This window comes from Mesorhizobium sp. P2_A12, from assembly GCF_056405075.1.
This window is the reverse complement of sequence record NZ_JBFUCU010000001.1, coordinates 226,020-337,459: the sequence shown is the minus strand read 5'-3', so window position 1 is coordinate 337,459 and position 111,440 is coordinate 226,020. Positions and strand designations below refer to the sequence as shown.

General features: G+C 63.5%; 110 protein-coding genes and 1 tRNA gene (2 of these 111 cut by a window edge). 59 read left to right on the top strand and 52 right to left on the bottom strand.

Annotation, left to right across the window (positions count from 1 at the left end):
• The 5 genes in view from AC1DZU_RS01590 to AC1DZU_RS01570 are tightly spaced (each overlapping or abutting the next) and all read left to right on the top strand, a layout consistent with a single transcriptional unit that may run on beyond the window.
• Positions 1–2,167 carry the 3' portion of a molybdopterin-dependent oxidoreductase gene (locus tag AC1DZU_RS01590; protein WP_477282189.1) on the top strand. Its footprint begins 629 nt before the window's first position, so 2,167 of the gene's 2,796 nt are visible here — the last part of the coding sequence; its start codon lies off the left edge, out of view; it ends in the stop codon at positions 2,165–2,167.
• A complete protein-coding gene (locus AC1DZU_RS01585) occupies positions 2,164–3,705 on the top strand; it encodes a 6-hydroxynicotinate reductase (protein ID WP_477281111.1) in 1,542 nt (513 codons plus the stop codon). Before AC1DZU_RS01590 ends, AC1DZU_RS01585 begins: the two co-directional genes overlap by 4 nt.
• On the top strand, positions 3,705–4,586 hold the full coding sequence (locus tag AC1DZU_RS01580) for a UPF0280 family protein (RefSeq protein WP_477281109.1): 882 nt from the start codon (positions 3,705–3,707) through the stop codon (positions 4,584–4,586). The genes AC1DZU_RS01585 and AC1DZU_RS01580 overlap by 1 nt, the downstream gene beginning before the upstream one ends.
• Positions 4,579–5,163 (top strand): amino acid synthesis family protein, encoded by a 585-nt coding sequence (locus tag AC1DZU_RS01575; RefSeq protein WP_477281107.1) that lies wholly within the window; start codon positions 4,579–4,581, stop codon positions 5,161–5,163. The genes AC1DZU_RS01580 and AC1DZU_RS01575 overlap by 8 nt, the downstream gene beginning before the upstream one ends.
• Positions 5,160–5,621: a MarR family winged helix-turn-helix transcriptional regulator gene (locus AC1DZU_RS01570; protein ID WP_477281105.1), complete on the top strand. Its 462-nt coding sequence runs from the start codon at positions 5,160–5,162 to the stop codon at positions 5,619–5,621. Before AC1DZU_RS01575 ends, AC1DZU_RS01570 begins: the two co-directional genes overlap by 4 nt.
• Before the next feature lie 39 nt (positions 5,622–5,660).
• Here AC1DZU_RS01570 and AC1DZU_RS01565 read toward each other — a convergent pair whose 3' ends face one another.
• From AC1DZU_RS01565 to AC1DZU_RS01550, 4 genes are all read right to left on the bottom strand, one after another.
• Entirely contained in the window at positions 5,661–6,455 is a 795-nt protein-coding gene (locus AC1DZU_RS01565; RefSeq protein WP_477281103.1) for an inositol monophosphatase family protein, read from the bottom strand.
• A gap of 73 nt (positions 6,456–6,528) precedes the next feature.
• Complete coding sequence (locus AC1DZU_RS01560) at positions 6,529–7,530, bottom strand: LLM class flavin-dependent oxidoreductase (protein ID WP_477281101.1); 1,002 nt, start codon at positions 7,528–7,530, stop codon at positions 6,529–6,531.
• 68 nt (positions 7,531–7,598) lie between these two features.
• A complete protein-coding gene (locus AC1DZU_RS01555) occupies positions 7,599–8,768 on the bottom strand; it encodes an AI-2E family transporter (RefSeq protein WP_477282187.1) in 1,170 nt (389 codons plus the stop codon).
• 115 nt (positions 8,769–8,883) lie between these two features.
• Positions 8,884–9,945, bottom strand: coding sequence for an LLM class flavin-dependent oxidoreductase (locus AC1DZU_RS01550; protein ID WP_477281099.1), 1,062 nt, complete (start codon positions 9,943–9,945; stop codon positions 8,884–8,886).
• 221 nt (positions 9,946–10,166) lie between these two features.
• Between AC1DZU_RS01550 and AC1DZU_RS01545 the strand changes: the two genes are divergently transcribed.
• Positions 10,167–10,595 carry a DUF6481 family protein gene (locus tag AC1DZU_RS01545; RefSeq protein ID WP_184872979.1) on the top strand — a complete coding sequence of 143 codons (429 nt, stop codon included), beginning with the start codon at positions 10,167–10,169 and terminating at the stop codon, positions 10,593–10,595.
• Between the two features lie 184 nt (positions 10,596–10,779).
• On the opposite strand, the gene sugE is transcribed toward AC1DZU_RS01545, so the two are convergent.
• Both sugE and AC1DZU_RS01535 read right to left on the bottom strand, forming a co-directional pair.
• On the bottom strand, positions 10,780–11,094 hold the full coding sequence (gene sugE / locus AC1DZU_RS01540; RefSeq protein WP_477281096.1) for a quaternary ammonium compound efflux SMR transporter SugE: 315 nt from the start codon (positions 11,092–11,094) through the stop codon (positions 10,780–10,782).
• A 199-nt stretch (positions 11,095–11,293) separates the two neighbouring features.
• A complete protein-coding gene (locus tag AC1DZU_RS01535; RefSeq protein ID WP_013528464.1) occupies positions 11,294–11,419 on the bottom strand; it encodes a hypothetical protein in 126 nt (41 codons plus the stop codon).
• Between the two features lie 212 nt (positions 11,420–11,631).
• On the opposite strand from AC1DZU_RS01535, the gene AC1DZU_RS01530 reads away from it, so the two are divergent.
• From AC1DZU_RS01530 to AC1DZU_RS01520, 3 genes are all read left to right on the top strand, one after another.
• The gene (locus tag AC1DZU_RS01530) at positions 11,632–12,441 is read left to right on the top strand and encodes a transglutaminase-like domain-containing protein (protein ID WP_477281094.1); all 810 of its coding nucleotides are present in this window, start codon (positions 11,632–11,634) and stop codon (positions 12,439–12,441) included.
• A gap of 94 nt (positions 12,442–12,535) precedes the next feature.
• Positions 12,536–13,510, top strand: coding sequence for a cation diffusion facilitator family transporter (locus AC1DZU_RS01525; protein WP_477281092.1), 975 nt, complete (start codon positions 12,536–12,538; stop codon positions 13,508–13,510).
• 27 nt (positions 13,511–13,537) lie between these two features.
• On the top strand, positions 13,538–13,942 hold the full coding sequence (locus AC1DZU_RS01520; RefSeq protein ID WP_477281090.1) for a GFA family protein: 405 nt from the start codon (positions 13,538–13,540) through the stop codon (positions 13,940–13,942).
• 13 nt (positions 13,943–13,955) lie between these two features.
• Here AC1DZU_RS01520 and AC1DZU_RS01515 read toward each other — a convergent pair whose 3' ends face one another.
• Positions 13,956–15,227 carry a DNA recombination protein RmuC gene (locus AC1DZU_RS01515; protein ID WP_477281088.1) on the bottom strand — a complete coding sequence of 424 codons (1,272 nt, stop codon included), beginning with the start codon at positions 15,225–15,227 and terminating at the stop codon, positions 13,956–13,958.
• 103 nt (positions 15,228–15,330) lie between these two features.
• Here AC1DZU_RS01515 and def point away from each other — a divergent pair, with 103 nt between their 5' ends.
• The 4 genes from def (at position 15,331) to truA (ending at position 18,138) form a co-directional block, all read left to right on the top strand.
• Positions 15,331–15,861, top strand: a complete 531-nt coding sequence (gene def / locus AC1DZU_RS01510) for a peptide deformylase (RefSeq protein ID WP_477281086.1) — start codon at positions 15,331–15,333, stop codon at positions 15,859–15,861.
• 4 nt (positions 15,862–15,865) lie between these two features.
• Positions 15,866–16,801 (top strand): methionyl-tRNA formyltransferase, encoded by a 936-nt coding sequence (fmt, locus tag AC1DZU_RS01505; RefSeq protein ID WP_477281084.1) that lies wholly within the window; start codon positions 15,866–15,868, stop codon positions 16,799–16,801.
• A complete protein-coding gene (locus AC1DZU_RS01500) occupies positions 16,798–17,307 on the top strand; it encodes a GNAT family N-acetyltransferase (protein WP_184872969.1) in 510 nt (169 codons plus the stop codon). The genes fmt and AC1DZU_RS01500 overlap by 4 nt, the downstream gene beginning before the upstream one ends.
• Before the next feature lie 81 nt (positions 17,308–17,388).
• Positions 17,389–18,138, top strand: a complete 750-nt coding sequence (gene truA, locus AC1DZU_RS01495) for a tRNA pseudouridine(38-40) synthase TruA (RefSeq protein ID WP_477281081.1) — start codon at positions 17,389–17,391, stop codon at positions 18,136–18,138.
• Positions 18,139–18,152: 14 nt separating this feature from the next.
• On the opposite strand, the gene AC1DZU_RS01490 is transcribed toward truA, so the two are convergent.
• Both AC1DZU_RS01490 and dapE read right to left on the bottom strand, forming a co-directional pair.
• On the bottom strand, positions 18,153–18,785 hold the full coding sequence (locus AC1DZU_RS01490; RefSeq protein WP_477282185.1) for a transporter: 633 nt from the start codon (positions 18,783–18,785) through the stop codon (positions 18,153–18,155).
• 2 nt (positions 18,786–18,787) lie between these two features.
• Positions 18,788–19,981 (bottom strand): succinyl-diaminopimelate desuccinylase, encoded by a 1,194-nt coding sequence (gene dapE, locus AC1DZU_RS01485; protein ID WP_477281079.1) that lies wholly within the window; start codon positions 19,979–19,981, stop codon positions 18,788–18,790.
• A gap of 116 nt (positions 19,982–20,097) precedes the next feature.
• On the opposite strand from dapE, the gene AC1DZU_RS01480 reads away from it, so the two are divergent.
• Positions 20,098–21,141 (top strand): 2-dehydropantoate 2-reductase, encoded by a 1,044-nt coding sequence (locus AC1DZU_RS01480; protein WP_477281077.1) that lies wholly within the window; start codon positions 20,098–20,100, stop codon positions 21,139–21,141.
• Here AC1DZU_RS01480 and AC1DZU_RS01475 read toward each other — a convergent pair.
• The 4 genes from AC1DZU_RS01475 to dapD all read right to left on the bottom strand — a co-directional run bounded on the left by AC1DZU_RS01475 (position 21,041) and on the right by dapD (position 23,490).
• Positions 21,041–21,817, bottom strand: a complete 777-nt coding sequence (locus AC1DZU_RS01475; protein ID WP_477281075.1) for a hypothetical protein — start codon at positions 21,815–21,817, stop codon at positions 21,041–21,043. The genes AC1DZU_RS01480 and AC1DZU_RS01475 overlap by 101 nt on opposite strands.
• Positions 21,818–21,830: 13 nt before the next feature.
• The gene (locus AC1DZU_RS01470; RefSeq protein ID WP_477281073.1) at positions 21,831–22,208 is read right to left on the bottom strand and encodes a DUF805 domain-containing protein; all 378 of its coding nucleotides are present in this window, start codon (positions 22,206–22,208) and stop codon (positions 21,831–21,833) included.
• On the bottom strand, positions 22,201–22,563 hold the full coding sequence (locus tag AC1DZU_RS01465; protein WP_477281071.1) for a DUF805 domain-containing protein: 363 nt from the start codon (positions 22,561–22,563) through the stop codon (positions 22,201–22,203). Before AC1DZU_RS01465 ends, AC1DZU_RS01470 begins: the two co-directional genes overlap by 8 nt.
• Before the next feature lie 72 nt (positions 22,564–22,635).
• Positions 22,636–23,490, bottom strand: a complete 855-nt coding sequence (gene dapD, locus AC1DZU_RS01460) for a 2,3,4,5-tetrahydropyridine-2,6-dicarboxylate N-succinyltransferase (RefSeq protein ID WP_477281069.1) — start codon at positions 23,488–23,490, stop codon at positions 22,636–22,638.
• A gap of 226 nt (positions 23,491–23,716) precedes the next feature.
• On the opposite strand from dapD, the gene AC1DZU_RS01455 reads away from it, so the two are divergent.
• Complete coding sequence (locus tag AC1DZU_RS01455; RefSeq protein ID WP_095083465.1) at positions 23,717–24,556, top strand: LOG family protein; 840 nt, start codon at positions 23,717–23,719, stop codon at positions 24,554–24,556.
• 157 nt (positions 24,557–24,713) lie between these two features.
• On the opposite strand, the gene AC1DZU_RS01450 is transcribed toward AC1DZU_RS01455, so the two are convergent.
• The gene (locus AC1DZU_RS01450) at positions 24,714–25,421 is read right to left on the bottom strand and encodes a pyrimidine 5'-nucleotidase (RefSeq protein WP_477281067.1); all 708 of its coding nucleotides are present in this window, start codon (positions 25,419–25,421) and stop codon (positions 24,714–24,716) included.
• 161 nt (positions 25,422–25,582) lie between these two features.
• Between AC1DZU_RS01450 and AC1DZU_RS01445 the strand changes: the two genes are divergently transcribed.
• The 3 genes from AC1DZU_RS01445 to AC1DZU_RS01435 all read left to right on the top strand — a co-directional run bounded on the left by AC1DZU_RS01445 (position 25,583) and on the right by AC1DZU_RS01435 (position 28,181).
• Positions 25,583–26,344 (top strand): GGDEF domain-containing protein, encoded by a 762-nt coding sequence (locus tag AC1DZU_RS01445; protein ID WP_477281065.1) that lies wholly within the window; start codon positions 25,583–25,585, stop codon positions 26,342–26,344.
• A 200-nt stretch (positions 26,345–26,544) separates the two neighbouring features.
• The gene (locus AC1DZU_RS01440) at positions 26,545–26,745 is read left to right on the top strand and encodes a hypothetical protein (protein ID WP_477281063.1); all 201 of its coding nucleotides are present in this window, start codon (positions 26,545–26,547) and stop codon (positions 26,743–26,745) included.
• A complete protein-coding gene (locus AC1DZU_RS01435; protein ID WP_477281061.1) occupies positions 26,742–28,181 on the top strand; it encodes a GMC oxidoreductase in 1,440 nt (479 codons plus the stop codon). Before AC1DZU_RS01440 ends, AC1DZU_RS01435 begins: the two co-directional genes overlap by 4 nt.
• Positions 28,182–28,294: 113 nt before the next feature.
• Here the strand turns inward: AC1DZU_RS01435 and AC1DZU_RS01430 are convergent, their stop codons facing one another.
• Positions 28,295–28,462, bottom strand: a complete 168-nt coding sequence (locus AC1DZU_RS01430; protein WP_184872957.1) for a hypothetical protein — start codon at positions 28,460–28,462, stop codon at positions 28,295–28,297.
• Positions 28,463–28,556: 94 nt separating this feature from the next.
• Between AC1DZU_RS01430 and AC1DZU_RS01425 the strand changes: the two genes are divergently transcribed.
• Positions 28,557–29,054, top strand: a complete 498-nt coding sequence (locus AC1DZU_RS01425) for a MarR family winged helix-turn-helix transcriptional regulator (RefSeq protein ID WP_477281059.1) — start codon at positions 28,557–28,559, stop codon at positions 29,052–29,054.
• A gap of 48 nt (positions 29,055–29,102) precedes the next feature.
• On the opposite strand, the gene AC1DZU_RS01420 is transcribed toward AC1DZU_RS01425, so the two are convergent.
• Positions 29,103–29,735, bottom strand: coding sequence for a TetR/AcrR family transcriptional regulator (locus tag AC1DZU_RS01420; protein ID WP_379105054.1), 633 nt, complete (start codon positions 29,733–29,735; stop codon positions 29,103–29,105).
• Between the two features lie 103 nt (positions 29,736–29,838).
• On the opposite strand from AC1DZU_RS01420, the gene AC1DZU_RS01415 reads away from it, so the two are divergent.
• Positions 29,839–30,243 carry a VOC family protein gene (locus AC1DZU_RS01415; RefSeq protein WP_477281056.1) on the top strand — a complete coding sequence of 135 codons (405 nt, stop codon included), beginning with the start codon at positions 29,839–29,841 and terminating at the stop codon, positions 30,241–30,243.
• A gap of 109 nt (positions 30,244–30,352) precedes the next feature.
• Here AC1DZU_RS01415 and phhA read toward each other — a convergent pair whose 3' ends face one another.
• The gene (phhA, locus tag AC1DZU_RS01410; protein WP_477281054.1) at positions 30,353–31,189 is read right to left on the bottom strand and encodes a phenylalanine 4-monooxygenase; all 837 of its coding nucleotides are present in this window, start codon (positions 31,187–31,189) and stop codon (positions 30,353–30,355) included.
• Between the two features lie 139 nt (positions 31,190–31,328).
• On the opposite strand from phhA, the gene AC1DZU_RS01405 reads away from it, so the two are divergent.
• The 3 genes from AC1DZU_RS01405 (at position 31,329) to AC1DZU_RS01395 (ending at position 34,086) form a co-directional block, all read left to right on the top strand.
• The gene (locus tag AC1DZU_RS01405) at positions 31,329–31,805 is read left to right on the top strand and encodes an Lrp/AsnC family transcriptional regulator (RefSeq protein ID WP_027040109.1); all 477 of its coding nucleotides are present in this window, start codon (positions 31,329–31,331) and stop codon (positions 31,803–31,805) included.
• A gap of 116 nt (positions 31,806–31,921) precedes the next feature.
• Positions 31,922–33,469 carry a magnesium-protoporphyrin IX monomethyl ester anaerobic oxidative cyclase gene (gene bchE / locus AC1DZU_RS01400; RefSeq protein WP_477281052.1) on the top strand — a complete coding sequence of 516 codons (1,548 nt, stop codon included), beginning with the start codon at positions 31,922–31,924 and terminating at the stop codon, positions 33,467–33,469.
• Between the two features lie 218 nt (positions 33,470–33,687).
• On the top strand, positions 33,688–34,086 hold the full coding sequence (locus AC1DZU_RS01395) for a RidA family protein (RefSeq protein ID WP_477281050.1): 399 nt from the start codon (positions 33,688–33,690) through the stop codon (positions 34,084–34,086).
• 33 nt (positions 34,087–34,119) lie between these two features.
• Here the strand turns inward: AC1DZU_RS01395 and argB are convergent, their stop codons facing one another.
• Both argB and AC1DZU_RS01385 read right to left on the bottom strand, forming a co-directional pair.
• Positions 34,120–35,013, bottom strand: coding sequence for an acetylglutamate kinase (argB, locus tag AC1DZU_RS01390; RefSeq protein ID WP_112559011.1), 894 nt, complete (start codon positions 35,011–35,013; stop codon positions 34,120–34,122).
• A gap of 182 nt (positions 35,014–35,195) precedes the next feature.
• Positions 35,196–36,692, bottom strand: a complete 1,497-nt coding sequence (locus tag AC1DZU_RS01385) for an amidase (protein WP_477281048.1) — start codon at positions 36,690–36,692, stop codon at positions 35,196–35,198.
• A 151-nt stretch (positions 36,693–36,843) separates the two neighbouring features.
• On the opposite strand from AC1DZU_RS01385, the gene AC1DZU_RS01380 reads away from it, so the two are divergent.
• The 4 genes from AC1DZU_RS01380 (at position 36,844) to msrB (ending at position 39,614) form a co-directional block, all read left to right on the top strand.
• A complete protein-coding gene (locus tag AC1DZU_RS01380) occupies positions 36,844–37,383 on the top strand; it encodes a sigma-70 family RNA polymerase sigma factor (RefSeq protein ID WP_477281046.1) in 540 nt (179 codons plus the stop codon).
• The gene (locus AC1DZU_RS01375) at positions 37,380–38,108 is read left to right on the top strand and encodes an anti-sigma factor (RefSeq protein ID WP_477282183.1); all 729 of its coding nucleotides are present in this window, start codon (positions 37,380–37,382) and stop codon (positions 38,106–38,108) included. Before AC1DZU_RS01380 ends, AC1DZU_RS01375 begins: the two co-directional genes overlap by 4 nt.
• Positions 38,109–38,322: 214 nt before the next feature.
• Positions 38,323–38,880 (top strand): fasciclin domain-containing protein, encoded by a 558-nt coding sequence (locus AC1DZU_RS01370; protein WP_477281044.1) that lies wholly within the window; start codon positions 38,323–38,325, stop codon positions 38,878–38,880.
• 230 nt (positions 38,881–39,110) lie between these two features.
• The gene (gene msrB, locus AC1DZU_RS01365) at positions 39,111–39,614 is read left to right on the top strand and encodes a peptide-methionine (R)-S-oxide reductase MsrB (RefSeq protein ID WP_477281042.1); all 504 of its coding nucleotides are present in this window, start codon (positions 39,111–39,113) and stop codon (positions 39,612–39,614) included.
• A 228-nt stretch (positions 39,615–39,842) separates the two neighbouring features.
• On the opposite strand, the gene AC1DZU_RS01360 is transcribed toward msrB, so the two are convergent.
• Both AC1DZU_RS01360 and AC1DZU_RS01355 read right to left on the bottom strand, forming a co-directional pair.
• A complete protein-coding gene (locus tag AC1DZU_RS01360; protein ID WP_477281040.1) occupies positions 39,843–41,438 on the bottom strand; it encodes a DHA2 family efflux MFS transporter permease subunit in 1,596 nt (531 codons plus the stop codon).
• 22 nt (positions 41,439–41,460) lie between these two features.
• Positions 41,461–42,642 carry an HlyD family secretion protein gene (locus AC1DZU_RS01355; RefSeq protein ID WP_477281038.1) on the bottom strand — a complete coding sequence of 394 codons (1,182 nt, stop codon included), beginning with the start codon at positions 42,640–42,642 and terminating at the stop codon, positions 41,461–41,463.
• A gap of 132 nt (positions 42,643–42,774) precedes the next feature.
• Here AC1DZU_RS01355 and AC1DZU_RS01350 point away from each other — a divergent pair, with 132 nt between their 5' ends.
• Entirely contained in the window at positions 42,775–43,509 is a 735-nt protein-coding gene (locus tag AC1DZU_RS01350) for a TetR/AcrR family transcriptional regulator (RefSeq protein ID WP_477281036.1), read from the top strand.
• On the opposite strand, the gene yihA is transcribed toward AC1DZU_RS01350, so the two are convergent.
• From yihA to AC1DZU_RS01335, 3 genes are all read right to left on the bottom strand, one after another.
• Positions 43,506–44,165 (bottom strand): ribosome biogenesis GTP-binding protein YihA/YsxC, encoded by a 660-nt coding sequence (yihA, locus tag AC1DZU_RS01345; protein ID WP_111545233.1) that lies wholly within the window; start codon positions 44,163–44,165, stop codon positions 43,506–43,508. The two genes, AC1DZU_RS01350 and yihA, sit on opposite strands and share 4 nt — an antisense overlap.
• Complete coding sequence (locus AC1DZU_RS01340; RefSeq protein WP_477281034.1) at positions 44,162–44,800, bottom strand: CatB-related O-acetyltransferase; 639 nt, start codon at positions 44,798–44,800, stop codon at positions 44,162–44,164. Before AC1DZU_RS01340 ends, yihA begins: the two co-directional genes overlap by 4 nt.
• Positions 44,801–44,924: 124 nt before the next feature.
• Positions 44,925–45,239, bottom strand: a complete 315-nt coding sequence (locus tag AC1DZU_RS01335) for a hypothetical protein (protein ID WP_477281032.1) — start codon at positions 45,237–45,239, stop codon at positions 44,925–44,927.
• 175 nt (positions 45,240–45,414) lie between these two features.
• Here AC1DZU_RS01335 and AC1DZU_RS01330 point away from each other — a divergent pair, with 175 nt between their 5' ends.
• From AC1DZU_RS01330 to AC1DZU_RS01320, 3 genes are read left to right on the top strand one after another with little or no spacing between them, the layout of a single operon-like run.
• Complete coding sequence (locus AC1DZU_RS01330; protein WP_477281030.1) at positions 45,415–45,879, top strand: MarR family winged helix-turn-helix transcriptional regulator; 465 nt, start codon at positions 45,415–45,417, stop codon at positions 45,877–45,879.
• On the top strand, positions 45,872–47,161 hold the full coding sequence (locus AC1DZU_RS01325) for an HlyD family secretion protein (protein WP_477281028.1): 1,290 nt from the start codon (positions 45,872–45,874) through the stop codon (positions 47,159–47,161). Before AC1DZU_RS01330 ends, AC1DZU_RS01325 begins: the two co-directional genes overlap by 8 nt.
• Positions 47,158–48,705: a DHA2 family efflux MFS transporter permease subunit gene (locus AC1DZU_RS01320; RefSeq protein WP_477281026.1), complete on the top strand. Its 1,548-nt coding sequence runs from the start codon at positions 47,158–47,160 to the stop codon at positions 48,703–48,705. Before AC1DZU_RS01325 ends, AC1DZU_RS01320 begins: the two co-directional genes overlap by 4 nt.
• Before the next feature lie 181 nt (positions 48,706–48,886).
• Here AC1DZU_RS01320 and AC1DZU_RS01315 read toward each other — a convergent pair whose 3' ends face one another.
• From AC1DZU_RS01315 to rpmH, 4 genes are all read right to left on the bottom strand, one after another.
• Entirely contained in the window at positions 48,887–49,447 is a 561-nt protein-coding gene (locus AC1DZU_RS01315; protein WP_477281024.1) for a fasciclin domain-containing protein, read from the bottom strand.
• 169 nt (positions 49,448–49,616) lie between these two features.
• The gene (gene yidC / locus AC1DZU_RS01310; RefSeq protein ID WP_477281022.1) at positions 49,617–51,431 is read right to left on the bottom strand and encodes a membrane protein insertase YidC; all 1,815 of its coding nucleotides are present in this window, start codon (positions 51,429–51,431) and stop codon (positions 49,617–49,619) included.
• Between the two features lie 14 nt (positions 51,432–51,445).
• Complete coding sequence (rnpA, locus tag AC1DZU_RS01305) at positions 51,446–51,799, bottom strand: ribonuclease P protein component (protein ID WP_111545239.1); 354 nt, start codon at positions 51,797–51,799, stop codon at positions 51,446–51,448.
• Positions 51,800–51,815: 16 nt separating this feature from the next.
• Positions 51,816–51,950 (bottom strand): 50S ribosomal protein L34, encoded by a 135-nt coding sequence (rpmH, locus tag AC1DZU_RS01300; RefSeq protein ID WP_008833937.1) that lies wholly within the window; start codon positions 51,948–51,950, stop codon positions 51,816–51,818.
• A 278-nt stretch (positions 51,951–52,228) separates the two neighbouring features.
• Here rpmH and AC1DZU_RS01295 point away from each other — a divergent pair, with 278 nt between their 5' ends.
• Together AC1DZU_RS01295 and AC1DZU_RS01290 are read left to right on the top strand one after the other, a co-directional pair.
• Positions 52,229–53,719, top strand: a complete 1,491-nt coding sequence (locus AC1DZU_RS01295) for a sensor histidine kinase (RefSeq protein WP_095083532.1) — start codon at positions 52,229–52,231, stop codon at positions 53,717–53,719.
• A gap of 278 nt (positions 53,720–53,997) precedes the next feature.
• Positions 53,998–54,074 (top strand) — tRNA-Arg (locus AC1DZU_RS01290).
• 569 nt (positions 54,075–54,643) lie between these two features.
• Here AC1DZU_RS01290 and AC1DZU_RS01285 read toward each other — a convergent pair.
• The 3 genes from AC1DZU_RS01285 to AC1DZU_RS01275 all read right to left on the bottom strand — a co-directional run bounded on the left by AC1DZU_RS01285 (position 54,644) and on the right by AC1DZU_RS01275 (position 56,984).
• Positions 54,644–55,138, bottom strand: coding sequence for a DUF302 domain-containing protein (locus AC1DZU_RS01285; RefSeq protein ID WP_477281019.1), 495 nt, complete (start codon positions 55,136–55,138; stop codon positions 54,644–54,646).
• Between the two features lie 68 nt (positions 55,139–55,206).
• Positions 55,207–56,067, bottom strand: a complete 861-nt coding sequence (locus AC1DZU_RS01280) for an alpha/beta fold hydrolase (RefSeq protein ID WP_477281017.1) — start codon at positions 56,065–56,067, stop codon at positions 55,207–55,209.
• 146 nt (positions 56,068–56,213) lie between these two features.
• Complete coding sequence (locus AC1DZU_RS01275; protein WP_477281015.1) at positions 56,214–56,984, bottom strand: alpha/beta hydrolase; 771 nt, start codon at positions 56,982–56,984, stop codon at positions 56,214–56,216.
• Positions 56,985–57,193: 209 nt separating this feature from the next.
• Between AC1DZU_RS01275 and AC1DZU_RS01270 the strand changes: the two genes are divergently transcribed.
• Complete coding sequence (locus tag AC1DZU_RS01270; RefSeq protein ID WP_477281013.1) at positions 57,194–58,156, top strand: cupin domain-containing protein; 963 nt, start codon at positions 57,194–57,196, stop codon at positions 58,154–58,156.
• Positions 58,157–58,417: 261 nt separating this feature from the next.
• Here the strand turns inward: AC1DZU_RS01270 and AC1DZU_RS01265 are convergent, their stop codons facing one another.
• From AC1DZU_RS01265 to AC1DZU_RS01255, 3 genes are all read right to left on the bottom strand, one after another.
• The gene (locus AC1DZU_RS01265) at positions 58,418–58,975 is read right to left on the bottom strand and encodes a dihydrofolate reductase family protein (protein WP_477281011.1); all 558 of its coding nucleotides are present in this window, start codon (positions 58,973–58,975) and stop codon (positions 58,418–58,420) included.
• Between the two features lie 554 nt (positions 58,976–59,529).
• Positions 59,530–59,886, bottom strand: coding sequence for a hypothetical protein (locus tag AC1DZU_RS01260; protein WP_477281009.1), 357 nt, complete (start codon positions 59,884–59,886; stop codon positions 59,530–59,532).
• A gap of 47 nt (positions 59,887–59,933) precedes the next feature.
• A complete protein-coding gene (locus tag AC1DZU_RS01255; protein ID WP_477281007.1) occupies positions 59,934–61,385 on the bottom strand; it encodes a LuxR C-terminal-related transcriptional regulator in 1,452 nt (483 codons plus the stop codon).
• 184 nt (positions 61,386–61,569) lie between these two features.
• On the opposite strand from AC1DZU_RS01255, the gene AC1DZU_RS01250 reads away from it, so the two are divergent.
• Complete coding sequence (locus AC1DZU_RS01250; RefSeq protein ID WP_477281005.1) at positions 61,570–61,983, top strand: hypothetical protein; 414 nt, start codon at positions 61,570–61,572, stop codon at positions 61,981–61,983.
• A gap of 89 nt (positions 61,984–62,072) precedes the next feature.
• On the opposite strand, the gene AC1DZU_RS01245 is transcribed toward AC1DZU_RS01250, so the two are convergent.
• Positions 62,073–64,001: an adenylate/guanylate cyclase domain-containing protein gene (locus AC1DZU_RS01245; protein WP_477282181.1), complete on the bottom strand. Its 1,929-nt coding sequence runs from the start codon at positions 63,999–64,001 to the stop codon at positions 62,073–62,075.
• A gap of 345 nt (positions 64,002–64,346) precedes the next feature.
• A complete protein-coding gene (locus tag AC1DZU_RS01240) occupies positions 64,347–64,559 on the bottom strand; it encodes a hypothetical protein (protein WP_477281003.1) in 213 nt (70 codons plus the stop codon).
• Positions 64,560–64,748: 189 nt separating this feature from the next.
• Between AC1DZU_RS01240 and AC1DZU_RS01235 the strand changes: the two genes are divergently transcribed.
• Positions 64,749–65,513: an SDR family NAD(P)-dependent oxidoreductase gene (locus tag AC1DZU_RS01235; protein WP_477281001.1), complete on the top strand. Its 765-nt coding sequence runs from the start codon at positions 64,749–64,751 to the stop codon at positions 65,511–65,513.
• A 682-nt stretch (positions 65,514–66,195) separates the two neighbouring features.
• On the opposite strand, the gene AC1DZU_RS01230 is transcribed toward AC1DZU_RS01235, so the two are convergent.
• Complete coding sequence (locus AC1DZU_RS01230) at positions 66,196–66,897, bottom strand: GntR family transcriptional regulator (RefSeq protein WP_095083584.1); 702 nt, start codon at positions 66,895–66,897, stop codon at positions 66,196–66,198.
• A gap of 238 nt (positions 66,898–67,135) precedes the next feature.
• Between AC1DZU_RS01230 and AC1DZU_RS01225 the strand changes: the two genes are divergently transcribed.
• From AC1DZU_RS01225 to AC1DZU_RS01195, 7 genes are all read left to right on the top strand, one after another.
• A complete protein-coding gene (locus tag AC1DZU_RS01225; protein ID WP_477280998.1) occupies positions 67,136–68,176 on the top strand; it encodes an ABC transporter substrate-binding protein in 1,041 nt (346 codons plus the stop codon).
• 82 nt (positions 68,177–68,258) lie between these two features.
• Positions 68,259–69,341, top strand: a complete 1,083-nt coding sequence (locus AC1DZU_RS01220) for an ABC transporter ATP-binding protein (protein WP_477282179.1) — start codon at positions 68,259–68,261, stop codon at positions 69,339–69,341.
• On the top strand, positions 69,341–70,252 hold the full coding sequence (locus tag AC1DZU_RS01215) for an ABC transporter permease (RefSeq protein WP_477280996.1): 912 nt from the start codon (positions 69,341–69,343) through the stop codon (positions 70,250–70,252). Before AC1DZU_RS01220 ends, AC1DZU_RS01215 begins: the two co-directional genes overlap by 1 nt.
• On the top strand, positions 70,249–71,049 hold the full coding sequence (locus AC1DZU_RS01210) for an ABC transporter permease (RefSeq protein ID WP_477280994.1): 801 nt from the start codon (positions 70,249–70,251) through the stop codon (positions 71,047–71,049). The genes AC1DZU_RS01215 and AC1DZU_RS01210 overlap by 4 nt, the downstream gene beginning before the upstream one ends.
• Positions 71,050–71,079: 30 nt before the next feature.
• Positions 71,080–72,666 (top strand): gamma-glutamyltransferase, encoded by a 1,587-nt coding sequence (gene ggt / locus AC1DZU_RS01205; protein ID WP_477280992.1) that lies wholly within the window; start codon positions 71,080–71,082, stop codon positions 72,664–72,666.
• A 72-nt stretch (positions 72,667–72,738) separates the two neighbouring features.
• The gene (locus AC1DZU_RS01200; protein ID WP_477280990.1) at positions 72,739–74,265 is read left to right on the top strand and encodes an acyl--CoA ligase; all 1,527 of its coding nucleotides are present in this window, start codon (positions 72,739–72,741) and stop codon (positions 74,263–74,265) included.
• A 2-nt stretch (positions 74,266–74,267) separates the two neighbouring features.
• The gene (locus AC1DZU_RS01195; protein ID WP_477280988.1) at positions 74,268–75,248 is read left to right on the top strand and encodes a 2-dehydropantoate 2-reductase; all 981 of its coding nucleotides are present in this window, start codon (positions 74,268–74,270) and stop codon (positions 75,246–75,248) included.
• A 182-nt stretch (positions 75,249–75,430) separates the two neighbouring features.
• Here the strand turns inward: AC1DZU_RS01195 and AC1DZU_RS01190 are convergent, their stop codons facing one another.
• The gene (locus tag AC1DZU_RS01190; protein ID WP_477280986.1) at positions 75,431–75,685 is read right to left on the bottom strand and encodes a DUF1127 domain-containing protein; all 255 of its coding nucleotides are present in this window, start codon (positions 75,683–75,685) and stop codon (positions 75,431–75,433) included.
• Positions 75,686–75,938: 253 nt separating this feature from the next.
• Here AC1DZU_RS01190 and AC1DZU_RS01185 point away from each other — a divergent pair, with 253 nt between their 5' ends.
• Positions 75,939–77,456, top strand: coding sequence for a winged helix-turn-helix domain-containing tetratricopeptide repeat protein (locus AC1DZU_RS01185; RefSeq protein WP_477280984.1), 1,518 nt, complete (start codon positions 75,939–75,941; stop codon positions 77,454–77,456).
• A 65-nt stretch (positions 77,457–77,521) separates the two neighbouring features.
• Here AC1DZU_RS01185 and rtcR read toward each other — a convergent pair whose 3' ends face one another.
• Positions 77,522–79,120, bottom strand: a complete 1,599-nt coding sequence (gene rtcR, locus AC1DZU_RS01180) for an RNA repair transcriptional activator RtcR (RefSeq protein WP_477280980.1) — start codon at positions 79,118–79,120, stop codon at positions 77,522–77,524.
• A gap of 207 nt (positions 79,121–79,327) precedes the next feature.
• Between rtcR and AC1DZU_RS01175 the strand changes: the two genes are divergently transcribed.
• Together AC1DZU_RS01175 and AC1DZU_RS01170 are read left to right on the top strand one after the other, a co-directional pair.
• Positions 79,328–80,887, top strand: coding sequence for a vWA domain-containing protein (locus AC1DZU_RS01175; protein ID WP_477280978.1), 1,560 nt, complete (start codon positions 79,328–79,330; stop codon positions 80,885–80,887).
• A 1,155-nt stretch (positions 80,888–82,042) separates the two neighbouring features.
• The gene (locus AC1DZU_RS01170) at positions 82,043–83,446 is read left to right on the top strand and encodes an RtcB family protein (RefSeq protein WP_477280976.1); all 1,404 of its coding nucleotides are present in this window, start codon (positions 82,043–82,045) and stop codon (positions 83,444–83,446) included.
• Positions 83,447–83,492: 46 nt separating this feature from the next.
• Here the strand turns inward: AC1DZU_RS01170 and AC1DZU_RS01165 are convergent, their stop codons facing one another.
• Positions 83,493–84,362: a helix-turn-helix domain-containing protein gene (locus AC1DZU_RS01165; RefSeq protein WP_477280974.1), complete on the bottom strand. Its 870-nt coding sequence runs from the start codon at positions 84,360–84,362 to the stop codon at positions 83,493–83,495.
• Between the two features lie 93 nt (positions 84,363–84,455).
• On the opposite strand from AC1DZU_RS01165, the gene AC1DZU_RS01160 reads away from it, so the two are divergent.
• Both AC1DZU_RS01160 and AC1DZU_RS01155 read left to right on the top strand, forming a co-directional pair.
• Positions 84,456–86,000 (top strand): 4-hydroxyphenylacetate 3-hydroxylase N-terminal domain-containing protein, encoded by a 1,545-nt coding sequence (locus tag AC1DZU_RS01160; protein ID WP_477280972.1) that lies wholly within the window; start codon positions 84,456–84,458, stop codon positions 85,998–86,000.
• Positions 86,001–86,006: 6 nt separating this feature from the next.
• Positions 86,007–86,516, top strand: coding sequence for a flavin reductase (locus AC1DZU_RS01155; protein WP_477280970.1), 510 nt, complete (start codon positions 86,007–86,009; stop codon positions 86,514–86,516).
• A gap of 28 nt (positions 86,517–86,544) precedes the next feature.
• Here AC1DZU_RS01155 and hpaR read toward each other — a convergent pair whose 3' ends face one another.
• Positions 86,545–86,940 carry a homoprotocatechuate degradation operon regulator HpaR gene (gene hpaR / locus AC1DZU_RS01150; RefSeq protein WP_477282177.1) on the bottom strand — a complete coding sequence of 132 codons (396 nt, stop codon included), beginning with the start codon at positions 86,938–86,940 and terminating at the stop codon, positions 86,545–86,547.
• 222 nt (positions 86,941–87,162) lie between these two features.
• Here hpaR and AC1DZU_RS01145 point away from each other — a divergent pair, with 222 nt between their 5' ends.
• From AC1DZU_RS01145 to hpaH, 5 genes are read left to right on the top strand one after another with little or no spacing between them, the layout of a single operon-like run.
• A complete protein-coding gene (locus AC1DZU_RS01145; RefSeq protein ID WP_477280968.1) occupies positions 87,163–87,549 on the top strand; it encodes a 5-carboxymethyl-2-hydroxymuconate isomerase in 387 nt (128 codons plus the stop codon).
• 11 nt (positions 87,550–87,560) lie between these two features.
• Complete coding sequence (gene hpaE, locus AC1DZU_RS01140; RefSeq protein ID WP_477280966.1) at positions 87,561–89,078, top strand: 5-carboxymethyl-2-hydroxymuconate semialdehyde dehydrogenase; 1,518 nt, start codon at positions 87,561–87,563, stop codon at positions 89,076–89,078.
• A gap of 14 nt (positions 89,079–89,092) precedes the next feature.
• Positions 89,093–90,073 carry a 3,4-dihydroxyphenylacetate 2,3-dioxygenase gene (gene hpaD, locus AC1DZU_RS01135; RefSeq protein WP_477280964.1) on the top strand — a complete coding sequence of 327 codons (981 nt, stop codon included), beginning with the start codon at positions 89,093–89,095 and terminating at the stop codon, positions 90,071–90,073.
• A 31-nt stretch (positions 90,074–90,104) separates the two neighbouring features.
• The gene (locus AC1DZU_RS01130; RefSeq protein ID WP_477280961.1) at positions 90,105–90,980 is read left to right on the top strand and encodes a fumarylacetoacetate hydrolase family protein; all 876 of its coding nucleotides are present in this window, start codon (positions 90,105–90,107) and stop codon (positions 90,978–90,980) included.
• Positions 90,974–91,777 (top strand): 2-oxo-hept-4-ene-1,7-dioate hydratase, encoded by an 804-nt coding sequence (hpaH, locus tag AC1DZU_RS01125; RefSeq protein ID WP_477282175.1) that lies wholly within the window; start codon positions 90,974–90,976, stop codon positions 91,775–91,777. The genes AC1DZU_RS01130 and hpaH overlap by 7 nt, the downstream gene beginning before the upstream one ends.
• A gap of 16 nt (positions 91,778–91,793) precedes the next feature.
• Here the strand turns inward: hpaH and AC1DZU_RS01120 are convergent, their stop codons facing one another.
• The 6 genes from AC1DZU_RS01120 to AC1DZU_RS01095 are packed head-to-tail and all read right to left on the bottom strand — an operon-like array spanning position 91,794 to position 98,241.
• The gene (locus AC1DZU_RS01120; protein WP_477280959.1) at positions 91,794–92,816 is read right to left on the bottom strand and encodes a phosphotransferase enzyme family protein; all 1,023 of its coding nucleotides are present in this window, start codon (positions 92,814–92,816) and stop codon (positions 91,794–91,796) included.
• Positions 92,813–94,120 (bottom strand): aminotransferase class III-fold pyridoxal phosphate-dependent enzyme, encoded by a 1,308-nt coding sequence (locus tag AC1DZU_RS01115; protein WP_477280957.1) that lies wholly within the window; start codon positions 94,118–94,120, stop codon positions 92,813–92,815. The genes AC1DZU_RS01120 and AC1DZU_RS01115 overlap by 4 nt, the downstream gene beginning before the upstream one ends.
• A 29-nt stretch (positions 94,121–94,149) precedes the next feature.
• The gene (locus AC1DZU_RS01110) at positions 94,150–95,499 is read right to left on the bottom strand and encodes an aminotransferase class III-fold pyridoxal phosphate-dependent enzyme (RefSeq protein ID WP_477280955.1); all 1,350 of its coding nucleotides are present in this window, start codon (positions 95,497–95,499) and stop codon (positions 94,150–94,152) included.
• A gap of 20 nt (positions 95,500–95,519) precedes the next feature.
• Positions 95,520–96,188 carry an HAD family hydrolase gene (locus tag AC1DZU_RS01105; protein ID WP_477280953.1) on the bottom strand — a complete coding sequence of 223 codons (669 nt, stop codon included), beginning with the start codon at positions 96,186–96,188 and terminating at the stop codon, positions 95,520–95,522.
• Positions 96,185–97,471 carry a Tm-1-like ATP-binding domain-containing protein gene (locus AC1DZU_RS01100; protein WP_477280951.1) on the bottom strand — a complete coding sequence of 429 codons (1,287 nt, stop codon included), beginning with the start codon at positions 97,469–97,471 and terminating at the stop codon, positions 96,185–96,187. Before AC1DZU_RS01100 ends, AC1DZU_RS01105 begins: the two co-directional genes overlap by 4 nt.
• Complete coding sequence (locus AC1DZU_RS01095) at positions 97,471–98,241, bottom strand: IclR family transcriptional regulator (protein WP_477280949.1); 771 nt, start codon at positions 98,239–98,241, stop codon at positions 97,471–97,473. The genes AC1DZU_RS01100 and AC1DZU_RS01095 overlap by 1 nt, the downstream gene beginning before the upstream one ends.
• Before the next feature lie 169 nt (positions 98,242–98,410).
• On the opposite strand from AC1DZU_RS01095, the gene AC1DZU_RS01090 reads away from it, so the two are divergent.
• The 5 genes from AC1DZU_RS01090 to AC1DZU_RS01070 all read left to right on the top strand — a co-directional run bounded on the left by AC1DZU_RS01090 (position 98,411) and on the right by AC1DZU_RS01070 (position 104,331).
• On the top strand, positions 98,411–99,859 hold the full coding sequence (locus tag AC1DZU_RS01090) for an APC family permease (RefSeq protein WP_477280947.1): 1,449 nt from the start codon (positions 98,411–98,413) through the stop codon (positions 99,857–99,859).
• Positions 99,860–99,923: 64 nt separating this feature from the next.
• A complete protein-coding gene (locus AC1DZU_RS01085) occupies positions 99,924–101,411 on the top strand; it encodes an aldehyde dehydrogenase (RefSeq protein WP_477280945.1) in 1,488 nt (495 codons plus the stop codon).
• A gap of 251 nt (positions 101,412–101,662) precedes the next feature.
• On the top strand, positions 101,663–102,517 hold the full coding sequence (locus tag AC1DZU_RS01080) for a MetQ/NlpA family lipoprotein (protein ID WP_477280943.1): 855 nt from the start codon (positions 101,663–101,665) through the stop codon (positions 102,515–102,517).
• Between the two features lie 88 nt (positions 102,518–102,605).
• Positions 102,606–103,694 (top strand): methionine ABC transporter ATP-binding protein, encoded by a 1,089-nt coding sequence (locus AC1DZU_RS01075; RefSeq protein WP_477280941.1) that lies wholly within the window; start codon positions 102,606–102,608, stop codon positions 103,692–103,694.
• Positions 103,675–104,331, top strand: coding sequence for a methionine ABC transporter permease (locus AC1DZU_RS01070; RefSeq protein WP_477280939.1), 657 nt, complete (start codon positions 103,675–103,677; stop codon positions 104,329–104,331). The genes AC1DZU_RS01075 and AC1DZU_RS01070 overlap by 20 nt, the downstream gene beginning before the upstream one ends.
• Before the next feature lie 124 nt (positions 104,332–104,455).
• Here AC1DZU_RS01070 and AC1DZU_RS01065 read toward each other — a convergent pair whose 3' ends face one another.
• Complete coding sequence (locus AC1DZU_RS01065) at positions 104,456–104,662, bottom strand: hypothetical protein (RefSeq protein WP_477280937.1); 207 nt, start codon at positions 104,660–104,662, stop codon at positions 104,456–104,458.
• 117 nt (positions 104,663–104,779) lie between these two features.
• Here AC1DZU_RS01065 and AC1DZU_RS01060 point away from each other — a divergent pair, with 117 nt between their 5' ends.
• On the top strand, positions 104,780–106,684 hold the full coding sequence (locus AC1DZU_RS01060; RefSeq protein ID WP_477280935.1) for a BTAD domain-containing putative transcriptional regulator: 1,905 nt from the start codon (positions 104,780–104,782) through the stop codon (positions 106,682–106,684).
• 45 nt (positions 106,685–106,729) lie between these two features.
• On the opposite strand, the gene AC1DZU_RS01055 is transcribed toward AC1DZU_RS01060, so the two are convergent.
• The 4 genes from AC1DZU_RS01055 to AC1DZU_RS01040 all read right to left on the bottom strand — a co-directional run.
• On the bottom strand, positions 106,730–107,845 hold the full coding sequence (locus tag AC1DZU_RS01055) for an aminomethyl transferase family protein (protein WP_477280933.1): 1,116 nt from the start codon (positions 107,843–107,845) through the stop codon (positions 106,730–106,732).
• 68 nt (positions 107,846–107,913) lie between these two features.
• Positions 107,914–108,690 (bottom strand): ABC transporter substrate-binding protein, encoded by a 777-nt coding sequence (locus tag AC1DZU_RS01050; RefSeq protein WP_477280931.1) that lies wholly within the window; start codon positions 108,688–108,690, stop codon positions 107,914–107,916.
• A gap of 116 nt (positions 108,691–108,806) precedes the next feature.
• Positions 108,807–110,549 (bottom strand): hydantoinase B/oxoprolinase family protein, encoded by a 1,743-nt coding sequence (locus tag AC1DZU_RS01045; protein ID WP_477282173.1) that lies wholly within the window; start codon positions 110,547–110,549, stop codon positions 108,807–108,809.
• 16 nt (positions 110,550–110,565) lie between these two features.
• Positions 110,566–111,440: the 3' end of a hydantoinase/oxoprolinase family protein gene (locus AC1DZU_RS01040; protein WP_477280929.1), read on the bottom strand. The gene runs 1,210 nt beyond the window's last position; the window shows 875 of its 2,085 coding nt (coding positions 1,211–2,085); its start codon lies beyond the right edge, outside the window; its stop codon occupies positions 110,566–110,568.

Here is a 111,440-nt window from a genome sequence, read left to right as displayed (position 1 = left end):
CGATGCACTGGCCGTGCTGGTGGTGCGCTCGCCGCATTATCACGCGAGCTTCGCCTTTGGCGACCTCGGTGGCTGGGTGAAGGCGCATCCCGGCATCGCCGGCGTCTTCACCGCCGCCGACATTCCGGGAAAGAACTGTTTCGGCGTGATCGGCCCGTTCGCCGACCAGCCGGCGCTGGCCGAGGGTTTTGCGCGCCTTCGCGGCGAGGCGGTGGCGCTGGTCGCCGGCGAGCGAGAGGCCATCCTCGATCTCGACCTGTCGGATTTCCCAATCCGCTGGAGCGAGCTGCCGCATGTCCTGCAACCTTGCGAAGCACAGGCCAGCGGCGCCAGGCTGATCCATGACAACCGTCCGGCGAACCTGCTCACCTCCGGCTTTGTCGAGCTCGGCGATCCCGAGGCGGCGCTTGCCTGCGCTGCCATCACCGTGTCCGGCGCCATCGACACCTCCTATGTCGAGCACGCCTATATCGAGCCGGAAGCCGGCTATGCATATCTGGACGGCGACACGCTGGTCGTCGTCGCCTGCACGCAGGCGCCCTATATGGACCGTGACGAGACCGCGAAGGTGCTCGGCCTTGCCGTCGACAAGGTGCGCATCGTGCCGACCGCGACCGGTGGCGGCTTCGGCTCCAAGCTTGACGTTTCGCTGCAGCCTTTGATCGGCCTTGTGGCGCTGAAGACCGGCCGGCCGGCGGCACTCGCCTATACCCGCAACGAATCGATGATGTCGACCACCAAGCGCCATCCGGCCGAGATGAAGGCGACCATCGGCGCCGATGCCGACGGCCATGTTACCGGCATGATCTTTGCCGGCGACTTCAACACCGGCGCCTATGCCAGTTGGGGGCCGACGGTCGCCAACCGCGTGCCGGTGCATGCCTCCGGCCCGTATGCGACACCGAACTATCGCGCCGAGGGCCGCGCCATTCACACCCATGGGCCGATCTCCGGTGCCTTCCGCGGCTTCGGCGTGCCGCAAGCGACGATCATGCAGGAGACGCTCTATGACGAGCTTGCTGAGAGGCTCGGAATCGACCGGCTCGAATTTCGCCTGAAAAACTGCCTTCGGAACGGCTCCGAAACGGTTACTGGACAACGGCTGGATTCCGGCGTCGGCATTGCCGAATGCCTGGAATCCCTGCAGCCGCATTGGGCGCGGGCGAAGGGCGATGCGAGTGCATTCAACGATACCAACAGGGATAAAAAGCGCGGCGTTGGTGTGGCTTCCTGCTGGTATGGCTGCGGCAACACCTCGCTGCCCAACCCGTCGACCATCCGCGTCGGCATCGCGGCTTGCGGCGACGTCGTCCTGCATCAGGGCGCCGTCGATATCGGCCAGGGCTCGAACACGGTCATCACCCAGATCTGCGCCGACGCGCTTGGCCTGCCACTGGAGAAATTCCGGCTGAAAAGCGCCGATACCGCCATCAGCCCCGATGCCGGCAAGACATCGGCCTCGCGGCAGACTTTCGTGACCGGCAAGGCGGCCGAAAAGGCGGGCCGTGCCTTGCGCGAAAAGATCCTGCGTTTTGCCAACGTCTCGGAGAAGGCATCGCTGCAACTGGACGGCGCGGCGATCGTCATCCGCGAGGGTGAGGCCACGCGCCACATCGATCTCGCGGCATTGGACGTGGATGCCGATGGCTTCGTCTTCCGCGCCGAGGAAAGCTACGACCCGCCGACGCTGCCGCTCGACGCCAAGGGCCAGGGCAAGCCCTATGCGGTCTATGGCTACGGTGCGCAGATTGCCGAGCTCGAAGTCGATCTCAAGCTCGGCACGGTAAAGCTGATCAAGATCACCGCGGCGCACGATGTCGGCAAAGCGATCAACCCGCTGCTGGTCGAGGGCCAGATCGAAGGCGGCATCGCGCAAGGCATCGGCATGGCGCTGATGGAAGAGTATATCCCCGGCCGTACCGAGAATTTGCACGACTACCTCATTCCGACCATTGGCGACGTGCCGCCGATCGAGACCATCCTAATCGAGGTTCCCGACCCCGAAGGACCGTTCGGCGCAAAGGGCCTGGGCGAGCATGTGCTGATCCCGACAGCGCCGGCGATCCTCAACGCCATCCGCGACGCCACCGGCGTTCTGGTCACCAAGGTTCCGGCGACGCCGACGCGCATCCGCGCCGCCATTCGCGAAAAGGAGGCACGCCCATGAGCGAGCTTGCCGAACGCTTCGAGACGCACGATCCCGGCGAAAAGCAGGTGGCGGAGAAGATCCGCTGCGATGCCTGCCCGGTAATGTGCTACATCGCCGACGGCCGTACCGGCGCCTGCGACCGCTACGGCAATGTCGGCGGCAGGATCGTGCGCATGGACCCGCTGACCATCCTCGACCACGCGGCCGAGGCCGGCGCGGCCATGGTGCCGTTTGTTGCTGAGGGTGAGGCATGGGACGGCGAGCTGGTCAACACCGGCCGCCGCTTCGTCACCGCCATCGGTGCGGGCACCACCTATCCCGACTACAAGCCGGCCCCATTCATCGTCAGCCAGCAAGTCGAGGGCGTCGATCTCGTCACCGTCGTCACCGAGGGCATCTTCTCCTACTGCGGCGTCAAGGTGAAGATCGACACCGACCGTCATATCGGACCCGAAACGGCTACAGTGCGCGCCGGGGGCGAGGCGATCGGCCATGTCACGACGGGCGAATACGGCTCGCAGATGCTGTCGCTGGGCGGCGTGCATCACCTGACCGGCGGCTCGAAGTCGGAAGGCCGGGCCACCTGCGATGCGCTGCTCAATCTGTGCAACCGCAAGCCGGTGGAGCTCAGCATCGACGGCGGCGCCACGGTCATCGTCGAAGCCGGCAAACCACCGGTTATCGACGGCAAACAGGAACACCGCATGCGGGTCGGCTGCGGGTCGGCCACCATCGGCATGTTCGCCACGCAATGGCGGGGGCTGGTCGACGAGGTGGTGGTGGTCGACGACCACATCACCGGCGTCGTGTCCGAGCATCAGGCCGGCAAGGTGCTGGGCTGGCAGGACACAGGCATAAAGATCATCGGCCGCCGCTCGACGCCGGGCCGCTATTTCAAGGTGTCCGAGCCCGGCCTCGGCTGGGGCGGCACCAGCATATCCGACCCGCTGTCGATCCTCGGCGAATGGAACGCCAAGAAGGGCGCGCAGCCGGGCCTGTCGCTACTGATGGTTTCGACCACCGGCGAGCAGTTTGCCTATTACGAACTCGATGACGACTTGAAGCCGGTGCAGAAACCGTTTCCAGAGCGGCTGCAAAAGTCCGTCGGGCTGATCGAGGACAATTGCGAGCCGGCGCTGTGCACCGTGCTGTTCATCGGCGGCGCCGGTGGTTCGCTGCGCGCTGGCGTCACTGAAAACCCGGTCAATCTCACCCGTTCCGTGCAAGGGCTGACCACCTATGTGACGGTCGGTGGCGCGCCGGTCTATGTCTGGCCAGGCGGCGGCATCACGCTGATGGTCGATGTCACGCGGGTGCCGGAAGGCGCCTTTGGTTATGTGCCGACCCCGGCGCTGGTGGCGCCGATCGAATTCACCCTGCGCCGCGACGACTATGTCAGGCTTGGCGGCTACGAGGCCGAAATCCGCAGCGTCGAGGATATCGTCGCCAAGGGCGGCGAATATCTCAATCCGCGCCGCGGCACGGGTGCCGCGGCCGGCAATCCATGGCCGCCGCTGGCACAATTGCACCGTGTTCGCTCCAACGGGGCCGGGTGATGTCCGGCCCGCAAGCGCATTGGCTGCAGGACGGCAAGCGGCTGCATCTGAACCACGGGCCGATCGACCTGATCGTCGAGGCCTTTGGTGAGGCGCAGGAATGCCGCCAGGCCTATGAGCGGGCGGTAGCGCGTTTCCAGACCATCTTGCCGGAGCTGGTCGAGGAATTGCCTGAATTGCGCCGCCCGGCTGCGCTGCGGCCGCGCGCTTTCGCCGGTTCGACAGCGCAGCGCATGGAAGCGGCGGTCGTGCCCTTGGCGAAAGATTTCATCACACCGATGGCCGCAGTGGCCGGTTCGGTAGCCGACGAAATTCTCGAGGCGATGCTTGCCGGCCGGAAGCTCGACCGCGCCTATGTCAACAATGGCGGCGACAGCGCCATCCATCTTGACGCCGGCCAGTCGATGACGCTTGCCATCGCCGGCACCGGACACGGTCTCGCCGACCGCGTCGTAATCCATTCCGGGGATGGCGTACGCGGCGTCGCCACCAGCGGCTGGCGTGGACGCTCGTTTTCGCTTGGCATCGCCGATGCCGTCACCGTGCTGGCGCGGACCGCGGCCGAAGCTGATGCCGCCGCGACGCTGATTGCCAATGCCGTCGACCTGGCCGGCCATCCGGCCATCCGGCGCGTGCCGGCGCGCGACCTGGCGCCGGACAGCGACCTTGGCGACAGGTTGGTGACGCAAGAGGTCAACCGGCTTTCCTCAGAGGAAATCGCCACGGCGCTGGACGGCGGACTTGCCGTCGCCGAAGATTTCCGCCGCAGGGGATTGATCGCCGCATCGGCGCTGTTTCTTGCCGGCCAGACCCGCATCAGTGGTTCCATGGCGCTCGCCGCGCCCGACAAAAGTCCAGGGAAGGAAGTTGCCCATGCCTGAGTTTCCTATCCGCAAGATCGCGGTTCTGACGGAAGAGATCTTTCACGACGGCGGGCCAGTGGCCAAGGTGCCGCGCCGGCGCGCTGCCGCCATGGCGCTAGTCAGGAACCCGTTCGCCGGGCGCTATGTCGAGGAGTTGCAGAGCGCCATGGACGATCTGAAGCCGCTCGGCCTGCTGTTGGCCGACCGGCTGATCGCGGCGCTCGGCGGCGACGTGAAGCAGATCGACGGCTATGGCAAGGGCGCCATTGTCGGCACATCAGGCGAACTCGAACACGGCGCGCTGTGGCATGTGCCTGGTGGATACGCCATGCGCGAACGGCTCGGCGACGCCAAGGCGATCGTGCCGTCGGCAAAGAAGGTCGGCGCCTTCGGCTCCAGGCTCGACGTGCCGCTCGGCCATATCAATGCCGCCTATGTGCGCAGCCATTTCGACGCCATGGAAGTCGGCATCAGCGACGGCCCGCGCCCCGACGAGATCCTGTTCTGCCTGGCCATGACCTGTGGCCCACGCGTGCACGACCGCATGGGCGGCCTGGCGGCCGGGGATATCAAGGCCTGGGACGGGCTGCGGTGAGCGCCGAGGACAATCTGCTGAAGCTGGTCGAGGCCGAAGAGCCTGACGAGAACGACTATCGCTTGCAGGAGCAGGTCGGGTTCATCCTGCGCAAGGCGCATCAGCGCCATGTCTCGATCTTCGCCGCCCATATCGCCGATCTGACGCCGCCGCAATTCGCGGCACTGGCCAAGCTGCGCGATGTCGGCGAGACCTCGCAGAACCAGCTCGGCACGCTGATTGCCATGGACGCGGCGACGGTGAAGGGTGTCATCGACCGGCTGAAGGCGCGCGGCTTGGTCGATCTCTCCAAGCATGAGGTCGACAAGAGGCGGCTGCTGGTCAATTTGACCGCTGAAGGCCGCGACGCGGTCGAACGCCTGATCCCGCTTGCCCGCGACATCACCCAGGAAACACTGGCGCCGCTCTCGGCCAAGGAGATTGTCACATTCATGAAGCTGCTGGCCAAGCTGGCCTGAATCCTGACAGGCCCGAGCGTCTTTCACACAAGATGGCGTTCAGAGCTTGAACGCCTCCGAAGAAAGCTCCCGCAGCTTTGGGAAGACGCCCTTGCCGCCCGTTATGACCAGCGTTCCGTCCCGGAGCACCGTCTTCGGATCGGGCTTAACAACCATGCCGCCGGCTTCCTCGACCAGAAGCATGCCGGCCAGGCAATCCCACGCGTTCATGTGCTCCTCGACATAGCCGAGCAGGCGGCCGGCGGCGACATAGGCGAGCATCAAGGCGCCGGATGCGTTGCGGAAGAAGACACCGCCCTCGGCCAGCAGCAGGCGGACCAGCACGGCGACATTTTCTGTGTCGGCGCGGTTTGAAAATCCGGTCCCGACGGATCCTTCTTCCAGGCTGGTGACCGCGCTGGTCCCGATCGGCCTGCCGTTGACGAAGGCGCCACCGCCGAGCCGGCCGTGAAACGTCTCGCCGGTCGACGGTTCGTGGATCACGCCAACCGCGGTCTCGCCATGCAGGGCGCAGGCGATCACCACGCACCAGGCCGGGATGCCGCGCACGAAATTGGCGGTGCCGTCGATGGGATCGATCACCCAGACATAGCCGGTCGAACCCGCGACCGACGCATGCTCCTCGCCGACGATGCCGTCTTGCGGATAGTCGGCGGCAATGGCGGCGCGGATGAACAGCTCGACCTCGCGGTCTGCTTCAGAAACCAGGTCCTGATGGCCCTTGCTCTCGATGGTCAGGCTGTCGAGGTCGCGGAAGTACTTCAGGCCGAGTTCGCCGGCACGCCGCGCCAGTTCGATGGCAAACTGCATGCGTGCGTCATGGTCATTTTTCATGGGCGGAGCTCGATCTTGCGGAAGGGTGCCCCGCCCTTAGCAGAAGCACCCTTTATTCTCCAAGCCAAGAATATCAGGCCGCCTGCGACAGCGATTTGTGGGCCTCGGCCAGGATCTCGAACGACCGCACGCGGGCCGCGTGGTCGAAGATCTGCGCGGTGACCATCAGCTCGTCGGCGCCGGTGCGGCGCACGAACGCGTCGATGCCTTGCCGGACCGTTTCCGGAGACCCGACGACCGCGCAGGACAGCGCCTGGCCAAGCATGGTCTTGGCCATCGGATCGAGATCGCGGTCATAGTTCTCGACCGGCGGCGGCAGCCGACCGGGCCGGCCGGTGCGTAGATTGACGAGAGCCTGTTGCAGCGAGGTGAACAGCAAGCGCGCCTCGGCATCGGTGGGCGCAACAAAGACGTTGAGGCCGAGCATCACATGCGGCTTGTCGAGCTGTCCCGACGGCTGGAAACGCGAGCGGTAGACGTCCAGCGCATGGTCGAGTTCCGCCGGCGCGAAATGCGAGGCAAAGGCATAGGGCAGGCCGAGCATGGCGGCGAGCTGCGCTCCGTAGAGGCTGGAACCGAGTATCCAGATCGGCACGTTCTGGCCCTCGCCCGGCACGGCGCGGATGCGCTGGCCTTCCTCGGCCGGCTGGAAGTAGCCCATCAGCTCGACGACATCCTGCGGGAAATTGTCGACGCCGGCCTCGAGGTTGCGGCGCAAGGCGCGTGCCGTGCCCATGTCGGTACCGGGCGCGCGGCCGAGGCCGAGATCGATGCGGCCCGGATGCAAGGCGGCCAGCGTGCCGAACTGTTCGGCAATCACCAGCGGCGAATGGTTGGGCAGCATGATGCCGCCGGCGCCGACACGAATGGTCCTGGTGCCGCCGGCGACATGGGCAATGACGACCGCGGTGGCGGCACTGGCGATGCCCGGCATGTTGTGATGCTCGGCCAGCCAATAGCGCTTGTAGCCCAGCCGCTCGGCATGACGGGCAAGATCGAGCGAATTGGCGAGCGACTGCGAGGCATCGCTGCCTTCGATGATCGGCGACAGGTCGAGAACGGAAAGAGCGGTCATGAACGGGATCCTGTGTAGGGACCGCATGTAGGGAGCGCCCGGCGACGCCGCAAATTCAAAAATATTGATCAGCTCTTTGCGGATTCCGTGTCGGCGATGTCATCGTCCACGACGACGGCCGTATGCTGCGCGGCGAGGAAGTTGCCGACAGGGCTGAGCCCGTCGAAATGATCGCAGAACACCTTGATGACGACCAGCAGCGGCACGGCCATCAAGGCGCCTACGAAACCCCAGAGCCACGACCAGAATGCGATGGCGATGAAGATCGCCACGGCGTTGATCTCAAGGCGGCGGCCGACCACCATCGGTGTCACGAACTGGCCTTCGACGATGTCGCACACCAGCACGAAGGCCGGCGCCAGCAGCGCGTAGGAGATGGTGTCGAAGCTGATCAGCGCCATGATCGCGACCAGAACGATGGTCATCAGCGCCCCAACATAAGGCAGGAAGTTGAACAGGGCGGCGGCGACGCCCCAGACCAGCGGGTTGGGCATGCCGAGCGCCCACAAGCCAAGGCCAGTGACCGTGCCAAGGCCGGCATTGATGATGGTGACGGTGAGCAGATAGTGCGAAATTTCCCGTTCCACGTCATAGACGACGCGCAGCGCCCGCTTCTTTTCACTGAGGCTGGCGAAGGACTGGATGATCTTCTCATAAAACATCGTGCCTGAAGCGAGCAGGAACAGCGACAGCACGAAGATGATGGTGAGGCCTGTTCCCGCCGACAGGATGTTGCTGGCCGCCGAGGACAGGATGCCTGATTGGGCGACCGCCACCTTCTGGATGCCGGCCTCCTGCGACGTCTCGGTCAGTTGCTCGATCTGGTGCGAGATCTGCATGATCCTCTCGAACGGACGCCGCAATTGCGCCAGGCGTTCGGTAAGCTGCTGGCCGATCGACGAGGTGTTGTTGATGAGGTCGATGACCGGGCCGCTGAGCAGATAACCGGCGCTGGCAAAGATGCATAGCGACAACAGCACCAAGAGGGTCGCCGAAATCACCTCGGGGATACCATGCTTGCGCAGCAGCCGGACGATCGGCGTCAGCGTCAACGCCAAGAGGAAAGCCAGGGTCACCGGCATGAAGAAGGCGCGGGCGAAGTAAAGCGCGTAGATAGCCATGAACAGGAAGATGCCGATGAGCAGCGAACGCATCAGATGCGTGTCCGCGCGAGCCGCGACGCGCGGGTCTTCAGCCTCGGCAACGCCTGTGCCCAAAGCGGCGGGTTCGGCTTTCATCATGGACCCTCACCGGCGCACCGCAATTGGTGCAATCCGTTGACGAAAACGCCTCTACCGCCGCTTGGGTTCCGTTAGCCGGGCACAAGGCCCGGAGCGCGGACCTCCCGCTGACCTATGCAACGGGCGCCGGCACCGCGGGCGCGGACTTCGCTGTTTCCTTGCGTACGATCGGCGCCACCCTGGTGCCGTAGAGCTCGATCGCCTTCATTATCTTGGCATGCGGCATGGTGCCGATCGCCATCTGGAGCAGGAAGCGGTCATTGCCGAATATCCTGTGCTGGGCGACGATCTTCTCGGCCACCTGCTCGGGATTGCCGACGAACAGTGCGCCATTGGGGCCACGCGACTGATCGAAATGCGCCCGCGACGTCGGGCCCCAGCCGCGCTCGCGACCGATGCGGTTCATCACTTCGGCCTGTGGGCCGTAGAAATCATCGGCCGCCTGCTCGGTCGTTTCGGCAATGAAGCCGTGCACGTTGATGCTGGTGGCGAGGCTTGCCGGATCGTTGCCGGCGCGCTTGGCCGCCTCCCGGTAGAGATCGAACAGCGGCGCGAAACGCGCCGGCTCGCCGCCGATGATGGCGAGCGCCAGCGGCAGGCCGAGGGCCCCGGCGCGCGCTGCCGATTGCGGCGTGCCGCCAATAGCGATCCAGACCGGCAGCCTGGCCTGGAACGGCCTGGGATAGACGCCGCGATCGTTGATCGGCGCGCGCAGATTGCCGGACCAGGTGACCTTCACATGATCGCGGATGGCAAGCAGGAGGTCGAGCTTTTCGGCGAACAGCTCGTCATAGTCTTCGAGATTGTAACCGAACAGCGGGAAGGATTCGATGAACGAGCCGCGCCCGGCCATGATCTCGGCGCGGCCGCCCGACAGAAGATCGAGTGTGGCGAACTGTTGGAAGACGCGCACCGGATCGTCGGAGGACAGAACGGTGACCGCGCTGGTCAGCCTGATGCGCTTCGAGCGCTCGGCGGCAGCGGCCAGCGCCACGACCGGTGCGGAGGCGGCATAGTCAGGCCGGTGATGCTCGCCGAGACCGAAGACGTCGAGGCCGACCTGGTCGGCCAGTTCGACCTCCTCAATCAGGTTGCGCAGCCGTTCATGCGGGCCAATCGCGCCGGGGCCCTGCTGTGGGCTGACGTCGGCGAAGGTGTAGAGACCGAGTTCCATTCGAATGTCATCCTGGTGTTGGAGTTTCGGGCTAGAGGTAGCCATCGACCCGCCTCGCCGCCAGAGGGGCGGACGGTGAACAGTGCATGCCGGTTCCGGTCGAAAATACGTCTCCCAGGTGCAACATTGCGGAATTTCATGGCTGGCATGCCGTTTTGGCGCTTGAACTCTCGGCATTCGCGCGTATGTAAGCCTCGCGAATTGACTTCAGGGAAGTGGACTTGGCTATCTACAGGGAAAAAGACATTTTCGAGCGGCGCAATGCCGCAAACGAGGCAAAGAAGGCGCTTCTGGAGCGCTTCAAGTCAAAGCCGGCAGCAGACGATCCGACGGTGCTGGCACGACAGGCCGAACGCAAGGCAATCCTTGAGGCTCGCCAGATACGCGAGGCTGAAAAGGCCAGGCTAAAGCAGGAAAAGCTGGCACGCGAGGCGGTCGAGAAGGCCGAGCGCGAGGCAGCAGCCGAAGCGGCACGCATCGCGGCCGAAGAGGCAGCGCAGGCTGAAGCCAAGATTCGGGAAGCCGAAGAAAACGAGCGCATCGCCCGTTTGCTGGCCGACGAAGCCGAACGCAAGGCCAAGCGCGACGCGCGTTATGCGGCGCGCAAGCAGCGCACGGGCAGGACGCCTCCAGGCTTCTCCGCGCGCTAGCCTCCCAGCAACGGAGCAATCTGCTTCGAAGATCAGGGTCGCCTTGCAGCGGCCCTGAACGTGTTTGTCCACTGCCTGTCGCCCAAAAGTGGCTTCCGGTTTGGGAGGACGGCGTGCGCAGGAACAGCACCCCAAAGCACGCCATCTGAATCCCGTTCAAACGCGACGCGCTTTGTTGGTATGATCAGGCGGCGAACTTCAGCCCCATGATGCCACAGACGATGAGCGCGATGCAGGCCAGCCTGATCGCGGTGGCCGGCTCGCCGAGCAGCCAGATGCCGAGCAGTGCCGTGCCGACGGTACCGATGCCCGTCCACACCGCGTAGGCGGTGCCGACGGGCAGCGCCTTCAGCGCCAGGCCTAGCAGAGCGAGGCTGACGATCATCGAGGCAACGGTCAGCACGGTGGGCACCAGCTTCGAGAAGCCGTCCGTGTATTTGAGGCCGATTGCCCAGCCGATCTCGAACAGGCCGGCAAAAAACAGAAGAGTCCACGCCATCGACAACGCTCCATCAAGGCATCGGACCGAATTCGGATTCCGATGCTCATCAACAATTGCGGGTCGTCCCGGCCGGATTATCGGGGAAAGTGCGAGGTCGTCCCCGCCCCGCCAATATAAGAAATTCGAGCGCTCGATCAACAGCGACCGGCAACAACGTTGCCGGTCGCAATCCCGTTCGGACGGGTTTTGACCGGACCTACTTGTCCTTGAGCTTCATCGCCTTGACGGGCGGCGCCTTCAAGGCTGGAGCCGGGGCGGGCTTCTTGGCATCCTTCTTCGGCTTGCGGGCTTCCTTGCCTGCCTTCATCGCACCTTTAGCCATGATTCGTTCCTCCGATTGCGGGAAGCGAAGTGAAACAAGAGAAACGTCCGACTGCAAGAGGCTAGCGCCAGTCGACGCCGCCAGCCGACCGCTTTCAACCGGTTTCAAATTTGCTCGTAAACCATGCCGGTCCGTGCCATGGTCATCTTCGCACTGCAGCATCAGCCCGGCCTTCCGCCAAGCGATGAACAGGCAGGCCGGTCAGGACGACAATGCGAATCCACATCGGCTGCGAGATGAGCTTCGACTTTCCGCAGGAAACGCCGCTCATCGCAATGCTGAATGTCCACTATTCCCGCGCCTCCGACCTCGAGCGGCCCGACTTCTTGACCTCCAACCCGCCAGTGCCGATCGAGAGTTATCGCGACAGTTTCGGCAATTGGTGCAACCGGTTCGTCGCTCCGCCAGGGCGGTTCACCTTCGGCACCGACGCGGTGATCCGCGATCCCGGCACCTTCGAGATGGGCGACCTGATGGCCTGGCAGCACGAGGTGCGCGACCTGCCGGCGGATACGCTGCTGTTTCTGCTGCCCAGCCGCTTTTGCGAGAGCGACCTTCTGGCGAGCGAGGCGTGGCGGCTGTTCGGCCACACGCCGCTCGGCATTGCGCGTGTGCAGGCGGTCTGCGACTTCGTCCACAATCATATCGTCTTCAACTACGGCAATGCGCGGCCGACACGTACCGCGGCGGAAGCCTATCGCGAACAGAGTGGTGTCTGCCGCGACTTCGCGCATCTCGCGGTTACCTTCTGCCGGGCGCTCAACATCCCGACGCGCTACTGCACCGGCTACATCAGCGACATCGGCACGCCAAAGCCGTGGTCGAGCATGGATTTCGCCGCCTGGATGGAAGTCTATCTCGGCGGCCGCTGGCATGCCTTCGACCCGCGCAACAATGCGCCGCGCATCGGCCGCATCCTGATCGCCTCCGGTCGCGACGCCGCCGACGTGCCGCTGACCCATATCTTCGGGCCGGGCACGCTCGCCGGTTTCAAAGTTTGGACCGACGAGATCGTCGAATAGCCGACCGAACGAGCCGACGGTTCGCGCGTTGTGTTGTCTTGTGGAGCTTTGACGGGCTGGCCGTTAGACTGGCTCCTTGAACGGGGGCAGCATCATGGCCGGGCATGGCGGCTCAAAGAGGGTGATCTACGCGGCGCTCGCCGGCAATCTCGCCATCGCATTGACCAAGTTCGCTGCCGCTTTCTTCACCGGCAGTTCGGCGATGCTGTCGGAAGGCGTGCACTCCCTGGTCGATACCGGCAATGGCGGCCTGCTGCTCTATGGCATGCACCGCGCCGCCCGCCCGCCCGATCGGACGCATCCGCTCGGACACGGCCGCGAACTCTATTTCTGGAGTTTCATCGTCGCCCTTCTGGTCTTCGCACTGGGCGCCGGCGTCTCCTTCTACGAAGGTGTGATCCACATCATGGCGCCGGAGCCGGTGGTCAACGCCAAGGTGAACTACATCGTTCTTGGCCTGTCCTTCCTGTTCGAGGGCAGCTCCTGGCTGGTGGCGCTGAAAGAGTTCCGCCAGCAGAAGGGCAAGCAAGGCTGGTTACAGGCCGTGCAGTCGAGCAAGGACCCCAGCGTCTACACCGTGCTGTTCGAGGACAGCGCAGCCTTGCTCGGCCTGATCGTCGCCTTCGCCGGCATCCTTGCGGCGGAGCTGCTGGAGATGCCGGAGCTCGACGGCGCCGCCTCGATCGGCATTGGGCTGATCCTGGGCGCGACGGCGATCTTCCTGGCCCGCGAAAGCAAGGGGCTGCTGATCGGCGAGCCGGCCTCCCCAGAGGTGCAGGGACAAGTGCTGGCGATCGTCCAGCAGGATCCGGCGGTGCAGCAGGCGAACGGCGTTCTGACCGTCCACATGGGACCGCAAGAGATCGTCGCTGCTCTCAGCATCGAGTTCGAGGATCACCTGACGGCGCCGGAGATCGAAGCCTGTGTGGAGCGCCTGGAGGCGCGGCTGAAGACAGAGATGCCGGAGATCGCCAGGCTGTTCGTCAAGCCGCAGACGACCGGGACCTGGGAACGGAGGCGCAAGATTGTTGAAGCCGCGTCGGGAGACGAGCCGGATCGGGCCGGTTAAGATGCCGGCGAAGCAGGGAGAAACAAGATGAGAATCGACGGCGGCTGCCACTGTGGCGCCATCACCTACGAGGCGGAGGTCGACCTGGAAAAGACCTCGATCTGCCACTGCACCGACTGCCAGAAACTGACCGGCACGGCCTTTCGGGTGACTGTTCCGGCGCCTGAGGATCACTACCGGATCACCAAAGGTACGCCGAAAATCTATGTCAAGACCGGGGCGAGCGGTGCCAAGCGCGCCCAGGCCTTTTGCGCCGACTGCGGTTCGCACCTTTACGCCACGTCGGTTGGAGATGGTCCAAAGGTCTATGGAATTCGAGCGGGAACCGCACGGCAACGCGAAGATTTGATCCCGACACAGCAGAAATGGCACAGTTCAGCGCTGCACTGGCTGCCGGAATTCCAGGGCATGACCACAGTGGAGGAGCAATAGCGCTCCTCAGGTGTCAGTCGTCGCCTTCGACGACCCTCAGCCTGAGCTGCCCGGTCTTCGAATCGGCGACGCGGGTCCCTGTCTCGACCTTCGCGGCGGCAGCCCGTGGCGCGGCGTCCGGGCCGGCATCCCCGTCGGGCTGCGCGCCGAACTCCAGCGCCTCGATCTTCTGGCCGCGCCTGGTGACCTTCGACGTCGAGACAAGGATGTCGTCGATGTCCTTGGTCGACTGGCCGAAATGGACCTGCAGCTTGCGCACGCGCTCGTCGACGCGCGCAACGTCTTCCATCAGCCGGATAACCTCGCCCTGGATGAGATGCGCCTGTTCGCGCATGCGGGCGTCCTTGAGGATCGCCTGGATGACCTGGATCGACAGCATCAGCAGCGACGGCGAGACGATGACGACGCGGGCGCGGTGCGCCTTGTGGACGATGGCCTCGAAATTCTCGTGGATCTCGGCGAACACCGATTCCGACGGCACGAACATGAAGGCGGTGTCCTGCGTCTCGCCCTGGATCAGATATTTCTCGGATATATCACGGACATGGATTTCGATGTCGCGGCGGAAGGCCTGGGCAGCAACCTTCTGCAGGTCGGCGCCATCGGCGGCGCGGATGGCGTTCCAGGCTTCGAGCGGAAATTTGGCATCGATGGCAAGCGACGGCGCGCCATTCGGCATCTTCACCAGGCAGTCCGGCCGGCTGCCGTTCGACAGCGTTGCCTGGAACTCGTAGGCGCCATGCGGCAGGCCATCGGCAACGATCGCCTCCATGCGCGATTGGCCGAAGGCGCCGCGCGTCTGCTTGTTGGACAGGATTGCCTGCAATTGCACGACCTGGCCGGCAAGCGACTGGATGTTGCCTTGAGCGGTGTCGATGATCGCCAGCCGTTCCTGCAATTTGGCCAGGCTCTCATGCGTGGATTTGGTCTGCTCGGTCATGGTCTGGCCGATGCGGCCGGTCATGGCGTCGAGGCGCTGGCCGATCGACTGCGTCAGCTCGGCTTGGCGTGCTCCGAACACTTCGGCGATGGCGCCCATGCGGCCCTGCATCTCGGCCTGGCTTTGCAAGATGCCGGCCATTCGTGCCTCGGCGTCGCGGGCATGATCGGCGGCCTCAGCGGCGGCGACGGCGCGTGCCTTGGCCGACCGCCACAGCGCGATGACAAGCGCCACGAACAGGCCGAGAAACAGCAATGCGCCGACGGCCAGCGCATGGCCGAGCGTGATCGTGGAGGCGCCAAGCCGGGCGACAGGCTCCGAAAGGATGGATGTCAGATCATTCATGTGGACAGCATAGCCGATTCGCGGGGCTGGCACAGATCAAAACGTGAACGGCGCCCCGGCGCCCCGGTTGACGCTTTTCGCTGGAGGTCTTAGGTGGAACGCCATGCCGATCAAGCCGCTCATCATCCTTCCCGACCCCATCCTGCGCCAGGTTTCGAAGCCGGTGGAGCGCGTCGACGGGACTTTGCGCAAATTAGCCGACGACATGCTGGCGACCATGTATGACGCGCCCGGCATCGGGCTCGCGGCTATCCAAATCGGCGAACCAGTGCGCATGCTGGTGATCGATCTGGCCAAGGAAGACGAGACGCCGGCACCGCATGTCTTCATCAACCCGGAAATCCTGAGCAGCGCCGACACGCGCTCGGTCTACGAGGAAGGCTGCCTGTCGATCCCGGACTACTACGCCGAGGTCGAACGCCCGGCAGGCGTGCGGGTCAAATATCTCGACCGCGACGGCAAGCTGCAGGAGATCGAGGCCGAGGGGCTGATGGCGACCTGCCTGCAGCACGAGATCGACCACCTCAATGGTGTCTTGTTCATCGACCACATCTCGAAGCTGAAGCGCGACATGGTGGTGAAGAAGTTCAAGAAGCTGGCCAGGGACAAAGTGCCGGGCAAGATGGTGGGATAGGGGCATGCCCCTTCGCGTCATCTTCATGGGCACGCCGGAGTTTTCGGTCCCGACGCTGCGCGCCATCGCCGAGGCCGGACATGATGTCGCAGCCGTCTATACGCAGCCGCCGCGCGCCGCCGGACGACGCGGGCTGGAGTTGACGCCGTCGCCGGTGCAGCGTGAGGCCGAGCGGCTGGGCATCGAGACGCGCTCACCGGTATCGCTCAAAGGTGAGGCCGAGCAGGCCGCTTTCCGCGCCCTGCGGGCCGATGTCGCAGTGGTGGTCGCTTATGGCCTGCTGTTGCCGAAGGCGGTTCTGGAGGCACCCCGGCTTGGCTGCATCAACGGCCATGCCTCGCTTTTGCCGCGCTGGCGGGGTGCCGCGCCCATCCAACGCGCGATCATGTCCGGTGACAGCGAAACCGGCATGATGGTGATGCGCATGGAAGAGGGCCTGGACACCGGCCCGGTGGCAATGGTTGAAAAATGCGCCATCGAACCCGATATGACAGCCGGCGATCTGCATGATCGGTTGATGAGCGTCGGTGCTGCACTGATGGTGGAAGCGCTGGCGCGACTGGAAAGGAACACCCTGACATTTACCGCACAAACTGTGGAAGGGGTGACCTACGCCAAAAAAATCGATAAATCCGAGACTCGCGTGGACTGGACTCGCTCGGCGAGCGAAGTGCACAATACCATCCGCGGCCTGTCGCCCTTTCCCGGGGCCTGGTCCGAGATTGCAATTGGCGGCCGCCCGGAGCGGCTGAAACTGCTTCGCTCGACGCTATCGCAAGGCGCCGGCGAGTCGGGAGGAATTCTCGATGACCGGCTGACGGTCGCCTGCGGGGCAGGTGCGATCAGTCTGGTCGAAGTTCAACGGGCGGGCGGAAGGCCCGCTGCCGCGTCGGAATTCCTGCGCGGGGCCAAGATCGAAAAAGGAATGAAATTCTCATGAGCATGATGTCGATACGCGCGGCGACGCCGCGAGATCGCGAGGCCATCCGCCTCGTCGAGGAACACGCTTTCGGCCAGCAGGCGGAGGCCGGACTGGTCGACGCGCTGGTGACCGGCGGCGACGCCGTCACCGAACTGGTGGCGGAAGAGGACGGCCAGGTGGTCGGCCACATCCTGTTTTCGCGGCTGTTCGTCCAGAGCGGCGGCAAGAACTTCGCGGCGGTGGCGCTGGCGCCGCTGGCGGTCGAGCCCTCATTCCATGGCAGCGGCATTGGCGGCGCGCTGATCCGCGAGGCGCATATCCGCCTCAGGGATGCCGGCGAGACGCTGGCCGTGGTGCTGGGCGATCCGGCCTATTACAGCCGTTTCGGCTACAGCCATGCACGCGCCGAGAAGTTCGAGAGCGAATACCAGAGCGAGGCCCTGCAGGCCCTGACCTGGGGTGACGCCCCGGAAGCCGGCAGGCTGGTCTACGCCTCGGCCTTCGGCTCGGCACTCGCCGCGTAAGCGGCGTCGCCTCTAACTCAAAGAGATAGAGCATGATGTCGTCCGAAAGCCGCTGCACACGTTTCGGCATCATGCTCTAGCATGCCGCGTTTTCGCCTCGACATCGAATATGACGGCAGCCTGTTTGCCGGCTGGCAGCACCAGGCGGATCAGCCCTCGGTGCAGCAGGCGATCGAGCAGGCGATCCAAAAATTCTGCGGCGAAGAGGTCCGGTTGCGCGCCGCCGGCCGCACCGATGCCGGCGTGCATGCGACCGCCCAGGTGGCGCATGTCGACCTCGCGAAGGCGTGGCCAGGCGACAAGGTGCGTGATGCCGTCAACGCGCATCTGCAGATGGCCGGCGCACATATCGCCATCCTGAAGGCGACGGTCGTCGCAGACAGCTTCGACGCGCGCTTCTCGGCCACCGGCCGCCACTATGTCTACCGCATCCTCAACCGCCGCGCGCCGGCGGCGATCGACAAGGGCAAAGTGTGGTGGGTGCCGAAACGGCTCGACGCCGGCACCATGCACGAAGCGGCGAAAGTGCTGCTCGGACGGCATGACTTCACCACCTTCCGCTCGACCCAATGCCAAGCCAACAGCCCGATCAGGACGCTGGAGCGGCTCGACGTGAGCCGAGAGGGTGACCTGATCGAGGTGAAGGCTTCGGCGCGCTCGTTCCTGCACAATCAGGTGCGTTCGATGGTTGGCTCCCTCAAACGTGTCGGCGAAGGCGCCTGGACCGTCGCCGACCTCAAAGCGGCGCTCGAGGCGCACGACCGCGCCGCCTGCGGCCAGGTCGCACCGCCCGACGGGCTTTTTCTCATTGGCGTCGATTATCCAGGATAGAGCCCCCTAAGGCTCTATCCGGAGAAGAACCCTGAAAGGCTCTGAGACCCGACATCGTCCGGCACGCTGATGCCGAGCAGCGCCTGCAGGCCGAACAGCGCCAGCAGCGAGGCCACGAACATGCCGACGAAAACGGCGGTGCCGATGGCTACCCCCTTGCCGATGGTGACGTTTGTCATGCGCCAGGTCAGCACCATCGACAGGGCAAACAGCAGCAACGACACAAGGCTCGAAACCTGGCTTGCCGACGATAGGAAAAGCCTGATCAGCGCCGAGGGCAGCATCAGCCAGGCGGTGATGGCCGAGGCCCAGTTGCTGGCAACGACATAATGGACGAAGCGGCCGCCAATGCCGGCGCGCGGCGCGACCAGGGCCAGAGCGATGAGCGGCAGCACCCAGGAGCCAATATCGACCGTCGCCAGCCGCAACAGCATGCTGAAGCGTCCGGCGAAAGCGTCGGGATCGCCGATCTCGTTGGCGATGCCGACCCAGCCGACGATCAGCGCGGGTGCAGCGACGATGATGGCGAAAAAGGAATTCCAGAAGCCGTCGGCCGACAGGTCGAGCAGGCGCAAGCCGTCGGCCTTGCCGAGCATCAGCCGCCAGGCGCCCATCAGCGAAGCTTGGGTTTCGTCCGCTGAAAGCATGCTCATGCCTGCCCGAACCAGTCTTCGATGAAGCGCTGGTAGATTTGGGTCAGCGTTTCGAGATCTGCAATGGCGACGCGCTCATCGACCATGTGCATGGTCTTGCCGACCAGCCCGAACTCGACCACCGGACAATAGTCCTTGATGAAGCGCGCATCCGAGGTGCCGCCCGAGGTCGACAGCGCCGGCTCCTTGCCGACCGCCGACCTGATCGAGCCGCGCAACGTTTCGACCAGCCTGTCGTCGCGGGTCAGGAAGACATGGCTCGGCCGGTCGCGCCAGACGAGGTCGTAGTCGACCGGTGTCTTCTTGCCCTGCCGGTACTTCTTGCGTTTGGCCGCCTGATCGAGCCGGTTGTGGATTTCCGCCTGTACGGTCTCCGCCGTCCAGGTGTCGTTGAAGCGGATGTTGAAGGTGGCGGTCGCCTTGGCCGGAATGACATTGGTGGCCGGGTTGCCGACATCGATGGACGTCACCTCCAGATTGGTCGGCTGAAAATCCCTGGTTCCCTTGTCGAAGACAGGATGCAGCAAGGCATCGACCAGACCCATCAGCCCGCGCACCGGATTGTCGGCAAGCTGCGGGTAGGCGACATGGCCCTGGCGGCCATTGACGGTGATGGCGCCCGACATCGAGCCGCGGCGGCCGATCTTGATCATGTCGCCAAGCGCGTCCGGGTTGGTCGGCTCGCCGACGATCGAGGCATCCCATTTCTCGCCCCTGGAAGCCGCCCATTCGAGCAGCTTGACCGTGCCGTTGATGGCCGGCCCTTCCTCGTCGCCGGTGATCAGCAGCGACACCGAACCCTTCGGGCCGCCTTTGTTCTCGACATGGCGCGCGACGGCGGCGATGAAACAGGCAATACCGCCCTTCATGTCGACGGCGCCCCGGCCATACATCTCGCCATTGGCGATTTCGGCGCCGAAGGGCGGATGCGTCCAGGCGGCTTCGTCGCCGACCGGCACCACGTCGGTGTGGCCGGCGAACATCAGATGCGGGCCGTTGCCGGAACGCCTGGCATAGAGGTTCTCGATGTCCGGCGTGCCATCTTCCGAAAACACCGGCCGATCGACCAGGAAGCCGAGCGGTTTCAGCATCGTCTCCAGCGCGGTCAGCGCGCCGCCTTCGGCGGGCGTCACCGAAGCACAACGGATAAGGGCGGCAAGGTTTTCGGCGGGATCGGTCGGCAGCGTCATGGCAAAAGCGATAATCGAAAGCGGCGGGCCTGTCACGGCCAGACATAAGGACCAGTGATGGCGCCGACATTATGGTTTTCATGTCGTATAGTTCCGGGCCGGTGCGGAGCGACGGGATGGCAAATGCGGACAAGAGGATCGTCATTGCCGGCGCCGGCAGCATCGGCTGCTATGCCGGCGGCTGCCTGGCGCTCGCCGGGCGCCGGGTGATCCTGTTGGCCCGGCCGCGCATCGAGGCGGTGTTGCGGCAGCGCGGATTGCGGGTCAGCGACCTCCAAGGCCGCAACCGCTCGATCGTGCCGGATGCGCTTGCCGTCACCGCCGATCCGGCTGTCGCCCTGCCTCAGGCGGACGTGATCCTGGTCACTGTCAAGAGCGGCGCGACGCAGGATATGGCAGACCTCATCAGGGCCCACGCCCGCCGCGATGCGGTGGTGGTCAGCCTGCAGAACGGCGTCGACAATGCCGACAGGCTGCGCGCCGGGCTCGACGGCCGCACGGTGCTGGCCGGCATGGTGCCGTTCAATGTGGTGCAGTCCCCGGACGGCGAGTTGCCGCTGCGCGTCCACCGCGCCAGCGACGGCAAGGTGATGGTCGAAGACCGCGACGCGAGCCTGGTCGGCCTTCTCGGCGTCGAAGGGTTTGCGGTCGAAGCCCATGGCGACATGAAGGCCGTGCTGTGGGGCAAGCTGCTGATGAATTTGAACAACGCGTTGGTGGCGCTGTCCGGCCTGCCGCTGGCAACGGAACTCGCCGACCGTCGCTGGCGGATGATCCTGGCCGGCCAGATCGACGAGGCGCTCGCGACGATGAAAGCGTCCGGCATCGAGCCGGCGCGAATTGCCGGCTTGCGGCCGGCACTGCTACCGAAGGTGCTCAGGCTGCCGGACTGGCTGTTCAGGCGACTGGCGCGGCGCATGCTGGCGATCGACCCGCAAGCGCGTTCGTCAATGTGGGACGATCTTCAGCGCGGCAGGCCGACGGAGATCCGCCAACTGCAAGGGGCGGTGCTTGGCCTTGCCGAACAGACGGGTACGCCGGCGCCTCTGCTGAAGAGCGTCAGCGCGCTCGTGCGCGCGGCGGAGGCGGCGCGGCTTGGCTCGCCGGGGCTGGCGCCGGAGCAGGTTGTTGCGCCGCCGGATGGGCCTCGATCAGCGTGATCTTCTGCCAGATTTTCCGTGACAGGTTGGACGCCAGGTTCTCAATGTCGTTGACGCCGTCGATGACCACGTCGTCATTGACCGACTGTGCGAACAGGGCGGCGATCTTGCCGGTGATCGACAGCATTTCGGAGCAATAGTCGAGGTAGCGCGCCAAGTCGGCGGCATTGGTGATGCGGGCCGGCGAGTGCGAGGTCGGCTTGAAATTGGCCGAAAGGGCTGCCGGATCCTTGGTCAGCTGGTGCATGTCGATGACATGGATCAGCGACCGCAGGCCGTGCAGCTGGCGAAACACCCGCTTGCGTTTGATGCGCTCCTCGGTGCGGACCAGTGCCAAGAAGCCGAGCACGGCGAGGATCATCATGTTGATGGTGGCTTCGATGCCTTGCACCGACTGGACCGCGTCATCGGCCTGGGAGATGTGAATGAGCGGCAGGATGGTGCCGACGAACAGGAAGACCAGCGCGCCGGCGACAACGGCGGCGACGATGAGACCGCGCAGCCACCAGATCGGCGCTTCGAGCGCCTGAGCCGCCTTGGTCAGGTCGCGCGATAGCGACACCAGTTCGGTGGCGACGCCGCGTAGTCCGGCGTTGGGAAAGCGCTCGGCGACGCGGCCCTCCAGCCGTTCGGCGGTGTCGATGATCAGTTTCGGATCAAGCGTGCGGTAGCGCATGTCCGATCGGCCCTCAGGGTTGGTCCGGCTCGTTGGTGCGCCGGCCATAGCGGTTGGGCCCAGGCTGCCCTGGAAACAGGCACAACACAAGGAAGGCGACGATCGAGACCACCGGCACGAACAGGATCAGCGCGGCAATGCCCGGCTTGTCGAGGTCGTGCAGCCGCTTCACCGCCAGCGCGATGTTCGACCATAGAGAGGCGATGAAGGCGATGAAGAAGATGAACGACCACATGTTGCTCTCGGCCGAGCCTTCCGGCACCAGCGTGAAGCGGTAGAGCGGAAAGGCCTGTATGATGGCGACGAGCAACCCACCAAGAAAATAGGCCGCGCGACTGACGCGGCCCGATGTTTTGAAGAAAAGCCAGGTAAGATCTGATCTGTCAGGCAAGCGGGTCCGGTCCATATTGATTGGCACCCCTGGTGCCTTCGAGAATGCCGAGCTCCACCAGCAGCCAGATGCCGCCGATAATGGGTACGAGGCCGATCAGCGTCCACCAGCCCGACTTGTTGCGGTCGTGCCAGCGTTTGGCATAGAGAGCAATCGCGAAATAGATCGATGCCACTGCTAAGAGGATGCCGATGACGCCGACCTGGGCGCCACTGGCGGTGGTGAAACGTGTGCCGAGGATCGCATCGAGAATGAAAGCTATGATGCCGATAACGATGAATACGCCGATGCCAGCCCAGAACTTGCCACGGTTGATACGACCATCAAAGCTTGTGAGCAGATACTTCCAGTCCATGTCACCCCTCCATGTAGAACCAGCGCGACGGATTGTCGCGCCCGCGGAAGGTGCGCTCGCTTTGCGCAAAGATCAATCGCGCAGCAATTCGTTGATCGAGGTCTTGGAGCGGGTCTTGGCATCGACGCGCTTGACGATGACTGCGCAGTAAAGACCCGGGCCAGGCTCGTTGTTCGGAAAAGGCTTGCCAGGCAGCGAACCGGCGACAACGACGGAATTCGGCGGCACTTGGCCGTAGAAGATCTCGCCGGTGGCACGGTCGACGATCTTGGTCGATTGGCCGATAAAGACTCCCATGCCGAGCACCGAGCCTTCGCGCACGATGCAGCCCTCGACCACTTCCGAGCGCGCGCCGATGAAGCAATTGTCCTCGATGATGGTCGGGCCGGCCTGCATCGGCTCCAGCACGCCCCCGATGCCGACACCGCCCGACAGATGCACGTTCTTGCCGATCTGGGCGCAGGAGCCGACCGAGGCCCAGGTATCGACCATGGTGCCTGAGTCGACATAGGCGCCGACATTGACGAAGGACGGCATCAGCACGGCGCCCGGCGCGACATAGGCGGAACGGCGCACGATCGATGACGGCACGGCGCGGAAGCCTGCCTTCTCGAAGTCGACGGCGCTCCAGCCGTCGAACTTCGACGGCACCTTGTCCCACCACACGGCCTGGCCGGGACCGCCCTTGATGATCTCCATCGGGTTGAGCCGGAAGGACAACAGCACGGCCTTCTTCAGCCACTGGTTGACATGCCATTTGCCGTCGGCCTGCCGCTCGGCGACGCGGACGGCGCCGCGGTCGAGCAGGTCGAGCGCCGACTGGATGGCGTCGTGGGTTTCGCCGCGGGTCGCCGTCGAAATCGTGTCGCGTTCCTCGAAGGCCTTCTCAATGGTCTTCTCGAGGCTCGCCAGATCGGGCTTCGACATGAATTTGCTCCATTACCAAGCTGTTAAGGGGCTGCGCCTTACCCTGTTTGAAGTCGCGCGGACCCCTGGCAGGCTTTGCCTGCCTGGGTCTTTGCATGTAGCAGGTCCTTGTCGCAAAACCGCCGGACACTTTCGCGGAACCTGCTTATGTTAAGGCTCAACGAGGGTCAATCGCGGCTGCGTCATGGGACGGCGCAAGTGAAGAATCTGGACGGGTAAGGCCATTATGACTCCTATGGAAAAGGCGGGGTGGACGCCGCTGCCGCATTCGGACGAGGATCTGGAGCGGTCGAAGAGCGTGCCGGACACGCCGCAGACGCGTGCCGAGACCTACCGGCTCGCCTGGAACGATCCCGAATTCATGACACGGCGCGAATTGCGCGCAGTCAGGTTGCAGCTCGAACTCTTGAAGCCCGAGATGATCCTTGCCGAACGCGGCATTCGTTCGACGGTGATCCTGTTTGGCGGCGCACGCCTGCCGGAACCCGGCGGCGAGGCCTGGGCGGCCAAGAACGAGACGCAGAAGAAGAACCTCGAGGAAAACAGCAAGTATTACGAGGAGGCGCGCAAATTCGCCCGCCTCTGCTCGCAGCAGTCGGCGGCTTCATACTACCGCGAATATGTCGTGGTGACCGGCGGCGGGCCCGGCGTGATGGAAGCCGGCAATCGCGGCGCCGACGACGTCGGCGCGCCATCGATCGGGCTCAACATCGTCTTGCCGCACGAGCAGGCGCCGAACGCCTATGTGACGCCGGAGCTCTGCTTCAACTTCCACTATTTCGCCATTCGCAAGATGCATTTCGTCATGCGCGCCAAGGCGGTCGCGGTGTTTCCCGGCGGCTTCGGCACGATGGACGAGTTCTTCGAGACGCTGACCCTGATCCAGACCGGGCGCATGGAGCGCGTACCGGTGATCCTGTTTGGCAAATCCTTCTGGAAACGCGCGATCGATCTCGATTTCCTCGCCGAACAGGGCACGATCAGCCCCGGCGACCAGGACATCATCGATTTCGTCGACACCGCCGACGAGGCTTGGGGGATCATCAGCCGCTTCTACAATCTGTGAGAGCACTGACGGTTCGAGGTTCATCGAGATTCAGGTCAGGCCGAGCCGAAAACGGTGGGTTCCGAGAACCGGAGCGGAGCGTACGTTCGGGTACGTGAGCACCGGAAGCGCAGGAAGCCGCCGTTTGCAGGCCGGCATCACCTGAATATCCTGAACCTCAGGCGGTGACCTCGACGATCGCGGTCAGGAAGCCGGCGAGGTCGTCGGTGACGAAATCGACATCATCCTCGTTGGCCGGGTCGCGCTCCCAGATTTCCGAAAAGGTCGGCTCGAAATTGCGCGGCACGACGAGCACCGTGGTCATGCCCAGCGACTTCGGCACTGCAAGGTTGCGGGCAAGGTCCTCGAACATCACCGCATTGTGGCCGGTGACGGCGTGGAGTTCGGCGAATTTCTCGTAGGTCTGGCGTGCCGGTTTGGGATTGAGCCCGGCAGCGACGATATCGAAGATGTCATCGAAATGGTCGAGGATGCCGAGCTGGCGCGCGGTGCGTTCGGCGTGCCTGCGGTCGCCGTTGGTGAAGATGAACTTGCGGCCCGGGAGCTGGCGGATGGCGGTGCCGAGAACGGGATCGGGCACTAGCCATGAATAATCGATGTCATGCACCTTTTCGAGGAAATCGTCGGGGTCGATGCCGTGGCGCGTCATCAGCCCGTTCAGCGTCGTGCCATATTCGAGATAGAGCTCCTTCTGCAGCTTGCGTGCCGCCTCGCGCGGCAATGCCAGCAGCTCGCCGACATAGGCGGTCATCTTGACGTCGATCTGCGAGAACAGATTCGAATGATGCGGATAGAGCGTGTTGTCGAGGTCGAACACCCAGTCGGTGACATGAGCGAAGCGGGCGGGGTCAGGCAGCGTGGTCATGCGCTCCTTATGGCATGAAACAGACATTCTGAAAGAGACTTTATCCACAACTTATGCGCGCCGAGAGTCGCGGAAATAGCGTCACCCTTCAAATTTTAAGCATCCGGGAAAGGTAGCCTTCAGGGCTTACTGGCACAGAGGCAGACCTGTGGGAGCACGCGATGAATAGCATAATTTTGAGATCCGCCGCCGTTGCTTTTGCCTCTGTCGCAGCCTCTCTCCTTTTGACGCTGATCATCGTTCCGGCGATGGGATTTCCGGTCAACCGCACGATCTGGCTGACCACCACGCTCTGTCCGCTGGTCCTCGCCTGGGTCGCCAGCGCAAGCACTTTCTGGCAAAGCGACAGGCTGAAAAGCGCCCATCGCGATCTTGCCCGAGCCCATGCCCAGCTCGCCGCCGCGCATCGCCGCCTGGCGGACAAGGCGAGCCGCGACGACATGACTGGCATGCTCAACCGGGAAAACTTCTTTGCCGCCCTCGATGGTTCCCGCCGCAAGTCCGATCGCGGGGCGCTGCTGATCATCGACGCCGACCACTTCAAGAGGATCAACGACAATTTTGGCCACCTGACCGGCGATGACGCATTGCTCTTGATCGCCAGCGCGATCGAACGCGGCGTGCGCAGCGGCGATGTGCTCGGCCGCATCGGCGGCGAGGAGTTCGGCGCCTTCCTGCTAGGCGCCACCGAGCAGGAGGCAAAGCGCGTCGCCGAGCGCATTCGGCGCGAAGTCGAGCTGATCCGCTTCCGGCCCGTCGACGAGCGGACCGTTCCGCTCACGGTCAGCATCGGCGGAACCGTCTGTGGCGAGGATGTCGGCGTATCGGACCTGATGCGCGCCGCCGACCGGCGCCTCTACCAGGCCAAGCACCGGGGCCGCAATCTGACGATCCTCGACACGGACATTTCCGAAGCGGCCTGACCCGGCGGCCGACCCGCAGGATCCGGCCGTTAAGGAAATCCTAACCCTGTTCGCACTCGGTTGCGCCGTTTACCCGGCTTTCGCTGCTTTGCGGGTAGCGTGGCACAATACTGGCTTCTGCCGCGATGCATGTGCCGTTCCGGGACCTGTCGTTCAGGGAACGCCATGCGTCGTCGAAGCCCCCACCCGAGAGACCAGTCATGAGTTTCTTCATCAAGAGAATATCCCGCCGCACGATCGTGCAGGCGCTGATCGCATTGCCTGCCCTGTCCCTGTTCCGCACGCTGCCTGACGCCGATGCCTCGCATGCTGATCCAAACCGGGCCGATGCAACCCCGGCCGACCCGAACGAGATCGTCGAGGTCAATGGCTGGATCCTGAAGCGGAGCGATCTGGCATGATCTTCGACAGCTATGATGCGTTTCGCGCCGCCAATTTCTCTGCCAAGGTCTGCATCCTCGGCTCCGGCCCGGCCGGCACCACCATTGCTCGCAAGCTTGCCGCCGCCGGCATTCCGGTCGTGGTTCTGGAAGCCGGCTCGCGCGAATTCAGCGACGAGTCGCAGGATTTCTACCGTGGCACCACGGTCGGTGATTTCTACTTCGATCTCGACGTCACTCGGCTGCGCTTCATGGGCGGCAGCTCGAACCACTGGGCAGGCTGGTGCCGCGTGCTCGACAAGCAGGATTTCGAGCCGAAGGCCTGGGCGCCCGACACGGGTTGGCCGATTCGCCGCGCCGACATTGAACCCTATCTGCCGGAAGTGCACGATATCCTCGAACTTCCCGGTTTCCGGCCGGACGTGCCGGTCTCCGACGACATTCGCTGGGTGCAGCTGATCAAGAGCCCGGCGGTGCGCTTCGGCGAAAAATTCGCCGACGAGCTCGACAAGAGCAGGAACGTCGCGGTTGTGCTCAACACCTACGCTACTGAACTTGCCGGCGACGGCAAACGCGTGACGGGCGCCAGGCTGTGGTCCAACGGGCAGGATGCCGGCGCCTTCAGCGCGGACTATTTCATCGTCTGCACCGGCGGACTGGAGAATTCGCGCCTGCTTCTGTGGTCGAACCAGCGCTCGAACGGCGGCGTCGTGCCGAATGCGACGGCGCTTGGCCGCTACTGGATGGAGCATCCGACCTTCGAGGGCGGCAATGCCATCCTGGCCGACTATGGCGAGTTCGAGGTCGATGCCGTCAACGAGGTCTTCTTCTCGCCGACGCTTGCCGCCATGGAGCGGCTACAGATCATGAATTTCGGCATCAGGCTGATCGAGACACCCTATCCGGGCGTCAAGAGCCTGATCGCCGACCTCGCCTGCACGGCGCCAGACATGGCCGAATGGATGTCCGCCAAGCTCAGCCAGAATCTGCGCTGCGCGGCCCAGCTTTATGTTGCCTGGGAACAGGCACCGCTGGCCTCCAACCGGATCGAACTGTCGACGACCGATGTCGACCATGCCGGCGTGCCGCGCATCGAGCTGCACTGGAAGAAATCGGAGCTGGAACACCGCACCCTTCTCGAAGGGCTTAGACTGTTCGGCACGACGCTGATCGAGAAGAATCTCGGCCGGGTGCGCATTGCCGACTGGATCACCAATAGCGGCGACTACCCGACCAACGACGAGACGGCGGGCCATCACCATATGGGTGGCACGCGGATGGGCACCGACGTCACCAAGAGCGTTGTCGACGCCAACTGCAAGGTGCACGGCATGGACAATCTCTATGTCGGCGGCTCCTCGGTGTTCTGCACGTCGGGCGAATGCAATCCGACGACGACGATCACCGCGCTGGCCTGCCGGCTGGGTGACCATCTGAGCAAGGTGGTCACCGTCTGACGGTTCCACGGGAGCCGGCGCCAGTGATGGCGCCAGCTGATGTGCGGCATCGATTTTTTTTGCGCAATTCCCCGAGGGAAAGCGCTACGCGCTTTTCCCGGAATTGCTCTGGCTCAGAAGCCGTAGACGGCGATGCGCACCAGAACCGCGGCAGCGGCCAGCGCCACGAGCAAAATGCCCAAGCCGATGGGGGAGCCCCAGCCATACCATTCCATGGCCAGCTTGGCGTATTTGAACTCCTCCTCATGCGAGAGAGGGGTACGTTGTTGAATCAAGCTCATTTTTCACTCCATGATTACGGTCGGCTCTTGCCTTGTGGGCGCTGCAACCGCATATTGTTGAGATAGTCTAAATGTTAGACAGAGTGATAGTTAGATGATCGAAATAAAGTCGTCAAGCGGGAATCGTGCTGAAATGACGGCGGCCATCGGCCTTGCCATCATGCAATGGCAGGACGCGACGCAGGCCTATGACGAGGCGGTGGGGCTGAGGCTGGGGCTGAACATGGCCGAACGCCATTGCATCGGGCTGCTCCATGGCGGCCCGCAATCGGCCGGCGCGATCGCGACCGCAACCGGGCTGACGCCGGCCGCGGTGACGGCGCTGATCGACCGGCTGGAGGCGCGCGGGCTGCTGACGCGCACGCGCAATCTCGAGGACAGGCGCAAAGTGGTGATCGAGGCGACCGAGGCGACGCGGGACCTGTCGGCGCGCTATTATGGCGCCATCGCGAGGGAGGGCGAAAAGGTCATCGCGACCTTCAGCGACGCCGAGCTCGCCACCATATCGCGCTTCGTCAACGCCGCCCTCGACCTGCAGCGCGCCCAGCTGGCGCGGCTGAAGGCCGAGGGGTCGGACAACCCTGGGCGATAGGGGTGCGATGTGTTTGGCGGCGTTACTGCGATGTCGGCAGGCGACGGACTATTTCGGCTGGACCCCATAGGCGACAAGAAACGCCCCCACCGAGGCATCCGCGTGCCGTTCCAGTTCGGCCTTGGAGCGCCGGTTGCTTCCCGTGAACATGGCTTCATTCATGGGGATCCAAAGAAGCATCCCAAAAAAGTGGCTGGCTGCCAGATAGGGATCACTGGTCTGTATCAGCCCTCGACTGGTGAGCTTTTGAAAGCAGGAAGCCATTGAGCCAAGCATGCGCTCGAAGCCCTTTTCGTACCAACTGCGGCCAAGCTGCGGCATTCGATCCGCATTGGCGATGATCAAGCGCCGCAGCTTCAACAACTCTTCATCCATGAGCGTCGTTATCAAACATCGAGCGAGCTGCTGCAGGCCACCTTCCATGAATTTCGCCTCGGAAAGCAGCGTCGTCACGGACTCGATGACATCGTTGGCCTGGGTAGCGGTTGCAAGAACGACTTCGCCGAACAGCGTCTCCTTGTCGGTGAAATGCTTGTAGACGGTCTGCTTGGAGGCCCCCGCCCTGGTGGCGATTTCCTCCATGCTGGTCCCGTCATAACCCTTGCCGATGAACGCCGCGGTGGCCGCCTGGATGATCTCACGATCCTTGCGTGCCGATCTCGTCTCACCGTCGATTTTCATGGCGACCTCCTGACCAGTACTAGACGGTACCGTTCCCGCATGATAGTCATGAAAACGGTACTGGACTGACTAGTACCTGTCAACGAAGGCAAGGCTTAGACCGATGACCAAGATGATCTTCATAAATCTGCCGGTGCGCGATCTGCAGGCAGCGACCAAGTTTTATCTCGCGATCGGCGGCACACTAAATCCGCAGTTCTCGAACGACCAGGCCAGTTCGATCATGCTCTCCGACTCGATTGGGGTGATGCTGCTGACGCACCAGCACTATGGCCAGTTCACAACGCGTCAGATCGGCGACGCCAGGCGTGACAGCCAGATGCTGATCGCACTCACCGCCGGCAGCAAGGACGAGGTCAATGCCACAATCGAGAAGGGCGTGGCGGCAGGCGGCCGCGCCGATCCCAACCCTGCGCAGGACCTCGGCTTCATGTTCAACCGCCACATCGAGGACCCCGACGGCAACGTCTGGGAGTTCCTGTGGATGAACCCCGCCGCCATGCAATAGCCCAGCGGGATCAAAGCGTCCAAAGCGCGTCGCGTCGACACGGATTCATGCGACGCGCTTTGTGTTTCATGCATGTCGTTCCCTGCGGAAATAATTCTCCTGGAATTGTTTAGACCGTCGCCGGGTCGAGCGCCGGTTGGCCCTTGCGGCGCGCGACGATCGCCTCGAAATCAACGGTTTGGAAGGCATCGCGCAAGGCGTCGAAGGACGGCAGCACGAAATAGGCGCGCTGGAATTTGTCGATCTCGTAGCCGGTGCGCATCACCGTTTCGAGGTCGAACGGCACGTGGTGGGCGTCCTTGCCGTCGACGGCGAACTGCAACTCGGTAAACGACGACATCAGGCCGGCGCCAAAGGCCTTCAGCTGCTGGCCGTTCTCCTGCATCAGGCCATATTCGGCCGTGTACCAGTAGAGCCGGGTGATCATCTCGTCGCCGCCCAGCGCAATGATGTCGCCGGCCTTCCGGCCATACATCTGCATGAAGTCGGCAAACACCGGCTGCGACAGCACTGGCACGTGACCGAAGAAATCATGGAACATGTCCGGCTCGACAATGTAGTCGAGCTCCTGCCTGGTCCGCAGCCAGTTGGTGACCGGGAAGCGGCGGTTGGCGAGATGGTCGAAGAAAGGCGCGGCGGGAATGAGACCCGGCACGGCGACGATCTCCCAGCCGGTCAGCTTGCGCAGCTTGGCGCTGACGTCCTCGAAATCGGGAATGCGGTCGAGCAGGCCGAGCTTCTCGACGCCGTCGAGATAGGAGTGGTGGGCAAGCTTGCGCGTCAGTTTGGTCTGGCGGTCGCACAGCGTGCGCCACACCGCCTGCTCCTCGGTGCTGTAATCGTAACCCTGCGCCACGGTGAAATCGGCACGGCAGACCGAATAGTCACCACGCAACCCTTGCGCCGCGCAGTCGCGGGCATATTCGGCAACGCTCATCGTCGTCATGGTTCTTCTCCCTGCAAGTCATGAATGGCGGACGTGCCGAAAGGATAACCGGATCTGCCGAGGCAAATCGGTTTTGATGATGGCTCGAGCGCGATATTCGGGATAACATTCACTCCAGAAACGCTTTCATGGAGTGAAAATGCCTCAATTCGATGATTTCGAGATCAAGATGCTCGATGTCTTGCAGCGTGACGGGCGCAAGCCGGTGTCCGAGCTGGCGCAAGAGATCGGCCTGTCGACGACCCCGTGCGCACGACGTTTCGAGGCACTGCAGGAGGCTGGCATCATCAAGGGTTTTGCCGCGGTGATCAGCCGCCGCGCGGTCGGCCTGATGGTCGAGGTGTTCATCCAGGTGCGCCTTGTCAGCCACAGTGATGGCTCGCCCGAAAGCTTCATCGCCGCCGTGCAGCGTATGGACGAGGTGTCGTCATGCTGGACGATGACCGGCGACCACGATTTCCTGCTGCATGTCATGGTGCCGTCGGTCGACGAGCTCAACGCCTTCGTCATGCACCGGCTGATGCGGCTCGACGGCGTGCGTGACGTCCACACCCAGCTGGTGCTGCAGAACATCAAGGGCCCCGGCCACGTACCGCTCGGGCACCTCAGGCGGTGACAATACCTGCCTTGCGCATCCCTGGGGAAAAGCTGCACGCAAACTGCTGAAACGGGCCAATCGGGCGTCCATATCACCGGCCAGCATGCGCGGACCAACTGCCCCGGAGGTCCGCCATGAAAATCGTCCTGATCAATCCACCGCACACCGCCATCGGCAGCCGCGTGCCGGACGATCACCTGCCGCCGCTTGGTCTGTTGGCGCTCGGCGGCCCGTTGATCGATGCCGGCCATGAGGTGCGCCTCGTCGATGCCGAATTCGGGCCGATGCCGCTCGACATGGTGGCACGCAATGCGCTCGACGACAGTCCCGATTTCGTCCTGATCGGCCATTCCGGCTCGACCTCGGCGCACCCGACCGCCTTGCTGATCGCGCACATGATCAAGCAGCGCGAGCCGGCGACCATCATCATCTATGGCGGCGTGTTCCCGACCTATCACTGGGGCGATATCCTGGCTGGTACGGACGTCTTCGACTTCATCGTGCGCGGCGAGGGCGAGGCGACTGTCGTGGCGCTGGTTGAGGCGCTGGAAATGCACCAGCCGCCGGCAAGCGTGGCGGGCATCGCCTTTCGCGACGATCTGCGCCGTCCCTTCGCCACGCAGCCGGCAATGACCATCGCCGATCTCGACGCCTACCGTGTCGGCTGGGAGCTGATCGACCATATCAGCTACAGCTATTGGGGCGGCAAGCGGGCCGTGGTCATGCAGTTTTCGCGCGGCTGCCCGCACCTGTGCAATTATTGCGGCCAGCGCGGCTTCTGGACCCGCTGGCGGCATCGCGATCCGGTGAGATTCGCCAAGGAGATCGCCTGGCTGCACCGCGAGCACGGCGTCGAGATGATCAACCTTGCCGACGAGAACCCGACCGTATCGAAGAAGGCCTGGCGGGCCTTTCTCGACGCCATGATCACCGAGAACGTACCGGTGCTGATCGTCGGCTCGACCCGCGCCGACGACATCGTGCGCGATGCCGACATCCTGCATCTCTACCGCAAGGCCGGCGTCATCCGCTGGCTGCTCGGCATGGAAAACACCGATGAACAGACGCTTGCCTTGATCCGCAAGGGTGGTAGCACCTCATCCGATCGCGAGGCGATAAGGCTGCTGCGCCTCAACGGCATCCTGTCGATGGCGACCTGGGTGGCCGGCTTCGGGGATGAAGGCTTTCGCGACCTGTGGCGCGGCTTTCGCCAGCTCATCGCCTACGATCCCGACCAGATCCAGGCGCTTTATGTGACGCCGCATCGCTGGACGCCGTTCTTCAGGATCGCGCGGGATCGCAAGGTCATCCAGAAGGATGCCCGCCTGTGGGACTACAAGCACCAGGTGCTGCAAATGACGCGGCTGAAACCGTGGATGCTGTTTTTCAGCATCAAGCTGATCGAACTGGCGGTGCAGTCGCGGCCGAAGGCGCTGGCGCGCATCCTGTTCCACAAGGACCCCGAGCAGCGGCATTCGATGCGCTGGTACACGCAGATGGGGCGCCGCGTCTGGTTCCGCGAGGTCTGGGGATTTCTGGTCCGCGAAGGCAGGGTGAAAGACGGCCCGACCCTTGCCGAGTTCTGGGGCGCGCCGCAGGACGCCGAAGAGGAGTCAATGAGCGTTCGCCGCCCGGCGCGCAAGCTGGCTATGCCTGGGATCGCGATCTTGCCGAATGCATGATCGCTGGCCTCTTAGATTAATATACGTCGCGTATGCGAATTGACATACGCAGCGTATGCATCTAGATCAAACATACGGGGCGTATGTCAATACATCCCGGACACTGGAACGCAGCGATCCAGAACCCTGAAGCCTTGCGAACGGCTCTCGCCCTGGCGGCGAAGCCAGTTCGCGACGCCCGAGAGGCCTGGCCTGCCTTGTTTGAAATGGAATGAACTATGACCAAACGCGACGCTATCTTCCCTGCCGGCCGGCAGGCTCTCTACGAGATCAACCGCTACTCGGCGGCGATCCGCTCGGGCGACTTCCTGTTCGTCTCTGGCCAGGTCGGCAGCCGCGAGGACGGGTCGGCCGAACCGGTCTTCGCAAGCCAGGTCCAGCTTGCCTTCGACAATCTCGCCGCGGTGCTGAAGGCCGCCGGCTGCACGTTCGACGACATCGTCGACGTGACCACCTTCCACACAGATCCGGCCACGCAATGGGGAGCGATCGACGCCGTTCGCCTGAAGGCGTTCGGCGAACCGCCCTACCCGAACTGGACCGCGGTGGGCGTGAACTGGCTGGCGGGCTTCGATTTCGAAATCAAGGTCATCGCGCGCCTTCCGCAGCTGGCCTGATCGATTGGCGGCAGCGGAAGACCAAAGGGCGGCTCAGGGCACGATCAGCGTGCCGGCGCCGTGTTCGGTGAACAGCTCGAGCAGCACCGAATGCGGCGTCTTGCCGTTGAGGATGACGACGCCTTCGACGCCACGCTCGATCGCCTCGATGCAGGTTTCGACCTTGGGGATCATGCCGCCTGAAACCGTGCCGTCCTTGATCAGCGCCTTGGCCTCGGCCACGGTCAGTTCGTCGATCAGCTTCTTGTTCTTGTCGAGCACGCCGGGCACGTCGGTGAGGAACAGCAGGCGCGTTGCCTGGCAGGCGCCGGCAATAGCGCCGGCGAAGGTGTCGGCGTTGATGTTGTAGGTGTGGCCGTCGCGGCCCGGCGCCACCGGCGCCAGCACCGGGATCATTTCGGAGCGCGCCAGAAGGTCGAGTAAGGTGCGGTCGACCTCGACCGGCTCGCCGACGAAGCCCAGATCGAGCACGCGCTCGATGTTGGAGTCCGGATCGATCATCGTCTTGCGCGCCTTTTCGGCGAAGACCATGTTGCCGTCCTTGCCGCACAGGCCGATCGCCCATTCGCCCTCGGCGTTGATCAGCGCCACGATCTCCTTGTTGATCGAGCCGGCCAGCACCATCTCGACGATCTCGACCGTCTTCTGGTCGGTGACGCGCAGGCCGCCTTCGAACTTGGATTCAATGCCCATCTTGGCCAGCATGGCGCCGATCTGCGGGCCGCCGCCATGGACGACGATCGGGTTGACGCCGGATTGCTTCAACAGCGCGATGTCGCGCGCGAAGGCCTTGCCGAGCTCGATATCGCCCATGGCGTGGCCGCCATATTTCACCACGACCGTCTTGTGCTCGTAACGCTGCATGTAAGGCAGCGCCCGCGAAAGCAGGGCGGCCTGCATTTCGGCGGTGGCGGTGATTTCCGTCATCGGCGTGGTTCCTGGCTTTTGGTTTTGTGCATGTCGTCGTCCCAAAACTGCTGTGCACTCTTGGGCGACATGCACTTGGTTTATGCATGATGCATCAGGTAAAGTCGGCGGCGTCTTAGCGGGAATTGGGGCCAGCCGCAAATGGCTTTGCTGTCATATTCGGGCGCCTCACGACGTCGTCATCATGACGGCACCTTCAGCGGCGCCCTGCGGCCCAACCAACCCGAGATCTTCTCCATCTGCGCGGCAAGCGACAGCAGTGTCTCCTCGTCGCCCGGCCGGCCCACCGCCTGGATGCCGAGCGGCAGGCCGGCATCGGTGACATGGACCGGCAGCGCGATCGACGGCTGGCCGCTGACATTCTGGATCGCCGGCCAGTGGGTGAACCCGAGGCTCTTATCCATCAGCTGGCCGAGCAATGGCTTCAGCTTCAGCAAGACGGTGAGATGAAGCTTGTCGAGCAGGTTCTCGATGAGTTCGTCAGCGCCTTTCGGGTCCATGGCGCCGCAGGCGAGCGGCGGGTGGGCGATGATCGGCATCAGCACGGCATCATATTGCGCGGTCTCTGCGATCAGCTGTCGCGAAGTCGCATGCAGCCGTTGCAGGCCGGCATAGATCTCGCCGGCCGATACCAGTTCACCGAAGCGGGCGAGGATGCGCGTTGCGCGCTCGATGTCGCCCAGAACGGAACGGCCGACACGCAGCGCCTCGGCCCGCATCGTGCCGGCGACGGCAGAGGCCACGCCGGTGGCAAAATCGGCGAAGAAATCGCGCCCGACAAAGGGCAGATCGATGTCCTCGACCGTATGGCCGCCTTCGCGGGCGAGCGCCACCGCCGCGTCGAGCGCAACAAGCGTCTCGGCCGAGACCGGCAGGCCAAGCGGCGACTTGCGGTACACGGCCAGCCTGAGCTTGCCGGGATCGCGCGCGGCAGCCGCAACGAAGCTGCCCTTGGGCGACGGCGCCGCATAGGGCGTCAAAAGATCGGGACCGTGGGTGAGGTCGAGCAGCAGCGCGCAGTCGCGCACCGAGCGGGTGAGCGCATGGTCGACGACCATGCCGTACCAGCTCTCGCTCACCAATGGCGTCAGCGGTATGCGGCCGCGCGACGTCTTCAGGCCGACAAGCCCGGTGCAGGCGGCAGGCACCCGAATCGAGCCGCCGCCATCCGAGGCATGCGCCACCGGCACGACGCCGGCAGCGACCAGCGCCGCCGCACCCCCCGATGAGCCGCCGCTGGTATGGCCGGTGTTCCAGGGATTGCGGGTGATGCCGAAGGCCCTGGATTCAGTCATCAGCCGAAGCCCGTATTCCGGCGACGTCGAGGTGACGATCGGAATGAGGCCGGCGGCGAGGTAGCGATCGGTCAGCACCGAATTGACATCAGCCCGCCATGCCGGAATACGGCTGCCGCCATGCGTTGAGACGCCCTTGATGGCGATGCCGAGATCCTTGATGGCAAAGGGAATGCCGGCCAGCGGCAGCGAGCGGTCGACGGTCTTCGCCCGGGCCCGCGCGGCATCATAGAGCGGCTCCGCCGTGGCGTTGATGTCGGAACGGGTGGCCTCGGCGCGGCCGATCGCCGCTTCGGTCAGCTCGATTGGTGAGACCTCGCCCTTGCGAACCAGGTCGGCAAGGCCGGTTGCATCTTGCGCCCACAATGTATGTTCAACCGACATGTGCGTTTTCCTCATCGTGGGAAGACAAGCTAGCCAGTGGCGATTTCATTGGCAATCGACGGACAGATCCGGGCCGGCAATGCGGCAAGTCAGGCGTGCACAGGGCTATTTCCGGCGTTGCAAATACATTGCAATCCCCTAATTTGCCTGCATGACGCCGCAGGACATCACCAAGCTGATCGTCCGGACTTCGATGAAGGATCGGGCTGCGTTCGATCTGCTCTACCGGCAGACCAGCGCGAAACTTTTCGGCGTCTGCCTTCGTGTATTGAACGACCGGGGAGATGCCGAAGAAGCCCTGCAGGAAGTCTTCGTCAAGATCTGGACGAAGGCGGACCGTTTTGCCGTCTCAGACTTGAGCCCGATCTCCTGGCTGGTGGCGATCGCGCGCAACCACGCGATCGATCGCGTCAGAGCGCGACGCAAGCCCGCCCTTGATATCGATGCCGCGATCGACGTGGCCGATCCGACGCCAGGGCCGGAAGCGATGGTGGTGGCGGGCGGTGAATCCGAACGCATCCATCATTGTCTCGACGAACTGGAAAAGGACCGGGCGGCGGCCGTCCGGGGCGCCTATCTCAGGGGCGAGAGCTATGCCGAACTGGCGGAGCGCCACGGCGTGCCGTTGAACACGATGCGTACCTGGCTGCGCCGCAGCCTGTTGAAACTCAGAGAATGTCTGGAAAGATGACGCTGGCGGAAGACAACGGACCGGAACGTGGAGGCGACGACCTGCTCGCCGCCGAATACGTTCTCGGCGTGCTGTCGGCGGAGGAGCGGCAGATCGCGTCCCGGCGCATCGATGCGGAGATCGGGTTCGCCCGTCTTGTCGACGGCTGGGAGGTCTCGCTCTCGCCGCTGGCCGCCGCCTACCCGGAAATCGAGCCGCCGGCTTCGGTCAAGGCTGCGATCGATCGCCGCCTGTTCACGTCCACCGCGGCCGTGGCCACGCCCACCGAATCGCGCGGCGGGCTGTGGTCCAGCCTGGCCTTCTGGCGCGGCCTCGCTGCTGCGGCGGTCGCCGCTTTGGCGATCTACATCGCCGTGCCCGTTATCAACCCGCCAGTCGAGCAGCCGCATGCGCGCCTCGTCGCCTCGCTGGCCGCCGATGGCAGCGATGTCAAATATCTCGCCGTCTATGACGCCGCGCATCACGAGGTCGGCCTGTCGCATGTCTCCGGCGAGCGTGCCGCCGGCAAGGACTTCGAGCTGTGGATGATCGAAGGCAAGAACCCGCCGGTCTCGATGGGCATCATCCCGGCCGGCGCGACAGCGCATATCGTCGTCTCGCCGGCTGCCCAGCAGAAGCTCGCCCAGGGCGCGGTGCTTGCCGTCAGCCTCGAGCCGGCAGGCGGTTCGCCGACCGGCCAGCCGACCGGACCGGTGGTCGCTGCGGGCGATCTGAAGAGCATCTGACCGCTTTCTCCCTCACATAGAAAACTTGCAGTCTATCTTTTCGCACCGGATGTCTAACCGCACCGATGAGCCGGCAAACCGCATTGTGTGAAAATCACTCTGCGGTGCAAATAAAATTAAAAGATCCTGATGTTTCTGAAACTCCCGCATTTGTAGCCCGTATCTCCTCGCGTCCCCAAGGATGGGAAGAGAAAAACCCGAGGAGTTTGACATCATGCGTAAATACGCCACCCTTTTGCTTGCCAGCGCGATCGCTGTTTCGGCTCTTGCCACCGCGGCCTATGCCGAAAACCCGATGGTTGGCGGCGCCGCCATGTTTGCCAACAAGACCATCGTCGAGAACGCCGTCAATTCGAAGGACCACACGACCCTGGTCGCCGCCGTCAAGGCGGCCGGCCTTGTCGAAACGCTGCAGGGCGCCGGTCCGTTCACGGTGTTCGCGCCGACCAACGAGGCCTTTGCCGCGCTGCCGGCCGGCACGGTCGAAATGCTGCTCAAGCCCGAGAACAAGGACAAGCTCACCAAGATCCTGACCTGCCATGTCATCGGCGCCAAGGCGATGGGGGCGGACGTCGCTGCGATGGCCAAGGCCGATGGCGGCACCCACAAGGTCAAGACGGTTGGCGGCTGCGAACTGTCGCTCAAGGCCGACGGCGGCAAGGTCACCGTGACCGACGAGAACGGCAACGTCGCCAATGTGACGATTGCCGATGTCGAGCAGTCCAATGGCGTCATCCACGTCATCGACAAGGTTCTGCTCCCCAAAATGTAAAAGGGGGGCGAAGATGTAACAAGGGGCCTGCTGCGGACGAAATTGCAGCAAGGGCTCTCCGTCGATTGCATGGTCTCGCTCCCGTGACCCGCAACCGGCCCGCGCACTCCGCGCCGCCCACGTTCAGATGTGGAAAGGCGCGGAGTGTTCGTTCGAGGGCCACCGTCACCGGCTTTTGATTTCCGGACGGCGGTATAGTTTGGCAAAAGAGACGACAGGAGGAACTGGTCATGAACCGTCGCGACTTTCTTTTGAGCGGTGCCGCCGCCATCGGCGTCGCCGGGGCTGCCGCAACGATGCTGCGCATGGGCAACCCGCAGCCCGCACAGGCTGCCGAAACCTTCGAGGTCACCAAGACCGATGCCGAGTGGAAGGCCATCCTGTCGCCGGCCGCCTTCGACGTGCTGCGCAAGGAAGGCACGGAATATCCCGGCACCAGCCCGCTGCTCAACGAACACCGCAAGGGCATCTTTGCCTGTGCCGGCTGCGACCTGCCAGTCTATCCGTCCGAGACGAAATTCGATTCCGGCACCGGCTGGCCAAGCTTCTGGCAGGAGATTCCCAAGGCCATCGGCACGACCGTGGACAGGTCGCTCGGCATGACCCGCACCGAGGCACATTGCCGCCGTTGCGGCGGCCATCTCGGCCACGTCTTCGATGACGGCCCGGCGCCGACCGGCCTGCGGCACTGCATCAACGGCGTGGCGCTTACCTTCAAGCCCGCCACGGCCTGACATCTCCCTTTTGGACGCAATTCCGGTGCTCCAAATCGGAATACGAAAAAACTCCGGGCTTGCGGCCCGGAGTTTTTTGCGCGGTCAGAGCTTTTCGGGCGTGGACTGGAGGAGCTTCCCGAAACTGCTGTCCACGTTTGGTATCAGTTTGCTTTGACGCAATTCCCTAAGGGAAAGCGCTACGCGCTTTTCCCGGGAAAACCGTTTCACACTTTTCCTGGAATTGCTCTAGTGGCCGCCGCCACCGCCGCCGCCGGCCGCGGCCGGCTTGCGGATCAGCATTGTGAACAGCCCGAGCGTCGCAAACAGCACCGTCAGCAGGAAGAACACGTCCATGAAGGACAGCAGCGCGGCCTGCTGCTGCACCATGCCCGACAGCTTGGAGATCGCAGCACTGGTCGCGTCGAGGCCGGCGGTCTGCTCGAAATTGAGCGTCATGTTCTGCAGCTTTTGCTGCGCGGCGGCACTGCCCCACTGCACGTGCTCCGAGAGCCTTGCGTAGTGGAACGCGTTGCGGTCGATCAGCACGGTGTTGATGACGGCCAGGCCGACGGCGCCGCCAAGGTTGCGGGTGAGGTTGAACAGCCCGGAAGCATTCTTCAAGCGGTCTGGCGGCAAGGTGCCGAGTGCCAGGTTGTTGATCGGCACCATGCACAGCATCATCGAACAGCCGCGCAGGATCTGGGGAATGAGCAGCTCATAAAAATCCCAGTCGGCGGTGAGATGCGTCATCCACCAGGTTCCGGTGGCGAAGCCGAAGAAGCCGACCATCATCATCAGGCGCGGGTCCATCTTGCTCGACAGGATGCCCGAGACCGGCGCGGTGAGGAACATCGCCAGGCCGCTGACGAACAGCGCCTCGCCGATCATCATCGAATCGTAGCCGCGGATGCGCCCGAGGAACACCGGATAAAGATAGGTCAGGCCATAGAGGCCGATGCCGATGACGAAGGAGAACAGTGAGCCGAAGGCAAAGTTGACGTTGGTGAACGCCTTCAGGTCGACGATCGGCTCCTCGGCGGTGAACACACGCCAGAAGAACAGCACGGCGCCCACGGTCATGACGATGGCGCAGATGAATACGCCCTGGTCCTGCAGCCAGTCGTTGTTCGGGCCTTCCTCGAGCACATACTCCATGCAGCCCAGGAAGGCGGCCATGCCGGCGAGGCCCCACCAGTCGAACTTGCTGAACAGCTTGAGATTGGGCTTGTCGAAGTCGATCAGCGTCCAGGCCGCCGTCGTCACCAGGATGCCGGGCACGACATTGATGAGGAACAGCCAATGCCAGGACATGGCATGGCTGATATAGCCGCCGACGGTCGGGCCGATGGTCGGCGCCAGCGTCGCCACCAGTCCGATCATCGGCGAGACCACGGCGCGGCGCGACGGCGGGAAAATGGTGAAGGCCGCGGCAAAGACGCTCGGGATCATGCCGCCGCCGATGAAGCCCTGGACGGCACGGTAGACGATCATCTGGTCGATGTTGGTGGCGGTCGCAGCCAGCGCGCTGGCCGCGGTGAAGCCGGCCGCCGAGATCGTGAACAGCACGCGTGTCGACAGCATCCGGCTGAGGAACCCCGACAGCGGGATCATCACCACCTCGGCGATCAGATAGGCGGTCTGCACCCACGGGATCTCGTCGGAACTGGCGCTCAAGCCGGCCTGGATCTCGGCCAGCGAGGCCGAGACGATCTGGATGTCCAGGATGGCCATGAACATGCCGAACACCATCGCCAGGAAGGCGATGACGCGACGTGTCGAGATGGTGTCAGGCACAGCCGGCCTCGCCGGCGGCGCTCCTGCTGTCAGGGTTGCGGTGGCCATGGCATTGCTCCCCGGTGGCCGCTCAGTTCGAGGCCGTGGGCGCGGTACGGCTGTCGACGGCGACGACGACACTCAGGCCGGCGCGCAGCCTGCCGCTCTTCAGCACGTCGGCCGGCACATCGATGCGGACCGGGACGCGTTGCACGACCTTGGTGAAATTGCCGGTGGCGTTTTCGGGCGGCAGCAGCGAGAACACCGCACCCGAAGCCGGCGCCAGCGACGAGACGGTTCCCTCGAAATCCTGGCCGTCGGTCGCATCGACCGAGATCTTGACCTTCTCGCCGGGAACCAGCCGGGCAAGCTGCGTCTCCTTGAAGTTGGCGACGATGTAGAGCTTGTCCATCGGCACGATGACGGCGAGCTTCTGGCCGGGGCTGACGAGATCGCCCTGCTCGACCGAGCGGTTGCCGACGACACCGTCATAAGGCGCCTTGAGCACGGTAAAGGAAAGATCGCGCGCGGCCTTGTCCCGGCTGAGTTGCAAGGAAGCCAGCGTGCTTGCCGATTCGGCGCGCTGCGCCTGCAGCACGCCGATATTGGCCTGTGCCGCGGCGATCTGCGCGTCGGCGCCGACAAGAGCGGCGTTGGCCTGCTGGACCGCCGTCTGGGCATCGTCCAGCTGTGCCTGCGTGCCGACGTGCGTCTTGAGCAGTTGCGAGGCGCGTACCTCGACCTTCGCCGCATTGTCGGCGGCGGCCTGGTCAGCGACCTTCTGTGCCTGCGCCTGCTGCAGCGAGGCGCGCGCCGCTTCGGTCTGGGCGTCGATACGGTCGAGCGTCTTGCTCAAGGTGGCGATCTGCGCCTCGGCCTGGGCAACGGCTATCTTGTAGTCGCCGTCATCTACGACGAGCAACGGGTCGCCAGCCTTGACCGACTGGTTCTCGCTCACCTTGACCTGATCGACATAGCCGGAAATCTTGGGCGAGATGAACGCCATGTCGGCCTGGACATAGGCGTCGTCCGTCGAGATCATGAAGCGACCCGTGGTCCAGTAGTTGTAACCGTACCAGGCGCCGGCGCTCAGCAAGGCAACGCCGATGATCGGCAGCAAAAACGAGCGCACCGAGCGCTTCTTCTTGGCTGGCGCTTCCACCGGCGTGCTGACGGCCGGCTGGAAAGGCACTTCGGGCGCTTCCGTCGCCGGAGCGATCTTGGCATTGGGGAAAGGACGGACTTCGGCGGTGGTTGGCGCGTTCGAGGACATGACATCTCTCTAAAATAAGGCTATGATACTGAACCGTTCGGTTCGATCCGGCCGTTGACATAGCGCGGAAACAGGACCATATCAAGTGCAATCGAACCGATTGGTTCGAATTATTTTCGAGGTGTGACTTTCATGGTTGAGACTCAGACTAACGTCGAAACCGACCCGTGCGGCGACCTGCTGGAGCATGTGCGCCGTGGCCGCCCGGCGGCAGGCCAGGATCCGGTCAAGCGCAGCCAGATCATCGAGGGCGCCCGTCGTGTGTTCATCGACAAGGGTTTTGAGGCTGCGTCGATGAACGACATCACGCGCGAGGCCGGTGTCTCCAAAGGCACCATCTATGTCTACTTTGCCAACAAGGAAGAACTGTTCGAAGCGCTGATCGAGGAAGAGCGCGGCACGATCTTCAAGAACATGTATGACGTGCTGGACAATGCCGACGACCTGCGCGAGACGCTGGTCAAGTTCGGAAAGGTGCTTGCCCTCAAGATCACGTCCGCCAAGGTCATCCAGGCGCAGCGCACGGTGATCGGGGCATCCGACCGGATTCCCGAGCTTGGCGCGCGTTTTTACGAACGCGGCCCCAAACGCGGCCATGACAAGGTCGCGGCGTTTCTCGATGCCGCCATCGAGCGCGGCCTGCTGCGGATCGACGATGTCGATCTTGCCGCCTACCAGTTCACCGAACTGTGCCTGGCCGGTTTATTCCGCCAGTGCATCTTCGCCTACCGCACCAAAGCCCCGGGCCAGGATGAGATCGACCACATCGTCAGGTCCGGCGTCGGCATGTTCCTGAAGACCTACGGCACCGAAAGCCTCGCCGCGGAAGAAAGCCACCAGACGATTGCAATCGAGGCCAGACCCTAGCCACCATTGGCGGCCAACACGATCGCGGCCTGCAACTCCTCGAGGCCCTCGGCCTTTTCCGACGACGTCGCCAGGACGAACGGAAACGCCGCCGGCCGCTTCTTGATCTTTGCCAGCGTCTCCTCGATCAGCCGCGGCACGCCGGCAGCCTTGATCTTGTCGGTCTTTGTCAGCACGATCTGGTAGGACACCGCCGCCTTGTCGAGCAGCGACAGCACTTCGTCATCCTTGGCCTTGATGCCGTGGCGGGCGTCGATCAGCACATAGACCCGCTTCAGCGTGACGCGGCCCTTGAGATAGTCGAAGACCAGCTTGGTCCACTCGTCGACCTTCTCCTTCGGCGCGGTGGCGTAGCCGTAGCCGGGCATGTCGACCAGCGCCAAGGGCGGCAGGTCGGCGCCCTCGCCGGAAAATCCATCCGGTACGAAATAGTTGAGCTCCTGCGTACGCCCCGGCGTATTGGAGGTGCGGGCCAGCCCCTTCTGATTGACCAGCGCGTTGATCAGCGACGACTTGCCGACATTCGAGCGGCCGGCAAAGGCGATTTCCGGCGGCCCTTCCGGCGGCAGGAACTTCATCGCCGGCACGCCGCGGATGAATATCCACCCGCGTGTGAACAGTTCGGTGCCGATCACGGTGTTGTTCAGAGCGTTCAAGCTGCTGCCTCCAGAAGAGAAATATCGGCACCCCGGATAGCATCGAGGTTGCGGCTGATCTTGTCCACCGGCCAGTCCCACCACGCCACCGCCAGCAGCCGCCTGATCGTCCGGTTGTCGAAACGCGTCTTCACCATTTTGGCCGGGTTGCCGGCGACAATCGCATAGGGCGGCACGTCATGCGTCACCACCGATTTCGCGGCAATGATGGCGCCATGGCCGATCGTCACGCCGGGCAGGATCACAGCCTCCATGCCGATCCAGACGTCGTTGCCGAGCACGGTGTCGCCGCGCACTTCCTTCGACCATGTCGCCGGGTCAAAACCCTTTTCCCAGCCATGGCCGAAAATATTGAACGGATAGGTGGAAAAGCCTGACATGGCGTGATTGGCGCCGTTCATGATGAAGCGCGCGCCCTCGGCGATGGCGCAGAACCTGCCGATGATGAGCTTGTCGCCAATGAACGGATAATGGTGCAGCACGCATTTCTCAGCGAATTTGTCCGGTCCGTCCGGATCGTCATAATAGGTGTAATCGCCGATCTCGATGTTCGGCCCGCTCGCCAGTCCCTTGAGGAAACCGACGCGGGTGTGCATCGGGATCGGGTGCTTGATGTCGGGGTTGGGTCCGTCCATGTCGAGGTCCGTCGGATAATAGGCCACCAGGCAGAGGCGAAGTTCGCATGCGCCGGTTCAAAATAGCGTGATCCGCCCTATAGCACCAATCGGCTGACGAGCTAGCCTTGCGTGGTGGCGTTGCTCATTTGTTGCCGCGGCAGATCACGATCGGATCGGACAGCGCACTGTCGAAACCGCTGCCCTGGTAGACGGTGACGTTCGAAGCTCCGGGCGGCAACATGAAGGTGCCTTCGACGATTTTCTGATCGCCGGCCGACGTGTGCAGAGCCCAGCTAAACGTGCAAAACTGAGGCGGCGCCTGGGGTTCGACGTGGCTGCAGTTCAATTGCGCCCCACCCAGCATGGCGGCACCGCCGCAACTGACCGCCTCCCTTGCGAGCGCAATGCCGGGCCATCCCGCCAGGGCTGCGACGGTCGCGATCTTTAGCCAATTCATCATCAAATCCTCGTCCGGCAACGGCCTGTTGCTCGACCCTTCTGGGGCGCCGCAAGCGCGTGCGACATTTTTTCCGGACTTAGTGCGTCTTGTGCGCGGCGTCCAGCAGGATTATGTGCATGATGATAATAAGCATGCTCACTAAAAGTCGCGTTCAGAAAACCAGCCCCCTCCCATGCCATCGTCACCCAACATCAGCTTCGTGCTGCACGATGTCGCGCGTCTGCTTCGAAAGCGGTTCGAGCAGCGGTCGCAGGCGTCGGGGCTGACCCGCGCCCAGTGGCAGGTGCTGGCCTATCTGTCCCGGCATGAAGGCATCCACCAGAACAAACTGGCCGACCTGATCGAGATCATGCCGATCACGCTCGCCCGGCTGCTCGACAAGATGGAGGCGCGCGGCTTCATCGAACGCCGGCCCAATCCGGCCGATCGCCGGGCGTGGCTGCTTTACCTGACGCCGCAAGCCCATCCGCTGCTCGAAACCATGCGCAGCAACGGCCGGGAAACGCGCGACGAGGCCTTCGTTGGCCTTTCGGCGGATGCCCAGCTGCATCTTCTGCAAACCCTATGCCTGATCAAATCCAATCTGCTCGAGGCTTGCGCCCAGCCAGCCGTCGACCGGGAGAACGACCATGACTGAATCGACCTCACCCAAAAAGCCCGGCAAGGGCGAACCTTCGGATCGGAAGAGCGACCAGATCATCCAGCTGGATAGCGAACGCGAGCAGAGGCGTGCCAGCGCCGTCATCGCCGATGACGAACTGGAAGCACCGGTTGCCCTCGAGCCGGCGGCACTTGAGGCTCCCTCCAAAGAGCCGCAGCCGCAAGCCATGGTGGCGGTTGCGCCTGCGGCGCCGGTCAAGCCCAGGCGCAGCATGACACGGCCGATCCTTTTCGCCCTGCTTCCGGTCGCGCTGGCTGTCGGCGGCTATTACTACGCTGTCGGTGGCCAGGTCATGACATCAGACAATGCCTACATCCAGGCGCAGTCGCTCGGCGTTTCCACCGACGTCTCCGGCACCGTCTCCGAGATCGACGTGCACGAGAACGAGGCGGTGAAGAAGGGCGACGTGCTTTTCCGCCTGAGGCCGGCCTCCTTCGAAACCGCTCTTGCCGCGGCCCAGGCCCAGCTCGGGACGGTGCGTAATCAGGTGCTTACCTTGCAGGCAAGTTACCAGCAGTCGCTGGTGCAGATCGAGCAGGCGCAGGCCGACATTCCCTATTATGAGGCCGCTTTCAAGCGTCAGCAGGATCTTCTCAAGACGTCTACCTCTTCCAAGGCCACTTTCGACAGCGCCCAGCACGACCTCGATGCCGCCCGCCAGAAAGTGTCCGTCGCCAAGGCGCAGGCACAGGCGATGCTTGCCCAGCTGGGTGGCGACGCCAGCCAGCCGGTCGAGAAGAACCCCTTCTACCTGCAGGCCCAGTCGGCGGTGGACGACGCCCAGCGCAACCTCGGCGATGCGATCGTCAAGGCGCCGTTCGACGGCATCGTCACCAATGTGGACGCGCTGCAGGTCGGCAAGTACCTGCCGGCGTCGCAACCGGCGTTCAGCCTGGTTTCGGCGACGGATCTGTGGATCGCGGCAGAGCCGAAGGAAACCGAACTGACCTATGTGCGGCCAGGGCAGGCGGCGACGATCAGCGTCGACAGCTATCCGGGCAGCGTCTGGCACGGCACGGTCGCCTCCATCAGCCCGGCCTCGTCGTCGAGCTTCTCGCTGCTTCCGGCGCAGAACACCACCGGCAACTGGGTCAAGGTCGTGCAGCGCATCCCGATGCGCGTGACGGTCGACGATCCTCAGGGCAAGCCGCCACTGCGCGGCGGGATGAGCGTCGAGGTCGGCATCGATACCGGCCATGCGCGCGGCCTGCCGAACTTCGTCACGGATCTCATCAACCGGTTCGAGCAGAAGTCATGACCAGCGCGTCCGCGACAGGTGGCACATCGGTGATCGCCAATCGCGGCGCCATCACCGCTTGTGTGATCCTGGCCACCATCATGCAGGCGCTGGATACGACCATCGCCAACGTGGCGCTTCCCTATATCCAGGGCAGCGTTTCGGCGAGCGCCGACCAGATCAACTGGGTGCTGACGTCCTACATCGTCGCGGCTGCCGTCATGACGCCGCCCTCGGGCTACCTTGCCAATCGTTTCGGCCGCAAGCGCGTCCTTTTGACCGCCATCACCGGCTTCGTCGTCGCTTCGGTTCTTTGCGGCTTCGCGCAATCGCTGCCGCAGATCGTCGGCTTCCGGCTGCTGCAGGGCCTGTTTGGCGCGGCCCTGGTGCCGTTGTCGCAGAGTATCCTGCTCGACATCTACAGCGTCGAAGAGCGCGGTTCGGCCATGGCGCTGTTCGGCGTTTCCATCATGGTCGGGCCGGTGCTCGGGCCGGTCATCGGCGGCTGGCTGACCGAAAATGTCAGCTGGCGCTGGGTCTTCTACATCAACGTCCCGATCGGCATGCTGGCTTTCGCCGGCGTGTCGATGTTCGTCCAGGAAACAAAGACGGATCTCAAGGCAAGGCTGGACTGGCTGGGATTTGGCATGCTCAGCCTCACCATCGCTTCGCTGCAGATGTTTCTCGATCGCGGCGAGCAGCTCAACTGGTTCTCGTCATCGGAGATCATCGTCGAGGCGCTGATCTGCGCGTCGGCCTTCTACATCTTCCTCGTCCACACCTTCACCGCCCGCAACTCGTTCGTGAACCCACGGCTCTTCCTCGACCGGAATTTCGCCGTCGGCATGGTCTTCATCTTCATCGTCGGCATCACCTACCTCGCTTCGCTGGCCTTGATGACACCCTATCTGCAGACGCTGATGGGCTATCCGGTGGTGACGGCCGGCATCGTCATGGGCCCGCGCGGCCTCGGCACCATGGCTTGCATGTTCCTGGTCGGCAGGCTGGTCGGCAAGGTGGATACGCGCTGGCTGCTCCTGACCGGCCTGCTAATCACCGCCTGGGCGATGTACGACATGACCGGCTGGACCCCTGATGTCTCGCAATGGACGATCATCAGCACCGGCTTCATCCAGGGTGCGGGGCTCGGCTTCCTGTTCGTTCCGCTGACCACCATCACCTTTGCCACGCTGGCGCCGGAACGGCGCGCGGAAGGCACCGGACTGTACAATCTGTCGCGAAACATCGGCTCCAGCGTCGGCATATCGGTGGTCACCGCACTTCTGACGCAGAATGTGCAGATCAACCACGCCAACATCGCCACCTATGTGACGCCCTACAACCAGGCGTTCAGCAACCCGGCGATCTTCCAGGCGATGAACCCTTACAGCGCCGCCGGCCGTGCCGCGCTCGACGGCGTGGTGACGCTGCAGGCGACGATCATCAGCTACATGAACGACTTCAAGCTGATGATGATCCTGTCGCTTGCCGCCGTTCCGCTGGTTCTTTTGCTGCGCAAGCCGGCGACGCCGGCCAAGGTCGACCACAGCGCCGTCGTGGAGTGACGGCACGAGGCCACTCCAGGACATGCCGATGCAAAAAGAAACCGGGGCCCTGTAGGGGACTACAGGACCCCGGCCGATGCCGATACGGCTTCCCAAGAAACATGGCACCTCGTCATGAGGTGGGGATGGCAGGCCCGAGAAAGCCCAACGGACCTGCCTTGATCCCCTGCGCCGGAAGCCGTTACTTCGGCAGCAGCACCTTGTTGACGACATGGATGACGCCGTTCGACTGGTTGACGTCGGCGATCGTCACCTTGGCCTCACCGCCGGACTCATCCATGATGTAGAGCTTGCCCTTCTTGACCCCGGCGGTCAGCGTGTCGCCTGAAACGGTCTTCATCTCATACTTGCCGCCCATTGCCTTGGCCTTGGCCATCATGTCCTTGCCGGAGATCTTGCCGGCCACGACATGCGCGGTCAGCACCTTGGTGAGCTGGTCCTTGTTCTCGGGCTTGAGCAGCGTGTCGACGGTGCCCTTGGGCAGCGCGGCAAACGCTTCGTTGGTCGGCGCAAAGACGGTGAACGGACCGGCGCCCTGCAGCGTGTCGACCAGGCCGGCGGCCTTGACGGCAGCGACCAGCGTCGTGTGGTCCTTCGAGTTGACGGCGTTCTCGACGATGGTCTTGGTGGTGTACATGGGCGCGCCACCAACATTGGGGTTCTTGGCATAGGCTGGAGCGACGATCGTCGCGCCGGCGACGAGTGCGGAGAGGGCAATGGTCCTGAATGACGGCAAGCGCATGTGGTCTTCCTCCGGGTGAGGGCTGATCGGGATTGATAGCCTTTGGAAATGCACACGCAGTCACGCCCCGCGACCGCTTTCAGTTTCGCCGATCACGGGAACGTGACCCGACCTGTGGCCAATAAAAAAGCCCCGGACCAGCCGGGGCTTTGATGGAAGGAGACGTCTGCTATTCCGCCGGCGACGGTTTCTTTCGGAACAATGCCACGAGATTGTCCCACAGTTCGATCTTGGCGCCCTGACGCTTCATGATCACGCCCTGTTGCAGGATCGACAGCGTGTTGTTCCACGCCCAGTAGATGACGAGACCGGCCGGGAAACCCGCCATCATGAAGGTGAAGATGACCGGCATCCAGGTGAAGATCGCGGCTTGCGTCGGGTCCGGCGGCGTCGGGTTCATGCGCATCTGCAGGAACATGGTGACGCCCATGATCAGCGGCCAGACGCCGATCATCAGCATGTGCGGCAAAGTGACAGGCACGAGGCCGAACAGATTGAAGATCGATGTCGGATCGGGTGCCGCCAGATCCTGGATCCAGCCGAAGAACGGCGCGTGCCGCATCTCGATGGTGATGTAGAGCACCTTGTAGAGCGAGAAGAAGACCGGGATCTGCAGCGCGACCGGCCAGCAGCCGGCCAGCGGGTTGATCTTCTCGGTCTTGTACAGCTCCATCATCGCCTGCTGCTGCTTCATCTTGTCGTCCGCGTATTTCTCGCGGATCTCGAGCATCTTGGGCTGTACCTTCTTCATGTTCGCCATCGACGCGTAGGACTTGTTGGCGAGCGGGAAGAAGATGGCCTTGACGATGACGGTGGTGGCGAGGATCGCCAGGCCGAAATTGCCGAAGAATTTGTAGAGCGTGTCGATCAGCCAGAACATCGGCTTGGTGATGAAGTGGAACCAGCCCCAGTCGATCAAGAGGTCGAAGCGCTTGATGTGGCGGTCTTCCGCATAGGCGTTGATCTTGCCGACCTCCTTGGCGCCGGCGAAGATCTCGCTCTCCACCGTTGCCGACTGACCGGCATCGACGGTGATCGGGTCGGTCAGGAAGTCGGACTGGTAGCGATGGCGGCCGTCCTCGAAATAGGCGTAGCGCGGCTGGAACGGCTGCTTCTCGGTCGGCACCAGCGTCACTGCCCAGTATTTGTCGGTGATGCCGAGCCAGCCGTCGGTCGACTTGCCAGGCATCGCCTGCTTGTCCTTTTCAATGGACGCGTATTTGTGCTCCTGCAGGCCTTCCGTGCCGGTGAAGCCGATCAGGCCCTCATGCAGCACATAGGTGCTGGCGACGGCCGGCTTGTCGAACCGGGTGACACGACCGTAGTTGGACAGCGAGACGGCAGCCGCGCCCGAATTCTGGATCGTATCGGAGACTGTGAACATGTAGTTGGTATCGACGGAAAAGGTGCGCTTGAAGGTCAGGCCCTTGTCGTTCGAATAGGTCAGCGTGACCGGCGTCGTCGGGGTCAGCGTTGCATTTCCGTCGACGGTCCAGACCGTCTCGGGACCGGGCACCGCTCCGGTCTTGTCGTTACCGACAAAGCCGATCTCGGCATAATAGCCATTGGGAAGTGCCGCCGGGTTGAGCAGGCTGATCTCGGGCGAATTCTTGTCGACCGTCTCGGTGTAGTGCTTGAGCTTGAGGTCGTCGAGACGGGCACCGGTCAGGTTGATCGAGCCCTCGAGGCTCGGTGTGTCGATTTTGGCGCGCTTGCTGGTCTCCAGGGCCTGTTCGCGGCCGGCCGGCGTCACGGCGTCGGTGCCGGGTGCGTTCGGAATGGCGCCAGGTGCGGCGGGCGTTGCGGTACCGGCGCCGGGATTGGCGGCGTCGGCGGCCTTCTTCTGCTCTTCGACGCGCTGCTGTTCGATGCGGACCGCCTCGCGCTGGGCTTCGCTGCGCGGCAAGACATAAAAATACTGCCATACCGCCAGGATCAGCACCGACAGCGCGATGGTGATGAAGAAGTTCCGGTTGTTTTCCATCGAAAGCCCTTGGCCTATCGTGTTCCGCGCAATCGGCGGGAGAGTTCGGCCTTCAACTGGCCGAACGGAATGGTCAGCACATCTTCGCGCCCGACGATCACATAGTCATTGCCAGGCGCCATGTCACTTGCCGCATGCGTACGGACCGCTTCTCGCAGCCGTCGCCGGACGCGATTGCGGACAACCGCATTGCCGACCTTCTTGGTGACGGTATAGCCGACGCGCGGCGACAGGCCGTCGCCGCGGTCGAGAACTTCAACGAGAAAAAGCCGCCCGCGTCGCTTTTCACCACGACGGACGGCCAGGAATTCGGCGCGCTTCAGAAGCCGCTTGGGATTTGGTCCCACTGGCTTACCGGATGCGGGCAACGATCTCGTCTTCCGTTCAGGCGCTGAGCCGCTTGCGACCGCGGTTGCGGCGAGCTGCGACGACGCCGCGACCACCCTTGGTGGCCATGCGGGCACGAAAGCCGTGCCGACGTTTGCGGACGAGTTTAGACGGTTGGTAGGTACGCTTCATTTGTTTTAATACCGCGGGGTGCGGCCCTTCTTGATTCTGTCACTGTGTAACAGGAGCTTTGCCGGGCCGGTTTTGGCGCGATCGAAACCGCGCCGGGACGAATGGCCCGAGCGTGAGCGGGCTTATAGAAAGAAGGGTTTTGGAAGTCAATCCGGAGTCGCCAGGCCGAAGCCGGTCGTCGTCCAGGCCGGTTTTTGTTTCCGGCCAAGGATGAAATTGGTAAAAAAGCCGTAATCGCCTAATCTGCGTTGATCAAGTGATCGTGAAGACATAGCCGCATGAGCGAAACCATACAGGCGGAGGAACGGATCGACACGGCGGCGCCAACCGCCGGGCGCACCGTGCCGCTGTCGCGCGGCCTGTCGACCAAGCTGCTGCTGCTCACCATCGTTTTCGTGCTTCTGGCCGAAGTGCTGATCTTCCTGCCGTGGATCGCCAGCTACCGGCTGAACTGGCTGAAGGAGCGGCTGAGCACGGCTGCGGCGGTGTCGATCGTGCTGGTGCAAGGTGAATCCACCTCGCTGTCGCGTGCGGCCCAAAACGACGTGCTGATGGCGATCGGCGCCAAGGCGATCGCGGTGCGCGACGGCGGCGTGTCGCGGCTGCTGGTGGTGGCCGAGATGCCGCCGCAGGTCGACGAACACATCGATATCGCCTCGATCGGCATGATCAAGGGCATGACCGGCGCGCTCGACACGCTGTTTTTCGGCGGCCACCGGATGCTGCGCGTCTTCGGCCCGGTCGGCGACAGCGATAAGGAGTTCGAGCTGATCATGCCGGACAACAGTCTGCGCAATGCCATGCTGCGATATTCCCGCAACGTCGCCTTCGTCTCGCTGCTGATCTCGCTGTTCACCGCAATGCTGGTCTATGCCGCGATCGACCTGATCATGATCGGGCCGATCCGGACGATGACGCGCTCGATGCTGTCCTTCTCCGAAGCGCCCGACGACCCCGGACGCATCATCCATCCCGCCGCCCGCGCCGACGAGATCGGCGTCGCCGAGCGCGAGCTGTCGCAGATGCAGGAGCGGCTGCAGAAGATGCTTTCCGAGCAGAAGCACCTTGCCGACCTCGGCCTGGCCGTGTCGAAGATCAACCATGACATGCGCAACATCCTGGCCTCGGCGCAGCTGATGTCGGACCGCCTGCGCCAGGTCAAGGACCCGACGGTGCAGGCCTTCGCGCCGAAACTGCTGCGCGCGCTCGACCGCGCCGTCTCCTACTCCGAAGGCGTGCTTCACTACGGCCGCACCCAGGAGCCGCCGCCGTCGCGCCGCAGGCTCAGGCTGCGCCAGCTGGTCGAGGACGTGCACGGCCTGCTCGACATCGAGCAGGGCATCGAGTTCGTCAATGCGATCGAGCCGGCCTTCGAGGTGGATGCCGATTCCGAGCAGCTGTTCCGCGTGCTCACCAATCTGTGCCGCAATTCCGTGCAGGCCATGGCCGCAGACAATGAAAGCGCGCTGGTCCGGCGCCTGGCGGTGTCGGCCGTGCGCCTGGGCAGCGTGAGCCGCATCGTCGTCACCGACACCGGCCCCGGCCTGCCACCCAAGGCACGGGAAAACCTGTTCGCGGCCTTTCGCGGCTCGGCCCGCAGCGGCGGCACCGGCCTTGGCCTGGCGATCGCGCACGAACTGATCCGGGCGCACGGCGGCACGGTGGAGCTGGTGGAAAGCATCGGCGGGCGCACCACATTCGCGGTCACCATCCCCGACCAGCCGGTCCGGCTCGACCAGGCCCGCAACGGCCTGCGCCGCCCGGCGTGATGGTTCGGGCGCTGTTTGGCCCGATGCTCATTCCCTGCAAGCCCGGTGCCCATTTTCTCTGGGGTCGGTGTTCTTCCTTCCAGGGATCGCGTTTGGGCCCGACTTCGGCCCTTTTGAACATGGCGGAATCCTGACCGCCGTCGCCGGATGACATACTTGCGACAAAACTTTTGCCGGATCGGCTTGCTTTTCGGAAATTCAGTCGCTAGGGAACACGTCTCGTCGTGGCCGGTCGTTCACGATCGGCTAGCGGGGTCATGGAAAGCATGGCCTGTTGCGCGCCCGTAGCTCAGCTGGATAGAGCACCAGACTACGAATCTGGGGGTCAGGAGTTCGAATCTCTTCGGGCGCGCCATTACACCACCACTCCAGAGCACACTGCGCACTCGGGGTCCGCGATCGACCCTCGGCAGACTCTGACAGGTGAGGGCGCTCATGACTGCTTTGCGCCGCATATCGCCGTTCGAAGTGGTGGTTACCGCGCCTAAAAGCAGCCGTTCATTCAATGCGCCAAAGAATGCTGCCGCCGCCTGCGGGTGAGTTCGATCGAGCTCGCGAGCTAGAGCAGTTCACTGTTCACGGAAACGGCGAACTACTCGAACTCTTTGTTTCGAGGCAATTCCGGACGGAAAACCGTTGCACACTTTTCCTGGAATTGCTCTAGGGAAAAGCGCAGGTCGCGTCGTGACGCAAGTGGTGCGGCCGAGACGGAACACGCTTGCTCGCGCGGCTGTCACGGTCTCTCGAAGCGATACTGTACCGAGCCGCTCCGCACGACCCGGACGGATGCCGAGCCACCATCGCTTCGGCGACCGCTTTCCTCAACGCCGTCGCCGCCATGGTTCCCATCCGCCGCATCGCGAAGGTCATGCGTGTTCGGGACGGACTCTCACTTCCATCCGTCTGAAGCGTCATCAGGAGAGTTTAGCTCGTGCATTCGCGTAACAAGCTTGTGATTTTCGTATCAAGATCGCGGGCGACAGCAAGAGCCTCCAAATTACCATAGGAGAGCAGATAACTCTCCATTTTGTCATAGGAGACATGCACGCCATCGGGACGTTGATCAAGAAGGACTGTGACTGGGGCGTAGGATCCAGCATCAGGAACGTGCTTGACCATTTCTTTCATGATAAGTGGATTGCCCAGCAAAAACCGCATGCTCTTAGGCGTGTCGCGTCCAGTCTCGCGGCGCAGAATGGCGCCCAAGTCGAATTCCGCGAAGAGCATGAGACCTGTGCGGCCTTGGCCGTTTTGCACAACGCGCTCCAAATCCGAGAAGGAATTTGCAGCCCTCGTCGCTTTGAAAAATTCGACCACGTCAGGTTGCCCGACCGCTGACTTGAGCGCGGTCACAACGGCGTCGAATGGTTTGGAACACGTCAGGCTGAAACGCTCAACCTCGACCTTTGCGATTGTCATTTCTTTCTCCGCAACAGCTCTCAAGAATAAAGGTGCGACCGATCGCGCCGGGATTATGCAACCGCCGATTACGCTTCCAGGAAGGTCCGGACCTGGCTGACGAACAATTCGGGGTACTGAAACAGCGCGCCGTGGCCGGAATCGGGATAGAGGACCAGCTGGGCGTTGCTCAGAGCCTTGAACATTGCGTAGGCGTTGTCCGCCGGCAGCATGGTGTCGTGGCTGCCGCTGACCACAAGGACGGGCTGGCGGATGGCGCGCAGAATGGCGTGCTCGGGATCCGGTGTGGCGCACCAAGTAATAAGCGCCTTGGCCTGCGCATCCGTCACCGCGCCGCCGTTATCGGTGTCCCGATCTTCCCTACGCACCTTCGCCCGCTTCAGGAACGCCAGGCCGGCCGACTGGCTGGCGGACGACTTCGTGAAGAATAGCGGCAGGCGGAGGTCCGGCGCCTCGGTTTGGGAAAAAGCGTCCTGGAGAACCGCCAACAGGTGTTCCTCTCCGCCTTTCGGCGCGGTGCCGACCAGGATCAGCTTGCGGACCAGCCGTCCGTGCTCGGCAGCGATCTGCTGGGCGACGAAGCCGCCGAGGGAAAAGCCCAGAAGGTCGACTTCGGAGAGGCCGAGCAGTTTGATAAAAGCGACAGCGTCTCGGGCCATCGCCGCGATATTGTCGGGCGTTTGGCCTGTCGAGCGGCCGACCCCGGCGTTATCGAAAACGATCACCGGTCGATCGGCGGCCAGGACATTCACGACGGCGGGGTCCCACGCGTCGATGTTGCCCGAGAAATGCTGCAGGAGAACCAGCGCCGTTCCGGTCGATGGGCCGAGGTGGCGATAGGCGAAGCGGATTCCGCTGCCTTCGATGTAACGGGTGGGCGCCGTTTCCAGCGTGGCGGCGTCCTGGCTCGCGGTGTCGAACTCAGTCATGTCATCCTCCGGATGCTTGGCATAAGATAATCGAGTGGGGGTAGTTGGTGCGGTTTTGGCTAGGTCTGAGCCGCTCGCGGTCCAAGGCATTCCGTAGTCCGCCGAGCACGCGTGCTCCCGGCACGAAAGTGCCGGGAGCGGTATCGTCACTTCACGAGTGCGGCCTTTTCAATCACGGCGGCGACTTCCTTCGCGTGGACGACGAGGGAGGCATGGCTGCCGGCGACCTCCGTCGTCTGGGCCTTCATCCTGTTGGCGAAAATCTTCTGGACCTCGGGTGCGATGACCTTGTCCTTCGTGCTGATCACATAGAACGTCGGCTTGTCGCGCCAAGCTGCCTTATCGACGGGAGCCTCGAACGCCGTGTGGTTCAACGGGAGCTGATGGTTTGCCAAGGATTCGGCGATCTCCGGAGGAAGGTCAGCCGCGACTGCCGAAGGAAACACTTTGGGATCGATGTAGAGGTTGCCCTTTTCGTCGGGATGGATCGCCGCGGCGCCTTCGGTTGCTGGACCGCTCTTGGATAAGCTCGCCAGAGATTCCCCCACGTCGGGCGCGAATGCGGAGACGTAGACGAGCGCCGAGACGTTTGGATCGTCGCCTGCTTGGGTGATGACCACACCGCCCCAAGAGTGGCCAACGAGAACGGTCTTGCCGTTCTGTTTCGCGAGTGCCTGTTTGGTGGCATCGACGTCCGCTGCGAGGGATGTGAGCGGGTTTTCGACGAGCGTTACGTTGTAGCCCTTCTTCGTCAGGATATCGGCAACCGGCTTCCAGCTCGTCTGGTCGACGAAAGCGCCATGGACGAGCACGATATTGTGAGCCGCCCCCTTGGGCAGTTGAGCTGATTGGGCGGGGACAGCAAGTGTTGCTCCGGCCATGAGGACCGTGGCGACCGAGAGTAGAAGATTTCGCATTGATTGCTCCTGTTGAGATGACGGACGACGCGGGTCCGGGGCAGGCGTGTCGGCAAAAGTCGCGGTTCTCCCATCTGCCGTTTGCGTAATGGTTTGCCGCGCGACCTGTTGGCTCGACTTGAGATCAGGTACTACGTGGAGCATTCGGACGTTAGGCATCAATCGTCCGAATATTGTGTCTGACCGTCCGTCGTATTAACATCGGGAGGATGGACATCCTCGCCCAAGTGCTCGATCGCATTCGCCTCGGTGGAACTCTGCTCTTTCACTTCGAGCTCGGCCATCCATGGAATCTGGCATTGCCAGCGCGCCCCTACGCCCTGTTCCATTATCTCAGTCGTGGCTCAGCTACCCTCGAGCTTGATGAGGGACGAGAACTCCACATGACCGCGGGCGACTTTGTCGTCGTCACACGCGGCGAGCCTCACGTGATTTATTCGGACCGCCGGACGAAGCCGTTACCGATTCCGGATCTCGGTCGACTGCCCGGACGTCTTGGCGTCGTTCGTCATGGAGGCAACGCGCAGCCTCTCTCGACGATGATCTGTGGCAATTTCACTGTGGAGCGGCCCTCGCGCGGCAGCGTGTTAGAATTACTTCCGCCCCTGCTTCTCCTGAAGCCGACGGACGACGGCGGATGGCTCGAGGCGATTCTGCAACGCATGGTGAGCGAGTCGGCGCTGGCGCGTCCCGGCCAAGGCGTCGCACTCTCACGACTGACAGAAGTGCTCTTCGTTGAGGTGTTGCGAAGCTGGATCAAGTCTCTCGATTCAGGAGAAGGCGGGTGGCTGGGGGCGATGGCGGACCCGCACATAGGACCGGCGCTTCAGTTGATTCACGAACGACCGGATCAACCCTGGACCCTTGGCGACCTAGGGCAGCGCGTGGGGCTCGGTCGCTCGGCGTTTTCAGCTCGCTTCACCAACCTCGTCGGCCAGTCCATGTACCGTTATCTGATCGCACGCCGGATGTCGGAGGCTGCGTTTCTGCTCGAAACAAGCGACGAGGGGATTGCAAGGATTGCGACCCGTGTCGGCTACGAGACCCCGGCCGCGTTTTCGAAGCTGTTCCATCGACATCATGGCCTATCGCCTGGCCGTTATCGAGCAGCTCGCCGGTCTGACGGTGGCCGAAGGCAAGGGGACGTCCTGGAAGCAGAAGTCGCCGATTGACCTCGACCAAGCTGGCTACTGGAAGGTCTGGCGATGGGCGGCGGGGCGGCTCCGGCAGGAGTGTCCAGTTTGTTCGCAAATGGCGCGCAGAATCGTCACCCCGCCGGTACGGGCAGCCAGCCGAGGTCTCCGCTACAGACGGCCCGGCGCTTGGGTGCATCTGTTCTCATCCAGGCCGCCAGGCGACCAAAGCCGACTGTTAATCGGCGGCGTTCCAGCGACACGCAAGCCCCGAGTTGGGCGCGTTGAGGCTGCTCGGCGTCAGCGCTCGCGCCGATAGTGCATAGCGACCGCGCCGTTGCGGAGCGGCTTCGCCGAGACCAGCTCGAGCCGTCGCGCACCGGGCAGCCCGCCCTGGTACAGGGTCGGGCCGTGGCCGGCGATCCTGGGATGGACGAGGAGCTGATATTCGTCGATCAGATCCAGCCGGTCCAGCTCGGTTGCGAGTTTGCCGCTACCAAGGAGCACGCCGGCCGGAGTCGCGTCCTTGAGCCTCTGTACGCCTGTTCGCAGGTCGTCGGCGATGTGGTGGCTGTTGGCCCACGGGAAGTCCGTTCGCGTCGACGACACCACATACTTCGGTTTGGCGTCCAGCTTGACCGCCCACTCGCGTATCGCCGGCGGCGCCTCCACGTCGCCGCGAGCCACCGCCGGCCAGTAGCTCTCCATCATCTCGTAGGTGATGCGGCCCCACAGCATCGCCCCGCCCTCGTCCATAAGGCGGGTGAAGAACGCGTGCGTCTCGTCGTCAGCGATTCCCTCCTCATGATCGACGCAGCCGTCCAGGGTGACGTTTATGCTGAAGGTCAATAGTCCCATGCGACGAGCCTAAGCCATCCGCTCGAAAAGACGTAGGGCTATTCGCGGTTGATGTTCAACTTCCGCTATGGGTTGGTTTCAGAAGTTGGTGCCAGACCAGAAACCGGCCGTTCGCGGCGTACAATCGGCGGCTCCGGGGAGCCCGCCGGATACCCTGTCGCACAATGGCGTAGGTGCGCCCGGAGAGGTTCGAACTGTCGTCGAGTTTTGGCTTGATCACAGGCGCGACGACTGCTTTCGAGAGGTTGCCATTTGGGAGTGGACAGTCTGCTTGCGGCTCAGTTCCAGTCTTTCCAATCCATATGTGCGATGGTCCGCAGTCGACGCGACCACGCTGTTCGGCCACTGGGTCGAACGCCTGAAGGCCACGTGCGCCGTGAGAAAGCCTTGCCCTCCCGTGATCCGCTACAACCGGGCCCGGGGGCTTCCGTTTGCGCGTGCGAGGTCATCGATCGGCTCGGATTCCGTCGGCCTTGGCAAGAGTGTAATAGTCAACCCACCTACATCAATGTTTCAGCTCGCCACTTCTTGACAAAAGGGCGGTCGATCTGTGGTCATTGTCCTATTCTCAACATCACCTTGCGCCCGTCGGAAAGGGTTCCCGCTCCTGTGCCAGCTACGGGTTGTCGGCTGGTCAACGAGAACACGAACCGGGATGAGAGTTGCCCGCAAACGATCGTCCCTTCTCCATGCGAGAACGTAAGATTGACGATAGCCGTCCCTCGGCATTCGACCCCGGTATTGGTCTGTCCGCTAATAGTTCCGCGCCGTGTAATGCTGTTGACGAAAGCCGTCCCGGAAAAGGTGAGCGTCCCATCGGCAGTCTGACCGGAGACTGGTGCGATGATTGTGAGCGGATTTTGCGCCTGCGCGTAGCCGACAGCCTCTACGGCACCATAGGCAATCAACATTGTGGCTAGGATTCGCCTGGTCTCGCCGAGGTCTCCGCAATGGTATCTCAATTGAAGCTTGCCAGCCCCGCGCGGCGGGCACCCTCCCGGATCGCGGCAATAGCGGGAGGATTGGCGACTGGATAGGAGCCGATAAACCCTTCGGCCGAAGTGTTTGGAAATTCTCTCGCCAACCGGTTGGCAATCTTTATTGCCTGAGGGGTTTCACCGAGCATGGCGTGCGCCATGGCCTGGAACAGCAGCGTTGCAGGCGAGTCCGGCGGTGCTTGGCTGAACGCGGTCAGCCACTCCCTGTGGAGACCTACAACGAAGCTCGATCGGCCAAGCATGCTATAGTACCAGGAAACATACGGATTGAGACGGATCGCACGCTTCGCCAGTTCATATCCTTCCTGCGGGTCGCCTGTCACGAACGCCTTTCCTCCGGCAAGCAGGGCGAGGGTATCGGCATCGTGCGGGGCGGTCGCCAAGGCAAGATCATGTTCTCTTGCTGTGGCATCGAGATCGCCCTGCAAGGCTCGAAGCTCGGCTAGACATATGCGTGCATGGGTATCACCCGCGTCGAGCGCCAAAGCTCGTTCGAGGCACAGTTTCCATTGCTCCTTTGCGGCGGAAGGGTCGTTGGTAAACGCATTGATGGCGGCGACGGCATGCGCCAGCCCCAGTACTGTCCAGGCTCTGGCAAGTCCAGGGTCGAGCTCGATGGCACGCGTCAGAAGCCGCACCGCTTCCGCATTCGAAGCGTGCGTGTACAAATTGTGCTGCTCGACGCCGAGCAGATAGTAGTCATAGGCACGTAGGCTGGCGGGGTGTTTTCGGCGGACAACATCGCGTCGAAGTTTTGCGAGCTTGCCGCAACAGCTAGCAAGGACGTTGACGACGTTTTCGGTGACCATGTCCTGCATCGCAAACAGGTCTTCCGCTGATCGATCATAGCGGGCCGTCCACAAATCGACTCCAGTGCGCGCGTCGACGAGTTGGACGCAGATCCGCAGCTGCTGCGCTGCCGCCTGCAAGGTCCCCTCAAGTAGATAATCCGCATTCAGTTCCCGCCCGATGGATAGCACGTCATCGCGCCGTCCCTTGTACGAGAGCATGGTCTGGCGGGCGATGACCGCAAGGTCGGGGTAGCGAGCGAGGTCGACCATGATGTCCGCCGACAAGCCATCGGCCAAGCGGTTCCATCGCTCGTCCGCGCTCAGATTGTCGAAAGGGAGAACCGCAACGACTGTTGGCCCAGAGGCCTCTACCGAAAGGCCACCGGATGATGCCTGGCCCGTGTCTTGCTCGCGTTGGTCGGCAAGCAAGGTTGCAAGCGCAACTTTGCTGCGAATATCGAGTTTCCGGTATATGGCCGACAGATGGGTCCGAACGGTAGTCGGCGCTATGAAGAGCGTCTCGCCGATTTCACGGTAGGTCATCCCCTCGGCGAATTTTGCAGCGACCACCCGCTCCCGGTCCGACAGACTGGTCAGAGGATTGCTCACGGCGCGAAGCATCGCTTCAAGTCTCCGATCCGCTACGAGTTGTGGCCGACCCGGCACGGCAAAATACTACAGATGCGATCTCGAAAACACTGCATTTGCATGATGCCATCCGACCGCCACCAATTCTAGGCTTTCCTGTCGACGGGGTTTGGTCGGGTCGCAGAATCCCGATCCATTCAGGAAGCAGGAGGTGTCCATGACAAAGTCATCTATCTTTGCCGCAATGCTGGTGCTGCCTCTGTCGGTTGGACCGTGCTTGTCCGAAGGCACGCAATCTGGCGGCAAGCTGATTTCCGAAGATGCTGTGAGAGCCGTTAGTGCCGAATTGTATTCCGACATTCTGATCCGAGCGTGCAGGAACGGATGGCGCTACCCTCGGAGCCAAATCGAGAACGGCTTCAAAAGGCATCTCAGCGAGCTGAAATTGCAACTGGTCGATCAGGGTTACTCGATCCTGCCTGGTGTGAAAGCGAACCGCTCGCCCCGGAGTCTCTTCGCACTGGCATTTGTCGCCAAGCGCCAATCTGTCGCCTCGCGCCAGTTCGGCTGTGCCCGCCAATACTGGCTCGACGAGGGTCCGTTCTGGAGCGGGCAACTGGGGCAGGAATAGCCGCCACTGGCCAGACTTCACTTGCCGAGCCGGCTTTCACTGTAGAGATGCTCATTTCACCGCGCGGTCAGCGCTCAAGCCGAGCTGTTCTATGGCTGCCCGAGAGGCTGCGCCTCCCCCGTCTCGCATTCCGGTAGTCGCACTGGTTTGGCGAGCTTTGCCAGCCCCTCGGGCTTGGCGCAAAGCGGGAAGCCGGCGAGCGGCATTGTCTCGATGAAACGAGCGCGTTCCCTCTTGCCCGAGCTGAATTCATTGACCAGGCCCTCGACGGTCAGGTCCGGATACCGTTTGAGGGTTTCCCTGACCGAAGCATTCGCCTCATCGGTTCGACCCAGTGCCGCGAGGGAGCTGCTGCGCACCACCCAATCCCCTTTGCCGTGGTTATCGGGCGTCTTGCGCTCCAGCATCTTCACGGCGTCCTCATAGCGGCCAGCCATAAAATAGGCCGTGGAGTAGAAACTAGTTGCCCACATCGGGTAATTCGGGTCGAGCCGTATAACTTGGTCGACCAACTGAGCGCCGCGTTCGGGTTCGTCGAAGCCTGCCGCATAGCCGGAATAGAATGTCAGGATTTCGGCCGAACCCGGAGCGAGGCGGAGGGCCGTGTCCAGCTCGACCTTGGCGCGGGCGTTGTCGCCCCTTTCTTTGAGGCTCATGCCAAAAACGGCGTGCGCCTCGGCGTCGCTAGGATCGAGCCGCACCGCGCGTTCGGCTACATCGGCAGCCGCCTTGATCTCGCTCTCGGGATTGATACCGAAGCCAGCCAATATTTTATGAGCATGATAAAGTTCCACCCAGGCGCGGGCGAACCCGGGGTCCAGCTCGACAGCGAGGTTGAGCAGCCTGATAGCCTCCTCCTCATCCGCTACGGTAATCTTTTCAATCCTTTCGGTTCCGAGCAGATAGTCATCATAGACAGTCAAGTTGTCCGGCCGTTTACGCTTCGCTGCAGCCCGCCCCGCTCCCTGAATCAGCCCCACGCCGTTGCCGAGACGGTTGGTGACTTGCTCTGCAATCTCGGTCTGGACGGCGAACACGTCCTCAGCGGGCCGGTCCCAACGATCCGACCAAAGATGGTTGCCGGTTTGTGCATCGATCAACTGCGCGGTAACCCGCACCCGCCCATTTTGCCGCTGGATAGAGCCTTCCAGCACGAAGCCGACATGGAGCGCACTTGCGACCTGCCGGGCATCCACCGGCTTGCCTTTGTAAACTTCCGTCGAATTCCGGGCCACGACCTCAAGTTCGGGAAACCGTGCGAGGTCGGTGATGATATCCTCAGTCAACCCATCCGCCAAACGACCGGTGATCTCGTCGTCGCCATAATTATTGAAGGGCAGCACCGCGACCGACGGCTTGGCCCCCAGTGGCGCGGGGTGAAAGAACCACCAGGTCGCTCCACCCGCCAGAGCCAGCACCACGACGGCCGCCGCAGCCGTCCTGGTCCAGCGCGGCATCATTCCGAGAAGCGGGCGGCGCGCCCGTTTGCCGTCGAGTCTCAGCCGGTACATCCGCACTGGGCGGCTGATGTTCTTGACCTGCTGCTCGCCGGCGAAATCGAGCGGCCAGTCGAGTTTGCCCTGAAGATGATCGTATGCCGTGCCCGACACCATCACGCCGCCCGGCTCGGCCAGCTGCTCCAGCCGAGCTGCCACGTTGACGCCGTCGCCATACACATCGCCATCCACCAGTGCCACATCGCCAAGATTTATCCCGATGCGGAACACAATCCGCTCATGCTCCGGCAATCCACCATTGCGAACGGCCACTGCTTTCTGAATTTCGGCTGCGCAGATCACCGCATCGACCACGCTGTCGAAGACGACAAGTGCGCCATCTCCTAACAGCTTGACAATTCGACCCTGGTGCAGAGCGATCGCCTTATCGGTCACATCGGCCCGGATAGCCCTCAGGCGTCCGATGGTGCCAGCTTCGTCGATCTCGATCGCCTTTGAATAGCCGACCATGTCCGCTGCCAGGATCGCCAGCAGTTTCCGGTTCAATGGAGGGACGATCATCATCCGGCCCCGGACGCAACAGGGGCAAAATGGTACACCTAATGCTGCGTCCTGACGAGAGGCCCGCCCCGCGGCGCCGACTTTGCGGTGCGTCGGACTCTTTCAACAGAATCGGCGCAAAGCGGTCCGCACTACGCTGGACGCAAGGGGCTGCTGTTTTGCCCAGCCTGAAAGCTGGCAGTCGCTTCCGACCCCCATTGAGATGTTCATCGCCTCGGTGCCAAGCATCGGCTCATGGCGCCAAGCGGGCCTACACTCCGAGTGGCGATCTCAGAAGCCAACAGGCGCCGCAATGACATAGCGGCGCCCATTTTCGTTTCGTCCGGCGGGTCATCTGGCTCTCGCCTATTGCCTGCGACGCCTGGTCGACGAGGCAAGATAACCCATCGCCAGCGTCATCACGGCGACCGCGATGCCGGCGCTGATCACGCCTGCAGGCGTTATCCTGGCACTGCCTTGCAAGGTAACATGCCTGCCCAAGCGCAGGTCGAAAACCGACTTGATTTCCTCTAGATGTGAGGGGACCGCGGGCGAAGCTTCTTCCTCGACAACTGACATTTGAGCCTCCGGTTCGAATCTGCCGTTCGCGCAGCGGCCGGCGACTGGTGCGCCAACATTCTGTGCAATGGCCGAGCCTATTAGAACTGATAGGCGCCAAATAACACAGCAGTACCAGTTTCATCTGATCCGGCGCGCCAAATCAATTCATCGACTATGGTGCTTTGATTGCGACCATCGGAGCCTGATTTGACCAAGTCCCCTGCCAACATCAAGCGTGCGCTGATCACCGGGGCCGGTGCGTCCGACGGCATCGGCTTTGCCATTGCCCGGCAGCTCAGCCATGCCGGCCATGCCGTTGTCCTCACTGGCGCCAGCGCGCGTGTGCTCGATCGCGCCGCCGAGCTTCGTGCCGAGGGCATCGATGCCACTGCCGTGGTCGCCGATCTCACTGTCGCCGCCGATGTCGAGCGGCTGCGGGCAAGCGCCGGCACCATCGACATCCTGGTCAACAATGCCGGCATGGGCTCGCTGGCATCGCCCTCGGTCGACAAGGCGTTCCTCTCCCTGACCGAGGCCGACTGGGACCAAGGGATCGACGTCAGCCTGAAGACAGCGTTTCTGGTCACCCGTGCATTTCTGCCGGCGATGGTCGAAGCGGGCTATGGGCGTATCGTCAACGTGGCGTCGGTCACCGGGCCGCTGGTGTCCTTCGAAGGCACCGCCGCTTATTCCGCCGCCAAGGCCGGAATGGTCGGCCTGACCCGCACGCTGGCGCTCGAAGTGGCGAAGAGCGGTATCACCGCCAACGCCGTGGCCCCCGGCTGGATCGAAACGGGTTCGTCGAGCGAGACGGAGCGGATGGCGGCCCTGCATACGCCGCCGGCGCGGGCCGGCCGGCCGGATGAAGTGGCCGCAGCGGTCGTGTTCCTGGCATCGGAAGGCGCCAGCTACGTCAACGGCGCGCTGCTGGTGGTCGATGGCGGCAACAGCCTGCAGGAACGCAAAGGCTGAAGGGCCAAAGGCGCTTCGCTGGAACGAAACGAGGCAGCGTGTCCTTCCGACAGGTTCAATTAGAATTCGGTGCATAACACCCGATCGATGCCCATTAGTTCTTGCTGATATACCATCCACAGCGGATAGTATCCGTTGGGGCTTTCAGCAGGCGAAATGCTAAATCGGATCGTAGCTTCCACCACGTCGCGCCAATTCAACTTTCTTGTTCCCGATGACGTCACTGACGCTATCGCCGGATATATCGACTCCTCTGCTCCCGGACGCATCATCTCGACGTTTTCGGCAGTTCAGTCAGTGCGAGATAAAGTCCCTGATTGCGAGCTGTCGGACGATCAGCTTGAGCGGTGCGCTGTATTAGCAGCAGTCAACGAAGGCCTAGCGGTCCACTTCGATCGGCGGGGACGCCAGCCGGATCCATATTCGTCGCTAAGCAGGAGCCACTGGCATCTCGTACCTATTTGGAAAACCAGGACGCGACTGGCTGTCATGTCATTCCAGCGGCCGAATGCAGCCGGCCTCGCCGGCTGTACCCCTCCGCCCGTTATCGTTGGCCGGCCGCAGGTTCTGCCGCAGCGCATAGAACTCAGCCCATGATAGGCGCCGGTCGCTAAGGTGTTCGAACTTCTTCGGGCGTGCCAATGAAGGCCTGCCACGCGCTTCATCCCATTAGCCGGCGTGTTCAAGACGCCTTGGCGAGGAAACTCTGGTAGTCCGATTTGGCCTGCAGCAGGCGCAGCACATTGTCGCGCGATCCCCGCACATGGGCGCGCGCCAGCGTGCCGGCGCGGCTGGCATCGCCGGCGCAGATGGCGTCGACGATTTCGGCATGCTCGTCGCGGGCGATCTTCCATTCGTCCAGCCACAAGAGCTCCGTCCAGACATAGTGCTGGCACTTGTCGAGGATGCCGCACAGCATGCCGTGCAGCATGACATTGCCGCTGATCTGCGCGATGACGCGATGCAGGTCGATGCCGGCCTCGAGCTCCTGGAATTTTTCCCTGGTGGTGCGATCCGGTATGGCGGCCAGCCGCTCGCACTCAGTCAGAATGGCGCGCAACCGCGCCTTGTCTTGCTCCGTCGCCACGGCCGCGGCCAGCTCGGTCGCATGTCCGTCGAGCAATTCGCGGATCTCGAAGGCCTCGCGGAACATGCTGATGTCGAACTCGGTGACGACATAGCCCTGGCGCGGCCTGCCGGTGACCAGGCCATCGCGTTCGAGGCGGTTGAAGGCCTCGCGCACCGGCGTGCGGCTGACATTCAGCTTCGCGGCGATGTCGCTTTCGGTGACGCGCGAGCCCGGTGGAATCTGGCCGGTCACGATCATCGCCTTGAGCGAGGAATAGACCGAGTCGCGCAGCGTATTTTTGGTTTCCTTGGCCAAGGTTTCGTCCCCAGTTCTCCGGTCTTTCAGCCGGGACACGCACAGCTGTAGTCGCAGTCGGCGTAATTTGCCACGCCCCAGCGAGGCCGTCTCTTTCCATCTTTGCCCTGCTCGACACGCCTGAATTCGATCGCGCCGGACGGTGTTGACATCACCGATCGCTAAGCTACACTCAAAATTGTATACAAGATAGCATGCGAAATCAAAAACAATGGGAACACCGGTTGGAGAGCCGAAAATGAACATGACCAGAAATGTTAGCGTTGTCGCGGTTGCCGCCCTCATGGCGTCGCTCGCAGCCCCCGCCGTGGCGGGCGATACCATCACCGTCGCCTCATGGGGCGGCACCTACCAGGAGGCGCAGACCAAGGCGTTCTTCAAGCCGACCGCCGATGCGCTCGGCATCACCATCAAGGAAGACACCACCAACGGCCTCGACGACGTGCGGCTGCAGGTGTCCGGCAATGCCGTCAAATGGGACATCACCGAGCTTGGCGCCGACGAATGCGCACGCGGCTCGAAGGAAGGCCTGTTCGAAAAACTCGACTACGGCATCATCGACAAAAGCGGCATCAACCCGAAGCTGGTCCATGACGACTGGGTCGGCATTTCCTACACCTCGGTCGTGCTCATCTACCGGACCGATGTCTTCGGCGACAAGGGCCCGAAGACCTGGGCCGACTTCTGGAATGTCGAGAAGTTTCCGGGACGGCGCGCGCTGAGCGGCAGCCAGGCGACGGAGACGCTGAGCGTGGCGGCACTGGCCGAGGGCATTCCGATCGACAAGGTCTATCCGGTCGATATCGACGGCGCGCTGAAATCCGTCGACAAGATCCGGGGCCATGTCGATGCCTGGTGGACCTCCGGCGCCCAGGCCATGCAGTTGGTCAAGGACGGCGAAGTCGACATGGCGAGCATCTGGAACGGCCGCGCCGGGACCTTGAAGAAGGAAGGCGCGCCGGTCAGCTTCTCGTTCGACCAGGGTGTCCTGACCGCCGACTGCATGGTCATCCCGAAGGGCGCCAAGAACAAGGACGCAGCCATGAAGGCGCTGGCGATGTTCGTCAGCCCGCAATTGCAGGCCAATCTGCCGCTCTATGTCGACAACGGGCCGGTGAACGAAAAGGCCTTCGAGACGGGCAAGATCCCGCCGGAGAGGATCAAGGACATCAATTCGGCGCCCGAAAACGTCAAGAAGCAGGTATTGCAGGACGCCGAATTCTGGCGCGACACGCTGGTCGAGGCGACGGAAAAGTTCAACAATCTGGTCCAGCAATAGGCTCTGGCCAGAACCCAAACCACGGCAGGGCGGCGCAACCGCTCGCCCTGCCTCTGCCGCCTCAGTTCAGGAGACGATGATCTTGTCCATTGCGCCATCCGCGCTGCCGATCAGCATGCGCCGGATCGAGAAACGATTTGGCAGCGTAGCGGTGCTGCGCGACCTCAACCTCGATGTCGAAGCCGGCGAGTTCCTGACGCTGCTGGGGCCTTCCGGATCCGGCAAGACGACGCTGCTGATGATCCTGGCCGGCTTTGTGCGCGCCAATGCCGGCAGCATCAAGGTCGGCGACGACGAGATCATCACCACGCCGCCGCACAAGCGCAACATCGGCATGGTGTTCCAGAACTACGCGCTGTTTCCGCATATGAACGTCTTCCACAACATCGCCTTTCCGCTGAAGCAACGCGGCGTCGCCAGCACCGAGACGGCCGAGCGCGTCGAGAAGGCGCTGGATCTGGTCAAGCTGCAGGGCCTCGGCGAGCGCCGGGTCAACCAGCTCTCCGGCGGCCAGCGCCAGCGCGTGGCGCTGGCGCGCGCCATCGTCTTCGAGCCGCGCATCGTGCTGATGGACGAACCCTTGTCGGCGCTCGACAAGGGCCTGCGCGAACATATGCAGATCGAGCTGCGCAGCCTGCATCGCCGGCTTGGCATGACCACCGTCTATGTCACGCATGACCAGCGCGAAGCCATCACCATGTCGGACCGCATCGCGGTGATGAATGGCGGGCGCATCGAACAGCTCGACAGACCGGAAACCCTCTACGCCACGCCGCAGACGCGGTTTGTAGCCGGCTTCATCGGCGAATCGAACTTCATTCCCGTCGAATGCCGCAACGGTTCGGTCTGGTACGAGGACAGGAGAATCCATACCGCGGCGCCGGCGCCGGCATCGGGCCAACACCTGATGGTGGTGCGGCCGGAAAAGTTGCGGCTGCTGGCAAATGCCGAGCCGCAAAGCGGCGTCAATGTGATCAATGCGACAGTCGGTGACATCATCTACCAGGGCGACAGCTTCGTCTGCTACGCGGCGCTGCGCGACGGCCGCCAGCTGACGCTGCGCGACTATTGCCGCAGCGACGTGCTGGCCAGAATGCCGGCTCCCGGCCAGCCGATCAGCCTCGGCCTCGACGCGCAGGACACGATCCTGGTGGCATCAGACTGATGAGCGCGCAATCCGCCTTCCACGCATCTGCCAGCGATCTGAATGCGCAGTCGCTGCGCGCCGACGCGCGGCGCGAGTCGCTGCGGTTGCTGGCGCTGCTGTCGCCAAGCCTGTTCCTGGTCTTTGCCATCATCATCGTGCCGATCGGCTGGTTGTTCTGGTTGTCGCTGTTCGACGAGGCCGGCGTCCTCAGCGTCGCCAATTATGCGCGGTTCTTCGAGCAGGCCTCCTACATCAAGACCTTCGTCACCACCTTCAAGGTCGCCTTCATCGTCACCGGCGCCTGCGTCCTGCTCGGCTATCCGCTGGCCTACATGCTGTCGCAACTGCCGCGCCGGGCGGCGTCGATCTGCCTGATCTTCGTCATCCTGCCGTTCTGGACCTCGGTCCTGGTGCGCACCTATGCCTGGCTGGTGATCCTGCAGCGCAAGGGCCTGATCAACAGCTGGCTGATCGACCTCGGCGTGATCAGCCAACCGCTGTCGCTCGCCAACAATCTGTCGGGTGTCGTCATCGGCATGACGCACATCTTGCTGCCATTCCTGGTGCTGCCGCTCTACGCCTCGATGAAGACCATAGACGGCGATTGCCTGCGCGCCGGGATGAACCTTGGCGCCGGCCCGGTCGCGACCTTCCGGCAGATCTTCTTTCCGCTGTCGCTGCCCGGCCTTGCGTCGGGCGTGGTCATCGTCTTCGTGCTTTGCCTTGGGTTCTTCGTCACCCCGGCGCTGATGGGCGGCGGCAAGGTGATCATGTGGGCAATGCGCATGGAACAGACCACCAGCCTCTACTCCAACTGGGGAGCTGGCGCGGCCCTCGGCGTGGTGCTGCTGGTGGTCACGCTGGCGCTTCTCGGGCTGTTCCAATGGCTGCTCGGCGCGCGTGCCACCGGCGTATGGAGTTCGCGATGAGCGAGGATATCGGCCTGCCGATCTCGCACCGCCAACGCCTATGGCTCTACGCCCTCGGCGGCCTCGTGCTGTTGTTCCTGATCGCGCCGTCGATCATCATCGTCATCATGTCGTTTTCGGATTCGACGCTGCTGCAATTCCCCCCGCAGCAATGGTCGCTGCGCTGGTACCAGACCTATTTCCAGTCGCTGGAGTGGCGCGACGCGACGATCGTCTCGGTCAAGGTGGCGATCATGACGACATTGGTGGCGACGCCACTCGGCACCGCCGCCGCCTATGCGATCAACCGGGGCACGCTGCGCCTCAACGGCACCATCAACGCGCTGCTGACAGCGTCGCTGATCGTTCCGGTGATCCTGATCGGTATCGGCACCTTCTTCCTCTATGCGCGGATCGGGCTCAACAACACGCTGACCGGCCTGGTCATCGCGCACACCGTGCAGGCCTTGCCGCTGGTGGTGCTGACGGTGCTGTCGGGCTTGCGCTCCTATGACATGAACCAGGAGCGCGTGGCGCGCAGCCTGGGCGCCGGCCGCGTCGCCGCGTTCTGGCAGGTGACCATGCCGCAGATCCGCTTCTCGATCGTCTCGGGCGCGCTGTTCGCCTTCATCACCTCCTTCGACGAAGTGGTGGTTTCGCTGTTCATATCGGGCGGCGATACGACCACATTGACGCGCCGCATGTTCAACGCGCTGCGCGACCAGATCGACCCGACGATCGCCGCCATCTCGACCTGTCTGATCGTGCTGTCGGTCGTCCTGTTGTCGGTTGCGCAGATATTCGGGCGCAGGAATTGATTTCAAGTGAGCATGGGATGTCCAGACAGAATGCGTGATTTCCAGTTTCCCGGCCGCTCGCCGGTCCGTGCCACGGAAGCGGTTGCCGCGACGTCGCACCCGCTTTCGACGCTTGCCGCAATCGAGATGCTGCGCTCCGGCGGCAATGCCATGGATGCCGCCGTCTGCGCCGCCGCCGTGCAGGCGGTCGTCGAGCCGCAGTCGACCGGCATCGGTGGTGATTGTTTCGTGCTGTACTGCCCGGCGGGACAAGGCGACGTGCTGGCCTTCAACGGCTCCGGCCGCGCCCCGGCCAAGGCGACGGTCGACTGGTATCTGGAAAAAGGCTTCAACTGCATCCCTCTGCAGGGACCGCACGCGGTCACCGTGCCGGGTGCCGTCGACGCCTGGGTCCGGTTGCTGGATGACCATGGCCGCAAGGGCCTTGCCGAGGCGCTGGCGCCGGCCATCCACTATGCCGAGAACGGCTATATCGTACATGACCGCGTCGCCTTCGACTGGGCCGAACCGGAGACCGACCTGTCGGCCGACGAGCATGCCGCGCGCATCTTCCTGCCGGGCGGCAAGGCGCCGAAGGCCGGCGATGTCCACCGGCAACCGGAGCTCGCCGCCACCTTGCGGATAATCGCCAAACAAGGCCGCGCCGGATTCTACGAAGGCGCTGTTGCCGACGATATGGTGCGCCGGCTCAATGAATTGGGCGGGCTTCATAGCCAAGAGGATTTCGCGGCGACCAGGGGCGACTATGTGGCGCCGGTCAGCACCTCCTATGGCGGCCACGACATTCACCAGATGCCGCCGAACAATCAGGGGCTGACGGCGCTTTTGATGTTGAACGTGCTGTCGGGTTTCAAGCTCGGCGGGCTCGACCCCAGCGGCGCCGAGCGCCTGCATCTGGAGATCGAAGCGGGGCGGCTGGCCTATCGCGACCGCGACCGCTTCGTCGGCGACCAGGACCATGTCCCGGTGCCGGTGACACAGCTCCTGTCCAGCACCTATGCCGACCGGCTGCGCGCGGAGATCGACCGCGAGCGTGCCATGACGCATCTGCCGCGCCTGGACCTGCCAGGCAGCGACACGGTTTACATCTCCATCGTCGACCGCGACCGCAACGCCGTCTCCTTCATCAACTCGACCTATTATTCGTTCGGCAGCGGCGTCGTCGGGCCGAAGACCGGTGTCGTGCTGCAGAACCGCGGCTCGAGCTTCCGCCTCGACCCGGCGCACCCGAATGCCATCGCACCCGGCAAGCGGCCGATGCATACGATCATGCCCGGCATGGCAACCAGGAATGGCCGCGTGGTGATGCCGTTCGGCGTCATGGGCGGCGGCTACCAGCCGTTCGGACATGTCCACCTGCTGACCAACATGCTCGATTTCGGCATGGACCCGCAGCAAGCGCTGGATGCGCCACGTGTGTTCTACAATGATGATACCGTGGAGGCCGAACGCAACGTGCCCGCCGAGGCAATCGAGGGCCTGCGCCGGCGCGGCCATCGCGTGGCCGAGCCGCATCACCCGCTGGGCGGCGGGCAAGTGGTGCTGATCGACTGGGAGAAGGGAACGCTGACCGGCGCCTCCGATCCGCGCAAGGATGGTTTGGCTCTGGGGTATTGATGGTCCCAGGTTTGCCGTCACAATGGCGTGTCGCGGCTGGATTTTGTCGGATTGGAAAGATAGTCGGTAATCATGACCAGTATCGGAAATTCTCCTGGGCTTTCGCGCCCGCTTGCCGCCGGCGCCGATGATGCGCCAGCGATTTCGGCGCCCGAAAGAACCACGCTGACGCATGGCGCACTGCGCGAATTGATCGCCGACACGGCTGCCGCGCTGCATGTGCGCGGTATCGGCCGCGGCGACAGGGTGGCCATCGTGCTGCCGAACGGGCCGGAGATGGCCACCGCCTTCGTCGCGGTGGCGGCAGCCGCCTCGACGGCGCCGCTCAATCCGGCCTACCGGGCGGACGAGCTCGATTTCTACCTGACCGATATCGGCGCCAAGGCGATCCTCGTTGCGCAGGACGAGAGCGGGCCGGCGGTGACCGTGGCCGAACGGCTCGGCATTGGCGTGCTCAGGCTTGTCGCTTTGCCTGACGCGCCGGCCGGAAGCTTTACCATCGAGGGCCCTGCGATCGGGCCGCAAGCCGCGTCTGAGATGGCGCAGGATGGCGACATCGCGCTTTTGCTGCACACCTCCGGCACCACGTCGCGACCCAAGCTGGTGCCGCTCAGCCATGCCAACATCGCGGCCTCGGCCGCCCATATCGGCGCGACGCTCGGCCTGACGGCCAATGACCGCTGTCTCAACATCATGCCGCTGTTCCACATTCACGGCCTGATCGCGGCGGTGCTCTCCTCTCTGGCTGCCGGCGGCAGCATCTACTGCACCCCGGGCTTCAACGCGCTGCGCTTCTTCCAGTGGCTGAGCGATGCACGGCCGAGCTGGTACACGGCGGTGCCGACCATGCACCAGGCGATCCTGCCGCGGGCGGCACGCAATGCCGAGGCGCTGGCGGCGGCGCGTCTGCGCTTCATCCGCTCGTCCTCGGCGTCGCTGCCGGCGCAAGTGATGGCCGAACTGGAGGCGACCTTCGGCTGCCCGGTGATCGAATCCTACGGGATGACCGAGGCGGCGCACCAGATGGCATCGAACCGGCTGCCGCCAGGCCTCCGCAAGCCAGGCAGCGTCGGCGCCTCCGCCGGACCGGAAGTGGCGGTGATGGCGCCAGACGGGCGGCTGCTCAAAGCCGGCGAAACCGGCGAGATCGTCATTCGCGGACCCAATGTCACGGCGGGCTACGAGAAGAACCCCGACGCCAACGCAACAGCCTTCGCGCATGGCTGGTTCCACACCGGCGACCAAGGCGTGCTCGACGAGGATTTCTATCTGCGCGTCACCGGTCGGCTGAAGGAGATCATCAACCGCGGCGGCGAGAAGATCTCGCCGCTCGAGGTCGACGACGTGCTGATGGACCACCCGGCGGTTGCGCAGGTCGTCACCTTCGCCATGCCGCATGACAAGCTCGGCGAGGAGGTGGCGGCGGCGGTGGTGCTGCGCGAGGGCATGGCCGCCAACGAGAGCGATATCCGCAGCTATGCGGCGACGCGGCTCGCCGACTTCAAGGTGCCGCGCAAGGTCCTGATCCTCGACGAAATCCCCAAGGGCGCCACCGGCAAGCTGCAGCGCATCGGGCTTGCCGCCAAACTCGGACTTTGACGATGAAGATCACCATCTTCGGCGCCGGCGCGATCGGCGGCTACCTCGCCGCCAAGCTCGCCATGGCCGGCCGGACCGAGCTCTCGATCGTCGCGCGCGGCGCGCATCTCGACGCGATCGAGGCAAATGGGTTGCGCCTGATCGAAGACGGCCAGGAAACGTCGGTCCCCGTCCAAGCTGCCGCCAGGGCCGAGGAGCTCGGCGCCCAGGATTATGTGGTACTGGCGTTGAAGGCCCATTCCCTCACCCCTGCGCTCGACCAGATCGCGCCGCTGCTTGGGCAAGACACCGCCGTCGTCACGATGCAGAACGGCGTGCCGTGGTGGTATTTCCATGACGTCGGCGGGCCGCTGGAAGGCACGCGGTTGAACGCGGTGGACCCCGGCGGCAAGATCTGGCAGCGGATCGGGCCGCAGCGGGTCATCGGGTCGGTCGTCTATCCCGCCGTCGAGGTCGACGCGCCGGGCCTGATTCGCCATGTCGAGGGCAAACGCTTCTCGCTTGGCGAACCCTCCGGCGAGCGCAGCGAACGGGTCACGCTTCTGGCCGAGGAGATGGTCAAGGCCGGCCTGCAGGTTCCAGTCCGCGACGACATCCGCAGCGAAATCTGGGTCAAGCTGTGGGGCAATCTCTCCTTCAACCCGATCTCGGCGCTGACCGGCAGCACGCTGGCGGCGATCGTTGCCGACGAGGCAACCCGAACGCTTGCCCGCACCATGATGCTGGAGGCACAGGCGATCGGCGAAAGCCTCGGCGTGCGTTTTCCGATCGCGGTCGACCGGCGCATCAAGGGCGCCGGCGATGTCGGCGAGCACAAGACCTCGATGCTGCAGGACCTGGAACGCGGCCGGCCGATGGAGATCGACGCGCTGGTCAGCGCGGTGCAGGAACTTGGCCGGCTAACGGACAAGCCGACGCCCACCATCGATGCCGTGCTGGCGCTGGTGCGGCGGCTGGCCATCGAGCGCGGCTGCTATTCCTGAACCGCCCGGATCGATTGCTATCAGTCCTTCGCTGCCGGCCAATCATTCGCTGCCGGCTTCAGAAACCGCACACAAAGTTCGCCGACCATGCCGCGCCGCCCGACAACTGCTGGCCAGCCCAGCCAATGCCGCCAGCATGACGAATGGCATGGCCGCGATCCGGTGCCCTTGCAACGTTCGCGCTATCGTTGCCAGAACGGCTTGGCGAGCTCTGCCTCGACCTGCCGGTCCGTCAGACCGATATCGTCGATCAGATAGGGATTGTCCCTCGCCATTTGCGCAAGCTCCCAGCGAAAGCGGATCCGCTCGCGCCAGGACCGATCGTGCCAGCTCGCAATAATGCTCTGCAGGGTCGTCAGATGCCGACGCGCCATTGGCGCCACGGGCGTTCCCGACCGCGCTGTCTTGTGCGGGGCAAATTCAAGAATGTTGGTCATAACAACCTCCATATGGTTTGAGGGTCCGGAGGCCCTCGACCTGAAAGAGGCCGAATTCTGCAGGTTACGGACAGCGCCGTAATTAAGCCTTCCCAAATAGTTCTCAAAAGTTCCAAATGGGTAGAGCCGTTCACCGGTCCACGGAACCGGCAACCTGCCCTAACTCTTTGTTTTGACGCAATTCCCTGAGGAAAAGCGCTACGCGCTCTTCTCGGGAAAACCGTTTCACACAGTTCCTGAAATTGCTCTATAGATGCGCCCTATGCAGGGATCACGCTTCGCCTTTGGTCCGTTTGTGCTTGATTCCGGTGCGGGAACGCTGCTTCGGAACGATGCGCCCGTTGCCGTGGGCTACCGCGGGCTGCAGTTGCTCGCGGCGCTCGTCGGCCGGCCCGGCGACATCCTCAGCAAGGCCGAATTGATGGACGCGGCATGGCCGGGCACGGCGGTCGAGGAAGGCAACCTCACCGTCCAGATCGCACAGCTGCGCAAGCTCCTTGGACCGGCCGGGGATGGCGGCGAATGGATCGCGACGGTTCCCCGCGTTGGCTACCGTTTCACGGGAGCCGTCGAACAGCTCGGTGACGCGAAGCGAAAACCTTTGCCGCTACCCGGCAAACCATCGATAGCCGTGTTGCCGTTCGTCAATGTCAGCAACGATCCCGAGCAGGACTCGTTCGCGGATGGGTTGACGGAAGACCTGATCACCGACCTGTCGAGGATCTCCGGCCTGTTCGTCATCGCCCGCAATTCGGTCTTTGCCTACAAGGGAAAGGCGATGGACGTACGCGAGATCGCTGGCGATCTTGGCGTGCACTATCTGCTGGAGGGCAGCGCCCGACGCGCCGCGGGGCGCGTGCGCATCAACGCACAGCTGGTCGACGCCGTGAGTGGCGATCATCTATGGGCGGAACGCTTCGATCGCAGCCTGGAAGATATCTTTGCCGTCCAGGACGAGGTGACGGCCAAGATCGTGGAGGCGCTGCTCGGCCGGCTGCGCGCACCGCCGGCACGCAACCGGCCCAGAAATATCGAGGCCTACGATCTCTGCGTGCGGGCGCGCAAGCTGATGGATGATTCGCCGCAGATGGCGCAGGAAGCGCATCTGATGCTGACGCGCGCGGTGGCGCTCGATCCGGAATATGCAGAGGCGTATCGCTGGCTTGCCATGAACCATTGGATGGGATCGGTGCATTCCGGCGGACCAAGTGAGTCTTCCCGTAGCGTTGCTCTGGAACTGGCGCACAAGGCCGTGGCGATCGATCCCAACGATGCCGGCTGCCGCTGGGTCCTGGCTTACCTGCTTGCCTATGAGCGCCGCTTCACCGAGGCGGATGCCGAGTTTGCCAAGGCGTTCGAGCTCGACCCGAACGAGGCCGACGCCTGGGCGGCTCTGTCCGACATCGCGGCGCTGGCCGGGCGGGTCGAGGAAGCCCTTGAGCATATTCGCAAGGCGTTCCGCCTGAACCCGTTTCCGGCAAGCTGGTACTATCTGACGCTCGGCGCGGCGCAATATGCGGCCCGCGATTACGAAGCCGCTGTCGAGACATTGCGCCGGGACGAGACCTATCGGACAAGCTCACGCCGTTTCCTGGCGGCAAGCCTCGCGCAACTCGGCCGGCTCGACGAAGCGCGCGCGGAGGTCGAACTGTTCCTCGTCGGCAACCCGCATTTCACGACCCGGCACTGGGCCACGACAGAGCCCTTCCGCGACGCAGCGACGCTTGAGCATTTCGTCGATGGCTTCCGCAAGGCCGGTCTTCCGGACTGACGCGCCGGCGCGATCGAAGTCGACTTGGAACTATTGGGTACCCGCAAGGGCGTGCATGACGTCCATCATTTCCGACCGATGTCCTCGAAGCTGAGGTCGAAGCGCATGAGGTATTTGCGCAGCCGGTCGGCATCGTTGCCGCTGGTCTTTTGCAGCCTCGAGACGGCAAACAGTTTTCGGCCGGCTGCACTGATCGTATTGCTATCGCGGCAAACCTCCAGCACCGTGGCCAGCTGCGCCCGGTCGAACATGTCGATCTGGCTTTGTCGGTCCTTGCCGAGAACCTCCTCCAGAATGGCTTCACGATTGCCTGCATCACCAGCACGCCACAGGACGGTCAGGCGATCGACCTCGTGGCGCACGGTCTCTTCATCAATGCGGCCAAGCGGGGCCAGCGTCGCCATGCGGGTGACGGATGCCGAGAGATCGCGGAAATTGGCCCGCCACATCGCCTCCGGCGCGATGGCGAACCTGAGATAGAGCTCGCGCGCCTCCTTGTTGAAGGTGGCGTTCTGGCCCTCGCGCTCACTGAAGCGACGCAGCTCGAATTCGAGGTTTGGTTCGATGTCTTCCTTACGGTCACGCAGCGCCGGAAGCTGGAACGTCCACAGGTTCAGCCGTGCAAACAGATCCTCGCGGAACTTGCCCTCCTTCACACCGATCGAGAGATCGCGGTTGGTGCCGGCGAGAAGCTGGAAATCCGACATCACGTCCTGGTCGGCGCCGACCGGTAGGAAGCGCTTTTCCTCGATGGCGCGCAGGCACATGGCTTGCTCGTCAAGGCCGAGCTCGCCGATCTCGTCGAGGAAAAGCACGCCCTTGTTAGCCGACTTCATCAATCCGGCACGCTCGTTTTGGGCACCGGTGAAGGCACCCTTGACGTGGCCGAACAGCGTCGACATCGCCTGATCGCCACGGAGCGTCGCGCAATTGACCTCGATGAAGGCCCCGGAGACCTGCCGCTGCGCCTTCTTGAGTTCGTAGATGCGCCGAGCCAGCTGTGACTTGCCTGCCCCCGTCGGACCGGTCAGCAACACCGGCGCGCGCGAGCGGATCGTCACCTTCTCGATCTGGTCGATCATCTGGTTGAAGGCCGGATTGCGGGTGGCGATGCCCGATTTCAGGAACGACGTCGCCTCGTCGTGTTCGGCCGTAAATCGTGTGGCGATCGCATTGTAGCGGGATAGATCGAGATCGATGATCGAATGGCTGCCGGAGACATCCTCGTCGCGCCCTTGCTTGCGTGGCGAAAGCTGCAGCAGCCGCGCTGGGATAAAGTGCGCCTCGGTGAGCAGGAACCAGCATATCTGCGCGACATGGGTGCCGGTGGTGATGTTGACGAGGTAGTCCTCCTTCTCAGGATCGAACGCATAGCCGCGGGCGAAATCGCGCAGGCCGGTATAGACCTCGCTGAAATCCCAGGGATCTCGCATGCTGATGAGATGAGGTCGCACCTCGGTGGCGGGCGAGACCTGCTCGATATCGGCGATGACCTGCGTGGCCAGTTGACGCGACTGAGTCCCGTGAATGAGCTCCAGCCGATCGATGAACAACCCCGGTTGCTGGCACAGCGCCACCGTCGGCCGCCATTTTCTCCAGCGGTCGTCGGTACGGCCGACATCGAGCGTCGTTCCGAGAATGCCAATCGCAACGCGTCTTTTCATTTTATCCTATGATATAAACAGCGAGATTTTTAGATCACTATACAGACACATGCCTGGACGACGCCAGAGGCACGAGCTTTTGCGCTCGATTTTTCTTTCTCAATAAAATCAATTCATTAGAGCAAATTATGCAGATCGAGACCCGCACGCCCTTCAAACTGGCACGCAGCTTGTAGTGATGCTGGTGTGAAATGAAGGATGAGAACAATGGCGAACAAATCCGTGTTTGCGACGACTGCAGGAAAGCTGCTCCCGCCGGCTGACGCCAAGAACCACGAGGGCGCCCAGGCCTACCGCCTGTCGCCCCAACAGGCTCTGGCGCAGCTGGCGGCGACGGGCACGTTCAACGCGACCTTCTATGCCGAGCCGCGTGATCAGTTGGACGAGGTGCTGAAGCTCGCCTGGCAGGTCGAGCCGGAATTCCTGGCGCGCACCGCCGTCCACGCGTTCGAGCAGGGTTACATGAAGGATATGCCGGCGTTCCTGCTGGCCATCCTGTCCTGCATGCAAGGTGACGAGTTCAACCGCGCGTTCGGGCGCATCGTCCGGAACGGCAAGATGCTGCGCACTTTCGTGCAGGTAATGCGTTCCGGTGCCACCGGGCGCAAGTCGCTCGGCACGCGGCCGAAGCGCCTCGTCCAGGCCTGGCTCGAGCAGGCGGCCGACTTCGAGATCATGCGGGCCGCGGTCGGCAACGATCCGTCGCTGGCCGATGTCATCAAGATGGTTCACCCGAAGCCGAAAACGGCCTCGCGTGAGGCGCTTTATGGCTACCTGATCGGCAAACCGCATGAATTCGCGGCCTTGCCGGACGTGGTGAAGGCTTTCGAAGCGTTCAAGCGCGATCCGTCGCTGCCTGTGCCTGAAGTGCCGTTCCAGATGCTGACCTCGATGCCGCTGACATCAGCGCATTGGGTGCAGATCGCGGAGACGGCCGGATGGCAGATGCTGCGGCAGAACCTGAACACTTTCGCCCGCAACGGCGTGTTCGAAGTGGACGGGTTCGCGGAAAGGCTGGCGACGCGGCTGCATGATCCGGAGGAAATCCGGCGCGCCCGGGTGTTCCCGTATCAGCTCATGGTGGCGTTCACCATGACCGATGCGAGCGTGCCCGGCGTGGTCAGGGACGCACTGCAGGACGCGATGGAAATCGCGCTCGGCAACGTTCCCCGGATCAACGGCAACGTGGTCGTGTGCCCGGACGTTTCGGGCTCCATGGGCTCGCCGGCGACCGGGTACCGCAAGGGCGCGACGTCGGCCGTCCGCTGCATCGATGTAGCTGCCCTGGTGGCCGCCGCGATGCTGCGCCGCAACCCCACGGCCCGGGTCCTGCCGTTCGAGAACGATGTGGTTGATATCAGCCTCAACGCTCGTGACACGGTGATGACCAACGCCTCGAAGCTCGCCGCCATCGGTGGTGGCGGGACCAATTGTTCGGCTCCGCTGGCACGGCTGGTGCGGGAAAAGGCGAAAGTCGACCTGGTGGTGTTCGTGTCGGACAACCAGTCCTGGGTGGATGCGTCCGCGCATGCACATCAGGGCTCGGTGACGATGCAGGAATGGAGCAAGCTGAAGGGGTTGAACCCGGCAGCGAAACTGGTCTGCGTCGACATCCAGCCGTACACGACGACGCATGCCAAGCCGCAGGCCGACATCCTGAATGTCGGCGGCTTCTCCGACCGCGTCTTCGACGTGATCGGGACGATGTTGTCCTCGAGCGGCGACCCGGATCATTGGGTGCGCACGATCGAGGCGGTCGAACTCTGATATCGGTCCCGGCGGCGCGTCCGCCGGGACCAACAAACAAAGGTCATCAGGGCATGACGAATGCCGATGGAACTACAGGCTGTTCACCTTCAGGTCGCGGGTTCGAATCCCGTCGGGTCCGCCACTATGGACCCGTAGCTCAGCGGTCAGAGCGGGACGTTTCGTCAAACCTTGTCGTCATGTCCGACGACTTTTTGCACGGCTTCCGTCTTGGTTGGAAAAGGAGAAGAGAAATTGAGAGCGTGACGAATGCCTGTGGAACTACATCCTAACTTTCGGGTCGCGGGTTCGATTCCCGCCGGAGCTGCCAATCGGCTCCGTAGCTCAGTCGGCAGAGCAGAAAGGCAGTTTCACAACAGACTTGTCGTCACCCTCGCAAGAAACAGCCGCGGCGAATGCCGGATGGAACTACTGTACCAAGGAACGGGATGCTCCGTGAGGTTCGACTCCTCACCTCGCAGGCGCTCTCTGGCACGAGCGGGACTCCCAGGTTTCATCATATTTTTGTCGCTGCGGCCAACGGAATAAATGGCGAATGCTGGCAGGACTACAGGTAGCGCGCCCGCCAAAAGGCGGGAGGTCGGGTGTTCAAATCACTCTCTCGCTCCACCGAGCGGGGTGGCGCAGTCACCGTCCTGCCGATCCTTGTCGCCAGCGGATTGAAGAGGGCGAATGCCTGCGGGAATACACAGGTCACTGGGTGGTTCGAATCCACCCGTCGGTCGATTGATCGATCGGTTTCTCGCATCGACTTGTCGTCCACCTGGAGAAAGAAATGGCGAATGCAGGCAGGACTACAGGGATAGAGCGTCCGTGGCGAAAGTTGCGGAAGGCCGGATGTTCAAACCATCCCATCCATCCCTTTGGGAGGGAAAGTAGCTCAGCAATTGTCCTGCCGATCCTTGTCGCCAAACCGAACGAAAAGGACGAATGCCTGCGAGACTACAGGTAGACGCAGCCCGCTGCGGAGCAATTCCAGGAAAAGTGTGAAACGGTTTTCCGTCCGGAATTGCGCCAAACAAGCAAGCGGGTGCCGAAAGGCGTGAGGGTTCGTGTCCCTCCTTCGCACCTTGCGAAGTGGCGGAAAAATGTCTCGTATTCTCTTGTCGTCCGTCCGCGATACGCAGTGCTGCATATGTACCGAAAGTGAAAGACATGACCGAGATTTTGAGTGGACAGGATTTGATCGACGCCGGCATGCCGCAAGGCAAATGGTTCGGCAAGGCGCTCGTCGCCGCCAACGCGGTGCTGGAGAGCGGCGGATCGCAGGGCGATGCGCTGGAGGCCGCGCGCGGTTTCGCGCCGCCGCCTGCCCTGCCGCTGCATGCGGCGGCCTCGATGCCGCTGCATCTGAACATCGAGGCGGAAACGCCTGATGAGGCCGCCAATGTCGAAGCGGTGACGCGCAGCATGACCGAACTGATGCGCACTCCGGTCATTCGTGCGGGCGCGATCATGCCGGATGCCTGCCCGACCGGTCCGTCGGGCACCATTCCGGTTGGTGGTGTCGCAGTGTCCGAGGCGATCCACCCCGGCATGCATTCGGCCGACATCTGCTGCTCGATGGCGATCTCGGTGTTTCCTGGCGTGGCGCCTGCAGCACTCCTCGATGCCGTCCACACGGTCACCCATTTCGGGCCGGGCGGACGTCCGCGCGGCCAGCAGATCCGGCCGGCCAAGGAGGTCTTCGAGCGCTTCGAGGCCAACCCCTTGCTGCGCGATCTGACCAGCGCGGCGATCGAGCATTTCGGCACGCAGGGCGACGGCAACCATTTTGCCTATGTCGGCACGCTGAAGTCGAGCGGCGAGACGGCGTTGGTCACCCATCACGGCTCGCGCTCTCCGGGCGCGCGGTTGTACAGCAAGGGGATGAAGATCGCCGAGGGTGTTCGCAAGATCCTGTCTCCGGAAACCTTGCCGCAGAATGCCTGGATTCCGGCCGACACCAAGGAAGGCGACGAGTATTGGGAAGCCCTGCAGACGATCCGCGAATGGACCAAGGGCAACCACATGCTCATCCACGATCTGGCTGCCGAGCGTCTGTCGGCAAAGGTGTCGGACCGGTTCTGGAATGAACACAACTTCGTCTTCCGCCGTTCGGACGGGCTGTTCTACCACGGCAAAGGGGCCACGCCGGCCTTCGACGACTGGGCCGACGATGCGACCGATCTGACGCTGATCCCGCTCAACATGGCGGAGCCGGTGCTGATCGTACGCGGCAAGAACGCGGCGCACGGACTTGGCTTCTCGCCGCATGGCGCCGGGCGCAATTTCTCGCGTACCCAGCACCGGCGCATGCAGGCGGGGCGCAGCGACGCCGATATCTTCGCGCAGGAGACGAAGGGCATCGATGCCCGCTTCTTCTCAGGCGTGACGGATATTTCAGAGCTGCCGAGCGCCTACAAGAACGCCGCGTCGATGCGCCGCCAGATCGAGCATTTCGGTCTGGCGGAGGTCGTCGACGAGGTTCTGCCCCATGGCTGCATCATGGCCGGCGATTGGGAGGCCAATGCGCCCTGGCGCAAGAAACGGCAAGCGCGCCTGCAACAGGGGCGCTAGCCAGAAAATGGATGCGGGCCGCAAGGCCCGCATCCAGATCACCCGGTCAAGGCTCCCGCAACTGCTTGCGGCGCCAGGCGGCCGGCGCTTCGCCGATCCGTTCGCGGAAGACCCTTGAGAAATAGGCGGGGTCGTCAAAGCCGATCTCGTAGGCGATGTCCTCGACCGTTCGCACTGTGAACAGCAGCAGCCGCTTGGCCTCCAGCAATCGTCGCTCGCTGACCACCCGCTTGACGCCAGTGCCGAGCACCGCGCGGGCCGCCTTGTCGAGCAGATGCGGTGTCGTGGCCAGCGTCTCGACATAGCGGTCGACCGGCCAGTTGTCGCGAAAATGCACGTCGACGAGCCGCCGCAAACCCATTGCCAGCGAAGCCTCGGAAGAGGTTGTGGCGGTGGTCCCGTCGGGACCGAGGCGAGCGATGTGGGAGAGTGCGACGGCGATCAGCGCCGGCAGCATCTTGTCGTTGCCGGTTTGCGCCTCGGCGTATTCGGCCGCGATCATCTCCAGCACCGCCGCCAACCTCTTCCATGCGGCATGGAGCGGCAGGCCGTCGGCAAACACTGGCCTGTCCAGCGGCAGCAAGCTCTGGCCGGCAATGGCGGCGAGCGCGTCATCGGCGACCGAAACGACGATGGCATCGGTGCTGGGGCCGATCGATAAGCCATGCACGACTTTGCTTGGCACGAAGCTGACGGCGGGCGCCGAAAAGTCCCAGGAGCGGTCTTCAATGCGGTAGGTACCTGAGCCACTGGTCCAGTAGGTGATCTGGCCCATCTGCGGATGCTTGTGCGCGGCGACCTCGCCACGATGGATGTTGCTGCGGGCAAGCACTGTCTCGACATGCAGGAAACCGACATCGAGCGGCCGCACCGGCTCGCCATAGACGAAGAAGTCAGGGATGGAACTCTGGCTCATGGCGCCGGAAAAAGTCCAATCGGTTTTGTGGTTCCGTCCATAACCGATCCCCGGCCCAGGCGCTACAGTCGTCACCGCTAGTGGAGGAACATCATGCGCTCAGAAGACTTCCGTGCCGACAAGGGGCGTCCGTTCACCGGGGCCGAATACCTGGAGAGCCTGCGCGACGGCCGCGAGGTCTATATCAACGGCGAACGCATTGCCGATGTCACCACGCATCCGGCGATGCGCAATTCGGTGCGGTCGCTGGCGCGCCTTTATGATGCCCTGCATGACGCCAAGCAGCACGACGCGCTGACCTCGCCGACCGACACCGGTTCGGGCGGCTACACCCACAAATACTTCCGCGTTGCCAAATCCTCCGCCGAGCTTGTCGCCCAGCAGGCGGCAATCGCCCAATGGTCACGCATGTCCTATGGCTGGATGGGGCGCACGCCCGACTACAAGGCGGCGCTGATGAACACGCTTGGCGCCAATGCCGACTGGTATGGGCCGTTCAAGGACAACGCCCTGTCCTGGCATAGACGTGCGCAGGAAGCGGCGCTGTTCATGAACCACGCCATCGTCAATCCGCCGATCGACCGCCACAAGCCGGCCGAACAGGTGAAGGACGTCTTCGTCCACATCACTGGGGAAACCGACGCCGGCATCACCGTGTCCGGCGCCAAGGTGGTGGCGACGTCCTCGGCGCTGACCCACTATAATTTCCTGGCGCAGGGCTCGGCGACGGTCACCGAGGATCCGTCGCTGTCGGTGATGTTCATCGTGCCGATGAATGCGCCGGGGATAAAGATGTTCTGCCGCGTCTCCTACGAGCAGACGGCCAATACCGTGGCGGCACCCTTCGACTATCCGCTGTCGTCGCGCTTCGACGAAAACGACGCGATCCTGGTGCTCGACAATGTCTTCATCCCCTGGGAGGACGTGCTGGTGCTGCGCGATGCGCAGAAAATCCTGTCCTTCCATCCGGCTTCCGGCTTCATGCACGGCTATTGTTTCCAGGGCTGCACGCGTTTCGCCGTCAAGCTCGACTTCCTCGCCGGCCTGCTGGCTAAGGCGCTGCGCGCCACTGGCGGGGATGCCTTCCGCGGCAATCAGGCAGCGCTGGGCGAGGTCATCGCGCTGCGGCACATGTTCTGGAGCTTTTCCAACGCCATGGCCTACAACCCGATCCCGTGGGCGAACGGCGCGGTGCTGCCCAATCTGGAAGCGGCCCTTGCCTACCGGACCTTCATGTCGGAAGCCTATCCGCGCGTCATCGACACCGTGCGCCGGGTGATTGCCTCGGGGCTGATCTACCTGCCGTCCTCGGTGCGCGACTTCAACAATCCCGAGATCGACAAATATCTGGCGCAGTACGTGCGCGGCTCCAACGACATGGGCCATATCGAGCGCATCAAGATCATGAAGCTGCTGTGGGACGCGACCGGCACCGAGTTCGGCGGCCGCCACGCACTCTACGAGCTCAACTATGCCGGGGCGCCGGAAGAGGTGCGGCTGCAGGTGCTGAAGGGCGCCGAACGCGGCGGGCGGCTGAAGGCGATGGAAGAGCTGGTCGACACCTGCATGGCCGACTATGACGAGAACGGCTGGACGGGAGATACCTGGTTCAATCCGATTGCTTCGTCGGGTGAGTGAACCCAGATGGCCACGCAGATTTCGAAAGCCGATTTCCGCGACGCCATGGCGAGGGTCTGCGCGCCGGTCAACATCGTCACCACCGACGGCCCGGCCGGACGCGGCGGCTTCACCGCCACCGCCATGTGCAGCGTATCCGACGAGCCGCCGACGCTGCTGGTGTGCATGAATGGCCGCTCGACGCAGGCCGCCATGTTCCTGACCAACCGGCGCTTCTGCGTCAACGTGCTGACCCATGACCATATGCATCTGGCGGGAAAGTTCGCCGGCGCGACCAGGGACATGGAAGCCCGATACTCGGCGGCACGTTGGCAGACGCTCACGTCCGGCACGCCGGCACTGTCGGATGCGATCGTCAATTTCGATTGCGAGATCGAGGATGTGCATGTCGTCGGCACGCACAATGTCATGATCGGCCGCGTCATCGATGTCCGGCATGGCAGCGGCGGCTCGGCGCTGCTCTATGTCGACCGCGTCTATACGCAGCCGACCCGGCTTGGCAGCTTTGGCGGCTGACTCGGCGCGAAACCGCCCGGACTGGAGGTCAGCTCTCGCCGTCGATGAGGTTTTCCAGGAGATCGAGCAACTGCTCCAGCCTATCGTGGCCGAAGCGCTGTTCGATGTCGTCATAGATGACGCGACGCTCGGGCGAGAGAGCAACGATCAGGGCGGAACCGGCCGGGGCGATTGCCAGCACGACGCGGCGGCCGTCGCCTTCGGCCTTGTTGCGGGTGATGAACCTGCGCCCCTCGAGTGCCTTGATGATGCGCGTCAGGCTGGGCGGCAACACCGATGCGCGATCGGCAAGCTCCGTCGCCTCTACCGGACCGGCTTCGCTCAGCACGCGCAGCACGCGCCATTGCTGTTCGGTCACATCGTGGGCCGCGAGCATCGGACGAAACCGCGCCATCACCACTTCGCGGGCGTGCAGCAGCGCCATTGGCAGGGAACGACGGGTGTTTTCAGGCAGCAAGAAAAAGAGCCTCCCACGTTGGCTTGCGATCGAAAACAGGCCTTCCTTCAAGCCGAATCCGTCCACCGAAAGCCGTTCCAGCCATCCCGTATCGTTGCGCCAAGCCCGATGCAAGACTTGACTTCACGGGTGCCACATGTAATTAACGCGTTAACTACAACAAGGCAAGTGATTGGGGAGCGAAACGCCGTGCCGCACTTCTCCATCGAGTATTCGGCCAATCTCGATGCCAAGGTGGATATGGGCGAGTTGTGCGCGCTGGTGTTGCGCACCGTGCTGGACACCGGGCTGTTCGAAACCGGCGCCGTGCGGGTGCGGGCGTTTCGCGCCGAAGCCTACGCAGTGGCCGACAGGCTGCCGGAAAACGCCTTCCTCGACATGTCGTTTCGCATCGGAATCGGGCGCAGCGCGGAGGAGAAGAAGCGGACCGGCGAAGCCGTCTTCGCGGCGGTGAGCGAACACCTCGCCGCGCTGTTCGCAACGCCGCATTTCGCCCTGTCGCTCGAGATCCGGGAAATCGACCCGGTGCTGAGCTGGAAGAAGAATGCAATCCACCCGCGACTGCGCGGCAAGTGACGGAAGTTGAGATGTCCGACCTGCAAGGCAATCTGAAGAAGGCCGAGGCCTATCTGGCCCGTTTCAAGCGCGATGGCGTGCTGAACCAGATCGGCGGCGAAGCGGCGCCGGCGCTCGACGGCACGACGTTCGAAACGCTGTCGCCGGTCGACCTCAAGCCGCTGGCCAAAGTCGCGCGCGGTGGCGCCGCCGACATCGACCGCGCCGCCAAGGCGGCGAAGGTGGCGTTTCCGGCCTGGGCCGCGATGCCGGGCGAAGCGCGCAAGAAGCTGCTGCACAAAATAGCCGACGCGATCGAAGCGCGCGCCGAGGAGATTGCCTTCGTCGAATGCATGGACACCGGCCAGGCGCTGAAGTTCATGGCCAAGGCGGCGTTGCGGGGCGCCGAGAATTTCCGCTTCTTCGCCGACCGTGCGCCGGAGGCGCGCGACGGCGAAACGCTGCGGACCACAGGCCAGGTCAATATGACCACACGGGTGCCGATCGGCCCGGTCGGCATAATCACGCCGTGGAACACACCGTTCATGCTGTCGACCTGGAAGATCGCGCCGGCACTGGCCGCCGGCTGCACCGTGGTTCATAAGCCGGCTGAATTCTCGCCGCTGACCGCCCGCCTGCTGGTCGAGATCGCCGAAGAGGCCGGCCTGCCCAAGGGCGTGTGGAATCTCGTCAACGGCCTCGGCGAGCACGCCGGCAAGGCGCTGACCGAGCATCCCGACATCAAGGCGATCGGGTTCGTCGGCGAAAGCCGCACCGGGTCAATGATCATGAAGCAGGGCGCCGACACGCTGAAGCGCGTGCATTTCGAGCTTGGCGGCAAGAATCCGGTGATTGTCTTCGCCGACGCCGACCTGGAGCGCGCGGCCGTTGCGGCGGTGTTCATGATCTATTCGCTAAACGGCGAACGCTGCACCTCCTCGTCACGCCTGCTGGTCGAAGCCTCGGTCTACGACAAATTCACCGACATGGTGGCCGAGAAGGCAAAGCGCATCACAATCGGCCATCCCCTGGATCCCGCAACGGTGGTCGGCCCGCTGATCCATCCGGTGCACGAGGAAAAGGTGCTCTCCTATATCGAGATCGGCAAATCGGAAGGCGCGGTGGTCGCCGCCGGCGGTGGCAAATTCGCCGGTCCGGGTGGCGGCTGCTATGTCAGCCCGACGCTGTTTACCGGCGCCACCAACCGGATGCGCATAGCCCAGGAAGAGATCTTCGGGCCGGTGCTGACTGCCATTTCCTTCAAGGACGAGGCGGAAGCGCTGGCGCTGGCCAACGACACGCAATACGGCCTGACCGGCTATCTCTGGACGTCGGACGTCACCCGCGCCTTCCGCTTCACCGACGCGCTGGACGCCGGCATGATCTGGGTCAATTCGGAGAATGTGCGCCATTTGCCGACGCCGTTCGGCGGCGTCAAGAATTCCGGCATAGGCCGCGACGGTGGCGACCATTCCTTCGACTTCTACATGGAGACGAAGAACATAGCCTTCGCCACGACCCCGCACGCGATCCAGAAACTCGGCGGCTGACCGGAGGAAATCAAATGCCCTTGCCCAAGCCCAATCTCTACCCTGAATTCAACATCGTGCGCCTCAGCCATGTCGAGCTGGCCGTCACCGACCTCGCCAGGTCCCGCGCTTTCTATGTCAACACGCTCGGCCTGCAGGTCACCGACGAGACATCAGACACCATCTATCTCAGGGCATTGGAGGAGCGTGGGCACCACTGCATCGTGCTGAAGAAGGGCGCCACCGCCGAAGCGCGCGATCTTGGCTTCAAGCTGTTTTCCGAGGAGGACCTCGACAAGGCCGAGCATTTCTTTGCGGGAAAAGGCCTGCCGGTGGAATGGGTTGAGCGACCCTACCAGTCGCGCACCTTCCGCACCCGCGATCCGCACGGCATACCGCTTGAATTCTACGCCCAGATGGAGCGGCTGCCGCCGATCCATCAGAAATATGCGCTCTATCACGGCGTCAAGCCGCTGCGCATCGATCACTTCAACTGCTTCTCGCCCAATGTCGACGAGTCCGTCGCCTTCTACAACGAGCTCGGCTTCCGCGTCACCGAATACACCGAGGATGCCAGCAGCGGAAAGCTGTGGGCGGCGTGGACGCACCGCAAGGGCGGCGTCCACGACATCGCCTTCACCAACGGCATCGGGCCGCGCCTGCATCACGTCGCCTTCTGGGTGCCGACGCCGCTCAACATCATCGACCTGCTCGACCTGATGGCGACGACCGGCTATCTCGCAAACATCGAACGCGGCCCCGGCCGGCACGGCATTTCCAACGCCTTCTTCCTCTACGTCCGCGATCCGGACAACCATCGCATTGAGATCTACTGCTCGGACTACCAGACGGTCGACCCGGACCTCGAGCCGATCAAATGGGACCTCAAGGACCCGCAGCGCCAGACGCTGTGGGGCGCCCCGGCACCGAAAAGCTGGTTCGAGGAAGGCAGTGCATTTGCCGGGGTTGCGGCCCGCGACCCCGATCTGACGGCGTCGCCGATCATTGCGCCTTGATGGCGGACGCAGGCCCAATGAGGAGACCCGGATGACTGGATATGGGCGGCTCGCCACCTTCACCGTCGGCGGCAAGGCACGGTATGGCGCGATCACCGGCAAGGGCGTCGTCGACCTGTCGGCCCGCCACGGCCAGTGGCCGACGCTGCGCGAGGTGATCGAGGCCGGCGCCTTGCTGCGCCTGGCGGAAGAGGCCGACGCCTTCGCCGCCGATTTCCCGCTCGACGCCATCGCCTACGATATCCCGATCCCGGCACCGGAAAAGATCATCTGCGTCGGCGTCAACTATCCCGACCGCAACGAGGAGTACAAGGACGGCCAGGCAGCACCTGCGAATCCGTCGCTGTTCATCCGCTTTCCGCGCTCGTTCGTCGGCCATGGCGCGCCGCTGGTGCGGCCGCCGGAATCACCGCAGTTCGACTATGAGGGCGAGATCGTCATCGTCGTCGGCAAGGCCGGCCGGCGGATCGCGCAAGTCGACGCGCTCGATCACATCGCAGCACTCTCACTGTGCAATGAGGGCACCATCCGCGACTGGGTGCGCCATGCCAAGTTCAACGTCACGCAAGGCAAGAATTTCGACCGCAGCGGCTCTATCGGCCCGTGGCTGGTGCCGTTCACGGATGAGGCGCAGATCGCCGACATCGCGCTGACCACCCGCGTCAATGGTGAGTTGCGCCAGCAGGACCGCACCAGCAGGATGATCTTCTCGTTCCGCAAGATCATCGCCTATATCTCCACCTTCACCACGCTGGTGCCCGGCGATATCATCGTCACCGGCACGCCGACGGGTGCCGGCGCCCGCTTCGAGCCGCCGATCTGGCTGAAGCCGGGCGATGTGATCGAAGTGGAGGCCGAAGCCATCGGCGTGCTCAAGAACGGCGTCGTCGACGAGGCAGCATCATGACCCCCGAGCAAGTGGAAGACGCCGCGTCGCGGCTGTTCGAGGCCGAGCGATCGCGCCGCCAGATCCGCCTGCTCAGCCTCGACTTTCCCGAGGCGACGATGGAGGACGCTTATCGCGTGCAGGCCGCCCTGGTGACGCGCAAGATCGATGCCGGGCTGAAACCGAAGGGTTGGAAGATCGGGCTGACCTCCAAGGCGATGCAGTATGCGCTGGCCATCGACACGCCTGATTCGGGCGTGCTGTTCGACGACATGTTCTTTAGCGATGGCGCGACAATTCCCGCCGGCCGCTTCATCCAGCCACGCGTCGAGGCCGAGATCGCCTTTGTCATGAAGGCACCGCTGAAGGGTCCGGGCGTGACGATCCTCGACGTGCTCAACGCCACCGACTACATCACGCCGGCGCTCGAAATCCTCGACACGCGCATCGAGCGCGTTAATGCGGAGACGAAGAAGGCGCGCACCTTCTTCGACACGATTTCCGACAATGCGGCCAATGCCGGCATCGTCATTGGCGGCCGGCCGCAGCGGGCGCAGGAGGCTGACATGCGCTGGATCGGCGCCATCGTCTCGCGCAATGCCGAGGTCGAGGAGACCGGGCTTGGCGCCGGCGTGCTCAACCATCCGGCGATGGGCATTGCCTGGCTGGCGGACAGGCTCGCCCGTTACGGCATGTCGATCGCGGCCGGGGACGTTGTTCTCTCGGGGTCCTTCGTGCGGCCGGTCGAGGCGCGGTCCGGCGACACTATCGTCGCCGATTTCGGCAGTTCTGGCACGGTCAGCATTCACTTCGCCTGACGGTCGGCAACCCCGATCAGCCGCCATGCAGATTGGCGATCACCACATCGGCTGCGATGGCTGACATGCGCATGCCGACATCCCTGGTGATGTCGCCTTCGACGCGGCTCTGCACCCAGCCGAGGAAGGCGAAGGCGCGCAACGCTGAAAACAGCGGCAGTGCTGCGATGTCCTGCGCCGTCAGTTCCCGCCGCTGCCGATAGCCGTCGAGCAGGGCGGCCTCGATCAGCGGATAGATCGCCTCCTCGCGGTTCTGGTAGAGGGCGACGGCAAGATCGTACATGTGCCAGCCATAGCCGCAATCGTCGAAATCGATGATGCGGATCGCGCCGTCATGGACGAGCACGTTTTCGCGCACCAGATCGGCGTGGATAATGCCGAAATTGCGGGCGCTGCGTTCATGTTCCGACAAGGCCCTCACGGCCTTTTCGCGCGCCTGGAAAACCAGTTCCCGACGAGGACCATCAAGGAAGGGCGAGGTCTCGAAGCGGCCCCAGGTTGGGCTCGGGCCGAAGAAGCCGTCGAAATCCCAGGCATGGCGGGTAAAGCCGGGGGGCGGCGTCCAGGCGGCGGTGACATTGTGCATATGGGCGACGGTTCGCCCTATCGCCGTGAAAACCTGCCTTGCCTGCTCGGGCGTGTAGTCCAGCGGCACGCCTCGCGCCCCGACGGCGCGGCCCTCCAGCCAGCTGAGGCAATCGACCTGGCGACGCGGCCCCGATGTGCCGGCATCGACCGGCACGAACAGGTCGCCGGTCAGCGTCGCGACCGGAGACGGCGTGGCGACGCCGGCCGACTGCAGGAAGGCCATCCATTGCAGTTCCGAGCGCAGCGCGGCGTCTGAATGATAGCCAAGCCGGTGAACGCGCATGGCCGCCGGCTGGCCATCGGGCAAGTGGACCCGAAAAACGGCGTTCTCGCGGAATTTCAGCAGCTCGGGCTCACCGTCGCGGATGCCCCAATGCTGGAGCGCGCGCCGCGCCAGTTCGGTGACGGTGGCGGCATCTTCCGGTTCGGACGGCACGGAAACAGCGTTCACGCCGAAACTCCGCCAACTTCATCAAGCACCTCGTCGAGCGTGCCGATCAGGAAGGCGGCATCGTCGCGGGAAAACGGCATGGGCGGGCGGATCTTCAGCACATTGCCGTGGATGCCGGTCTTGCCCATCAGCACGCCGCGATGGCGCATCCGGTTGGCGACTTGCTCGGCAATGTCTGATGCCGGCTCGCGCGTCTTGCGGTCGTGAACCAGTTCGGCACCGAAGAACAGCCCGGCGCCCCTGACCTCCCCGATGCATTCGTGGCGTTCGGCCAGCGGGCGCAGCAGGCCCTGCGCATAGGCGCCGACATCGCGTGCGTTGGCGACGAGATCTTCTCGCTCCAGAACATCGAGAACGGCATTCGCCACCACGCAGGAAACCGGGTTGCCGCCAAAGGTGTTGAAGTAGCGGAACGCGTTGCGGAAGGTCGCCAGGATGTCGCTGGTGGTGACCACGGCGGCGACCGGGTGGCCGTTGCCCATCGGCTTGCCCATGGTGACGATGTTGGGAACGAAGCCGGCGCGCTGGTGGCCCCAGAAATGGCTGCCGGTGCGGCCGAATCCGGGCTGCACCTCGTCGGCGATGATCAGGCCGCCGGCTTCGCGCACCGCACGCAGCGCGTCGTCGAAGAATCCAGACGGCAGCGCAGGGAAACCCTCATTGGCCAGCAGCGGACACAGGATGATGCCGGACAGGCCGATGCCGTCCTGCTCCAGCGAGGCGATGGCTTCGCGCACAGCGTCGCCAAAAGCCTTGCCGTTGGCCATCGCCTCCGGATGGCGATAGCTGTCGGGGGCCTGCACCAGCCTGACATGGCGGGCACGGCCGCCGATCGGCGGCATGCGCGTGCTGAGCTGCGAAACGGCGGACGTGTTGCCGTGATAGGTGGCGTCGGTGGCGATGATGCCCATGCGGCCGGTGGCGGCCTGCGCCATGCGCAACGCGATGTCGTTGGCCTCGCTGCCGGTGCAGGTCAGGATGGCGGTGGACAGGTTGGCGTCAAAGGTCGCGGTCAGCCGGTCGACATAGTCTAGGATGGCCGTGTGCAAATAACGCGTGTGGGTGTTGAGCAGGCTTGCCTGCCGGCACAGGGCCTCGACCACATGCGGATGGCAATGGCCGACATGGGCGACATTGTTGTAGGCATCGAGATATCTGCGGCCGTAGGCATCATAGAGCCAGACGCCTTCGCCGCGCACCACATGCACGGGCTCATCGTAGAACAATTGCGATTTCGCGCCGAGTAGGCGGGAACGCCGGCTAACCAGCGCCTCCTCGGCCAGTTTTTCCTGCGAATAAGCCATTTGTGTACCGAAACTCCGTTGTAGCCGCGTCAGACCTTCGACAGCCCCGCGTCCAGCGCTTCGCCGATCTTCACAACGTCGGCGGCGCTGATGATCAGCGGCGGCGAGAGGATGATGTTGTTGCCGGACACGCGCAGCATGACGCCGGCTTCATAGGCCGTCTCAGAAACCACGGCCATGGTCTTCTTGTCCGTAGGCTTCTTGGTAGCGCGATCCGAGACCAGTTCGAGTGCCGCCATCAGGCCCTTGTACCTGACATCGCCGACGATGGCGTGCCTGGCCTTCAGCCCCTCCAGCACGGCTGCGAGTTCGATACCGCGCGCGGCCGCGTTCTCGTTCAGGCGAAGCCGTCTGGTCTCGGCAAGTGCCGCCAGCCCCGCGGCGCAGCCGACCGGGTGGCCGGAATAGGTATAGCCGTGGCCGATCGAGCCGAAGCTGGTCTTGTCAGCTTCGAAGACGTCTGCAACCCTGGAGCCGATCAGCGTGGCGCCGAGCGGGAAATAGCCTGAGGTGATCGCCTTGGCGATGGTCATGAAATCCGGCTTCACACCTGACAGCCGCGAGCCCGACCATGCGCCCGTACGGCCGAAGCCGGTGACCACCTCGTCGGCGATCAGCAGAATCTCGTGGCGATCGCAGATCTCGCGTATCAGCGGCATGAAGCTCTCATGCGGGACGATCACACCGCCGGCACCCAGAATCGGCTCCATGATGAAAGCGGCGATGGTGTCGCCGCCCTGGAAGGCGATCTCGTCCTCCAGCGCCTTGGCGCAGAGTCTCGCCAGCCGCGCCGGATCTGTCTCGTCGAACGGGTTGCGGAAGGTCCACGGCGCCGGGATATGAAAGACGCCGGGGAGCAGCGGCTCGTAGTTGCGGCGGAAATTGGCATTGCCGTTGACCGATGCGCCACCGAAATGCGTGCCGTGATAGCCCTTCTTCAGGGCGAGGAACTTGGTGCGATCACCCTGGCCGCGGATCTTCCAGTATTGCCGGGCCAGCCGCAGCGCGGTTTCGACCGAATCCGAGCCGCCCGAGGTGAAGAACGTCCGCACCATGCCTTCCGGCTCGAACCATTCGCTGAGCTCGTAGGCGAGCTCGATCGACGGCCCGGTCGAGGTGCCCCGAAAGCCGGAATAGTAGGGCAGCGCGCCGAGCTGGTCGGCGATCGCCTTTTTGATCGGATCGCAGCTGTAGCCGAGATTGACGTTCCACAGGCCGCCGACCGCGTCGAGCACGCTCTTGCCGTCAATGTCGGTGACGGTGACGCCCTCGCCCTTCATGATGATCTTCGGCGGATTGGCCCGCATCTCGGCCGGATGCGCCATCGGATGCCAGATCGGCTTGGCGTTCTTTTCGGTGAGGAAATTGATGTCGCGCATGGCAGGCTCCGCAAATGGTCTCAGACGGCTGGGACGAGGTCGAAATGGCCGAGGGCTTCGGCGTAGGAAAGTGCTGGCCGGGCAACATCGAAATGAACGGTGCGCATGCCGGCAGTGCGGCCGCCATCGACATTGCGCTGCTGGTCGTCGACGAAGACACAGGCGCTAGCGGGCAGACCAAGCGCCTCGGTAACGAAGGTATAGGCGCGAGGGTCGGGCTTAAGGATGCCTGTATAGGTGGCGTCGATTATTGTGTCGAACAGGCCGAGCAGCGGCAGCCGCCGGCGGAAGTCGGCCCCGTAGAAGAGGTCGAGCTCGTTGGACAGGATCGCCAGGCGAATCCCCGCCGCATGCACAGCGCGGATGGCGCTGTCGGCCTCCGGCCGCACCACCTTTTCCGGCTCCGCCCCGCGCGCACGGCGGACGAAGGTTTCCATCACCTGCCAATCTTCGCCGACGAGCCGGCCAACCTCGCCTGTGCGCGTACGCCAATAGTCGCGCTCGCTGATCTCGTCGGCCTGCATCGCGCGCCAGAGCGGATCGCTGTCCGGATCGAACGGGCCGCGCCAGTGCAGCGTTCCCGGCTCGAGGCCGAGCGCCTGTTCCGTCAAGGCATGCGTCTCGAACAGTGTCCGGGTGACGACACCGCCGAAATCCAGGACCAGCGCCTGGGCCGAAGGAACGCTCACGCGGCCACTCCATTGACAGGCATGCCGCGCGGAACGATGCCTTCCTCGACCCATCGGTCGAAGATCTCGAGCGCCTTGCCGACGAAGTCGTCGCTGTTGATGTGGGCGTCGATCTCGTGGAACTCTACGCCAACAGGCATGGCCTTGCGCATTTCGTCGACGAAGGCGGCGAGAGCTTCTGGCTCGTGGAGCGGCTCGCCCTGCATGTCCCATTCCTGGATGCCTCCGGAGGGCAGGATGAAGGCGGAGCGCCCTTTCGCCGCGCCGAGCTTGGCGGCGATGGTCCTGGCGACCTGGCGGCGATCGTCGGCATCGACGGTGACCGAACCGATCAGCCTGTTATGAGCGTGGAACGGGCGTTGCGCAAATTTAGCCGGCAAATCCTGCCAGGTCGGCAGATCGACCATGTCGACGGCTCCGGGCGCCGCGATCTGCGGAATGCCGCGGGCGCCGGCGTTCTCCAGCCGGTCGATGCCGGAACTGACGACGGAGCCGGCGAGATGGTTGGTGATTTCCTGCAGGCTGAAGTCGAACACCGCGCAGAAATGGCCTTGCCCTGCAATCGATTCGAAGGCGCGGCCGCCCATTCCGGTGGTGTGGAAGACGGCGACATCATAGCCACGCTGCTCCAGCGCAGGCTTCAGCGTCTTCATGTAGCGCAGGCAGCTGCTGCCGAGCGAGGTCATGCCGATGGTTGGGCCGGTGGCGGGAGCCGTGGCGCGCGACGCCAGCATGATCCTGGCCGCACCGACAACCGCGCCGCAGGCCTGCGAGAGAACCGCCTTGCAGATGGTGTTGAGGCCATAAAGCCCACCCGCCCAGAGGATCATCATCAGGTCGGGCGCGACGCGTTCGGGTGGGATGAGATGCGAATAGGCTATGGTCGAGACGACGAATTTCGGCACGCCGAGCGGCAGGCAAAGCGCCACGTCGAGCGCAAGGTCGGTTCCCATCGAGCCGCCGATGGCGATGAAGCCATCGATCTCGCCGCTTTGATAAAGCTTGCGCGCCAGTTGCACGGCGCCACCGGCCATCAGCGTCATGGCGGTGTTCTCGTCACCGCTCGAAACGATCTCGGCGATCGTCACATCCACGGCGCGCGCAACGGCATGCTTGTCGTGATCGGGGCTGTAGGGCGGGTCGCCCAGCACGCTGACATCCATCATCACGGCGCGGCCACCCGATGCCTCGATGCACTGCTTCATGAACTGGAGCTCGTCGGCCTTGGTGTCACCGGTGCCGATGACCAGGATGCGGGGCACTGTTGCCGTCTCTGCGGACATCACGCCTGCCTCCTCAGGGTTTGCAGGTTTTCGCCGTTGAGGCGCATCGAAATCTCCCGTGCCGCGGCCATCACCGCAAGCCCCCGTTCCGCGATCGCCGCCGCCGTCGTCCTGGCCTTCGGCGCGGCCACCGCGATGGTGCCAAGCGCAAAGCCGTCCGCCGCGCGGATTGCCGCCGCGACGCTGATCACGCCTTCCTCGAAACCTTGGTCGCAGATCGAATAGCCGCGGTCGCGCGTCTCCTCGATGGAGCTGGAAATGGCGGCCGGCTCGATCAGCGTATGCGTCGTGAAGGCCTTGAGGGAGCCCGTCAGGCATGCCTTGACGGTCTCGTCGCGGGCGAAGGCCAGATAGGCGATGCCGGAGGCGGTGGAGTGCAGCGGCAGAAGCTGGCCGATATCGATATTGACCCGGTTTGCCCAGGCCGGATGTTCGACATGGACGGTGACCAACGCATCGACGCCGAATTCCGACAGATGCACGGTCTCGGCCGTGGACGCCGCGAGGTCCCGCACCAGGGGAACCGCTGTCTGCAGGAAGGGAAAGCGCGCCTCGCGGACGCGGGCCAGACGCGACAGGCCGGCGCCGAGGCGATAGTGCCGGGTGGCGGCATCCTGTTCGACGAAGCCATGGCCGGTCAACGCCACCAGCAGCCGTCGCGTCGTCGCCTTGTCGAAGCCCGACCGGCGCGCCAGATCCGACAGCCCGAGTTCGGGCTCGTCGACGGTGAACAGCTCCAGAAGTGAGATCGCCTTGCCGACCGTACCCAACTTCGCCTCCTTCGACTAATCATTTAACGTGTGAATTAACTTGACAGGCATCGGCTTTGTTTGCAAGTCTATATTCAAAATAAGGGTTCACATAATGAACCGGCATCCAGAGCAGATGGAACAGGCCGATTGGCCGGCGGACCCAAGGGTTCGCACACAGGAGGGACCAATGTCAGCAGTTACGGAGCAGGCGCCGGCCAACAGGCTGCGCAAGAACAGTCTTGGCGTCGGCGCCATCACCTTCATGGTGATTTCGGCGGCGGCCCCCCTTACGGCGGTGGCAGGCGGCACGCCGCTCGGCATGCTGATGGGCAACGGTGCCGGCTTTGCCGGGACCTATCTCATCGTGACCATCCTGCTGCTGCTGTTCGCGGTCGGCTATGTGACGATGTCGCGCCATGTCGGCAATGCCGGCGCCTTCTACGCCTATGCGGCGCGCGGCCTTGGCGGCCTGGCCGGCGGCGCCACGGCGCTAATCGCGATCCTGTCCTACAATGCCATGCAGATCGGCGTCATGGGCCTGCTCGGCGCAGCGACAGCCGGATTGTTTGCCGGCTGGGGCATCAATTTGCCCTGGTGGGTATGGAGCTTCATCGCCATCGCGCTGGTCGCCGTGCTCGGCTATCGCCAGGTCGACCTGTCGGCCAAGATCCTGACCGTGCTGGTGCTGTGCGAATATCTGGTGGTGCTTGTCCTCGACATCGCCATCCTCAAGACCGGCGGCGATAGCGGACTGTCGGCGGCGCCGTTCAGCTGGAGCCAGATCACATCAGGTGCACCGGCCATCGCCATCCTGTTCTGCTTTGCCGCCTTCATCGGTTTCGAGGCGACGACCATCTATGCCGAGGAAGCCCGCGACCCCGAGGTCACCATTCCGCGTGCTACCTATTTCTCCGTCCTGCTGATCGGCGTCTTCTACATGGTCACGGCATGGCTGATGGCCGTCGGCGCCGGCGTCGACAAGCTGCTGCCGGCGCTGCAGGGGCTGCAGGATCCGACGACCTTCCTGTTCGGCCTGTCCGATCGCTACGCCGGAACGATGCTGTCGCACGCGATGAGCATCCTGTTCGTTTCGAGCCTGTTTGCCGGCGTGCTGGCATTCCACAATGCGGTTGCCCGCTACATCTACGTCTCGGGCCGCGAGAAGCTTCTGCCGCAGACGATCGGCGTGACGCATTCGCTGCACCAGAGCCCGCATGTCGCTTCGGTCATCCAGAGCGTGCTGGCGGCAATCGTCGTCGGGCTGTTCGCCGTGCTCGGCCTCGATCCAGTGCTGGCATTGTTCTCGTGGCTGACCAATGTCGCGACGCTCGGCGTCATCGTCATGATGGCGGTGGCCTCACTGGCCGTGGTGATGTTCTTCCGGGCCAATCCGGCTGCGCAGGAGAACGCGTTGAAGACCACCATCCTGCCCGGGCTGACCTTCATCGCCTTCGTCGTCATCATCTACCTGATCGTCGTCAATTTCGGCGGCCTGTCCGGGGCCAGCGGCTTCCTCGGCGTGTTCCTGCCCGGGCTGGTGCTGATTGCCGCTGTTGTCGGGCTGCTGCTGGCAAGCGCACTGAAGAGCCGCGATCCGGTCGCCTTCGAAAATCTCGGCCAGCCGTTGAAGGATTGAGCGAAGCTAGAGGGCGGCGTATCGCGTCGCCCTCTAGCGCATGTTTCCTGGGAGTCCGTTACCAATGATCAGCCAAAATGCCATCGACGCCCTGCGCAAGACGGAAATCGGCGCACGGCGCCTGTTCATCGATGGCCTGCAGATCGATGGCATGAGCGGCGCGAGCCTACCGGTGACATCGCCGGTCGACGGCCGGCCCTTCGCCAACATCGCCGACGGCAATGCCGCCGACATCGACCGCGCCGTCATGTCGGCGCGCAAGGCCTTCGAGAAAGGTTCGTGGTCGCGCTCGGCACCCGCCTTCCGCAAGAAGGTGCTGACAAGACTCGCCGAGCTGGTCGAAGAGCATGCCGACGAACTGGCCGTGCTTGGCGTACGCGACAACGGCACCGAAATCGGCATGGCCTACAAGGCCGAACCGCTCTCGGCGGTAGGCACCATCCGCTACTATGCCGAGGCGATCGACAAGACCTATGGCGAGATCGCGCCGACGGCCGAGAACGTGCTCGGGCTGATCCACAAGGAGCCGCTCGGCGTCGTCGGCGTCATCGTGCCGTGGAACTTTCCGCTGATGATCGGCGCCTGGAAGATTGCGCCCGCGCTCGCCGCCGGCAATTGCGTGGTGGTCAAGCCGCCGGAGATCGCTTCGCTGACGCTGCTGCGGCTGGCCGAATTGGCAATCGAGGCCGGACTTCCCGCCGGTGTGCTCAACGTCGTCACCGGGCGCGGCGCGGTCACCGGCGAAGCGCTCGGCCTGCATATGGATGTCGACGCCATCGCCTTCACCGGTTCGGGGCCTGTCGGTCGGCGGCTGCTCGAATATTCAGCGCGTTCCAATTTGAAGCGGGTCTTCCTCGAACTCGGCGGCAAGTCGCCCAACATCGTCTTTGCCGACGCTCCGGACCTGAAGCAGGCGGCGGTCGTCTCGGCCAACGGCATCTTCCGCAATTCCGGCCAGGTCTGCGTCGCCGGCTCGCGCCTGCTCGTCCAGGCGTCGGTCTATGACCGCTTCATGGACGAGCTGCTCTCGGCGACCACGCGGCTGAAGGTCGGCGATCCGCTCGATCTCTCTAGCGACGTCGGCGCGGTGTCGAGCTCCGAACAGCTGGACAAGAATCTCGGCTTCGTCGAGCGGGCGCAAGCCGAAGGCGCCCGGCTGCTCACCGGCGGTGAACGAATTCTCGCCGAGACCGGCGGCAGCTACATGGCGCCGACGATCTTCGAAAACGTGACGCAGGACATGCAGCTGGCCCGCGAGGAGGTGTTCGGGCCGGTGCTCGGCGTCATGCGCTTCGAGACCGAGGAGGAGGCGGTGCGCCTTGCCAATTCGACCGTCTATGGACTGGCCTCGGCGGTGTGGACCGCCAACCTCTCCACCGCGCATCGCATGGTGCGCGCCATCAATGCCGGCGTCGTCCACGTCAACACCTATGGTGGCGCCGACATCACCGTGCCACTTGGCGGCGTTAAGCAATCCGGCTTCGGCCGCGACAAGTCGCTGCACGCGCTGGACAAATATCTCGACCTCAAGACTGCCTGGATCGCTTTCTAAGACCAACGGCAGCGCCGGTTCTCTTGGATTCTGCCTCACTCTCAGGGCGCACCGGGATCGACTGCGGCCCCCCTGCGGTCGGTCCGGCGGCGTCTTTTGCTCAGTCTCCTGAAATTTTTGAGAGAATATTCCCGGCTTTGACGAGAACGGCGAAACGCGTTCTTTGATAAAATCGATAGAATTTCTGACGATGTGTTCAAGGCTCGGCAATCCGCCCGGCTGCCATGACTTCACAACCGCAGAGATCAATCATGACTGACTTCAAAAGCACTTTGCCATCTTCCCTTTGGTCAACCCTCAACCGGCGCAGTGGCCTTGCTCTGCTGTTCGCGTCGGCTGTCGCGATCGGCAGCCTGATGGCGCCTCATGCGTCGTTCGCCGAGGACAAGAAGGCGATCAAGGTCGGCATCATCAGCGGTGAGGACGAGGATGTCTGGCGCGTCGTTGTCGCGCAGGCGGCCGAAAAGGGCCTCACCATCGAGACCGTGGTGTTCAACGACTATACCCAGCCCAACGAGGCGCTCGAGCGTGGCGAAATCGATGCCAACGCCTTCCAGCACCAGCCCTATCTCGACAATCAGATCAAGACACAGGGCTACCACATCGTCCGCGTCGGCTATACCGGCGTGTGGCCGATCGGCCTCTACTCGAAGAAGTACACCAAGGTCGTCGACCTGCCCGAAGGCGCGGTTATCGGCGTGCCTAACGATCCGTCCAACGAAGGCCGGGCGCTGCGCGTGCTGCAGAACGAGGGCGTTATCAAGCTGAAGGACGGCACCGGTATTCTGGCCACCACCGCCGACATCGCCGAGAATGCCAAGAAGGTGGTGATCAAGGAGCTCGATGCCGGCATCGTCGGCCGTTCGGTCGAGGACCTTGACGCCGCCGTCGTCAACACCGATTGGGCGCTGAAAAGCGGCCTGACGCCGGAAAACCGCATTGCGCAGGAGCCCATCGCCGACAATCCCTACCGCAACTTCATCGCGGTGAAGGTCGGCAATGAGAACGAGGCCTGGGTGAAGACGCTGGTGGCGTCCTATCAGAACGAGGCGGTGAAGGCCGAGTTCGACAAGGTCTACAAGGGCACCGGCCTCAGCGCCTACTAGGGATATGCGGGCGCTGACGTGCCTGCTTTTACCGGGAAAGCGGTCCGCGCAACGCGCGGGCCGCAATTGTATTTCTAGGGATCCGCGCATGAACCAGCATTTTACCGCAACCGCCGAGACCACGGACCAGCCGGGCGCAACACCGCAGGACGTGGTGCGTCTTGTCGACCTGAAGCGCCGCTTTGGCGTCACGGCGGCGCTTGATGGCGTCTCGCTGACGGTGCGCAAGGGCGAGATCCTCGGCATCATCGGCCGCAGCGGCGCAGGCAAATCGACGCTGATCCGCTGCCTGAACGGGCTGGAGCGGCCCGATTCCGGCGAGGTGTTCATCGAAGGCCGCGAGATCAGCCGGCTCGGCGAGCGCGATCTGCAGCCGCTGCGGCGGCGCATCGGCATGATCTTCCAGCACTTCAACCTTTTGTCCGCCAAGACGGTCGAGGACAATGTGGCGCTGCCCCTGAAGATCGAGGGCCGGCCGAAGGCCGAGCGGCTGCAGCGCGCCGCGGAACTGCTTGACCTTGTCGGCCTGTCGGAGAAGGCCAAGGCCTATCCGGCATCGCTGTCGGGCGGCCAGAAGCAGCGCGTCGGCATCGCCCGGGCGCTTGCGGCGCGGCCGGCGCTGCTGCTGTCGGACGAAGCCACTTCGGCGCTCGACCCGGAGACGACACGCTCCATCCTCGCCCTGCTGAAAGACATCAACCGGCAGCTTGGGCTGACCATCCTGCTGATCACCCATGAGATGGAGGTGATCCGCTCGATCGCCGACCGGGTGGCGGTGATCGATGCCGGCCGCATCGTCGAGGAAGGGCCGGTCTGGTCGGTGTTTGCCGAGCCGCGCTCTGAGATCACACGCAGCCTGCTCGGCGCCATCCGGCCGCAGCTGCCCGCCGAACTGGCCGCCCGGCTGCTGCCGTTAGCCGGCGCGGAGACGGTCCTGCGCGTGGACGTGGCCGGCGAGGCGGCGCGTGGCCCATTGTTGTCCGATCTCGCCACCGCCGTTCCAGGCCCCTTCCGTCTCATCCACGGCGGCATCGACCACATCCAGCAGCAGCCCGTCGGGACGCTGTTCGTTTCCGTCCCTGGCAGCGATGCAAGCCATCTCGCCGCCGTCATCACATTCCTGAAGGCCCGCCAGGCGCGGGTGGAGGTGCTTGGCCATGTCGCCAATCCTGTTTGAGCTTCTGCTGCGTTCGATCTGGGAGACCGTGCTGATGACGGCCGCGTCCGGCCTGATCTCGCTGGTCTTCGGCCTGCCGCTGGGGCTGGCGCTGATCGCCACCGAACGCGGCGGCATCGCCGAAAGCCCATGGGTGAACCGCGCGCTCGCCGCCGTGATCAACGGCTTCCGTTCGGTGCCCTTCATCATCCTTCTGGTGGCGCTGATCCCGGTGACGCGGCTGATCGTCGGCACCTCGATCGGCACCTGGGCGGCCATCGTGCCGCTATCGATCGCCGCCACGCCCTATTATGCGCGCATCGCCGAAGTGTCGCTGCGCGAAGTCGACCGCGGGCTGATCGAAGCGGCGCGCGCCATGGGAGGCAATCGCTGGACGATCATCCGCGAGGTGCTGGTGCCCGAAGCCCTGCCCGGCATCGTCGCCGGTTTCACGGTGACGCTGGTAACGCTGATCGGCGCCTCGGCGATGGCCGGCGCCATCGGCGCCGGTGGGCTCGGCGATCTCGCCATCCGCTACGGCTATCAGCGTTTCGAGACCAGCGTCATGATCGCCGTGGTGATCGTGCTGATCATCCTGGTCTGCGGCATCCAGTGGGCCGGTGACCGGCTGGTGGCGAGGCTGGATCGGCGGGGGTGAGCACGGGGCCGACGATCTGGGTGACGTTGTCTTCCATACGAACCTATAGCGATGCTTCTGAACCACAAGGCCCGCCGATCATGGCTTGGACGAGGTCTGCGTCGCTGCGTTGGGACGAAGAAGTTCAGTAGTTGCCGACGTCGTCGTCAGGTCGACGTCCGGGACTATTCGCACCAAGGCCAGTAGCCGCCCCGTAGGCCTTCCAGGTCGCGGAGGCATATGCAGCTGCTATGCTGTACAAAAATCGGCCAAGGTGGACCTTGCGCCACTTCGGCAGTTCGTTCGCGAGCGTTTCACTTGCCTTTCCCAAAACCTCGGTGACGATGGACATTGGAGTTTCCTCTCGGATGTTGTTAGTTGCGAGAGGCAACATCGAATGCGGGGCGTGAGATGCCTGTGAAAAGCTCGTGAATATCGCGGAAAAAGCAGAAATTCAGAGTATATCGCGATGAGCCCGGCGCGGCTCGATCTCCTGGGTGGTTTTCACCTGACGTCGCCGCAGGGGAAACCCTTGGAGGTGGCTGCCAAGAAGAATAGAGCGCTTCTGGGCATTCTCGCCGTAGCCCCGAGCCAGGAGGCGACGCGTCACAAGCTGGCTGCTCTTCTATGGAGCCATCGAGGTGAGGAGCAGGCAAGGGACAGTCTGCGGCAGGCCCTGGCGGCTATCCGCAAGGACTTTGCCGAGTTGGGAGCGGATGCCTTGGTCCTGGTCGGGGATCGCGTCGCGCTCAATCCGAAATTGTTCACCATCGACGTAACTGAATTCGTCGCTGCATCCGCGAGCCGTAATGCGGCCGAGCTTCGGCGGGCAGCCACCCTCTATGCCGGACCTTTTCTTGATGGGTTGAGCACGTTTGACAACGCTTTCGAGGATTGGCTGCGCGAAGTCCGTGCCGACCTGTCCTCGCGGGCAATCGATGTGTTCCAAGTCTTGGCTGAATCGGTGACCGGTACCGAGCGCGTTGCTATTTGCGAACGGCTGGTTGCTCTTGATCCGCTTCGGGAGCCGTCACATGTCGCGTTGATGCGGGCGCATATCGCCCTGGGTCAGGCCGCGCTCGCCATCAAGCATTACGAGGCGTGCAAGCTGTTGCTGAAGCGCGAGTTGAACCTGGAGCCAGGTGACGAGCTTCGGCTATTGCGCAGGAGCATGGACGAGACGCCCAGACCGCAAATCGGTGGCGCATCAAGCCGCGGACCAGTCGTTGCAGTTCTTGCATTCGAGAATATGAGCAGCGACGCCAGCCAGGAATATTTCAGCGACGGGGTCACCGAGGACATCATCACCGAACTGGGGCGATTCGGTGAACTTCATCTCATAGCCCGCAATTCCTCCTTTGTGTTCAAGGGAAGGACTGTCGACGCCGTCACCATCGCGAAGCAGTTGTCCGTCGATTACCTGCTTCGGGGTAGCATTCGCCGTGCCGGCGACAGGGTCAGGATCTCATCGCAACTCATAGAGGCCAGATCCGGCAATCAAATCTGGGCCGATCGATTCGATCGGGAGCTGACAGATATTTTTGAGCTCCAGGAGGAGATCGCCAGAAGTGTCGCTATCACTGTCGTCGGCACAATCCGAACTTCGGGCGTGGAGAAGATACGACGCCTTCCGATCACCCAGCTCGATGCCTACGATCTGTATCTTCAGGCTCGCGTTCGGATGGTTCGCTATGACACCACTCTTGAAGCAGAGCCTTATCTTGCCAGGGCGATTGAGCTCGACCCGAATGTCGCTACCATCCATGCGATGATGGCGACTGTACTCACAAGCAAATGGCTGCTTGAGGGGGACGGGAACACGCTCAAGATCGCGCTTGTCCATGCTCGCCGCGCTCTAAAGCTTGGGCCGAAGGAGGCATGGAGCCATATTGCGGTGGGTCACACGCTGATCTTCATGGGACAGTTAGAGGAGGCGCTGCTGCATCTCGAGCAGGGTGTGAACCTCAACCCGAACGAAACCCGGGCAAGGGCGATACGGGGCTTGTGCTGGAGCTATCTCGGTCGACATGAAGAAGCTTTGTCCGATCTGGACGTCTGTATCGCCCGTGATCCCCTAAATTACGATTGGTTCTGGGATCTACGCGGACAAGTTCTTCTGGTTCTCGGACGGTATCCTGAGGCGATAGCCTCCTACCGGAATCTCAATGCCTATGCATTTTGGGCCTATGCGTTTCTGGCGGTCTGTCATTTGAGAATGGGCGACGAGCAACTCGCCGCTCACGCAGCCAGACAGTGTCTGGCGGCAAGGCCCGGTGCGACTGTAAGCACCATCTTGATCGATCCGTATCGTAACCCAAAAATCCTGGAGGACCTTCGGAGAGACCTGCTTGCTGTCGGCATACCCGATGGATGAATGTCGCCTTCCGAAAGCCCAAAGCGATTTCCGGAACAAGCCGCGCTAGCCCCTCAGCCTCACCCCCTCAGGGTCGAAGAACGGGATTGGCGCGACGACCGCGCGGGTCGGCTTGCCGTCGATGTCCATGCCGAGTTCGGTGCCGATGGCGGTGAATGGCAGCCGCAGATGCGCGGTCGCCAGCACCTTGCCGAGGGAATAGCCGTGGTCGCTGTAGGTAACGATGCCGGCGTCCTCGCCATCGGCCAGCACCCTGGCGTCGGTCGCGGCCGGCCTGTCGCCGTCGAGGATCAGCCCGACCCATTGCTCGTCGATGCCCTTGTCGCGGACCTTGAGCAAGGCTTCGCGGCCGACGAAATCGCCCTTGTCGAATTTGATCCAGCGGTCGAGGCCGACATGGAACGGCGTGCGGGTCTCGTCCATGTCGATGCCATGCGCCGGATAGGCCTTTTCCAGTCCGAGCGTGAACATCGCCAGCACGCCATAGGGTTTCAGGCCGAAGTCACGGCCGGCCGTCATCAGCACGTTCCAGACCGAAGCCGCCTCGTCGGCCGGCACGAACAGTTCGAAGCCTAGCTCGCCGGTCACCCCGGTGCGCGAGATCAGTATCTTCGTCTCACCAATGCGCCCCGAGGCGAACGACCAGCGCTTGAGCCCGTCCAGATCGGCATCCGCGATCAACGCCTTCAGCAGGTCGCGCGAGCGCGGCCCCTGGATGGTCGGGAAGGCGATGGCCGCGGTGATGTCGGTGACATAGGCCTTGCGCCCCTGCGCATGATGCAGCAGCCACGGCAGCATCTTCAGGCGATTGACCGAGCCGGTCACCAGCATGAAATGCTCGGGCGCAAGACGGAACACGGTGAGATCATCCATGATGCCGCCATCCTCGCGGCAGACCGTGGAATAGCGGACCTGGCCGGGCTTCATCGCCGCGGCGTCGTTGACGATGACATGGTTGACCAGCGCCTCGGCGTCCGGCCCCTTGATGTCCATCTTGCCCATGGTGCTGAGATCCTGCACGCCGACATTCTTGCGCGTGTTCAGGTGCTCGTCGGCAATGCCGGAATAAGTCTTGGCCGAAATGAAATCGCCACCGACCCGACCCATGGTTGCGCCCAGCCCGACGATGCTGCTGTAGAAGGGGGAGCGCCGCTCAGCCAAGGAAGTCTCCATTATTCATGAAAAACGGCAGCGCCGGATAGCGCTGCCGAAGGGAATTGCTGCCGGGATCAGCTGCCGTAAACGTCGAAGGAAAAGTATTTATCGTTGATTTCCTTGTATTTTCCGTTGGCGCGCAGCGCGTCTATTGCCGCATTGAACTTGTCGGCCAGCTCCTTGTTGCCCTTCTGCAGCGCGATGCCGACGCCGGGGCCGTGAATGGCCGGATCGGCCGTCAAGGTGCCAAGCAGCTTGCAGCAGGCGCCATCCGGTTTCTTCAGCCATTCGGTCAGGATGATCGAGCCGTCCATCATCGCGTCGAGGCGGCCATTGGCCATGTCGGTGCGGGCGTCATCGCCGGTCGGATAGGCCTTGACGGTCGAGCCTGAGTATTTCTGCTCGGCGAATTTCTGGTGGATGGTCGCGGTCTGCACGCCGAGCGCCTTGCCTTTCAGGTCCTCGGGCGATGTGCCGGCGATGGTCGAATCCTTCGGCACCGCGATGGCCGGCGGCGTCTGGTAGTATTTGTGGGTGAACTCGACCTTCTCGGCCCGCTCCGGTGTGATGGTGATGTTGATGATCGCATCGAACTTGCCGGCCTGCAGCGCTGGGATAGAACCGTCGAAATCCTGCACGGTGAACTCGCACTCGGCCTTCATTTCGGCGCACAGCGCCTTGCCGAGGTCGATGTCGAAGCCGCCCAGCGTGCCGTCGGCATTGGCGTAGTTGAAGGGCGGATAGGCGCCCTCGGTGCCGATCCTGAGTTTCTTGTCCTGGGCGGAAGCAGCCCCCGTGGCGAGAACCAGGGCGACCGAGGCGGCAAGCACGAAACGACCGAAAAGACGCATGTCCGAGATCTCCGTTGACTGGATAAGTCTACGGGCTTTCGTGACCCCGGCGGAGACGGAAACGACATGTGCTGCGGCGATCACGGCGCGGCGGACGATCCCGGCCGCCGTCAGTGTTAGCCGGCGCGCTGCTTGTCCGTCGCCTTGCGGTCGACGGCGAACTCGCCTGCCGAGAGGACAACGCCGAATTTTTCGCTGGCCTCCGCTGACGTGTAGTATCCCAGCGCCACATCGCGCAGCACCAGATCGGCATCGCGCTCTAGCGGATCGCCATAGCCGCCGCCGCCCGGCGTGCCGACGCGCACGCGGTCGCCGGCCTTCAGGGCGATGTCCTGCTCCTTGGAGAGATGCGGCGGCACGTGCTCCTCGCCATTGCGGAAAACGGTCACGGTGTTGACGGCGCCGTCGCTGCCGCCGAGCGCGCCCTGCGGGCCGAAACGGCCATGATCCATGACGAAGGAGGCGCGGGCGTCGCCGCGCAGGATCTCGACCTCGTAGGCGAGGCCGAAACCGCCGCGCTGCTTGCCGGCGCCGCCCGAGCCTTCGCGCAAGGCATAGTGGCGGTAGAGCACCGGAAAGGCCTGTTCCATGATCTCGACCGGCGGCGACTTGGAGATGCCGATGGTCGAGCAGCCATTGGTCAGGCCGTCATGGCCTGAATTGCCGCCATAGCCGCCGCCGGAGATCTGGTACATGACGTAGTCGCGGCCGCGTGCCGGGTCGTTGCCGCCGAGCGCGAAATTGCCGCTGGAGCCAGCCGGGGCCGCCGTCACCTTGTCGGGCAGCGCCTGCACCATGGCCGCGAACACGGCCTCGGCGATGCGCTGCGACACCTCGGCGGCGCAGCCCGAGACCGGGCGCGGATATTTGGCGTCGAGGAAGGTGCCTTCCGGACGCTTGACTTCAAGCGGCTCGAAAGCGCCGGCGCTGATCGGCACGTCCGGGAAAATGTGGCGCATGGCGAGGTAGACCGAGGACAAGGTCGTCGCCAGCACGCTGTTCATCGGCCCGGCGCAGGGCTTTGATGAGCCGGCAAAATCGAAGGTCAGCGTGTCGCCCCGTTTCTCGACGGCCAGCGCGATCGTCAGCGGCTCGTTGACCACCCCGTCGGAATCGACAAAGGCCTTGGAATGGTAGGTGCCGTCCGGGATGGCGGATATGTTGGCGCGCATCTGCTCGGCGGCCCGCCGACGCAGTTCGGCGATCGCCTCGACAACAGTTTCGTCTCCGTAACGATCCAGGATTCCGTTGAGCCGGTCCTGGCCGATCAGCAGTGCAGCAGCCTGGGCGCGGATGTCGCCGATGCGCTGGTCGGCAACGCGGATGTTGGAGCAGATGATGGCGTAGATTTCCGGATCAAGCACGCCCTTCTTGAACAGTTTCACCGGTGGCAGCCGCAGGCCTTCCTGTTCGACCGCGGTCGCGGAAGCCGAGAAGCCGCCCGGCACCGAGCCGCCAATGTCAGGCCAGTGGCCGGTGTTGGACAGCCAGCAAAAGATTTTTCCTGCCCGGTAGACCGGCATGGCAAAGCGCACGTCCATCAGATGGGTGCCGCCGAGATAAGGATCGTTGACGATGTAGATGTCGCCGGGCTCCGGCGGCAGGCAGCGGCCATCGGCGATCATCTCGATCACCGTTTTGGTCGAATATTGCATGACGCCGACGAACACCGGCAGGCCTTGGCTGCCTTGCGCGATCAGCGAGCCGTCGACGGCCGAATAGATGCCGTCGGAGCGGTCGTTGGCCTCGGCGATGACCGGCGAGAAGGCGGCGCGGGAGAAGGTCAGGTCCATCTCGTCGCAGACCTGCTGCAAGGCCGCCTGGAGGACCGAAAGGGTGATGGCGTCGAGCTTTGCCATATCAATGTCAGGCATCTCAGGCCTCGCCAATGTCGATGATGATGTTGCCGTCGGCGTCCGAGCGCGCGCGGTCGCCGGGTTCGAGCACGGTGGTCGCATCCATCTGCTCGAGGATCGCCGGGCCTTCGATGACCGCGTCGAGCGGTAACTTTTCGCGTGCGTAGACCGGCGTGTCGTGCCAGCGTCCACCATACCAGACCGGCCGGATCTCGCGCCGCGCCTCGTCGAGCTTTTTTGCGCGCCCCGCCGGGTCGATCAAGCGCGACAGGTCGATCGCCGGCCGCACACCCGTCACCGAAGTGTTGAGGTTGACGAGGTTGGCGCGGATTTCCGGCAGCTCGACCTTGAAGCGGGCGAAATAGGCTTTTTCGAACAGAGATTGCAGCTCGTGCCGGGTCACCGACGAGGACGGCAACGGCACGTTGATGATGTGGGTCTGGCCGACGAACTGCATGTCGGCGGAGTGGGTGACGCGGATCGTCTCCGGCTTCACCGCTTCCTTGCCGATCAGCTCCTCGCCTTCGTTTCGGTGCCGTTCCAATACCGCTTGGAGCTGAGTTTCATTGAGAACGGCCACCGGCTGGTTTACGGTGTTGACGAAGTCGTGGCGCAGATCGGCGACGACGCAGCCGAGCGCGTTGGTGATGCCTGGCCGCGCCGGCACCAGCACCTTGGGCAGGCCGAGTTCGCGCGCCAGGGCCGTCGCATGCAATGGTCCGGCGCCGCCAAAGGCGAACAGCGCGAAATCGCGCGGATCATGGCCGCGTGACACCGAAACCATGCGGATGGCGCCGGCCATTTTCATGTTGCCGAGCCGCAGCACCGCGCCCGCCGCCTCGACGCCGGACAGGCCGGTCGCCTTGCCGATCTTCTCCTCGAAGATGCCGGTGA

Coding starts and splice junctions, on each gene's coding strand:
- rtcR (WP_477280980.1), bottom strand. CDS start 79,120: ATGAAAAGACGCGTTGCGATTGGCATTCTCGGAACGACGCTCGATGTC.
- ggt (WP_477280992.1), top strand. CDS start 71,080: ATGCGTGATTTCCAGTTTCCCGGCCGCTCGCCGGTCCGTGCCACGGAA.
- hpaR (WP_477282177.1), bottom strand. CDS start 86,940: ATGGCGCTGCTGCACGCCCGCGAAGTGGTGATGGCGCGGTTTCGTCCG.
- hpaE (WP_477280966.1), top strand. CDS start 87,561: ATGTCCGACCTGCAAGGCAATCTGAAGAAGGCCGAGGCCTATCTGGCC.
- AC1DZU_RS01580 (WP_477281109.1), top strand. CDS start 3,705: ATGTCCGGCCCGCAAGCGCATTGGCTGCAGGACGGCAAGCGGCTGCAT.
- AC1DZU_RS01375 (WP_477282183.1), top strand. CDS start 37,380: ATGACGCTGGCGGAAGACAACGGACCGGAACGTGGAGGCGACGACCTG.
- AC1DZU_RS01385 (WP_477281048.1), bottom strand. CDS start 36,692: ATGTCGGTTGAACATACATTGTGGGCGCAAGATGCAACCGGCCTTGCC.
- AC1DZU_RS01440 (WP_477281063.1), top strand. CDS start 26,545: ATGAGTTTCTTCATCAAGAGAATATCCCGCCGCACGATCGTGCAGGCG.
- AC1DZU_RS01210 (WP_477280994.1), top strand. CDS start 70,249: ATGAGCGAGGATATCGGCCTGCCGATCTCGCACCGCCAACGCCTATGG.
- AC1DZU_RS01245 (WP_477282181.1), bottom strand. CDS start 64,001: ATGATCGTCCCTCCATTGAACCGGAAACTGCTGGCGATCCTGGCAGCG.
- AC1DZU_RS01320 (WP_477281026.1), top strand. CDS start 47,158: ATGACCAGCGCGTCCGCGACAGGTGGCACATCGGTGATCGCCAATCGC.
- dapE (WP_477281079.1), bottom strand. CDS start 19,981: ATGACGCTGCCGACCGATCCCGCCGAAAACCTTGCCGCCCTTATCCGT.
- bchE (WP_477281052.1), top strand. CDS start 31,922: ATGAAAATCGTCCTGATCAATCCACCGCACACCGCCATCGGCAGCCGC.
- truA (WP_477281081.1), top strand. CDS start 17,389: ATGCCGCGTTTTCGCCTCGACATCGAATATGACGGCAGCCTGTTTGCC.
- fmt (WP_477281084.1), top strand. CDS start 15,866: ATGCCCCTTCGCGTCATCTTCATGGGCACGCCGGAGTTTTCGGTCCCG.
- AC1DZU_RS01060 (WP_477280935.1), top strand. CDS start 104,780: ATGAGCCCGGCGCGGCTCGATCTCCTGGGTGGTTTTCACCTGACGTCG.
- AC1DZU_RS01115 (WP_477280957.1), bottom strand. CDS start 94,120: ATGGCTTATTCGCAGGAAAAACTGGCCGAGGAGGCGCTGGTTAGCCGG.
- AC1DZU_RS01585 (WP_477281111.1), top strand. CDS start 2,164: ATGAGCGAGCTTGCCGAACGCTTCGAGACGCACGATCCCGGCGAAAAG.
- AC1DZU_RS01285 (WP_477281019.1), bottom strand. CDS start 55,138: ATGACAATCGCAAAGGTCGAGGTTGAGCGTTTCAGCCTGACGTGTTCC.
- AC1DZU_RS01565 (WP_477281103.1), bottom strand. CDS start 6,455: ATGAAAAATGACCATGACGCACGCATGCAGTTTGCCATCGAACTGGCG.
- AC1DZU_RS01515 (WP_477281088.1), bottom strand. CDS start 15,227: ATGAATGATCTGACATCCATCCTTTCGGAGCCTGTCGCCCGGCTTGGC.
- phhA (WP_477281054.1), bottom strand. CDS start 31,189: ATGACGACGATGAGCGTTGCCGAATATGCCCGCGACTGCGCGGCGCAA.
- AC1DZU_RS01535 (WP_013528464.1), bottom strand. CDS start 11,419: ATGGCTAAAGGTGCGATGAAGGCAGGCAAGGAAGCCCGCAAGCCGAAG.
- AC1DZU_RS01190 (WP_477280986.1), bottom strand. CDS start 75,685: ATGACCAACATTCTTGAATTTGCCCCGCACAAGACAGCGCGGTCGGGA.
- yidC (WP_477281022.1), bottom strand. CDS start 51,431: ATGGAAAACAACCGGAACTTCTTCATCACCATCGCGCTGTCGGTGCTG.
- sugE (WP_477281096.1), bottom strand. CDS start 11,094: ATGGCGTGGACTCTTCTGTTTTTTGCCGGCCTGTTCGAGATCGGCTGG.
- argB (WP_112559011.1), bottom strand. CDS start 35,013: ATGACGGAAATCACCGCCACCGCCGAAATGCAGGCCGCCCTGCTTTCG.
- AC1DZU_RS01130 (WP_477280961.1), top strand. CDS start 90,105: ATGACTGGATATGGGCGGCTCGCCACCTTCACCGTCGGCGGCAAGGCA.
- AC1DZU_RS01555 (WP_477282187.1), bottom strand. CDS start 8,768: ATGAAAGCCGAACCCGCCGCTTTGGGCACAGGCGTTGCCGAGGCTGAA.
- AC1DZU_RS01110 (WP_477280955.1), bottom strand. CDS start 95,499: ATGCGCGACATCAATTTCCTCACCGAAAAGAACGCCAAGCCGATCTGG.
- AC1DZU_RS01170 (WP_477280976.1), top strand. CDS start 82,043: ATGACCGAGATTTTGAGTGGACAGGATTTGATCGACGCCGGCATGCCG.
- AC1DZU_RS01330 (WP_477281030.1), top strand. CDS start 45,415: ATGCCATCGTCACCCAACATCAGCTTCGTGCTGCACGATGTCGCGCGT.
- def (WP_477281086.1), top strand. CDS start 15,331: ATGCCGATCAAGCCGCTCATCATCCTTCCCGACCCCATCCTGCGCCAG.
- AC1DZU_RS01275 (WP_477281015.1), bottom strand. CDS start 56,984: ATGCGAAATCTTCTACTCTCGGTCGCCACGGTCCTCATGGCCGGAGCA.
- AC1DZU_RS01315 (WP_477281024.1), bottom strand. CDS start 49,447: ATGCGCTTGCCGTCATTCAGGACCATTGCCCTCTCCGCACTCGTCGCC.
- AC1DZU_RS01335 (WP_477281032.1), bottom strand. CDS start 45,239: ATGAATTGGCTAAAGATCGCGACCGTCGCAGCCCTGGCGGGATGGCCC.
- AC1DZU_RS01525 (WP_477281092.1), top strand. CDS start 12,536: ATGGCCGGGCATGGCGGCTCAAAGAGGGTGATCTACGCGGCGCTCGCC.
- AC1DZU_RS01080 (WP_477280943.1), top strand. CDS start 101,663: ATGACTGACTTCAAAAGCACTTTGCCATCTTCCCTTTGGTCAACCCTC.
- AC1DZU_RS01070 (WP_477280939.1), top strand. CDS start 103,675: ATGTCGCCAATCCTGTTTGAGCTTCTGCTGCGTTCGATCTGGGAGACC.
- AC1DZU_RS01395 (WP_477281050.1), top strand. CDS start 33,688: ATGACCAAACGCGACGCTATCTTCCCTGCCGGCCGGCAGGCTCTCTAC.
- msrB (WP_477281042.1), top strand. CDS start 39,111: ATGAACCGTCGCGACTTTCTTTTGAGCGGTGCCGCCGCCATCGGCGTC.
- AC1DZU_RS01455 (WP_095083465.1), top strand. CDS start 23,717: ATGACTCCTATGGAAAAGGCGGGGTGGACGCCGCTGCCGCATTCGGAC.
- AC1DZU_RS01550 (WP_477281099.1), bottom strand. CDS start 9,945: ATGGAACTCGGTCTCTACACCTTCGCCGACGTCAGCCCACAGCAGGGC.
- AC1DZU_RS01090 (WP_477280947.1), top strand. CDS start 98,411: ATGTCAGCAGTTACGGAGCAGGCGCCGGCCAACAGGCTGCGCAAGAAC.
- AC1DZU_RS01430 (WP_184872957.1), bottom strand. CDS start 28,462: ATGAGCTTGATTCAACAACGTACCCCTCTCTCGCATGAGGAGGAGTTC.
- AC1DZU_RS01465 (WP_477281071.1), bottom strand. CDS start 22,563: ATGGACTGGAAGTATCTGCTCACAAGCTTTGATGGTCGTATCAACCGT.
- AC1DZU_RS01045 (WP_477282173.1), bottom strand. CDS start 110,549: ATGGCAAAGCTCGACGCCATCACCCTTTCGGTCCTCCAGGCGGCCTTG.
- AC1DZU_RS01255 (WP_477281007.1), bottom strand. CDS start 61,385: ATGCTTCGCGCCGTGAGCAATCCTCTGACCAGTCTGTCGGACCGGGAG.
- AC1DZU_RS01250 (WP_477281005.1), top strand. CDS start 61,570: ATGACAAAGTCATCTATCTTTGCCGCAATGCTGGTGCTGCCTCTGTCG.
- AC1DZU_RS01165 (WP_477280974.1), bottom strand. CDS start 84,362: ATGAGCCAGAGTTCCATCCCTGACTTCTTCGTCTATGGCGAGCCGGTG.
- AC1DZU_RS01370 (WP_477281044.1), top strand. CDS start 38,323: ATGCGTAAATACGCCACCCTTTTGCTTGCCAGCGCGATCGCTGTTTCG.
- AC1DZU_RS01240 (WP_477281003.1), bottom strand. CDS start 64,559: ATGTCAGTTGTCGAGGAAGAAGCTTCGCCCGCGGTCCCCTCACATCTA.
- AC1DZU_RS01175 (WP_477280978.1), top strand. CDS start 79,328: ATGGCGAACAAATCCGTGTTTGCGACGACTGCAGGAAAGCTGCTCCCG.
- AC1DZU_RS01155 (WP_477280970.1), top strand. CDS start 86,007: ATGGCCACGCAGATTTCGAAAGCCGATTTCCGCGACGCCATGGCGAGG.
- AC1DZU_RS01280 (WP_477281017.1), bottom strand. CDS start 56,067: ATGACTGAGTTCGACACCGCGAGCCAGGACGCCGCCACGCTGGAAACG.
- AC1DZU_RS01350 (WP_477281036.1), top strand. CDS start 42,775: ATGGTTGAGACTCAGACTAACGTCGAAACCGACCCGTGCGGCGACCTG.
- AC1DZU_RS01065 (WP_477280937.1), bottom strand. CDS start 104,662: ATGTCCATCGTCACCGAGGTTTTGGGAAAGGCAAGTGAAACGCTCGCG.
- AC1DZU_RS01195 (WP_477280988.1), top strand. CDS start 74,268: ATGAAGATCACCATCTTCGGCGCCGGCGCGATCGGCGGCTACCTCGCC.
- AC1DZU_RS01415 (WP_477281056.1), top strand. CDS start 29,839: ATGACCAAGATGATCTTCATAAATCTGCCGGTGCGCGATCTGCAGGCA.
- AC1DZU_RS01480 (WP_477281077.1), top strand. CDS start 20,098: ATGGCAAATGCGGACAAGAGGATCGTCATTGCCGGCGCCGGCAGCATC.
- AC1DZU_RS01295 (WP_095083532.1), top strand. CDS start 52,229: ATGAGCGAAACCATACAGGCGGAGGAACGGATCGACACGGCGGCGCCA.
- AC1DZU_RS01445 (WP_477281065.1), top strand. CDS start 25,583: ATGAATAGCATAATTTTGAGATCCGCCGCCGTTGCTTTTGCCTCTGTC.
- AC1DZU_RS01100 (WP_477280951.1), bottom strand. CDS start 97,471: ATGTCCGCAGAGACGGCAACAGTGCCCCGCATCCTGGTCATCGGCACC.
- AC1DZU_RS01475 (WP_477281075.1), bottom strand. CDS start 21,817: ATGCGCTACCGCACGCTTGATCCGAAACTGATCATCGACACCGCCGAA.
- AC1DZU_RS01075 (WP_477280941.1), top strand. CDS start 102,606: ATGAACCAGCATTTTACCGCAACCGCCGAGACCACGGACCAGCCGGGC.
- AC1DZU_RS01405 (WP_027040109.1), top strand. CDS start 31,329: ATGCCTCAATTCGATGATTTCGAGATCAAGATGCTCGATGTCTTGCAG.
- dapD (WP_477281069.1), bottom strand. CDS start 23,490: ATGTCGAAGCCCGATCTGGCGAGCCTCGAGAAGACCATTGAGAAGGCC.
- AC1DZU_RS01085 (WP_477280945.1), top strand. CDS start 99,924: ATGATCAGCCAAAATGCCATCGACGCCCTGCGCAAGACGGAAATCGGC.
- AC1DZU_RS01355 (WP_477281038.1), bottom strand. CDS start 42,642: ATGTCCTCGAACGCGCCAACCACCGCCGAAGTCCGTCCTTTCCCCAAT.
- AC1DZU_RS01270 (WP_477281013.1), top strand. CDS start 57,194: ATGGACATCCTCGCCCAAGTGCTCGATCGCATTCGCCTCGGTGGAACT.
- AC1DZU_RS01575 (WP_477281107.1), top strand. CDS start 4,579: ATGCCTGAGTTTCCTATCCGCAAGATCGCGGTTCTGACGGAAGAGATC.
- AC1DZU_RS01425 (WP_477281059.1), top strand. CDS start 28,557: ATGATCGAAATAAAGTCGTCAAGCGGGAATCGTGCTGAAATGACGGCG.
- AC1DZU_RS01380 (WP_477281046.1), top strand. CDS start 36,844: ATGACGCCGCAGGACATCACCAAGCTGATCGTCCGGACTTCGATGAAG.
- AC1DZU_RS01360 (WP_477281040.1), bottom strand. CDS start 41,438: ATGGCCACCGCAACCCTGACAGCAGGAGCGCCGCCGGCGAGGCCGGCT.
- AC1DZU_RS01215 (WP_477280996.1), top strand. CDS start 69,341: ATGAGCGCGCAATCCGCCTTCCACGCATCTGCCAGCGATCTGAATGCG.
- AC1DZU_RS01435 (WP_477281061.1), top strand. CDS start 26,742: ATGATCTTCGACAGCTATGATGCGTTTCGCGCCGCCAATTTCTCTGCC.
- AC1DZU_RS01420 (WP_379105054.1), bottom strand. CDS start 29,735: ATGAAAATCGACGGTGAGACGAGATCGGCACGCAAGGATCGTGAGATC.
- AC1DZU_RS01530 (WP_477281094.1), top strand. CDS start 11,632: ATGCGAATCCACATCGGCTGCGAGATGAGCTTCGACTTTCCGCAGGAA.
- AC1DZU_RS01500 (WP_184872969.1), top strand. CDS start 16,798: ATGAGCATGATGTCGATACGCGCGGCGACGCCGCGAGATCGCGAGGCC.
- AC1DZU_RS01490 (WP_477282185.1), bottom strand. CDS start 18,785: ATGCTTTCAGCGGACGAAACCCAAGCTTCGCTGATGGGCGCCTGGCGG.
- AC1DZU_RS01340 (WP_477281034.1), bottom strand. CDS start 44,800: ATGGACGGACCCAACCCCGACATCAAGCACCCGATCCCGATGCACACC.
- AC1DZU_RS01265 (WP_477281011.1), bottom strand. CDS start 58,975: ATGGGACTATTGACCTTCAGCATAAACGTCACCCTGGACGGCTGCGTC.
- AC1DZU_RS01260 (WP_477281009.1), bottom strand. CDS start 59,886: ATGTTGATTGCCTATGGTGCCGTAGAGGCTGTCGGCTACGCGCAGGCG.
- AC1DZU_RS01520 (WP_477281090.1), top strand. CDS start 13,538: ATGAGAATCGACGGCGGCTGCCACTGTGGCGCCATCACCTACGAGGCG.
- AC1DZU_RS01225 (WP_477280998.1), top strand. CDS start 67,136: ATGAACATGACCAGAAATGTTAGCGTTGTCGCGGTTGCCGCCCTCATG.
- AC1DZU_RS01160 (WP_477280972.1), top strand. CDS start 84,456: ATGCGCTCAGAAGACTTCCGTGCCGACAAGGGGCGTCCGTTCACCGGG.
- hpaD (WP_477280964.1), top strand. CDS start 89,093: ATGCCCTTGCCCAAGCCCAATCTCTACCCTGAATTCAACATCGTGCGC.
- AC1DZU_RS01050 (WP_477280931.1), bottom strand. CDS start 108,690: ATGCGTCTTTTCGGTCGTTTCGTGCTTGCCGCCTCGGTCGCCCTGGTT.
- AC1DZU_RS01200 (WP_477280990.1), top strand. CDS start 72,739: ATGACCAGTATCGGAAATTCTCCTGGGCTTTCGCGCCCGCTTGCCGCC.
- AC1DZU_RS01560 (WP_477281101.1), bottom strand. CDS start 7,530: ATGACCGCTCTTTCCGTTCTCGACCTGTCGCCGATCATCGAAGGCAGC.
- rpmH (WP_008833937.1), bottom strand. CDS start 51,950: ATGAAGCGTACCTACCAACCGTCTAAACTCGTCCGCAAACGTCGGCAC.
- AC1DZU_RS01185 (WP_477280984.1), top strand. CDS start 75,939: ATGCGCCCTATGCAGGGATCACGCTTCGCCTTTGGTCCGTTTGTGCTT.
- AC1DZU_RS01450 (WP_477281067.1), bottom strand. CDS start 25,421: ATGACCACGCTGCCTGACCCCGCCCGCTTCGCTCATGTCACCGACTGG.
- AC1DZU_RS01325 (WP_477281028.1), top strand. CDS start 45,872: ATGACTGAATCGACCTCACCCAAAAAGCCCGGCAAGGGCGAACCTTCG.